The sequence below is a fragment of the Pseudomonas sp. PDM04 genome, from assembly GCF_014851765.1.
In the GTDB taxonomy this organism is placed as follows: domain Bacteria; phylum Pseudomonadota; class Gammaproteobacteria; order Pseudomonadales; family Pseudomonadaceae; genus Aquipseudomonas.
Genome location: NZ_JACVAI010000001.1, coordinates 575,239 through 690,581 on the forward strand (window position 1 = coordinate 575,239; position 115,343 = coordinate 690,581).

A 115,343-nucleotide genomic window follows, 5' to 3' on the forward strand; every position below is an offset into this window, starting at 1 on the left:
GTGCGCAGGTCGTGCAACGCTTCCGGGTCGGTGCGGGCCTGCAGACGTGCCTGGCAGGCCAACAAGCGGACTTCTAGACCCAGCACATGGGCCACCAACCGATCAACCAAAGCGGACATCGTTTTTTCCCCGAATCGAATGCGGATGCCTACATCATGCCTCAACGGCCAGCGCGGGACTCACGAATGTAGAAACGGGCCTTTTCCGCCTTGCTGGTGCAGCCCTCATAAGCTTCGAACTGCTGTTGCGTCTTGGCGCCGGTCAGCAGCGACAGCGCTTTGGAGTAGCTGACCGTACCGGCGAAACCTTCGGCCTTGGCCAGGTCCAGTTCATGCCAGGCCGCATCGATCTGGCTGCCGCAACTTTCGCGATAGGCCGTTTTACCGGCGCAACCGGCAAGGGCCAGGGCAATCAAAGGCACACAGATCCAGGCTTTCATCACTCACACCTCAACATTAGGTAAACAGTCGTGCAGGTAAGACGGTGCGGCGCGTGAAAAGTGCCTTGGCCCCGTCGTGGAAACTCTAGCGTTGGCAAGAATACCCATCTGCCACCCTGACCTGTCGAAAAAACGACGCGTTCAGCCCGTGGAACGACTTCAGCGATTGAAGCGGGTCCCTCGATGGGTGCATTGTTGAACCTTGTCAGACGAGGTCGATTCATGAAAAAGCGCGTCGCACTGGTACTGGGCTCGGGGGGAGCGCGAGGCTATGCCCACATCGGAGTCATCGAGGAGATCGAGCGACGCGGCTACGACATCGCCTGTGTCGCCGGTTGCTCAATGGGGGCGGTGGTCGGCGGGATTTACTGCGCCGGCAAACTGGACGAGTACCGCAACTGGATCGAGAGCCTGGACTACCTGGATGTGTTGCGCCTGGTGGACGTCAGTTTTCGCCTCGGCGCGATACGCGGGGAGAAAGTGTTCGGCCAGATCCGCAAGATCGTCGGCGATATCAATATCGAAGACCTGCGCATCCCCTACACGGCGGTGGCCACCGACCTGACCAACCAGCAGGAAATCTGGTTCCAGGAAGGTTGCCTGCACCAGGCGATGCGCGCCTCCGCCGCGATTCCGAGCCTGTTCACCCCGGTCATGCAGGGCAACCGCATGCTGGTGGATGGCGGCATTCTCAACCCCTTGCCGATCGTGCCGGTGGTGTCGAGCCATTGCGACCTGATCATTGCGGTCAACCTCAACTCCACCAACCAGCGTCACTATCGACTGCCGGTGATCCAGCGCCCGGCGGCGTTCAGGTCGCGCTTCGACAGCCTGATCAGCTCGATGGGCTCCAAGCTGCCTTTCCGCCGCAAACAGGCGGAAAAATTGCTGCAGCTGGAAAAGGAAGCCCTGATCGCGGAGGCCGCCGAGATCAACCCGTGGATCGAATCCGCCGAACCCGAAGCCCAGCAGCCATCCGCCGCCCCCGAACGCGACGGCGCACCGAAGTCGGCCACGGGATCGTTCATCATCGACAACGTCGGGCCGGCGTCCCTGCTGGACTTGATCAACCAGAGTTTCGAGGTGATGCAGACGTCGTTGGCGCAGTACAAGATCGCCGGTTATCCGCCGGATATCCTGATCAACGTGCCGAAGCGGGTGTGCCGTTTTTTCGAGTTCTACAAGGCGCCGGAGTTGATCGCGCTGGGGCGCGAGATTGCGCGCGATACGCTGGATCGGTATGAGAGTGAGCGCGAGTCCTGATCCTGTGTGAGTAATCCAGCCCCATCGCGAGCAGGCTCGCTCCCACACAGGCTCCTCGCGGGCAACCCTGTGGGAGCGAGCCTGCTCGCGATGGAGCCATTACCCGTCACTCGCGACTCGCGCCTGCGTCACTCAACAACCGATACCCCACCCCCGCCTCGGTCACGATAAACCGTGGACGGGTCGGGTCGTCGACCAGCTTCTGCCGCAAATGCCCGACCACGATCCGCAGGTAATGGCTGTCTTCGGTGTGGGTCGGCCCCCAGATGTCCTTGAGCAACTGTTGCTGGGTGATCACCCGTCCCGGGTGCCGGGCCAGTTGCGCCAGCACCGCGTATTCCTTGCGGGTCAGCGCTACTTCCACGCCGTCGAGCAACACCCGGCGATAGGCCAGGTCCACGGTCAGCGGGCCGAAGCTCAGCGCCGCCTGCTGGGTCTCGCCTGTCGGTGCCTGACGCAACAACGCCCGCACCCGGGCAAGAAACTCCTGGATACCGAACGGCTTGGTCACGTAGTCATTCGCGCCGCCGTCGAGCGCTTCGACTTTCTGCCCCTCGCTGGCGCGTACCGACAGCACCAGCACCGGCACGGTCGACCATTCACGAAACTCGCGCAGCACCTGCTGGCCGTCCATGTCCGGCAGACCGAGGTCGAGCACCAGCAAATCAGGCTTGCTCAGCGCAGCTTGCGCCAGGCCTTCAGTCCCCGTACCGGCCTCCAGCACTTTGTAGCCTTGGGAAGTCAGGCTGATGCGCAGGAATTTGCGGATCTGCGGTTCGTCGTCGATGACCAGGATGGTCGTGGTCTGGCTCATGGTCTGCGGTCGCGGGATGGAGAATGGCAAAGGGTATCAGGCTTCACGCTCATTGCTCAGCTCTCGCTTTCTTCGGCAGGTTGTTCCTGCAAAGGCAAGTGCAGTGTGATGCAGGTGCCACGCCCGTCGATGCCGTCGCCGACACTGATGCGTCCGCCATGGGCGCCGACCATGCCCTGACAGATCGCCAGCCCAAGCCCGGTGCCCTGCCCGCCCCGATCACCACGTGCGGCGGTGTAGAACATGTCGAAAATCTTCGCCCGTTCCGCCTCGGGGATCCCCGGCCCTTCATCACTGACCGCAAAAAACAGCTCGTCGCGATCCACGCCGGCGCGTAATTGCAGCCGTCCATGAAGGGGGGAAAAGCGCGCGGCGTTTTCCAGCACATTGACCAGTGCCTGCTCGATCAGTGCCGCATGGACGAACAGCAGGGGCAATTGCGCCGGGACTTCGGTGCTGACCTGCAACGGCGCCAGCACCGCACGCAGGCGATTGAGCGAACTGCCGACAATGTCGGCCGGCGCCACCCAATCGCGCGCCAGCTTCAATGCGCCATGACCGAGGCGGGTCATGTCCAGCAGGTTCTGGATGTAGCGATCCAGGCGTTCAGCCTCATCGCGCGTGCCTTCGAGCAGCTCACGGCGGTCTTCCAGCGGGATCGCTTCCCCCAGCGCCAACAGGCTGTCGATACTGCCGCGCATGGCGGTCAGCGGCGTGCGCAGGTCGTGGGACACCGAGGCCAGCAAGGCGCTGCGCAGTTGTTCGGTTTCACCGTGCAGACGTGCCGCCTCAAGGTCCTCAGCCAATTGTGCACGGGCCAAAGCCTGGGCCAGGGGTTGGCTCAGCGCGGTCAGCAGGCGCCGACGCTGACCGCTCAAGACCTGGCCCTCTCTGGCGCAGACACCGAGCAGCGCCAGCGGCCCGTCGTCCACGGACAGCGGCCACCACCACCAACGCCCGAACGGCAGGGTGCCGGTGCCGGCGCCCGCCGGTTGGTCGTGTTGCCAGGCCCAGTCGGCGGCGGCACGCTCGGCCTCGGTGAATTCCAGCGGCCCACCGGTCTCGACTTTCCAACCGGCCTGACCGTCACGATTGAGCAGGCATACCTGCAAATCGCTCCAGCCGTCGAGGTGTTGCGCCGCGGCGCTGACCACCGCCTGGCGGTCAGTGGCGGCGGTGAGTTTGCGCGACAGGTCGAGCAGTTCGCTGGTCTCTTCCTGGGTGTCGCGTAACGCCTGCAACTGCCGGCGTTGACGTGCCGCGAGGTTGCCCGTGAGTGCCGCCATCAGCAGGAAAAACAGCAAGGTCAGCACGTCTTCTTCGCGCTGGATGCTGAAGGAAAAATTCGGCGGTATGAACAGGAAATCGTAGGTCAGAAACGACAGTGCCGCGCAGACCAGCGCCGGGCCGAGGCTGCTGCGCACCGCCACCAGCAACACGGCCGCGAGGAACACCAGCGAAATGTTCGGCAACGGCAGGACACTCGCCACGGCCCAGGCCAGGGCACTGGCCAACAGCGTTGCGACCACCGCCAGCGCATAGTCGAACCACACCAGCGAGCGGGTCGAGCGCTGGCGGGGTTGATGCTGGGGGTGATCGCTGTCCAGGACGTTGATTTCCAGTCCGCGTGCATCGCGCAACAAGCGTGACGCCAGCCCCCCGCCGAACACTCGCCGCCGCCAGCGCTGCCGCGACTGCCCGACCAGCACCAGGCTGGCGCGGCGTTCGGCGGCGTGTTGAATCAGGGTTTTCGCCACTTCACCGGCGCGCAACAACACCACTTCGCCGCCCAGGCGCTCAGCCAGTTGCTGGGCACTTTGCAGGCGCAGGCGCGATTGCTCGTCGCGCACACTGCCGTTATCCACATGCACCAGGCTCCACGGCAGATGCCGACGCTGGGCAACGCGACTGGCATGGCGCACCAGGCGCTCGGCCTGGTCATCGCCATCGACGCCCACCAGCAAGCGACCGCGCACCGCAGGGGCCGCCTGGCCAAGCTGTCGATAGCCCTGGGCCAGATCGTTATCGACCTGGGCCGCTGCCGTCTGCATCGCGAGTTCACGTAGCGCGGTGAGGTTGGTCTGGGTGAAGAAAGCATCAATGGCCGCCCGCGCCTGCTCCGGCACGTAGACCTTGCCGTCGCGCAGACGCTCGAGCAGTTCGCGCGGCGGCAGGTCGATCAGCAGCAGTTCATCGGCTTCCTGCAGCACCCAGTCCGGCAGGGTTTCGCGGACCTGCACACCGGTGATGCCGCGCACCTGATCGTTGAGGCTTTCCAGGTGCTGGACGTTGACCGTGGTGAACACGTCGATGCCGGCGGCGAGCAGCTCCTGGATGTCCTGCCAGCGTTTGGCGTGGCGACTGCCGGGCGCGTTGCTATGGGCCAGCTCGTCCACCAGCACCAGTTTCGGTCGGGCGGCGAGCAGCCCGTCGAGGTCCATTTCCTCGAGCATCACGCCACGGTATTCGGAGCGCACCAGTGGCTGTTGCGGCAAGCCACCGAGCAGCGCTTCGGTTTCCGCACGGCCGTGGGTCTCGACGACGCCGGCGATGACTTTCACACCCTGGCGCAACTGGGTATGCGCCGCTTGCAGCATGGCGTAGGTCTTGCCGACGCCGGGCGCGGCCCCCAGGAACACCTTGAGCCGACCACGGCCGTCACGGGGAAGGTCTGCTAACAGGGCGTCGGCGCGGCCGGAGTTGCTCATGCTTGGGAATCTCTTTTTTCAGAGGTTGAGGTGCTGTTTGTGAGGCCGTCTTCGCGGGCAAGCCCGCGAAGGATTGCGCCACCGATCTACAACTTTTCCAGCGCGATGTTCAATGCCAACACATTCACTACCGGTGGCCCCACCAGCGGCTGCTCGATATGCGCTTCCAACAGCTGCTGCAGGGTCGACACCGGCACATTCCGCGCCGCCGCGACACGCGCCAGTTGATAGGCAATCGCCGCCGGTGGCAAGTGTGGATCGAGGCCACTGCCCGAAGTGGTCAGCATCGCCAGTGGCACCGGCCCCTGCCCCGGCACCTGCAGTTTGTTGGCATCGTCGAATACCCGGGTGGCCAGCGCCGGGTTGCTGGGGGACAGGTTGCTCGCGCTGCTCGACACGGTGGCAAACGCACCGGCGGACGGCCGCGGATGGAACCAGGCATCACCGACAAAATCCTGAGCAATCAGCGATGAGCCACGCACCTTGCCATCGGCGTCGCGCACCAGGCTGCCGTTGGCCTGATCGGGGAACGCGACCTGCGCGACGCCGGTGACCACCAGGGGGTAGGCAACACCGGTCATCAGGGTCATCAGCACCAGCAGGCTCAAGGCCGGACGTATCATTGTGGACATTTCAAAATCCTCGAATCGCAGGAAAACACAGCACGTTGTGGGAGCGAGCCTGCCCGACGGATTGACATCCTGAAGAGAGGTCGATTCATGGACCGCTTTCGCGAGCAGGCCGCTCCCACATGGGTAAGGTCGGTCGTTAAACCAGGTGCAAGGCCGTGAGCAGCATGTCGATCGCCTTGATGCCCACGAACGGCACCAGGATCCCGCCCAGGCCATAGATCAGCAGATTGCGTCGCAACAGCGCCGCCGCGCTCGCCGCCTGCACGCGCACTCCGCGCAAGGCCAGTGGAATCAGCACCACGATGATCAGGGCGTTGAACACGATGGCCGACAGAATCGCGCTCTGCGGGCTGCTCAAATGCATGATGTTGAGCACGCCCAGTTGCGGATAGATCGAGGCGAACAAGGCCGGCAGGATCGCGAAGTACTTGGCCACGTCGTTGGCGATGGAGAACGTCGTCAGCGCACCTCGGGTCACCAGCAACTCCTTGCCGATCTGCACCACGTCCAGCAGCTTGGTCGGGTCGCTGTCGAGGTCGACCATGTTCGCCGCCTCGCGTGCCGCTTGCGTACCGTCGTTCATGGCCATGCCGACATCCGCCTGCGCCAGGGCCGGGGCGTCGTTGGCACCGTCGCCGCACATGGCGACCAGCCGACCGTCATTCTGCTCATGGCGAATGCGCGCCAGTTTTTTCTCCGGTGTGGCTTCGGCCAGCACGTCATCGACACCCGCTTCAGCGGCGATTGCCGCTGCGGTCAACGGGTTGTCGCCGGTGACCATGACCGTACGGATCCCCAGCTTGCGCAGCTCGGCGAAACGTTCACGAATGCCGGGCTTGACCACGTCCTTGAGGTGGATCGCCCCCAGCAGTTTGCCGTCTGCGCACACCAGCAACGGCGTGCCGCCGCTCTGGGCAATCTTGTCGATTTCACGGGACAGGGCTGGCGCAAGGTCAGCGCGTTTCTGGCCGACGAACGCCAGCAACGAATCCACGGCCCCCTTGCGATAAACGCGACCCTGATAGTCGACCCCGGACAGGCGGGTTTCGGCGCTGAATGGAACGGCTGTCAGCATGTCGCTGGCCGGCTCGGCCTGCGGGTGCAGCCCACGCAGGTATTCGACGATGGATTTGCCTTCTGCCGTTTCATCGGCCAGCGACGCGAACAGCGCACCTTCGGCCAGCTCCCGGGGGGTCACGCCAGGCGCCGCATAAATCGCGGAGCAACGACGGTTACCGAAGGTGATGGTGCCGGTCTTGTCCAGCAGCAGGACATGCACGTCCCCTGCTGCTTCCACGGCGCGGCCGGATTTGGCGATCACGTTCAGGCGCACCAGACGGTCCATCCCGGCAATCCCGATGGCGGACAGCAGGCCACCAATGGTAGTCGGAATCAGCGTGACCAATAACGCCACCAGGAACACCAGCGGCAAGCTGCCGTTGGCGAAGTGGGCGAACGGTTGCAGGGTCACGACCACCAGCAGGAAGATCAGGGTCAAGCCGATCAGCAGGATATCGAGTGCCACCTCATTCGGGGTCTTCTGGCGCTTGGCACCTTCGACCAACGCGATCATGCGGTCCAGGGTCGACTCGCCAGGGTTGGCGGTGATGCGCACCAGCAGCCAGTCGGAGACCAGCCGGGTGTTGCCGGTCACCGCGGAGCGGTCGCCGCCGGATTCGCGGATCACGGGCGCGGACTCACCGGTAATCGCCGCCTCGTTGACCGCCGCGATCCCTTCGATGACCTCGCCGTCACCGGGGATCATTTCCCCGGCCTCGACACGCACCACGTCACCCTTGCGCAAACGGGCGGCGGGGATCACTTCAAAGGCGCCATTGGCGGTCTTGCGACGGGCGCTCAAGCCTTCGCTACCAGCCTTGAGGCTGTCGGCGCGGGCCTTGCCGCGCCCCTCTGCCAAGGCTTCGGCGAAGTTGGCGAAGAGCACGGTGAACCACAGCCACAGCGCGATCTGTGCAGCGACGAAGGTCGGCACCACGCTGTCGGGAATGAAGCACAGCACAGTGGTCAGTACGGCGGTCAACTCAACCACCAGCATCACCGGTGCGCGCTGCAATTGCCGTGGGTCGAGCTTGACGAAGGCTTGCACCAGCGCCGGACGCCACAAAGCGGAGATCGCGGTTTTCGGTTGTTCCGGGGCTTTGACGGCGACCGGTTTGGTTGCGGGCATATTCATCGATAACTCCTTAGAAGCCCATGCTCAGATGTTCAGCGATGGGACCCAGCGCCAGCGTCGGCAGGAAAGTCAGGCCGCCCACCAGCAAGATGGTCACGGTCAACAAGGTCACGAACAGCGCGCCGTGGGTCGGGAAGCTGTTCTGGCCGATCGGCGCGGTTTTCTTCATCGCCAGGCTACCGGCGAGTGCCAGTACCGGCAGGATGTAACCGAAGCGACCGATCAACATGCCCAGGCCCAGCATCAGGTTGTGGAACGCGGTGTTGGCGCCAAAGCCACCGAACGCCGACCCGTTGTTGGCACTGGCCGAGGTGTAGGCGTAAAGCAGCTGGCTGAAACCGTGCGCCCCCGGATTGCTCACCGATGCCACAGGCCCTGGCAGGCTCGCGGCTATCGCGCCCAGTACCAGCACGCCCACCGGCATCACCAGCAGGGTCACGACCAGCAATTGCACTTCCCTGGCCTGCAGCTTCTTGCCGAGGTATTCCGGGGTGCGGCCGATCATCAGGCCGGCGAGAAACACCGCGATCAACACGTTGAGCAACATGCCGTAGAGCCCGGCGCCGACACCGCCGAAGATCACTTCGCCGACCATCATGTTGACCAGCGCGACCATGCCGCTCAGCGGGTTGAGACTGTCATGCATGGCGTTGACCGAACCGTTGGAGGCCGCCGTCGTCGTCACCGACCACAGCACGGTGGCGGTGGTGCCGAAGCGCGCTTCCTTGCCTTCCAGCGGTGCGGTCTGTTCGACGGCAACGTTGTTCAGGGCCGGGTTCGGCTGGTATTCGGCCCACAGCGCCGTCGCGCCGCCGATCAGGAACAGCGCGAGCATGCAGGCAATGATTGCGCGGCTCTGGCGCAGGTCCTTGACGTAGTGGCCGAAGGTGAACACCAGGGCCACCGGGATCAGGATGATCGACGCCACCTCGAACAGGTTGCTCCACGCCGTCGGGTTCTCGAACGGATGCGCCGAGTTGACCCCGAAGAAGCCGCCGCCATTGGTCCCCAATTGCTTGATCGCAATCTGGCTGGCCGCCGGGCCGAGCGGGATGACCTGGTCGACACCCTGCATCGTCACGGCATTGACGTACTGGGCGAAGGTTTGTGGCACGCCCTGCCAGACCAGGTACAAGGCCAGCAACAGGCACAGCGGCAGCAGGCCGTAGAGCGTGGCGCGGGTCATGTCGACCCAGAAATTGCCCAGGGTCTGGGCCGATTTGCGCCCGATCCCGCGACACAAGGCAACCAGCACCGCCAGACCAGTGGCGGCACTGACGAAGTTCTGCACGGTAAGCCCGGCCATCTGACTGAGGTAGCTCAGCGAGGCTTCGCCGCTGTAGGCCTGCCAGTTGGTGTTGGTCATGAAGCTGATGGCGGTGTTGAACGCCAGCGTCCACTCCTGTCCCGGCAGGTTCTGCGGGTTGAGCGGCAAGTGATCCTGGAACAACAGGATCGCGAACAACAACAAGAAGCCCGCCAGGTTGAAGGCGAGCAAGGCCAGCGTGTACTTCTGCCAACTCTGTTCAGCCTGCGGATCGACACCGGCCACCCGATAGCAGCCCCGTTCGACCGGACCGAGGAGCGGCGTCAGCCAGGTGCGCTGGCCCTCCATGACCTTGTAATAGAAGCGTCCGAGAAAAGGTGCTGGGATCAGCACCACGGCGAAGAAGGCCAGGATCAGCCAATAATCATAACTGTGCATAGCCGCTCCTAGTTCCGGTCCGCGCGCAACAGCGCAACCAACAGATAAATGAACAGCCCCACTGCCAGCAGCAGTGACACTCCGTCCAGAACGCTCATGGAAGTTCTCCGTGTAACGGCGTATTGCCGCGTGTGGAGTCATTGTCGGAAGGAAGGCTGTAAAGGAACGAGATCGAGGGGGATGGCGGGGCATAAAGAAAGTGTAAAGAGTGGGTTTATGCCTTTGTTACAGGGGGGGGTTGGCGGTCCTCTTCGCCAGCAGGCTCGCTCCCACTGTGAAATGCGTACCTCTGTGGGAGCGAGCCTGCTCGCGAAGGCGGCATGACGGGCAACAACGCCCTCAACTGATGCACAAAACGCTGACATCGAGCAGCGAACATCCCCGATACGACATTGTTTCAAGACTTTACGACATGCTTCTGAACAATGGCACGCCCACTGCACACGCCCTCTCCCGAGCTTTCCAACCGTCCAGGGAGAAACGCATGAACACACAACTCAAACCCACGCTGGGCACGCTGCACCTGTGGGGCATCGCGGTCGGGCTGGTAATTTCCGGCGAGTATTTCGGCTGGAGTTACGGCTGGGGCGTGGCGGGCACACTCGGGTTTCTGGTGACGTCCCTGATGGTCGCCACGATGTACACCTGCTTCATCTTCAGTTTCACCGAACTGACCACCGCCATTCCCCACGCCGGCGGCCCGTTTGCCTACAGCCGCCGGGCCTTCGGCGAGAAGGGCGGGTTGATCGCCGGGCTGGCGACGCTGATCGAATTCGTCTTCGCCCCGCCGGCCATCGCCCTGGCCATCGGCGCCTACCTGAACGTGCAGTTTCCGGCGCTCGACCCGAAACACGCAGCGGTCGGCGCCTACATCGTGTTCATGGGCCTGAACATTCTCGGGGTCAAACTCGCCGCCACCTTCGAACTGGTGGTCTGCGTCCTCGCCGTAGCCGAACTGCTGGTGTTCATGGGCGTGGTCGCTCCGGCCTTCAGTTTCAGCAACTTCGCCCTCAATGGCTGGGCGGGCTCCGATGTGTTCGGCGCGCCGGCGATTGCCGGGATGTTTGCGGCGATTCCGTTCGCGATCTGGTTCTTCCTCGCCATCGAAGGCGCCGCCATGGCCGCCGAAGAAGCCAAGGACCCCAAACGCACGATTCCCAAGGCTTACATCAGCGGTATCCTGACCTTGGTGCTGCTCGCCATGGGAGTGATGTTCTTTGCCGGCGGCGTTGGCGACTGGCGCACCCTGTCGAACATCAACGACCCGCTGCCGCAAGCGATGAAAACCGTGGTCGGCGATAACTCCGGCTGGCTGCACATGCTGGTGTGGATTGGCCTGTTCGGCCTGGTGGCCAGTTTCCACGGGATCATCCTCGGCTACTCGCGCCAGTTCTTCGCCCTCGCCCGCGCCGGTTACCTGCCCGCGTCCCTGGCCAAGCTGTCGCGGTTCCAGACGCCGCATCGGGCAATCATCGCCGGTGGCGTGGTGGGTATCGCCGCCATCTACAGCGACGGCCTGATCAACCTGGGCGGCATGACGCTGACCGCAGCGATGATCACCATGGCCGTGTTCGGCGCCATCGTGATGTACATCATGAGCATGCTCAGCCTGTTCAAGCTGCGCAAAACCGAACCCAACCTGGAGCGCACCTTCCGCGCGCCCTGCTACCCCCTGCTGCCGTTCATTGCCCTGTTGCTGGCGGTGGTGTGCCTGGTGGCGATGGCCTGGTTCAATGCGCTGATCGGCCTGATTTTCCTGGGTTTCATGGCCGTGGGTTTCCTGTACTTCATGCTGACCGGGCAATTGCGGGCGGATGCGCCGGCGGATGCGATGTTGACCGGGTTGTAGGCCCGCAACAGGACGATGCGGATGAACACGGAAACTCCGGTTTCAGGTTCATCCGCCATTGTTCCACGCCGACTGCGAAATACTTTCCCAGGGTAAACCTTCAGTGGATAGCACCCACTACTGCTGCCATTGCGTCAACTTGGCAGTCCCGTCAGGAAATTGCTTGACGCTGAGGACGGCTGAGTTCCCAGACAGCGCACTTCCCTCGAACACGGACGGGTAGGCGCGTTGCAAGGATTGGAGCCCGTTACCCACAAATACATAATGATAATTTCCCAACGCACGGACGAGCTCTTCTTCAGACCAATTACAGGTTGTCGTGTCCCCTGCATAAAGTGGAGGTCCAAATGAAAAACATCCACCGGCCTGAGTCGTTCGCGGGGTCAACTCATAGCGCAATATCCAGTACTCCAATCCAACATACGAAGGACGGTCTGCCTGCCAGACGACGAGAACGCTTACGCGAGGGTAGGTTTTATCTACAAAGGGATGGATCAAAGGAGTGACCAGTTCATCCCGGGTCGGGAAGTATTGGGGGCCGCCCGCCCAGAGATAAGGCTGAATGCTGCTACGCCCCAGGAGCAAGCTGGGGATGATCAACACCGCGAACATTACCGCACCCGATACCTTCTGACTTCTGGTGTTGAATGGAAGCGTTGCGGCACCCGCCAGCAACAGGAACGCCATGCCCAAGGCATAGGAGCCAAAGTAGCGCTCCAATGATGTCAACACCCGACCTTCATAATCACTAAAGCCATACAGGTAATAAAGCAGCATCAGGCTGCAATAAGCGACACCGCCTACAGCTACACCAGCCACTAATAACCCAAAGCTTTTTCGATCGACTTTATCGGACTGCATGACGCCAATAACCAGACCAATCAGCAAAAGGGCAATAACCAGTTTTCCTGGAGCATCCCAGCGCGTCTTCAGAACCTTATCGAATGTATTGGAACTGGCAGCACTACCCTGTACGGAGCCATGCTCCAAGCCAAGCATGCGTTCTGCAAAACCTGAAAGAATTGCCTGTTCCCGCTCTGTGGAACAGCAGTGGGATGCCTGTTTGAGCATGTTTGTAATGGAGATGCCTGCAAGCGAGCGGTCCAGCGCCTGATGCTTAACATGTCCCGACCAGAATTGACTGATCACAATGGGTAAAAGGATACAGATCAGAATAGTTTTCCAACCCCCTTTAACTCTAGCCACTTCTTTGGGCGCTGTACGCAGTCTGTACCCATGCATTACCACGATCAACGCTATAGCAGCAACGGTGAAGCTCGCGCCGGAGTCTTTCGCCAATACCAGAAAACCAAAAATGGGTGGTAATGCCACCCAGGCTTTGGGATCGTTCCGCGTAACCCAATAAATGGAAAGTACCGCACCAAAAAGCACACCGACTATCTGGTCAATCAGGATACTCGACCAGCCCTGCCCCATCAGCAGAACGACGATAAAAGTCAACGCAACTAAAAGCAGTGCGTGGAGCCGAAAATGGGAATTTGACGCGGCAATGGCCGGCATGGCAGCAAACATCAACAATACCGCATGCGACATCAGGGCTATATTTTCATGAAAACCGGTAAAACGCAGGAAGAAATAGCCGAGATAAGCTGTACCTGGTGGATAATCCTGAAAATAAAGTCTATACCCCTGATTTTTCAGATCGAGCGCAGTATGGGTGAACTCAGTCAACTTTATAATCGTGCCCCAATGGGAAAACATGTCCCAACTGACAAATTGAGCGTGGCTGTTATAGTCAACGAGAAGCGCCGTCGCAAGACCTACAGATCCCAGGCCCCAAACAAATCCAGGTTGAAAATTAAAACCATGATATTTGACATAGCGACCACACTCGGCAACCAGCAGGCCAATGCCCAATAGCGTAAGGCAAAGACTCACAGGGCGTAGGAGCGAAAGGAAATCCGATAAAAACAGAATAAGGACTATCGAACTGATAACCGATATTGGCGCAATGCTCCACCCGACGACATTACGACGAACAAGAGCTGCCACGAAACCGAATATTGAAAGAAGAGGAAGTAAAACAAGCCACGACATCAAATCAAATCCTTTTGTTTATTGGTCATGTGTGAAGCCACCTGTGATCTATGCACCAAAGCGGGATGAACCGCCCGCTTGGGCACGGCAAGCATGTCATAGTTAAAAAACGCCAACAAAAACTGCAAACCAACCAACAATGGTAACGCCGCCAGCATTACCCCGCCCGCTGAAACAGGTATACCTCCCTGAGCTGACTCATACCAGCGTGTAGCACCGTAAATCCCCCCAAACAACGTCAGCACAATCCCCATCAAAAACTCAAGAGTGGCCAGAGAAAAGTCGCGCAAAATGTAGCGATAAAAAAATCGCTTCCCCGCATTTTTGCAGTGCTTTAACAAAAATTCGGGAATGACCGCACTGATATTCAGGTTACTTTCTTCATCTGCATAATGAGCAGTCATGGGCAGATCGTAAACCACTGCCCCCTGCAGCCCTAACCGAAACAATACGTCGGTTTCGAAAAAATAGCGCTGGCTAATCTTGTGAAAATGGAGATGCTTGGCAACTTCAGAGTGAATGGCAGTATAACCATTCGTTGGATCGAACAAGTGCCAATAGCCCGTGGATAACTTAGTAAAAAATGAAAGTACCGCATTTCCAAATAAACGTATAAAAGGCATGCCGCTCAGCGATTCAGGATCGAAAAATCGATTACCCTTAACGTAATCCGCATCACCAGTGATGATTGGAGAAACAAAACTTGGAATCAATGCGGGGTCCATTTGACCATCGCCATCAATCTTGACAAAAATATCGCAACCATCATTGATCGCCGCACCGTAACCGGCCATGACGGCACCACCCACTCCCAGGTTAACGCTGTTATACACGACATTAACACGAGGATCATCGCACTCGGACTCTACATAGTGACCGGTGCCTTCAGGGCAACAATCATCAACCACATAAATCGAAAAAACTTCCGGACCTATTCGACCCAAGAGATCCAGAATATGCTTCCTGGTTTTATAACAGGGTACGACAACTGCAATTTTTTCCGACATCTGTTGACTATTGAGCATGGGCAGACCTAAACATCCAAGTAAGGTGGTAGGAGGGTACAAACATGGATACCATCATCCCTGCCGAGGCCAGACATATTTGAAGATCTCAAAATTTGGAGCCGTGGGTGGAAGCTCCAGATTTTTAAAATATGCATTCCCCAAGGTCACATGAGCGCCTGTGCGTTTTGCATGCAATGCAAACTCGCTAAATAGTGGTATAGATGTATTCGCCATTTCCAGGGTGGTGCCGGAATCTGCACCGCCCCAGTAAGAAAACTGATAAAAAAGTCGAGTGGGCTGCCGTTCATCTATTTCAATCGCGAAAGCCGGCACCCCATTTACACGAGCCTCCCGAAGACAAGCCGCAGCCTGCTGGCACGCCTCTGCCGTCGCAAAAAACGCATGCCCATCGTTGGTCATGCATTGCTCAACTCGCGTCGGTTGCAGACCGATTCGATGCAAAAAGCCAAGCGGATTGATTTGCCTGTAGCAATAGAACGCTTCCTGACTAACATTTTTTTGGGTAAACGCATTCAACACGAGTATGCGCTGACTTCCACTCTCAGCCAGCAGCAGCCCCAGAATTCGATCCAGAAACGAGAAGACAGCGCGAGAGCTATCGTCCACCTGATTTACATCTTTCCAGTCGTGATGCTGAAAGTGAGCGATCAGATTCAAAAATATAAAACACACTTCAGGATCGTATTTTTTTCTTAGTTTCAAGAACAGTCGAGTCGACAACAACTCAAAGGCGCCGAACAAAAAACACGTATTCAACCGTGAACCGCGAAGTTGGCTAACTAAAAAGACAAAGTCCCTCAACAGGGTGCCGACTGGTATTGTTTTAAACGTAGTAAAGAGCGTCGTCAGGGCAGCCTTCGCCGCTTTCGAGTAGGATAAATCCATGTAATTTTTTGAATAATAAACTGGCAAGGCAAAGAAGCCGGCAACAGCCTTAGGATAAGGATTTTCGGTGAAGTTCCACGGGTCCGTCGTAAAGAATCGGTTGAGCCGGGCGCCATTACGCCTCGCGTTCATTACCCCCCACACACCGGTACTTATTCCCTCCCCCCCCAAGCGCTCCCAAACCTGGGAGTGTTCAAGCTTATCAACATCCCCTAATCGAATGACTTTGTGAGTCGAGGAGGGTTGTTCAGTGTGTATCGAAACCCATTGACACCAGGGATCGAGTCCCTCGTGTTCCTTGTCATGGTCAGCTTGTGTTTCACAATGCGGCCAGTTCAAAACGGTCTTTACATGCTCGAGCCCAAAGCGTTCACTCGCCTGTTGCAGAAGTCGGACATTGAACTCATTGAGTTCGATCACCAATGTACGTTTCATCGTAGTCACCCTTAATTCTTAAGAGACACCATGCCGCGCAATTGAGGCCAGGGAGATGCCCGCCATTATCAAGACTGACGAGGCGACATTGATCCAATCGAATCTTTCCGAAAAAAATATCGCACTCGCTAGCGGAACCAGCAGAAAAGTGATCGACATAAAAGGGTAAGCTTGCGAAAGCGGAACGTGGCGAAGTACATAAATCCAGACCAACGATGACAAACCGTATACCGAAAACGCGAAAAACAACCAGGACAACGTTCGAAGGGTTAGCAGACCAGACTCATTCCAGGAGCTACTGGCTACTTTCATAAGCACTTGCCCCGAGGCAACCGCAACAGCACAGCCGAGGCAGATCAAGATATTGGCTTTATTGATGTCAGGCATTAATTCCAATCCCTTAAATACAGTCGAACCGCGGTGGTTCTCCCTCAAAAACCAGCAAAAAACCAACGATCGAATTTTGCCCTCAATAAAACACACGTTTGCAACGACATCGGTGACGCTACACAGCTTAGATTAAAGTTATAAGTTCCTAACCGTCGCGACGGCATCAGAATAATCTCAAATAGCCATGCTAGTCTTTTTTTCAAATTGAAACCATCCCCACTGGGATTATCCGGTCTCAGGCATCGACTCATTAAGTGGGATAGGAGCGATCCCGAACACGCTCAGGATCCTGCCGTCGACAGGCTTGTGACGAAGCGACTTGTACAATGGAACCACCGCGACATTAAATCGCTCAAAGTGATAAGCACGATGGGTTGGCAAAACCTGCCAACCCGCCTGCTCTCAAGGAGATTCCCATGCCCTGGTATGCCTGGTTGATTCTGGTCGTTGCAATTGGCTCGATCGTCGGCGGTTTGATGATGCTGCGCGACACTGCCAACAAGGTCGAACTGACCGACGAGCAACGCAAGCGAGTGGCCGAACGTAATGCGCAGGCGGATGCCAAGGATGCGCAGGATCAGTGAATGGCTTCACTCCCGCACCCTCTGCGGGAGCGAGCCTGCTCTCGATGGTTATCAGGAATAACGCGTTCCCCTCCCGCCCAGCGCTTGCCTGCTGACTCAAGCCTGCGGGCGACCTTCCCTCCAGCCGATGGAACGCCACTCCGACCAGGCGACGACGTGTCCTGCGCATCGGGACGCTTTCGTGTCGGCTCATTCAACGTGTTGGACGACGTTGGACGCATCTGCATGCTTTTCAGCTGTAGAAGTACAGTCACCATCTCATTTTCAATGGTTAATATGGTTCACCGTTGCGGAGATTACAGATGCGTTACTCGCAGAACCATAAAGCCCAGACTCATCAACGCATTATCAAGGAAGCCTCGGCACGATTTCGCCGTGACGGAATTGGCGCGACAGGCTTGCAACCCCTGATGAAAGCCCTGGGTCTCACCCACGGTGGCTTCTATTCGCACTTCAAGTCCAAGGACGAACTGGTGGAAAAGGCGCTGCAGGCTGCCGGAGACGAAGTGAACGTCGTCTGCGCCGAACTGTTCGCTGGAGATCGCCCACTTGAGGCGTTTATCGACACTTATCTGTCCGAATGGCACCAGGCATCACCCCATCAAGGGTGCCCACTGCCGACCATGTCATCGGAGCTAGGCCTGCGTGGGCAGCCCAGTCCGACCTCTGATGCGGTGCTCAGGGCTCGACTTGAGCAGATAGAAAGCACCCTTGAAGGTGAGAACACCGCCGACCAGAGCATCTTTATCATGTCTGCGCTGGTCGGAGCGTTATTGTTGTCGCGCAGTGTCGAGTGTCCCGAGCTGGCTCGACGGATGCTCGATGTCACTCGCGAGCGGCTCAAGCAACACGAGGGCTGAAACGACGGGACTAACCCTGCCAGCGCTTGAACAACACACTGGCATTCACCCCACCGAAACCGAAGCCGTTGGACAGCGCATACTCGATCGCCAGCGGTCGCGCCTGACCATGGACAATGTCCACGCCCTGTGCGGCCGGGTCCGGGTTTTCCAAGTTGAGCGTGGCCGGCACGATCTGGTCACGAATCGCCAACAGCGTGAAAATCGCCTCGATCCCCCCGGCTGCCCCCAACAAGTGACCGGTAGCCGACTTGGTGGATGTCACCGCAATGCCGTTGTCTGTACCGAACAACGACTTGATCGCCGCCAACTCCCCAAGATCCCCGACCGGCGTCGACGTGGCGTGAGCATTGAGGTGCTGAACCTGCTTCGCCTCGATCCCGGCCTGGGCCAATGCCAACGACATCGCCCGCCGCGCACCGCTGCCGTCCTCGGGGCCGGCAGTCAGGTGATAAGCGTCGGCGCTGGTGCCGTAACCGACCAACTCCGCCAGTGGTTGCGCCCCACGGGCCAAGGCATGCTCCAGCGATTCGATCACCAGAAGGCCCGCGCCCTCGCCCATGACGAAACCATCACGGTCGCGGTCGAACGGGCGAGAGGCGCGCTCCGGCGTGTCATTGAAACCGCTGGACAAGGCGCGAGCAGCGGCAAACCCGGCCAGACTGACACGATCGATCGCCGCTTCCGCGCCGCCGCACAGCGCAATATCCGCTTCGCCACACCGAATCAAGCGAGCCGCATCGCCAATCGCCTGGACTCCCGCTGCGCAAGCCGTGACCGGAGCGCCCAGCGGTCCCTTGAAACCGTGCTGGATCGATACATGACCGGCAGCCAGATTGACCAGGAACGAAGGAATGGTGAACGGCGACAATCGCCGAGGCCCGCGACTGTCCGTGGTGCGCACCGCATCGGCAATCGCGCCAAACCCACCCACCCCCGAACCGATGATGGTGGCCGTGCGTTCCTGCGCCTCAGGCGTTGGCGCGTGCCAGCCGGCCTGTTCGATGGCCTGGCGAGCCGCTTCCATCGCAAACATGATGAAGCGGTCCATCTTCTTCTGTTCCTTCGGCGGCGTTGCCAGGTCCGGGTCGAAACCTGCCTCGGCGTCATCGGCCACCGTGGGCACCGAACCGCCGACCTTCGCCGCCAGATCGGCCACGACGTCATCCGGCAGGTTCCTGATACCGGACTGTCCAGCCAACAGGCGCGACCACACCGCTCCGACACCACTGCCTAACGGCGACACCAGGCCCATGCCCGTAACTACTATTCGACGGTCATTCATACCGCAACATCCTCCGTTTCTGAATACATCACTTATAGCGCGCCGCGGCCCGGCTTTTGGAAAGGTTGGGCGCCATCACATGGCGTGCCGCAACAAAGGCATTCCAGTCACCGGCATCAGGCAACGAAGGAATGGTGACCAACTCACCCTGGTCCAGACCCGACATGGCAGCATCGACCATCTCCCCTGCCTCCATGACCATGTCCGCCGGAATCTGGCTCGCGTCGATGCCGGAACGCTCCCAGATCTCGGTACGCGTCACCCCCGGCAGCACCGCCTGCACCTTGACCCCGGTGCCCTCCAGTTCCGCGCTCAACGATTGGGTCAGGCTCAAAACGTAAGCCTTACTCGCGCTGTAAGTGGCATTGAAGCGTTCGGGGAACAGCGCCACCACCGAGGCAATGTTGATGATCGTTCCCCGCCCCGCCTTGGCAAAACCGGCAGCCGCCGCGGAGGCCAGGCGCGTGACCGTGGTGACGTTGAGCTGGATGAGCTTCTCGAGTTGATCCAGGTCCGCATTGGCCAGCAAACCATCCGACGCCACGCCGGCGTTATTCACCAGCAGGCTCAGGCTCGAATCGCTGCGCAGGCGTTGCTCGAGTTTCAGCACATCGTCTTTTTGGGTCAGGTCGGCCTTGAGTACCTCGACCTGAATGCCGTGCTCGGTGCGCAGCTTTGCCGCTGCCGCCTCCAGCCGCTCCAGATCTCGAGCAACCAGCAACAAATCGAAACCGCGCGCAGCCAGGCGGTCGGCATAGATGGCGCCGATGCCGGAGGACGCACCGGTGATAAGGGCTGTGCCTTGGAACTGAGTGGTGATCATGGCGATGCTCCGTAGATGAATGAAAGCGTGTTCGCGTGCACACGAAAATCAGGCGACTTAAAAATTATACGCATAATCTATTAAGATATTACAAGCATAATTTTCCGCAGCGACAAATGGCTCGCTCAATGCGCTTCCGGTCGACACCGATTCCGCCCTGTGGCCGCCAGGAATGCACGACTCGGCCAACGAACCCATCGGAAAGAGCGTAGTCGATGGAAGCGTGCAGAGCGTATCGGATGCGTGTCTGGCCCACACTTAACGATGAGACTCACGCCGCTCTTAATAAAAGATCGTTGCGATTGTAAAAACTACAAAAAGACATTAATTAAGTTATTCACGCTTGCAGAGAAACACCGAATAAGCAAAAATCAAATTGCAAGTTAATTTTTGAGTTTTAATCAATATAGCGAATATTCCTACAACGCTTAGAGATATTCCCTGCATACAGAGCAAGCAATGAGCATTCCCGCACCAACACGGCATGACAGTAAATTCGAAGAAATAGAAATCACTGAAATATTAAGATATATATGGAAACAGCGAGCGATTGTAGTGCTACTTTCCAGCATTGGATTTTTTGCAGCACTGACTTATGTCTCGCTCGCCAACCCTGTGTATGAAATCAGCACATCCATCAGACCGGTCGGTACAGCAGATCTCGACGAATTGAATGAGTCCGGCCTCTATAAAATAAGCCCACTCGAATCATTGCAGAGTGTTGGCTCAGCCATGGAGTCTTATGACGTTCAACTAAAGTTTTTCATGGGCCATGTACAATACCTTGCACCATTTGAAGCTTCAGATACACCCATCGAAAAGGTTTTTGAAAATTTCAAAAAAAACAGCACGTTTTCTCTTAAACAAATTGACCCCACAAAAAGTTCAAGCATGACAGACTCTATCGAGTTGACCTTTACGTACCCAAAAGGCATTGATGGCGTCGGGATTGTAAACAGTTTTACAAGTTTCGTTATTGAAAACGAAAAAAACAAGATAGAAAAAAACCTGAAAACCTTGATTAGTAATAGAATTGAAAAGATAGAAAAAGACATCGACCTCTATAAAGTATCTTATGAAGCCAATACAAATGCGGACATCGCCAAACTTCTTGAACAGGACGAAATCAAAAAAAGAAACCTGCAGGACGAAATGGAAGCGCTGCGAAAGCAAGTGCAGACTCGTAGACAAAATCGTATCAAGGAACTCGACGAGGCCATCACCATTGCAAAACAGCTCGGGATCTCAAAACCCTCTACTCCTTCATCCTTAGCCCAATTTGATAACAACCAGGCAGGCAACACGATTCGCACCGAAGTCAACAACCAGCATATTCCGCTTTATTTCATGGGACAATTAGCTCTACAAGCGGAACGTTCCGCTTTGGCTGCCCGTCGCTCGGATGACTTTACTGAACCCCGTATCGACCAGATTCAGAAAGAACTTTACCTTCTGGCCAGCAACCGCGAAGTCGGCGCATTGAAAAACCGAGAAACCCCGGAATTGTTCATCAAGGGTATTGGAGAGAGCCGCGCTGACCTTGCGCGATTGAAAAACCTGGCGATTAATTTCAATCAGTTGGAATTGGTAAAAGTAGATAAACCCGCATCTGAGCCTCAGTCGCCTGTAAGGCCAAGGAAGCGACTGATCGTAAGTCTTGGCCTATTTTTCGGGTTCATTCTAGGTGGGGCGCTCGCGTTGAGTCGGGGGCTTTCTGACCGATATAGAAGAGACTAGTTAACGCCCAGATAAAAGGCCGGAAACTCCGGCCCTCTATCATTCTCTTCGGCTTAATTAGCTTCAATTTTTTCGCGATTTTTATCCAATATCGCTTTGCCAATTCCCTTGACTTCTAGCAACTCGTCCACTGAGGCAAACGGCCCATTGCTATCACGATAGGCAATGATAGCCTTGGCCTTGGCTTCCCCTACTCCCGACAATTCGCGTTGCAAGGTGGAAACATCCGCCGTGTTCAAATCGACTTTCTCTGACCTGACCTCGGACGAAACCTCCATAACCATAGGTGGATTACCGGCATCGGCTTGGCCCGAAGGCGCTGCGCTCAAGCCGACGGAGAGAGTGCTAAGAAGGGTAAAAACGAATGAATGGAAGTAACTGGTACGCATGATGAAGCTCCATGATATTGAGTGGGACGCAGCTTTTCCGAAGCTGCCTTCCAAACTTAGGCGATGTCTGGAGCGTGTCAAAAATGGGTTCGTTACGGGATGTGAAACAAATGTCAGCGCTGCACCAGCGATAGAATAACCAAACACCTTATCGCAGCCTTAGTCGATGGACGCCCCAAGACGCTGCTGCCCCGGCACCGCAGATCGGAGCGCATGTAGAGAGGAATACCCCGTTTGTTGGGGTCCGTGTAACGGACGAAAATACTCATAACGCCCAACATGATCGCAAAGTCAGGAAAAACAACCAAGCAAAGGTAACATACTAAGAATATCTTATAGACTAAACACATGAAGATATGCAAACATACGAACAAAATCTCGTAGATTTATCATACTGTACAAACAAAAAAAATCGCCAAGTACAGTACGGCAGCTAGCCCAAAAGTACCACCCAACACAACATGGACATGAGACCAACACGTGTTAAATTTTAATCACCTAAAAAACAGAAACGGCAAGATCGAATCAATCATACTAGCTCTTCTAATCTTAACATACCTGGTCTCGCGCCTTGTTTTTTTGGATTCCGATATCCTGATATGGGAAAAATCTCATTACAGCCCAGTAGACGAATTTTATTACACGTCCCAGGCCTTCGATGCTGTGGAGGGGATACACTCCCCGGACGGAAAATTATTAACACCAGCATCCTCCGCCTTTAATATCCTTGAACAAATAGGTACGACAGTAACTCTCTACGCACTCGGAGATAACTACTTTGGATTAAGAGTGCCATCTGTAATAGCTGGACTAACAGTACTGGTACTGTTTTTTCTGATGACGCTCCAACGTTTCGGACTGGCCTACGCAACTTCGTTTTCAATAATGTTGATGTCAGTGCAAAATTTTACATTGGCTTCCAGAATTGCAGAACCCACTATTTTTCGAATGGCAACTGCAGCGGCCGTCTTATTTATCCTCACAAGACAGGATTACACGCAGAAAAACCAACTTAGAGCCATTGGCTTTTTAGCATGCCTTGCATGGTTATTCGTTTATCCCACAAACGCCTTCCTGGGGTTGTTTGGCTTTATCGTCGTGCTCCTCAGCAATACAAAAAAGCTCACAGCCAGTGCAATTCACTATCTCACAGGCGCTGTCGCTTGCGCTTTTATTTATATTTTAACTTATTATGCCATGGGCAACACTCTGAACGACGTGATTGCAACGACTAACTTATTTTCAGGAAGACTTTCATCTGAGACAGAACTCAGCTTTTTAAAACAAGCGTACATAAAACTACGAGACGTTGCTCGAGCCGATTTCTTCACAGCGCATCCTTTATTCTTGATTTTATCACTCCTCTCAACCGCGCTAATCACGACCCTCTTCTTGACACGCAGCCAGCTATTAACAAGAACTGACAAAGCCGTGTTAATTTTCAGCGGGTGCTTTTTATTGCAATGTGCCTTTGTCAATGATTACCCGGAAAGAAAACTGGTATTTATTCTTCCTGCATGCTTATACCTTTGCCTGCTCGCAGCAAAAATCTGCTTGAGTGTTTTGCCGAGAAAAATTTCTGGTGGATTGTTCTTTTTAGCTGTAACGGCATCGACCGTCGCATTTGCAGTCCCCACGTTCAAAAACGTGTACAGCGATCCGCAGTATACTTACAAAAGCGCGATGGAAAACTTGAGCACATTGAATGATGAACGAGTGATTGGCGGCTGGGGATTTGGATTTCGGCTGTACAATAACTACAAGCCGTACCTGAACCAATACGTAGTCGTCTACTCACAACCTGAGCACTACTACGCAATGCTTAAAGAAGCCGGAAAGCATGGCGACGCCAAATTTACGATTGAGTATGGCGATGATAAAACAGAAAAGAAAATGAACAATATCGATTTCTACAAAGAAAACTTAGTTTTCAAAACTAACGACCCAATTTATCCCGATATGTACCTATACAAATTTCACGAAAAGCAAAAAAACGAGTCAGGCCTATAAAACGCCAACTTTTTGTGTATATACGTTGGGTATCACATGAAATGCGGCTGGTTGCATCACAGCCGCAAGTTGCCGTTAAAGATTAATTACATTATTTCCGAAAGCCACTGTCGGGGAACTACACCAGTGCACTTCCACGACAGACCCATTGCAACACTGAATAAATAGACATGCTCGCTCTCGCATGGCCCCAACAACAAGCGAAAGCGATGCCCACCTATGTGGCGGGCAGCTTCGGTCGAAACCAGTGAGAAAATCTTCTTTATAAACCCGCAACTTCGTGCTTGAGCGAAGCAGACAAAACGTCAATAACCCTACTCTGCTGCTCATTGCTTATGTTCACCCACATAGGCAAACGTATGATTCGAGATGCGACATCGTCAGTCACATTCATACTACCGTGCGCTCTCCCATACTTGAGTCCACCAGGCGAAGAGTGCAAAGGAACATAATGGAATACTGCCGATATCGAACGAGCTTTCAAAGCTTCAATTATATTTTGTCGGTTAGCATCAGGATGGATCAATATGTAATACATGTGAGCATTGTGGCCACACTCTTCAGGCACTATCGGCCTCCTGACAAGTCCTTCCGTTTCAAGAACCTCCAGTTGCTCATGATAATAATTCCACGCCGCCAGGCGGGCTTGGGTAATCATGGTCGCCTGCTCAAATTGCGCCCACAAAAATGCCGCTGTGAGCTCACCGGGCAAGAAGGAAGACCCTACTTCCTGCCAGGTATATTTATCTACCTGACCGCGGAAAAATCGGCTTCGGTCAGTACCTTTCTCACGAATGATCTCTGCTCGAGCACTTAAACCGCCCTCATTAACCAATAAAGCCCCGCCCTCTCCGGATATGACATTCTTGGTTTCATGAAAGCTATAAGCGCCTAAATCACCAATGCTGCCAAGCACGCGCCCCTTATAAGTTGCCATTACGCCCTGGGCAGCGTCCTCAACGACCATCAATCCGTGACGATCGGCGATTGCTAACAAACTATCCATTTCACAGGCTACGCCTGCATAATGCACCGGAACAATAGCCCGTGTTTGCGGCGTTATTGCAGCCTCCACCAGTCGCTCATCAAGGTTGAGTGTATCCGGCCGGATATCGACAAATACTGGAACAGCCCCCCTTAAGACAAACGCGTTTGCTGTCGATACAAATGTAAAAGAGGGCATAATGACTTCATCCCCCGGTTTGATATCTAACAGTAACGCCGCCATTTCCAGTGCAGCCGTACAAGAATGAGTCAACAACGCAGTTTTGACATGCGAAGTCTCTTCAAGCCAGCGATGACAACGCTTAGTGAACGGTCCATCACCCGCTAACATATTCCCGAACTTTGCTTCCGCTATATAACCCAGCTCTTTGCCGGTCATATAGGGCCGATTAAACTCGATCTTATCTTCGTTCATTAAAATTATCTCAACTAAAATTATCTGCGACCGAGCCTTGATAAACTTTCGAAGCCTTAATTCAGGTCACTTAAAACAACCTAAGTCAACAACAAGCAACCTAGGGTTTACGAGCGAGCGTGAAAGACAAATAACTTGAAAGTGATGAATAAATAAAGAGCCACCACTACCGTCGCACCTGCTTGGACCCATTGATGCGGCCAACCCAGAGAATCGTGAAAAAATAGCAATATGCTCAAATTTATGCAATATCCGCCGAAATGCGCAAGAAGGTAGCGCACGGCAGCACTACCGTATGAGCCCTGATGCTTAAATGCGAAATTTTTCGACCCGAAAAAATTAAGCGTGACGGCGATGCAATAAAGGCAACTCATTGTCACTATCGGGTTCAGGCCTAGCCAAGTCAAAAACAAGTAGACGCCGAATCCCGCACCATTGATAACTACACCTGTAATCGCATAGCGAATCAATTGTGTCATCAGCTCACTTCGCCGATATTTCCTTAATGATTCAATCATCCTCTATGCACCGCTAGGCCAAAGCCCGTCTTCCCGTAGCCGTTGCCGTTATAAAGCATGTAAATCTGGTCGTCGTGCCGGAACACAAAAGGATACTCCACCATCTCGCTATCCCAGCCTGTACTGGATACATCGATGGTGAGACGGTCGAGCGCCAGTTCCCATTGGCCATCCTTGGACAGGACAGCATGCCCGATTCGATAGGATTGCCCGGTCCCAGCGCGGTAGGAAAACCACATATGAAGGCCGTCATCATCAGAATGCAAAACACTGGGTCGTGAAAACGCCTGGGCAACCCCCAGCGCGTAAGGAACAACCGCACCATGTCTCAGCCACTGCTTTCCATCCGTTGAGGTAGCGTGTTTGACGACCGCCAGCATTTCCCCGTTCCCCGCCTCCCAGGAGACCACAGACGGGTACCACATATCAAAGCCACCTGTCTCTCGCGCCTCAACCCAAGGGTAAGCGAGACTGACGGGGTCTTCGTCATCCATCCCCATCAGTAACTCTTCGGTACCGACAACAAAAGCAAGATCCTGTATCTCTATGCGGCCAATATCTCCACGCCAATGCCCTTGAGTCGGTGATTGCCACCCCATGAAAGTCATGTATTGGCGACCACCACTCTCGTAGCAGTTACCGATGCTCACACCATCAGCATGGAAACTACCTGGCGAGCCATGGGCGAAGAAAGGAGCGTGATGCTCTTCAACAACCTTGCGCGTGATAATATCAATATCCACGGCGCCGACTGATGATCGATTTTCCTCATCTCGACCACAATAAAATATACGGTAGATATCACCGTCGATATGGATCGGTAACGGATTCGCTGCGTGACTCATCAACTTTTGATGCCGATTTTTTGAGCCGGGGCAGTAAAGAAGTCCGAGCTTTTGCCACTTACCGTTCATAGGTTTTTCAGCCGAGAACTGGGTATCTTCGATCTTGTTGAGGCTGCCCCTACGTAAACACCGTCTGCTTCCGCATCCCCCAAAATCAGAGTGCCCGCACCCAGCACACAACGTTCGCCAATGGTGATGTGGTCCCTTAGTGTCGCATTGACACCAACGAAACAATACTCGCCAACCTTAACGCCGCCTGAAATGACCACGTGGGAGGCGATGAAACAATGGCTTCCGATAATACTATGATGCCCAATATGATTACCGCTCCACAGGGTCACATTATCACCAATGGACACGAACGGTTGAATGGTATTGTCTTCTAGAATAAAGCAGTTTTCACCAGGCGGAGCATCGCTCAGGTAAGTAGCCTTGGAACTCAAATACGTGGCCAAGGCATAACCCATTTCCTTCGTGGCAATGAATTTATTTGCCCGAATGGAATTTAGCTTGGAATAGCTCAACGCGACAAACATCTCATGCTCTGTCGCTGGGTACAGGTCCGCTACGCTGTCAAAAGAAACGACTGGAAGCCCGCAAAAAGTGGTGTCATTCAGGAACTCAGGATCAACAGTAAAAGCCACGACTTCATAATTGGAATCAGTTGAAAAATAGAAATGGGCCAACTGAGCAATCTGCCCACTACCGAATATCACCAGTTTCTTTTTCAATTGGCTTTCCTCACTATAAGCGTAAACTCGTAAAGATTGTAATCATGCAGCAATGCTACGTTATGAGAGTATTTTCGCTTGCATATATCGAAAAGCCAACCAGGATCGGCGTAATAAAGATAATCACGTTTAAAAGGCTCATCGGAATAACTGGTCAAACAATTGAACGCGAAGCCTTTCGTGCAAGACTTATCCATTACATCGAGAGTATTGAGCAGGTAGCTTGCCCACTCATCCTCAGAGCGCTCCAAGCGGACATTAAATATTCCGCTGGCAACGCAGTAATCCACTAAGCGCTGAGGCTCGCTGGCTGCGATAAATTCAGCATTCTTGCTATTCTGAAAGCGAGACTTTGCAGACTCGATCATTGCTTCGGATATATCGACGCCGAGGTATGAGAACTCTGTGTATAGATTATCGAGATATTCAAGCAGAGCACCATAACCGCAGCCTAGATCTATAATCGAAAATGAGGGAGCCTGAATTAGTTTGCAAAGTTGTTGGAATCTTAGGGTCTGGCTTTCAACGCCATTCCAGTCAACTCCTTTGGCGGTCCGCCCATGTTCAGCTAGTTTCTGAGTATAATAGTCAGAGACCTCGGTCAAGATATTTTTCTTTTCCACTCTTGCCTCTTCGCTCGTCATCTGGATGTTGGCCAATTTCATTATTTTGCGTTCAGTCGCGAGCGAAGCGCGTCCTCGACCCATTGACTCGCACTGATTCCGGCTTCCGAACTTGCCTGTTGTACGAGCCCCTTCAGGTCAGGATCAACCCCCTCCAGTTGCCCAAAATAGCGTGTCCGCATAGAACCGCCTCGGGCGCCTTTGTGTTTAAGATCGATATCCATAAATGGCAGGCTATCTGAGACAGTAAAATCAATAATATAAAAACAGTTACCCAAAACCCAAGATAGATTTATGTCTTTCGAATGTTCCGGAATATATTTCAAAGGTGCTTCCGAAGCCCATAAGGCATTGTTGCGAATGGCAATTTTCCCAAACTCTTTATCCTTGAGCCACGGAGCAACGCCTTCGTCACCAACCAACACCCGACCACCGACCTTGGTCACCCTTGCCATTTCGGCGATCGCTGACGGTATATCGGAAAATAAGTTAATCCCGCCAAAATGATAGGCGGCATCAAAGTAGCCATCAGGATAAGGCAGCGCTGAAGCATTAGAGACGGAAAGATGCAAATTCGTGCAGCCGGAAAACTGTTCCTGCATTCGCCTTGAAGTCGCTGCGATCATCAAATCAGACAGGTCCTGAGCATACAACTCGCCGTGCTCCTTGAGCATCGGGTACAGATACTTTAAATCATCACCAAGCCCACACCCAGTCACCAGCACTTTGTGGTCTGGTTTGATGTGTAGACGTTCAATTAAACCTAGACGAAATTCGCGTTCATCTTGATTGAATGTTGAAAATAGCCAATCCAGAAAATTATCGTAGGCTTCTTCCGCGCCATTTTTTGTATACATGGCTCTAGAGGTGACATCCCCACCGGACAATTGGTTCGAAGAAACAAATACAGGTATGTCGCTACCATGCACCGATGACAGGAGCTCGTAGGTAGCTCCCGACTCAGACACATAAAATCTGTCCTCTTTTCTAAGAGGTTCCTTCGTGACAGGGCAGCAGTAAACTAAACCGGTCATAATACGCCATCCTTATTCTGTTAAACTCTTGAAAATAACCAGATTTACGGGTTCGAACTGATCATTTTCTACCGTTAAGATAACTGCCTACCGAGTCTGGTATCGGGTAGTCGTAGCCTAGAAAAGACTTCTGCTCAGGGCTTAGTATCTGCCCGGCTGTCGCTTGAGACAAATTTATCTGCTGTTTAATGTAGGGAACTGTGAACAGATGATTGACCGCTCGACGAGGCGACGTTGTCGAGTTGTACCCCCCGCAATGATAAAGCATGCAGTCCAATACAATAAATGAGCCAGCCTTAGCGTTAACCTGCACAGCATTGCGGCGTATATAGTCCTCACTCGGAAACTGCTCTATTTTGTGAGAGGCAGGTAGAACAAAGGTTCCGCCATTCATCGAGGTAAAATCATCAATACAGTACAGAGCATTTACCGCCAGAGGTCTTGATGATACAAAATGCTGATAAGGGAGGTCGCGATGCCAAGCTGATTGACTATATTGCTGCTGTGGCGGATTAATAATACCGTTTTGTTGATTCAGTATAAATTTCCCGACTATCACTTCCTTGACTACAGACATTAGCAGCGGATTCATCGCGAGCTGCAAAAAAGCTTCATCCCCTTGTGCAAGCAAAGCGCGAATTGTGTCGATTTCATTGATGGCCTCCAGTGCAGGCCGTCCATGTTCGCGAATATAGTTATCAGAAACCCTGGCAAATCGCTCAGCAATATCATCAATTTCAGGCCGGGACATTCCCGAATCAATCACCGCATAGCCAATGGTACGCAACTGTTCGACGGCAATATCAGTTGTTGCGTTCGTTCTGAAATTATCCAAAACACCGTATGCCTTGATTGGAATATCTTGATTGATCATTTGGATAGCTCCTGGCGCTCAACCCGATAAATCGAGCGAATAATCGTGTAGGGACGACGCTTGACCTCTGTAAATATTTTTGAAATATAAATACCCTGAACGCCAATAAAAAAAATAATCAGCCCTGAAAACAACCAAATGGATGCAACAATAGAAGTATAACCTTGAGGTGGAGCAGAACCAAAAAGATACAGAGAAACCAAATAAATGATGAACAAAAGCGCAGTGAGAGAAATAATACCGCCCACATAAAACGTGAACACCAGCGGCAAGCTACTAAAGGATGTCACCGCATTAACAAAATGGCTCAATTTGCTGCGCAGCGAGTAGGTGGTAGGGCTGCTCGCCTTCTTTACGATCATCAACGAACGCTGGTCGAAACCCGTAATCATCCAAAGACCGCCGATATTCAGCTCTCTCTCTTCGTGACGAAGCAATTCCTTTACGTATTGATTCGTCATTAAGCGAGCAGTGACTATATTGTCGGGCTGTGAGATTCCCGTCAGCACCCGAAATGCTCTATAAAAAAGCGGCCCGCTCAGTCGCTCCGCCACTCCGCCTTTTCGGGTTCCTTGCACGCCATAAACAACGTCGCATTGGTGAGTTGTCATACACTCGGCGAATAGATTGAGCCACTCAGGATCTTCTTCCAAATCGCTATCGATAAGAAAAATCCGGTCACCGACTGCTTGCTGCAAACCTGTCATCATCGCTTTGTGGTGACCAAAATTTTTCGATAGGTCAACCACACATAGATGGTAATCCTCACTGGCAATGTTCTTTGCGACTCTTAAACTTTCATCCGGAGAGCCGTCGTTGACCAAGATAATTTCATAATCTTCACCCACCAATTCCAATGCCGCCGTCCGCGCCCGATGGCAAAACTCTTCTATGTACTGCGCCGATTTATAAAGTGTCGCGACAATAGACAGCTTCATTTAACAAACCTCATCGATTTTTTTGCCGAGCCACCGCAGTTCATCAGTAAATCCAAAATGGTGACGCCGTGCTGGAACTCTCCCCACAGCTGAGGATATTCGGCATAGCCGTTATAATCGAACCACGTAAGTTCTATATTTTTGTCGGAAAAAATGGAAGGATCTATATAGTCTTTTGCTGAAGGCCCCGACACGTATTCAGTGGCACCCGCTTGCAGGCACAAACCGACTAATCGTTCAGTTTTTCCATCGACTAACTCATAGTCCGAAGAGCTGCTTATCTTTGTATCGATACCAAGATAACTACAGATGGCTACTATGAATTTCAGATTAAGAGAGGAAATATCCGATGAAACCTCATTGGTATATAGCGGCGCCAGCCAGCTCATTACCTCCTCAAAATAGGGGGCGCGAGAATAGTTAAGGACTAACGCTTTAAGATGCTCAGCCGCCCAGTTACCCTCTGCAATTTTAGTGTCTCTGATTGATTGATAATACTTCCCTTTCACTTCAACCGGCACTGTCAGCCACTTTAATCCCTGTGGCGTTTTGATTTGATTGCGGTTACGCCAGTCACGTCGCGTATATTGCATATCATCATATAGAATAAATTCATCTACTGCCGCAATAAGGTCAAAGTATCCTTTCCATGGTATGTAATTAGATTGTAATATTGCGACTTTTTTCATTTGAATTGCACCTTTGCTCCTTGCTGTCATTCATGCCAACTCTACGAATTCAACAGATTTGACTCATACTCGCTTTTTGATAACAGCATTGACTAGGCGCCTCCCATCTAAGCTTGTCAAATCCGAGGCGCACGCCCCTGGAACGACCACACAGGAAAAATACTGGATTTTGCGCGTTACACGCCATGCAGTCAACTTACACCATCGAGGAGTTCAACCGATGTGGCATAAATATCGGCGATTTAATTTTGCTTAGGGAGATTCGGGATATTGATTTTCCCAACGAAGCCTGAGCTTCATGATGCATCGGGCACGGGTCGCGCCTGGTGATCTGGATCAGCCAATCCTTTCTGCGCCAAAACCGAAAGATGGAGTCGATTGAGCAGCATGAGATTCGTCAGGCTGCACTTGAAGCAGGGAGCCTCCCGCGAAATGACTGTAAACGTCCGGCCGATGCAGAGAACCGGGCCCAACCACTGGAAAAAAAACGCTGATTAGGGTATTTAAGCTCTACCGAATCGAAATTTGGTCATACGCGTCTATATGCTTATTTATCTCTACTACAGGTACTACCAAGGATGACCTCTACTCGGCAACCGTTCCCTTCTGAATCGTTCGAGCTGCTCGCGGCAGAGGAAGACAAGCATTGGTGGTTCCGCGCAAGAAACAGGGTGATTCTGTGGGCCTTGAAAAAACAAGTGGGCCCATTCAACAGATTTCTCGAAGTCGGCTGCGGCACTGCGTTTGTTCTGAATGGTGTACGTAAGGCTTATCCGGATGCCAATCTCTATGGTTCTGAGTATTTTGAAGAAGGCCTGGTACATGCCAGAAAGAGAATTCCGACGGCGACGTTTCTTCAAATAGATGCTACAGCGATGGAGGACATAGCTCAGTATGATGTCATTGGGGCTTTCGACGTAATTGAACATATCGAGCAAGACGAACTGGCTATCAATAACTTGGCGCGCGCATTAAGACCGGGAGGATCGCTATTGATTTCTGTCCCACAACACAAATGGTTGTGGTCTGAAGTAGATGAATTTGCCTGCCACGTTCGACGTTACTCTAGGTCAGAGTTGATACAAAAAATTGAGAGTGCAGGACTGTCGACTAAATATACATCATCCTTTGTAAGCCTATTGGTTCCCTTAATGTGGCTTTCTCGAGTGCGCCCCTCTAAAGGCGAATATGACCCAATGACTGAATTTCATATTCCACACTGGATCAATAAAAGCTTGGAGCTGGTAATGAAGTTTGAGTTGACGCTGATGAAGATGGGCGTAAGTCTGCCATTTGGCGGCTCGCTTCTTGTCGTAGCCACAAAACCATAAGAAGACAGAAAATCGTTGGGCGTTATGCTCAAACTTTAGCATACGCCCATGGACAGAAAATTTTCTCTTTTATAAAAATCGTCGACCTATAAAAACATGCATTGGCTTTCAGGGCTCAAGGCGGCGCTGTTGATAAATCCAGTCTACGATATCGCCGTCCGGGGTGTAACCGCTGACGGTTTCTCGTAGAAGTTGTCGTACTCGAGAGTAATCGTCATGATCGATAGCTTTCAGAAGTTCACCCAAACGGATCTTGAGAGCGTCCCAAGGTAAGTGATCTTCATTCGCGCGCATGATCATAGGATGTTCCGTGGCTTCCACGTTGTCTCCGATCAGCAACTCTTCGTAAAGCTTCTCTCCCGGCCGCAGTCCGGTGAATTCGATCGAGATATCACCCTGCAGATTTTTCTCAGAGCGAATGCTCAAACCAGATAGATGGATCATCTTTTCCGCAAGTTCGACGATTTTCACCGGTTCCCCCATGTCCAGGACGAACACATCTCCGCCCCGTCCCATAGAACCTGCTTGAATGACCAGTTGCGCTGCCTCCGGGATAGTCATGAAATAGCGAGTGATTTTTGGGTGTGTGACAGTTAGAGGGCCCCCTGACTTGATCTGCTTGTGGAACAAGGGAATCACGGACCCAGAAGATCCCAGCACATTACCAAAGCGGACCATGGTGAAACGTGTCTTGTTTAACTGAGAGATGTTGGCCGTGTCGCCGAAAAAGATTGGAGCGACCTCTCGGCTGAGTGCCTGCAACGTCAACTCAGCAAGTCGCTTGGTGCTGCCCATCACATTGGTAGGCCGAACCGCTTTGTCCGTAGAAATCAGTACAAAGTTTGCGACGCCCACCTGCAGCGCAGCCTGAGCAGTGTTCAAAGTCCCTATGACATTATTTAACACGCCCTCTGCAATATTGTGTTCAACCATCGGGACATGCTTATAAGCCGCAGCGTGATAGACAGTATCAACGTGCCAGGTCTTCATAACATCTATCAGTTTCGCCTGACTGCGTACCGACCCCAGAATAGGCAGAAGCCGAATGGACAACGACTCTCTCTGGATACGCTGTTCAAGCTCCGATAAAATCGAGTAGAGGTTGAACTCACTGTGTTCGAACAAGAGCAGAGATTTAGGTTTCAACGCGATGATTTGGCGGCAGAGTTCCGAGCCTATGGAGCCCCCAGCCCCTGTAACCAGTACATTCTGCCCGGTAATACAATGAGCCAGCAGTTCGCTCTGCGCCGGGACGGAATCGCGGCCTAGCAAATCTGCGATGTCTACTTCCTGAATGTCATCGACTTTCACTCGCCCACTTGCGAGATCCATGAAGCCCGGGACACTGCGCACATGCAACGGAAATTGCTCGAGAAAACCCAGAATCTCGCGCCGACGGCCACGATTGGCAGAAGGAATCGCCAGCAGGACCTCTTCGGCACCGGTGGCGTCGATCATTTCCTGGATATGCTTGGGCTTATAAACCTGCAACCCAGCAATCACACGTTCAGCGATGTTGTTGTCGTCGTCGATGAACGCGACGGGCCGCATCACTCTTCCCATGCGCAATGCCGCAACCAATTGGTTGCCCGCCGCACCTGCACCATAAATAGCTACTCGGGGCAGACCGTTGTCGCGATTGTAGAAAGGTACATGCTGAGAGGCTGAAAACCAGTCGCCGAGAAAATACTGGCGCATGATCAAACGCAGGCCGCCAATCATGATCAAACTCAACCACCAATAGTTGAAGACGATTGAACGGGGCACCACTGCCGTGTGATTGCTATACCAGAATACAACAAGGGCTAGCAATAATGACGAAAGGCTTACAGCTTTGGAAATAGCAATTAACGCATCATTGCCAAAGTAACGCATCACAGCACGATACATACCAAAACGAATAAAAATTGGAATGGCGACAATAGGTGCAGCGATGAAAAGCCAAGCGTGCGTTTCAACGGGCCCCGAAGCATCCTCGATACCTAGACGAACCAAAAAGGCCAACCATAGGGCGAGCCAGACCAAGACAACGTCGGTGACCACCTGTATGGCACGCTTGTAGCGCCTCGGTAATCCCAACATGTTTGCTCTCAGCTTATCCATGAACCCTTTTTGCACTGCGCCAGCTCCTAAACATGTTCCATTGCAAGAGTGTACAGCAGCACCACTCAACGCTTGAGAAAACGACCGCGAAAATTACGATGCCACGGCATGATGATCAAGGTTTCTCGAGCTCTCCGGCATGAAACCTGACCGCCAAAACGATCAGGGGAAAATAAGCCAGGATCAATCCCAATACGCCATTCAATTGCCACCAAACGACGCACACCGCCACGGGAAGCAACCAGAACACATTGATTGCGACCACAGACAGGGTCACCGGTAAATGGCGCCCGTACAAACGGGAAGCATACTGATAAGCGTGGCTGCGATGAGCCTCATAGACCTTATCGCCGCGCAACAGTCGTCGCACCAACGTAAAGGTGGCATCGACAATGAAAACCCCCAACAAAATCAGCCAAACCCATAGGAGAGCCGGGTCTACCCAGGCCGCTTGCAAGGACATGATGGCTAGAATCAGCCCGAGAAATCCACTGCCAGCATCCCCCATGAAGATTCGGGCCGGGGGGAAATTCCAGTAAAGAAAACCGCTGACTGCAACCACCATCAGCAACGGAGTGAACATCAATCCTGGCTGTCCCATCAACCAGTAAACGAGGCTCGCACCAAGACATGCACACATTGCCTCGACGCTGGCGATTCCGTCGATGCCGTCCATAAAGTTATAGAGATTAAGCATCCAAACGAGATAGAAAGCTGCAAGGACATGCCCTACCCAGCTCAGGTCAACTAACGAGCCTGCAACCTGGATCGGAGGCATACCGCCAATCCAGGCCAATGCCCAGGCGGCGCCACCAAAGTGCGCCAACAATCTCCAACGGGCGGCGATATGTCCATGATCATCGAGGAAACCCACACTGGCCACCAAGGCCCCCGCGCCTAGAAGCGCCCACGTGTCCGGCCATCCAAGCATCCCCGAAAATGCCAAAACTGGCAGCATGAGCAAAAAGCTCAGCACTATCGCCACCCCTCCGCCGCGAGGCGTCGGAACAGAATGGGAACTGCGCCCGTTAGGCATGTCCATCAGACTGCTGGCAATAGCGTAACGGCGCAACAGCCAAGTCATCAGGAATGAAGCTCCCGTTACTAATGCGAACAGCCACAAGGTTGTAATCAACAATTTTAGTCCTGAAGCAAAAATACACTACCGATTGATCAGTGCGTCCTGTAATAAATAGGGGGCGCCCCTGTCACTCAACTCACCAAGACACACCAAGCATTGACGCAACTAACCCACATTCTTCAAAAAATGTCGGGCGGTCTTTGACAGGGATTGATTTACGCTATTGGGAGGCGTCCAGCCGAGCAGTTCTTTATTCTTTGAGATATCGACCTGAAGCGAGCCACACAACCTTTGAGATAGATCTTTTTTCCCCAGCATCGAAGCCCCCAATTCCAACATCCAGCTAGGAATCGGGAGCAAGCGAGCCGGTATCCCGAGCGCCGTTCCCATCCTGCGCAACAGCTCGGATGTCGACAGATCTTCGCCATCGCTCACCAGGAAGGTCTGACCAGCCGCATCCGGATGCCTTAGGCAGACAACAATAAAGTCAACCAGGTTATCCAGTCCGACAAGGCTACGTCGGTTGGGTATTGAGCCGAAAGGCAGGGGGATGCCCTTTTTCAGCCATTTCATCATATTGTGAAAGTTGGCTTTTACCCCGGGCCCATAAACCAGCGGCGGCCGCACGATCACAACCTCCATTCCGGTTTGCCCGGCGAGCGCAAGCAATGCTTGTTCAGCTTCCATTTTTGAAACCCCGTAAGGATCAACCGGCGCTGGTGCAGCATCTGCCAAAAAAGGGGAACCAGGCGCAGTTCCTTCGCCATTGACCTTGATCGAACTGATATAGATAAAGCGTCGTACCCCCGCCGCTGCTGCCTGTCTCGCAAGATTAAGTGTTCCCGCCACATTCGTTTTGCGAAATTCAGCCAGCGGGTCATTTGAATTATCGTTCATCACGTGCACGCGGGCGGCACTATGAATGACTGCATCGACCCCTATCAACGCCTCCGTCCAATCGGTATCGCCATCTATCGCAGGAACCAATACTTGTGTCGTTGATGTGGGCAGCTGTGGCATAGGTTGTCGCAACGCAACCGTCAGCGCTCCGCAATTATCCTGCACAAGCCGAGCGTGAATGGCCCCTCCGACGAAACCGGATACCCCCGTCAAAAGTATCCTGCTCATCGCTTTTCGTTCCTTCTCAAACTGGCTGTGTGAAAGAGTTCCTCCAGACGATCAAACAATCCGACCTTGGAAAAATTCTCGGTATAGAAAGCTTTACCTGCTGCACCCATCGCATCTCGCTGCGTTGGGCTCAGTTTAGCCATTACACGGACGATATCGGCCAGTGCCTGGGAGTCTCCAGAAGGACACGCCAATCCAGCTCCGGACTCACCCACTACCCGAGCCGCCTCTCCATCGATCATCGCAATAATTGGCCGTCCCGAAGCAAGGTATGCCTGAACCTTGCCTGGAATGGTCTTCTCGAAGACTTCATTCGTTTTCAACGAAACCAGTAATGCATCAGCCTTGGCGAACAAGGGTGGCATCTTCTCCAAAGAATGACGCCCGAGAAGAAACACATTACTTAAACCGCGCGCTGAAACCTCATCATGCAGCCAACCGCTGGCCCGTCCGTCCCCTACAATGACCCAGCGCACGGGAACTTCCTCACCGACATTTTCAGCCGCTCTGAGAATCGCAGGAAAATCTTGAGCCTCGCCAATATTTCCAGCAAAAACCACGGTGAAAACCGAGCTATCCGCCTGGATCAGATCAGACTCCTCACATGCTCCAGTCGAGAAATCGTCCTCCGCCCAACTTGGAAAATAGACCAGGCGTTCACCGGAAATAGATTTCGTACAATACTTTCTGACGTTTTCATCGAAAGACTTCGATTGCATCAGTAAATAATCGGCACGGTTATAGATGAAAGAAACCATTCTGCCGACCAGAGAGAGTAAGCTTGGATTCTTTATAATTCCCACCGCACTGAGCGTTTCCGGCCACAAATCAAGAATCCAGATAAAAACTGGAGACTTTTTTATCCAGCCGATCATTAATGCTGGAATAGCAGCCATGATCGGGGAAACGGCATACACAAAAATCGAGTCGAATTTCTTCCCCCGCAGTTTCCAGGGACCAACGACCGAGGCACTGAGGAAAAAAGAAAGGTAGTTAAGCGCAAGTGACACACTACTGTTACCGCGAGCGAGCATCGGGACACGAACGACAGTTGCCCCCTGATAGGTCGAAAATTGTTCTGGCTCGCGCTTATACTCTTCGAACTTCTTCCCCTCAGGGTAATTCGGAAACCCTGTCAGCACCGTCACCTCATGGCCTTTTGCAACAAAACCTTCGACCAGGTTATTGATTCGCATGTTCTCCGGCCAGAAGTATTGACTGACAACCAGAATTTTCAATGGCTTACTCATCGAATCTGTCGCTCACTCAATAGCGTCGCCATACCGTACGCATTACGTAATCACGATAGCTATGGATGATACGCACCACCTTCTCCGCTACATTGGGCATGCTGTAGTCTGCAACGAGTCTCAATGTACGATCACTACCCCGGGACTGGGACTCGAGTATCTCCAAGCCTTGGACAACTCGTTCGACCTCCAATCCCACCATCATGACTGCTGCCTCTTCCATCCCTTCCGGACGCTCATGCGCTTCACGAATATTGAGGGCTGGAAAGTTCAGAATCGAAGATTCTTCGTTGATCGTACCGCTGTCAGACAAAACCGCTTTAGATGAGAGCTGCAGCTTGTTGTAATCCTTGAAACCCAACGGCTTTAAAAGCTTTACGTTTTTATGAAACTCAATACCCAAGGCATCAACACGTTTTTGCGTGCGTGGATGAGTGGAAACAATAATAGGCAACCCATAGTCAGCAGCCACGGTATTTAGCACATCAACCAGTTTTAGGAAGTTCTTGTCAGAATCGATATTTTCTTCGCGGTGCGCACTGACCACAAAAAACTGGCCAGCTTCGAGTCCGAGGCGAGTGAGAACGTCTGACGTTTCAATACCTTCAAGATAGTGATGGAGCACCTCAAACATCGGGCTGCCGGTCTTGATCACCATATCGGGCGACAAACCCTCTCTTAACAGATAGTCGCGTGCAATACTGCTGTAGGTGAGGTTGATGTCGGCGGTATGATCAACAATTCTCCGATTGATCTCTTCGGGAACTCGCATATCAAAACAGCGATTACCAGCCTCCATATGGAAAGTTGGAATTTTACGGCGTTTGGCAGGAATGACGGCCATGCAGCTGTTTGTGTCCCCAAGCACCAGTAACGCTTCCGGCTCTTCCTCGGCCAATACACGATCCACTGCAATGATTACATTACCGATGGTCTCAGCGCCCGTCTGACCTGCAGCATTCAGAAAATGATCCGGCTTGCGGATGCCTAGGTCCTGAAAAAAAATCTCATTCAATTCATAGTCATAATTTTGCCCTGTATGAACCAATACATGGTCACAAACCTGGTCCAATTTTGAAATGACGCGAGACAAGCGAATAATTTCAGGGCGCGTACCCACTACAGTCAATACTTTTAATTTTTTCATGATTACGCTCTATTCAACTGCAGCCAAATCTGGAAAATCCAAGAAATCTGTATCTCGACAAAAAACTTGGTAACGATGAGCCATGGCATAGCGCCTGTAGCCGTTACGCCTCGACTCCAACGGCCTGCGCATAGGTATCAGGATGGATGCGGTCAAATATTTCATTGGCCCATAACATGACAATCAACTCTTCATCTCCGATATTTGTAATATCGTGGGTCCACCCTGGGACTGTTTCAACGATTGTTGGTTTTTCACCTTCGGCAACCAACTCGAAAAACTCGTTAGACGTAATGTGACGAAAGCGGAAACACGCTTTGCCTTTAATAACGAGAAACTTCTCAGTCTTTGAATGATGGTAGTGTCCACCACGGGTTACACCCGGATGAGCCGTAAAATAAGAAAATTGGCCGCTATCACGCGTCTTAAGCATTTCAACAAAGACCCCTCTCGAGTCTTCGTGTTTTGGCACTTGATAGGTGAACTGATCGGGGGCGAGGTAACTTACATATGTTGAGTACAATGCACGAACCAACCCTTCTCCTACAGGCTGGGTCACCAAATCCACCCGACTTCTTGAAAAGGCCTGTAGTTGATCAGCCAAAGCCCCGACATTGATGCGATAGCACGGCTGAACTTCAACTAATGCATCATCGGAAATTTGTTGATCCATCGCCATAATAAATCTGGCAATCACATCATCAATATAAACGAGACTGATCAACGCATCGGGATCATTAATTTTAATCGGCAGGCCATTAATGATATTGTAGCAAAAAGTTGCCACCGCCGAGTTGTAATCAGGTCGCGCCCACTTCCCAAATACATTTGGTAAACGAAACAGATAGACTTTCGAACCATGCTCACTTTTCAGCTCAAGTAAAGCCTGCTCTGCACGCTTTTTACTCACCCCATATGGGTTATCCAGTAGTGCTTGAATGGAGGAAGTATAAAGTACCGGAACGGGTCTTCCGCACCCTTTAATTGCTTCACAAAGCACCTGAGTCAGATCCGTATTTCCAGTTTTGAACTCGCTCTCAACCTGAGGACGATTGACACCCGCCAAATGAAAGATGAAATCGACTTCAGAGACAAGCTGTGGCAGCCGGGCAATATCATCGCCCCTGTTAAAAGTTAAAACTTCGACATCTTTTCGTTCGTGTAAATGCGCTACGAGATTTTTCCCAACAAAGCCGCTTGCCCCGGTGATCAAGACCTTCATCTCAACTCACTCCTCAGGTACGGCGTGCTCACCACGCTTGATAGCTTGCATAAATTCAAGTTTAAGTAATAAAGTCTGCATCCCCTGAACATCCAATCGCTGAGTATTATGCGAATTATAATCCTCAGTACGAGAAATTTTTTCCTCGCCCTCGTCAACAAATTTTGAGTAGTTCAGATCACGTAAATCAGGTGGGACACGATAATAATCACCTTTGTCTTCAGCGCAGGCCATTTCCTCTCTGCTGAGAAGAGCTTCATACAATTTTTCGCCATGACGAGTTCCGATCACCTGGATCGGATGATCGGGCTTTCCAAGCATCTGGATCAACGCTGTTGCCAGTGTATCGACTGTTGCGGCAGGCGCTTTCTGAACAAAAAGATCACCATTCTTACCATGTTCAAAAGCATAGAGTACAAGGTCAACCGCGTCGGAGAGCGTCATCATGAAACGGGTCATATTCGGATCGGTCAGCGTCAAAGCCCTGTCGTTGCGAATCTGTTCTATAAACAGCGGAATTACTGACCCGCGTGATGCCATGACATTGCCATAACGGGTTCCACAGATAATCGTCTTCTGCTCGTCGACGTTACGGGATTTCGCGATCATTACCTTTTCCATCATTGCCTTGGAAATGCCCATGGCATTGATCGGGTAGACCGCCTTGTCCGTGCTCAGACAAACAACACGCTTAACCAGATTCTGAATGGCTGCCTCAAGCACATTTTCAGTGCCGATGACATTCGTTTTAACGGCCTCCATCGGGTGAAACTCACATGAAGGCACCTGCTTTAATGCAGCCGCGTGGAAAATGTAGTCAACTCCGCGGGTCGCGTTCAAAATACTCTGATAGTCACGCACATCACCGATATAGAACTTCAGCTTGGAGTTGGAGTACTGCTTACGCATGTCATCCTGCTTCTTCTCGTCACGACTGAAGATACGGATTTCAGCGATGTCACTGTCCAGAAAGCGCTTAAGAACTGCGTTCCCGAAAGAGCCAGTACCGCCAGTGATGAGGAGCGTTTTTCCGCCGAACATAATAGACCCTAGAGTAATGCGCGTAATACGATGATTATTTTGCAGATCGCAGCGCTGAGTGAATCAGCTCATCCTTTTGTGACGTATCAGGGTAGCTGATCAAAACCGCCCTGTAAGTCCCCTTGAACACAAAAAGGCTACCGGCCGCTACTCCAACGACGCCGCAAGCTTCGATGACCTTTCCAATATCGGTTAACGAACCGGCTCCACCCAATATGGTGATAGGAATGCGTACGCTCTGACGCAGTTTAAGCGCCAGTGAAATATCGTAGCCTTTCATTCGACCATCGTTATCGATGGAATTGATGACAATTTCCCCAGCGCCAAGCTTTTCGACCTCAGCCGCGACCTCGAAGACGTCACGTTTGGAGTTACGCGTCCCGTTGCGGGTCCAAACATCATAATGGCGTGTCAAAAGCCGCTGCTTTACGTCAAGCACGACAACGACACTCTGCCTGCCGATCTCTCTGGCAATCTCGGAAATGAGGTTGGGGTTATCGATGGCTGCAGAGCTGATCGCAACCTTTTCAACTCCAAGCGAAATGATCTTCTGCGCCTGTTCTGCGGTACGTATTCCACCGCCATAACACAGTGGCATGCGGCACTCGGAAGCCAAATGGGCGATGCGCCGGTAATCCGGTTCACGACCTTGAACCGTCGCATCAATGTCTAGAACGATAAGTTCATCGGCTTCCTTTTCATTGAAAATCTTCACCGCATTGATCGGATCCCCAACGTACTTCGGTTCCTTGAAACGAACGGTTTTCACCAATCCACCGTCCTGGATCAAAAGACAGGGAATGATTCTTGGCCTCAACATTTCACAACTCCGCAAAATTCTTCAGAAGCGCCACGCCATAATGGTGACTCTTCTCCGGGTGGAACTGTACGCCAAAGACGTTCCCTATCGACACCGCGCAGCTAAAGTCCAAGCCGTAGGAAGCCGTAGCGGCGACGCTTTCCTGTTGATCGCATTCAAAATAGTAAGAATGGAGGAAATAGAACCGCGGGTTGTCTTCGAATCCTCTGAACAGGGGGCAGCCCGGTACGGGTAAAACGTCGTTCCATCCCATGTGAGGCAGCGGCAGATCAACAAGATTCGCGGTGGCGGTAAAGCTGCGAACGCGCCCTGGAATCCACCCCAAACCAGGCAACTCACCTTCGTCGCTGGACCCTGCGAGCATCTGCATCCCCACGCAGATACCGATAACCGGGACGCCTTTATTGAGAACCAGATCATCCAGTGTCTGACGCATTCCAGAATCGTTGAGCCGTTGCATTGCATGATCGAAAGCACCGACACCGGGCAAAATCAGCTTGGTCGCGCCTCTTAATCCTTCAATATCCTTGGCGACTGATACTGGAATATGCAAACGCTTATAGACATTCACGAAGGCTTGGATATTGCCTAAACCATAATCAATAATCGTGATCATCTGAACAGCCTTCTCTCCAGCCCGAGAGCGCTCATCACCCGGGAGCCGATTCCGATCATGAAGCGCTTATTCTTATAGTCCAGGCATTTTTTGTTAGGGCCTTCAAAGATCGCTTGTAACTCTTGAACGGTCAAATCGAGCTTATTTGCCACGTATTCGAATTCCGACTTAAGAAACTGCTCATCCAGCTCCGGTTTTGCAATGCGTTCAAGTGCCGCCTCACGCGTCATCTGCCCAGTCATGATCAAACTGGAGAAATGCGCTCTTCGCTTTTCGTAGCCAAACTTTCTTGGCATCCAGTAATCTTCGTAAAAGCGAGTAAATCTGGATTCGTGATGTTTATGTTGGAACTTCTTCCACCCGAAGAGCCTGCTCAGTGTCTCCTCCGCTTCAGCCTTCACATAAGGAACCAGATTCAAAGGTTTTACAACCTGCATACCCAGCACATAGCGGTAATACAGCTTGTAAGAAAGTATATCTACAATTGGAAAACTTTTTAACTGCCTCGTTCCAAAATTCGAATGAATATCCTTGATCAACATTTTATCAATTCCCGGATACCCCCCCCACTCTTCGGGCTCTCGGCAGCATTCTGTGGAATAGTTTCCGCCGGTCAAAACGTATTTAATCTTATGCGCTTTGGCGAACTTATAAAGAGCAGAAAAAAAAGCGGTATCTTGAGGCAGATCTTGATCCGACACTTGAGATTTCAAAAAAGCGACCTGAAGGTCTTTCATTTCCTCCCAATTGATAACCTCGGTATACAGATCCAACCCCAACCCATCGACCAACTTCTCGATATTGCCAACCGCCTGATCTGTATTCCAACCAGCATCAACGTGAAAAAGCAGTGGCCGCAACCCCATCTTTTCCTTGGCGATATAACTAACATAAGAGCTGTCAAGGCCACCACTCAAGCCAATAATACAATCGAACTCACGACCTTTACCATCCGCTTTGATTTTATCGGCCATTTTCATGAGTTCGCTCTCGCCACGTTGGTCTACGTGCCAATTAGGAGCAATAACCGTTTCAAAATTTTGACAATAATCGCAGCGTCCACGTTCGTCGAAACTTACATTAGGATCGGAAGTATCCATAATGCAACTGCTGCATATTCTATAATTTTTACTCATGAATAAACCCATCCAATAAAACGAATCCCATCGTGCGACCGATCATGGATGATCACATTTCGCATCATGCAGATCCGAATAAACTTTCAAAACCTTGCTGGCATTTTTTTCCGGATTGAAGTTGCTTTCTGCAAGCTTTTTTGCATTCTCTCCCATGCGACTTATTTCCGAACGGTTCTGGGAGAAATAACTGATTGCGTCTGCCAACTTCACCGGATTTTTGGGGGGAACTGCTATACCCGTTTCATAATCCAGCAAGGTGTCGGGGCGAGGTTGACTGACTGCGGCGATGCATGGCACCCCCGAGAATGCCGCTTCAAAAACAGGTCTGCCGGGTGCATCGAAATGAGACGGAAAACAAAGGACATCGATCCTTTCATATACGCTATGAATATCGATTGTAGGTCCAAACATATGAAAAATTTTCTGGAGAGAGTACTGGGAAATAAGTGATTGAAGCTCCGCTTCCACATCCTGAGCGAAACCTGCCTTCTTAATTAACCAAGACTTCAGCCCGCCGCCCGTACGCGTGGAGCCACCAATAATCACGAACTGAACTTTTTCACCCCGCTCGATGACCACCCTTGCAGCCTCGAGCAAGTCAAATAGACCTTTTGAATGGTGCAAGTTTCCGACAAAACCTATTTTTATCGAATCATTTGGAAGTTGATCCAGCCTGGAAATCACATGCTCATCGCGAACGTTAGCGCTTGAAGGCGTGAATGAGTTTTGAATCACTGTCACGTCGAAATCAGATGGTAATGTGGAACGCACATTTTCATCGATAGCAATGATTTTATTTACACGAATATTGAGTTTTTTGAAAAGCCATTGACAGCGCACCGACTTTGCATCAGCCCAGGTAAGTGACCGCACATGAACAATCACTGGGACCCTGAACAACAGTCGAGCCAGCAGCAGGGGGAATATTTCCGTCAATTCATTTACGTGAATGAGGTCAATGTCTTTCCAGCGACGCCGTGCCTGTACCAAGGAGAAAATAGTGAACGGCAGGTAGGAAAATTCCCTCAAGAGAATCAGCCACCGGCTACCCCGATAGTGGCCATACAAGGTGTTATCGAAGCGAGTCAAGCCGACGGTTGCTATATGGTCTTTCGCCACTTTTCGATAAAAATTCAAGGCAGTGCCACGGACACATACAAAATATGGCTCGACGCCGCGAGTAGACAGCGTCCTTACAAGCTCAAAAAGGCTTCTGGAAGCCCCACCAAATGGCCCTACTCCGTCAATGTAAAGAACCTTCATCCTGAAAAACTCTGCGCCGACTTTAGAAAAAAACCTGGAAACAACATATCGTCCTCGGCTCAACCAGTTTGACAAGCATATTTGATCTGCGTTACTAGCGGCCTGCAGGAACCATTCTCTTGCCTGTGGACTTACACTGTAAAATGTCAGGCGATGTACATCGAGCGACAGGATACCTGAAACAGCACAGCTTTCGTAGGCGCCGGAGGTATCCATCCATGCTGCTGTCGACGGCTAACGTGGCCATCACACCAAAGCCTCCGGCACTGCCCGAGCGAATTGACCCTTTCCCGCCCGTTATGCTCTCAAGAATGCCGACTGGGTAAGGAGGTGTCTATGTCGTCGTTCATTACCAAGGGCGTCGGTACAATCGACGGTCTCGATAGAACCAGGCACAGCAAGAAAAAAACCGGGTAAAAATATCGCGGTGCGTAAATGGGGCTCAGCACGAAGACTGCGCAGTAAATGACGGCTATGAACACTAAGTCATCCTTTAAACGCAACCTGCCTTTGAGCAATACCAGAGTAAAAACCAGGAAAGCCGCGACACAGTGTAATGTCACGACAAAATCATTGTAGAAGTCAACCGGCGACAGAAGATGATCCGCTTTGAAAATCAGGCCGTACATCGCATGCAATGCTTTCGGCACGAAAATCAGGAAATACAAACCCTGATTCTGCAATCTTATAAACTGTGTATACAAACCAGACCCTTCGTTTTGCATACCTCCAATTTCCGCGATATCCGTAATGCCAGAAAAGTAACCCAGCATCAGCCTGTAAGCCAAAGACAGTGACAGCAAAAGGATTATCACATACCAACCTCTTCGATTGCGAAGAAAATTAATAGGGGAAAATGTTACAAAAACCATTATTACGAAGATGGTTAATTGCCAACGAACAAACAATGAACACACCAAACAGAGCACAACATAACCTAGCTTTTTTCTACGCACCCAGGCGACCATGAAAGCCATTACCAACATCGAAATAATTTCTTTATTGATAGAAATCAAGCTAAAGAAGGTAATAGGACTCAAGAACAATAGAAAAATCACAAACCCAAGACGAGCAGGTTCCTTTCCTTTACCCACCAGCTTTATCGACCAAAACAGAATAGAAATATTGACCATCAAAACCAGAAATCTGCTACCCCCTACAGCATCCAGAAGCAACAGTGGGCCAAGATAATTATTACCGATGGAGACCATTTCCGACAGAGAGTTGAAGCTATTTTCAAGATAGGCTTTCTCGTAGGTCAGAGAGTCTGCATAAAACTGAAAATCAATCAACCCATCCAGAGCATCACGCCCTGCAACGAAAAAAAATATTATCGCAAGGACAGCATACAGAAATACATAGATAGTTGACTTTTTGATATAGATTTTCATATCGATGTCCCCTCGACACGAATCATGGATACCGACACTGCTCAGATAGGTTATGAAACTAGCGTGCTATCGAGCAATTCAGAATATTATCTACCCAAGACTCTGCGGTGCTTTCACCGGTGTCTACGACGGGGAACATCTTTCCTACATTCAACTTCTCTTCAATCCACAACTCAATAGCCTGAGCTCTTTGTGGAACTATAGTCGCAATACCTGCATTTCGTTCATACTCGTATAAATTGTCTATACATCCCCCCTTGTTCAAGAAGGGATTGAGCAACGCAGACGAAATGCCGAACCACGACGCCTCGATCACCACTGTGCTCATGTCCGTAATATGCAGATCAACCTGAGACAACAGGAGTGGGAGCGGCATTGTGCTCGCCCTGTGCCACTCAACCGTCATGCCTGAAAACTCGGAAGACAAATACCGTTCGCAAGCGTCCCCTTCTTCACCCCTCAATTGGACAGGGTGGAGTCTTAACAACCAGTTGTACGTACCGCTGGTTGACTTGATAACCGACTCCAAGGCGTGGCACATCACCTTATTAAAGCTCTCTTCGGGGTAATAATGGATGTGCAATCCCCATTGGAGCGCCACGAGCAGCACAGGTTTATCATCCTGAAATATTCTTCCATACTCATTTTTGGCCGCTTGAACCAAAAGGTCTTCTGCCCTTGCGTTTTTGAAACGCTGAAACCATGGATGGCCTACCACCGTCACTGAGGCACCTTTATCGGGAGCCCAAGCTCGTAATACATTTGCACTTGGGTGGTCCCAACACAGGAAACCATGAGGCAAATCCGACGCAGCAACTGACTTGGCTAATAACTCTCCGTACCAGGGATCATCCTTATCCAGGACGCCGTGTTGGTAATCATAAACAGGAATACCCATCTCTCGGCATGCTCGACACAAGGCAGGTTCAGGCTGAATTCCAATAACCAATCTCGGTTTGACAGCTGCAAGAATTTTTAGCCACACCTTCGCTCTTTGTAACGCAACCCAGTCGCCCTGTTTCTTGCTACCACATAGCTTAGCGAGAATTCGCCCTGTCAGCGCGATCCAGATAAATGCTCGATTAAACGCAACGGGGGAGTTATACGCCTGATCCCCGGTCAATCTACTATAAGGAGCGGCTACCGATTGAACACCAATTCCTCGAGAAAGGCAGATATCCACTAGGGTGTCAATTATGGGGGAATAGCCCTTCCCATTATAATGGTACCCGCAACTCGCATCATGACGAACAACCAATACGTCAGATATTTTCAGTTCTTTCCAACCACTTCTGGAGAACAGGGCGGATAGCGAAATACGCATTTTTGAAAAGGTATTCATTAAATGCGCTCTGCCATAAGCGTTTCGCAAACTTTGAAATCAATATGGTTATCAATGTCGACCGACTGCTCGGCGCCCATGATATAGGCAACGCTGTTGGTAATGAAAAATCCCTTTTCGCGAACAAAGTCCTCAGTGTTTGCCAAATAGATAGATCCATTTAAACGATAATAATCAGGGAGGTCCTGGCTGCGCCGATTGAGCAACTCCGGGCGCAAAAAATCAGCCATGCTTCCTTCCGCTCCCAGTACATTGCTCCACAAGGGAGAATGCTCACATAGACAGACGCTAATGACACTGGAGGCGTTTGTATCCTCCATCAACTGAAGCGCTTCACGAATATTCGCGGCGCACCGTAGAGGCGAAGTGGGTTGAAGAAGCATCAGTTTTTTCGGACTGATACCTTCTGCGTCGAGAGAGTCCAACGTGTGTATCAAGACATCAAACGTGGAAGCAGTGTCTGACGCAAGAAACTCGGGACGCCTCAGCGTTTTGACGCCTGACCGCTCACCTTCTGCAAGGATTGCATCATCGTCGCTGGTGACGACAATCAGGTCACTGACCTTGCTCTCCAAAGCCGCTTCCAGTGTCCAGCGGATCAAAGGCTTGCCTTGCATCTCCATGAGGTTTTTCCCGGGGAGACGTTTACTCCCCCCGCGAGCAGGCACGACGATCAAGAGGTCCGCATTGCTTTGTACGTTATCCATTGAAGAGCCCGGAGATGTCGGATTGTGCACGCTGAAAATCTTCCATCCGCCCAATATCCAACCAGTACTCATGCACAGGAAACATGTTTACTTCCTTTCCTTTGCCGATCTGTTGTTCCAGTAGGGTTGGCATATCTATTCGCGTTCCAGGCTTGACACTTTTAACCAGTTCTGGGGAGAGCAAGTAGATACCTGCATTAATAAAAAATCGATGCACAGGCTTTTCGATCATTGAAAGGATTCGATGACCTTCGCTCTGAATCACGCCGTAGGGAATACATTGTTCGTATTCCCGGACACACATCGTCGCTACCCCAGCATTTTCCTGATGGAACTCCAGCAGGTTCTGGAAATTGAGGGTAGTCAACAGATCACCATTCATCATGAACGTCGGCAAGCTGATTTCATCATGTGGCAATAATCCCAGCGCGCCTCCGGTACCCAGCGGTTCCTCTTCGTGAACGTAACGAATGCTCACGCCCCAACGACTGCCATCTCCGAAATAATCGCGAATCATTTCTGGCATGTAATGGGTAGATACGAAAAACCGGTGGAAGCCGGCGCTTATAAAACTTTCCAGGATCAATTCTAGAATGGGTTTATCGCCAACCTTCAGCAGGGGTTTAGGGCAATGTTGAGTCAACGGTCGCAAGCGCGAACCGAAACCTCCCGCCATCAGAAATACAGGATTATCGTGCTGTTTCTTGTGCAAAATTCCATGGAGGGTTTCCAGACCGACAACGCGATGTGAGGCATCGACAACCGGTAGTTGCAGCAATTGATGCTTTTCCATTACCGCCAGAATACGCTCTTTGCTCCAGCCCCGTTCAACGGTCTGCGGCGATGCGCACATGACATGATGCACCTGGATGTCCAACGGTTGATGTTTGAGCAAGCTGCGTCGCACGTCTCCGTCAGTCAGGGTCCCCAGCAGGCGGCGGTCATTATCCACAACCAGAACAATGCGCAAGCCCTCGCGATCTAGCGTCGCGACAGCATCCTCGAGGGATGTTTCCGGGCTCACGAGTACTGATTCCCATTGCTGCATAAATTACTCCTAGTCTTCCTTCGGTGCTTCTTTCTTGCGCCCCGAAGGACCTAACAAAACATGCCGTGCTTCAAGATTTCTGCTCAGGGTAGCACCCGCTCCGACAACTGCTTCCATTCCAACTTTCAGCCCCTGAATGACAGTGGCACCACTACCAATGAATGCCCTGCCCTCGACCTGCACACCACCGCAGAGCGTGGCGCCTGGTGCGACATGGACATCCTCACCCAACCGGCAATCGTGATCGATTCCGGCGCGGGTGTTGATGATGGAATTAGCACCTATGACCACATCTGCTTGAATCACTGCACCCGCCATGATCTGGACGCCTTCGTGAAGGATCGCACTCTGGTCTACCCATGCCGTTGGATGCACGAGGACCGGAAAGCGAAACCCCTGCTGCTTGAGACGCTGAAAGATACTCCGTCGCCCCGTGCCGCCAACCAGTTGCCCAAGACCGTTGACCAGTTCGATCGACCGTGGGTCAAGCGCTTCAAGTGCGTTGTCACCACCGAGAACCGAAATTCCGCGCCACTCTTCGATTCCCTGGTCTGCCAGCGCTGGATCACATACCCCCAGCACTTCAAAACCAACCGACTGGACGAGCGCCAGGAGAACCTTGGCATGTCCACCGGCCCCCAAGATCACCAAAGGCTTATGACCGTTCAAGGTTCAATATTCTCGCCGACGGAATAAGATCTCGAGGCGCGCGAACCGACCAACTCCCACAAAGCCGTAGGTGCCATGCCCTGCCCGCTTCTCGCAGTAGTCAAGTGCTCGCGGGTCAATATTTCGTCTTGTTCAATCTGGCGAGCCGCCACTACTTGTTGGCGAGCAGCCCTACGAGTGTCCCACTCACTTTCCTGTGGGGCCTTGACTCCATCTCCAAGCGCCTGCTGCAAAGCACGAATGTCCGAAACCATTGCCTTGAGTTCATGGGGTTCGAGGGATGCCAGATGATCCGGCCCCGGCATTGACCTGTCGAGCGTGAAATGTTTCTCGATAATTCGTGCACCACGGGCTACAGCAGCGATCGAAATCAGGCTGCCCTCCGTGTGATCCGAATAACCGACCTCTAGCCCGAATGCAGAGGCGAGCGTATCCATCGCCCTGAGGTTTACTTCTCCCCAGGGTGTCGGATACTGGGAGGTGCAATGAAGCAATGCCACATGCCCGATCAGTCTTTGGCGCCCTTCACGGCTACCCCAGTAGCGCCAAACTTCGTCCATGTTCTTTGGTTCGTCAGTAAATGCAAGAGCATGCGTAACAATAGCGAGCGCCTGTTCCACTTCCGCAAGGGTAGCCATGCCCGTCGAGAGGACCAGTTTTTTCCCGGTGCTTGCGAACTTCCATAATAAAGGACCGTTGGTCAGTTCGCCCGACGGTACTTTGAACAGAGGCATTCCCAGCGTGTTGAGAAAGTCCAGGCTATCGGTGTCGAACGCCGTCGAAAGAAAGTCAATCCCTTTCGCTTCAGCATAACTTTTCAACTCGGCATGCCACTCTCTTGGCAATTCGAGCTTCTTCAGCATCGACAGTTGGCTTTCAGCCTCATCTGTACTTTTTTTCTGATAGGCCGCTTTAGCCACGCTGCTGGAGGCAAGTTTTGAGGCGTCAAATGTTTGAAACTTGACAGCGTCCGCGCCGGCGTCCGCCGCTGCATCTACCAATGCAAAAGCCAAAGCCCGGTCACCATTATGATTCACGCCGGCTTCGGCGATGATGTACACCCTATCTGTATCGGTCTGCTTCATGAATCAACTCAAATCATGGAATGATTTATGGGATGCACCGTCGTAACTGTTCAGGACCGCCAGGACAGCTTCACAGGCGTTACCCCGTCCATAGGGATTGACTGTCGTTTTACATGCATTGGCAAATTCAGCCGTAAGCACAGTACGAAGCGCCTGCTCGATCGAATCGCGGCTGGGTTCGCAATGCAACACCGAATCGGCAGCCAATCTCCCCTTCTGACGTACACCAATGTCCACCGTTGGAATACCGAAAGCCGGCACCTCAATGATCCCGCTCGAAGAATTACCTACTACCGCAGACGCCATGGATATCGCGGACAAGTAACGCCTAAAGCCCAACGATGGTATGGCCAGCACTCGCTTTGGCCGGGCCTGTGCGTAGGCTTCCAGCAGGGGAATGATAGCTCGCCCTCCATTATCGGCATTTGGATAGGTAAAAATGACCTGGTAGCCGGGAAACATATCCAGCGCCTCTGTAAGCGCTACAAAAGTTTCTTGAGGACCTTCTTCCATCACCGTGACCGGATGATAGGTGACGACCAGATAGGGCGAATGCAGGTCAAATCCAAGACTCTCTCGCAGGGCCTCAATGCTCATTTTCGGCGAGCGCACTAAATGATCGATTCCCACCGCGCCGACGTTGAAGACACGCTCAGGAGACTCGCCCATTTGGATGACACGATTTCGGTATGTCTCAGTCGCTACGAAGTGTAGGTAGGACATTTTGGTAATGGCATGTCGAATTGCATCGTCATAAGCGCCTTCGGTAATTTCACCACCATGAAGATGTGCTATAGGAATGCGCATAACCAAAGCAGCCTGCGCAATTGCCAACGCCTCGAAACGGTCACCGAGAATTACGAGCAAATCCGGGCGCAGGCGATCAAGAGCATCGGCAAAACCCAAAGTGCCAACGCCCATCGATTTGACGATACCGACGGCAGAGTCTGAAGAAAGCAGCATCTCTACCTTGGCGTCGATATCAAAGCCGTCCTCTACAATCTGGCGCCAGGTTTCTCCGAACTCGGGGGAAAGATGCATTCCACTGGCGATGACTTGTAGCTGAAACTCACTGCTCGACTGGAGATCCTTCATCAACCAGTAGAGCAATCCGTACTCTGCTCTCGACCCGGTAAATACTGCGACAGTGCGTTTCACGCCTGCATCTCCGGCACAACGCTACTTGGCAAGTTTACAATGCGTGCAGATAACCACTCGGAATTTGTCAGGTCGCCATGTAGACATCGCGAATAAAGCGGCAGGTGATTCATCAGTTTCCAGATGGGTCGCGTCATCACCCCATTGTCATTTGTGGCCTTGAGCAGTTCGTCCCTCTGAGCACTGCTGTCGCAAATGACTGCATTCAGCCAATAGTTGGATCGACAGCCTTCAGGCTCCTTGACGAACTGCAAATCACTTCCCTCAAACAGCTGCGCGTAATTCGAGGCCAACTCACGTTTCGATGCAATGAAGCGCTCCAACTGCTCTAACTGCGCGCACCCAAGGGCTGCATTCAGGTTTGGCAGACGATAGTTATACCCGAGTTCATCATGCACGTATTCGTAGGGATGAGGCTGCTTAGCGGTAGTCGTGAGGTGTTTGGCGAGGGTGCCCAATTCCTCATTGGCCAGGATCATCCCGCCGCCGCCAGTGGTAATGATCTTGTTGCCATTGAAACTCAGGGTTCCCACACGACCGAAACAGCCGGTGTGGCGCCCCTTGTACAAGCTGCCCAGGGACTCCGCTGCATCTTCGACCAGAACCAATCCCCAGCGACTGCAGACATCCACCAGACTATCCAACTCGACCGGATGTCCGAAGGTGTGCATCGGCAAGCAAGCGCGTACGACTTGCCCAGTGCCCTTGTGCCGGCATAAGCCGTCGGTGCCTTTTTGCACATTATCTTCCAGCCAGACTTCAAGAGCCGCGGGCGATAATCCCAACGTATGGCGATCGACGTCGACAAACACGGGCTCTGCATCACAGTAGGCAATTGCGTTGCACGTCGCAATGAAGGTCAATGACTGAGTCACCACCAGATCGCCAGCTTTGACTCCGGCCAACAACAAGGCTACGTGCAGTGCGGCTGTTCCGTTCACCGTCGCTACAGCCCTGGGGCTTCCGGTATAACAGGCCATATCCCGCTCAAAGCGATCAACGAAGGCCCCCACACTTGAGACAAACGTCGACTCGATGGTTTCCACTACATAATCACGCTCGTGCCCCAGAAAAACGGGGGCATGAAGTGGAATGAAATCGTTCGTACGGTATTGCGCGCGTACGAACTGGATTAGAGAGTCGAACATGGGAGCGCCTCAAACGTTATAAATATCGGCTTTGTATTTGGCCAGGTTCTCTGGGAGCAGTAACCAGTCGATCGTCTTCTGCAGACCTTGTCGAATGTCATACTGCGGTTCGAAGCCTGTTAGTCCGCGTATTTTTGTGTTGTCACACCACAAGCGAAATACTTCCGACTTACCGGGGCGAATTCGTTGTTGATCCGTTAAGAATTCGACATCGCTTCCCATGAGCTCGCGGATGAGATCAAGCGTATCACCCACAGAAATCTCATAGTTTGAACCGATATTTACCGTTTCTCCTACGGCCTCCTTGCAACGTGCCAACTCCAGAAACCCACGGCAAGTATCAGCAACATAGTTGAAGTCGCGTGTCGGGGTGGTATCACCCAACTGAATCTGTTTTTTCCCGCTGGCAATCTGGGTGATGATCGTAGGGATTACCGCCCTGGCAGACTGCCGAGGACCGTAGGTATTAAAAGGACGAGCGATGGTCAAAGGCAGATCAAATGAATTGTAGAAGCTCATTGCCATTGCATCAGCGCCAATTTTCGATGCGCTATAAGGTGATTGCGCCTGCAACGGATGCTTTTCATCTATAGGTACGTATTGAGCCGTACCGTAGACCTCACTGGTGGAGGTATGAATAACTCGTTGAACTCCGTTTTCAAGGGCGGCCTGACAAATATTCAAGGTACCCTTGATATTTGTGTCGACATAGCTATCAGGCGCAACATATGAATAAGGAATAGCGATCAACGCTGCCAGATTGAAAACAACATCAACGTCTTTCGTAATATGCTTGCAGTAATGTGGGTCGCGAACGTCGCCACTTAGGACCTCGATGCCCGACAAACATTCAACACTTTCGAGCCATCCCCAGTAATTGAACGAATTATACTGAGACAGCGCTTTTACTTCGTAGCCTTCGCGTACGAGCAACTCGGTCAGGTGAGAACCGATAAATCCATCAGCACCCGTGATTAATGCCTTCACTTCAAACTCCTTTAAACAAAACGACTCAGGCCTTCCAGATTGGTTTTTTCAATTCCCAACCGGCAGCTGTTTTATCCCAGAGATGAGGCGTTCTAAACTCTTCAATCACTTCCGCGAAACGCTCCGCGGAGATCCCCATGTACTCAAGGCACTGCTTCTGATAAATTTCCGGGAACTCACCATCAAAGCGCTTAATCAAAGAGATCCCTTCGTCACGGGTAATATCGCCGTTACGGATTTCCTGCGCCGCATCATAAGTTGCGCGACCAATACCAAACTTCGTATAAGTCGTATAATAATGCAGCCAGTCAATCATATCATCCAAAGAGCTATATTTACTGAAGCTGCCTTCGGTCCGGTGATCATTCGGCATGAAATCAGAGTGTTCTACAGAAAAATAGTAAGTCTCTTGAGGGTGCCATTTCATGTAGTACCCCAAGTAATGAACTTCTGTGCCCACACTCTGAATTTTGTAAGGATCCACCGGCAGGTAAGCCTCAAGATCCGCCATTGAATACTTGTATTCCTCCATCAGGTGACTGGCGCTGACGCCACCAAGATAAAGATCGCCCAGTTGATTTTCTGCAGTGTAATATTTCGGGTCGCGGGTCGGCTTGTCATTATCAAGAATCGCGTTGCCGTATTCGGCTTCATTTTCGCCAAAAACAACAAGCGGAATGTCGAGCATCACAGACATTTTCGGAGCTAGATTTTTCTGCCCGAGAATAAACGGCTGAAACGGGTGGCAAAGCTTTTCAAAGGCAAGCCGAGTCAGCGTACGGTGTACTCTTTTATTCTGATTATAGGTGTAGTTCGCAAAGCCAGCATTGAGCCAGGCATCAAAATTGCGCCGCCCTATATCAGTATAAATTGCAGGCGGCCACGTCACGAGAATAGGGTTCATGTTGTACTTAAACTTAAGGACATGCGCGGCCATCACGCTATCCTTCCCGCCGCTGCCTGGGACGACAACATCATAACGCCCATCATTTCTGCGATGGCGGTCGCACAACTCCCTCAGTTCGCGCTCCCGCTCGGACCAGTCAATCAGCTTTTTCTTTTCAGCAAAATTACATGCATCGCAAACGCCATGTTCATCGAAAAAAATGGCTTTTTTGATCTCGCCAGGCTTGTTTTTGAACTCCACAGTCGACGAAGGCCGCTGGTTGTTCATGGCGCATTTTTTGCAAAACTGGATATTTAACGGAAGACCGTAGCGTCCAAACGACTCTTGATTATTCATTTCGGACTCACAAAGCTAAGAAGTTTTCAAAAACACGGATACCGGCTTGGCGACTTTTTTCCGGATGAAACTGCAACCCGAAAATATTCCCACGTTGGACGCCAGAAACAAATTGGTGCCCTGCGTAAGTAGTCAGTGAAATGACATCGGTATATTTCTGCACTTCGTAAGAATGCATGAAATAGAATAGATCCGACGAACTGACGCCTTTCAACAAAGGTGTTTCAGCGACGATTGACAGGTTGTTAAAACCCATATGCGGCACGACACCCTTGCACTGCATCTGGCGCACTTCACCCAGCATCAAATCAAGCCCGTCCGTTTCGCCGTATTCAAACCCAACCGAACTGAGAACCTGCATGCCAAGGCAAATGCCAAGCAACGGGCGATCCGTCGCAGCATAAGCAATGATGGCCTCCGACATGCCAGACTCTTTCAACTCTCGCATGCCATCGACAAAACTGCCGACGCCAGGCATGACCAGCTTATCGACACCGACCAGATCCTGGTGGTGCTTGACCACCTTGACTTTGGCACCAGCGCACTCAAGAGCCCTGGCAATACTGAACACGTTACCCGCAGCACCGTAGTCAACCACACCGATCTGCTGACTCATACTGCCACCTCCACACCATGCTCGATCAAGAAACGTTTGACGTCCCCAATCGTGGTTTTATCGTAATGAAGCACCGAGGCGAGCGCTATGCCACTCGGCGCAGCTTGCTGCGCAACATTCAGGATATCCTGGAGTGTTCCCGCACCACTGGATGCGACGACAGGAATATTCACTGCTTCCACCACGGCTCTCACAAGGTCGATATCGAATCCGCGTTGACGGCCATCGCAGTCGACTGACTGCAGGAGAATTTCCCCAGCGCCACGTGACTCCGCTTCCTTGGCCCACAGCACAACATCACGGCCCGATGGAATACGACCACAATCGGTATAGCATTCCCAGCCGTTTTCCCTCGTCTGTTTAGCCTCGATGTTGATAACGACTGACTGCCCACCAAAAATTTTAGCCGCCGCATCAATTCGCCCTGGTTCTTCGTGAGCGCCGGTGTTCATGACGACCTTGTCCGCCCCATGGTGGAACAGTCGGGAAAAATCATCAGTGGTACGGACCCCGCCACCTACTGCGAAGGGAACAAGGATTCGCTTTGCTGTATCCGAAATCTGATCGAAAAGGATTTCACGTCGATACAAACTCGACACGATATCGATATAGAAAATCTCATCAGCTCCCTGCTCATAATATTTATAAGCGAGGTCGCCTGGGACACCGATCTTACGTAGCCCTTCAAAGTGAACCGGCTTCACTACCTGTGGAGGTTTAACATCCAGCTTGGCAATTATTCGCATATCTTACTCTCAAAATAATCGGCAATTAAGAACCGAAACTCATTATAAGACCGCATCACTTGCGATATTCTTTTGTCTGATAAGTTTTGCCGGAACACCACCCCATATTTCATCAGGCGGAATGTTCCTAGTAACAACGGAGTTCGCCCCCACGACTGCGTTCCTACCAATAGTCACACCAGGACTGATAAATACATTGGCTCCAATCCAGCAATAGTCACCGATAATAATGTTGCCTTGTTTCTCCCGGGGATTCGCGCAGGAAAAGTCGGCATCGGCATCGGCAGACTGCGTATACATCCTTACATTGTGTGAAATGCGACACCCGGCACCAATGGTTACACTGCATTCCGACACGGCCTGCACAGTTGACAAGCCCCCAACATAGCTGCCGTCTCCTGCCTGAATTTTACCTTCTCCGTAAAATTGAATGTAAGCACCATTAAATGAAAAATTCTTATGCAGATCATACTTATCTCGATAAGCTGAGTACGTGATCTTCCAAGATGCACTCCTCACAAAATCAAGAAATTTCGAAATGATACGAATTGCTAAACCGCTCATTTCAACCCTCGACTCGCAATTAAAGATATAGAAGACACGACGTCGGACCACGGCATTTTATATATGCGCCTTGAAAGTAACCACGCAAATACAAAAAGCACTCCCTCAGAAAGCGCATACGCCATAGCGGCCCCCTGCAACCCTAGCAGCTTCACAAATATGATAGTGATTACAACGGAGAATAAACCCGTGCATACAGTCACCACTGACACGTTGCTTGTACGCGATGAAAAAAAGAAAAAGCCGGCCACCGAGAGGTACATGCCTTTGAAGGTTTGCCCCAAAAAAAACCAGAAGACAATTTCCTTGGCTGCAGCGAACTCTTTACCCACAACGGCAGAAAAAAACAATTCGCAGAAACAGAATGCTACAAACGCCAATGCGAGGAATACCAACCACACCAAATAGGTGACCCCTACCACTTCGAGACGTGTTTCATCCGTATTTTCTTTTAACTTCGCATACAACCAAGGGCCATAAACTTTGATGAACGCATCTGCGATCAAACCCATAATCATGCCGATCTGAAGCGCCAAGGTGTAAATTCCCACCGCTTGGACATCCAGCATATTGGCAATAATGAACCGGTCTGCGACGACCATCACCAGACCGCCAATCACATGTGGAATAAGCGGGACACCAAACATCAGAGCGTCTGTAACGTGTCCCTCAGCGACCTTGGGTCGACTCAACTCAGCGCTGAGGAACAGGCCAGACAACGCCAAAACACCAAATATACTGGTTGCAACGACCTGGCCAAGTACTCGGCCTTCCCACGCCATCAAAAAACCAAATATGAGAATCAACGACACAGCGGCGTTTACCAGCCCTTGAGATACCTGGAAAACCCCATATTTTTTCGCAACTCCACGCACCTGCCAAAGCGTGAGTTTAATATTGATCAAGAACTGCAAACCGGAGATCAGTACGGCAATCAACAACCATTCATAAGGCAAACTTGTCGGCGCCACCAACCACTTTCCGAATATCGCCACCAAAGCGAATACTACGGCCGTACTGACGACGAGAATACCGACGCATGCCCCGACGTATCTCGCCAGGACACTTTTTTCCAGTTCGAAATAACGGACGCCAATTGCCCCATGCACGCTCAATCCCGTCAACGTACCGAAAATATTGACCATTATCCCGAACATCGCCACAACCCCGTAATCTGCCGGGGTCAATGCACGGGTCAGAAATGGCAGAAGCAGAAATGGGATTCCGGCATTGATTATATTTGCGCCCAAGAATATCCCTGCATTGCCAAAGAATCGTTTATTCATTCACGACTCATTGCTCAAAGCACTACGCAAGCCAGTTACGACATGTTCAAAGACAGGTCCTACATCTGCACTCATCGGGAGACTCATGACCTGTTTAGCTACGGAACTGGACACGGGAGTATCCAATGACGAGCCAAAAACACGGTAGGCTGGTTGCTCATTCAGTGGGACGGGATAATGGATAGCTGTGGGAATTCCCTCCAGCTTGAGAGCGGCTTGAACCTGATCCCGATTTTCAACCATGATCGTGTATTGAGCAAATACACTGGTGCGGTCGGAACTTTGCTGTACCCGCTTGACACCCAGCTCATCCATTGCACGATTATAACGAGCCCCTGCTTCCAATCGCTGGGCAACTTCCCACTCAAAACGGTCCAGCTTTGCCAATACGATCGCGCACTGAATCGTGTCCATGCGACCACCTAGCCCGACACGGGTGTGCCAGTACCTCTGGCTTTGACCGTGAACGCGAATTTCTCTACAGGCTTGAGCGAACGAATCATCGGAGGTAAATATCGCCCCTCCATCGCCATAGCACCCCAACGGTTTGCTGGGAAAAAAGCTCGTGCAACCGACGGTCGACAAATTGCAGCTTCTACGGCCCTTATACTCAGCGCCAAAGCTTTGCGCCGCGTCCTCGATTACTGGAATACTTCCATGACGCGCCGCGATCGCATTGATCTCATCCATGTCAGAAGGCTGGCCGTAGAGACTGACCGGCATGATAGCCTTCGTGCTGGACGTTATCGCGAGCTCGAGCTTACCTGCGTCTATATTGCACGTGATCGGATCAATATCGACAAAGACCGGTTTCGCGCCCAGCAGGACGATGACCTCGGCAGTTGCTGCAAAGGTAAACGGAGTGGTGATTACTTCATCATCTCGCCCTACGCCCATCGCCATGAGGCTGATAAGCAGTGCATCAGTACCACTTGAGACGGTAATGCAGTGTTTCGCACCGGTGTAACTTGCTAGTCGGGACTCAAGTTCAGCAACTTCAGGTCCCATGATGTACTGGCCATGTTCAAGTACATTATCAATGCGCTGCTGAATCTGCGACTTCAAGGCTTCGTACTGAGTCCTCAAATCGACGAAAGGAATATTCATTCGCCAAGACACTCCATCTTATCGCCCATCAACTTATACCGCAGCGCAGTGTGAGGGCAGGTGTATTCCCCATCGCCCTCCAGCGGTAGTGGAATTCGCTCGCCCTGTTGACTCATCCAGCCGATATGCTTAGCTGGCACTCCTGCCATCAACGCGTATGGTTTAACCTCGCGATTGACTACGGCACCCGCACCGATGAAGGCGTATTCACCTATCGTCACGCCGCAAACCACCGTGCAGTTCGCCCCCAGAGTGGCCCCTTTTCGCACGAGAGTGTCACGGTATTCGTCTTTGCGCGATACCGCGCTGCGAGGGTTATAAACGTTTGTAAACACCATACTCGGGCCACAGAAAACATCATCTTCAAGAGTCACGTTATCATACACAGAGACGTTGTTCTGTATCTTCACATTGTTTCCGATAACGACGCGATTACCCACGAAAACGTTTTGACCTAACGAGCAGTCTTTTCCGATACGCGCATCTGCGCAGACATGTACAAAATGCCACACGCGAGATCCGCTTCCAATCTGCGCACCTTCGTCAACGATAGCGGATGGATGTGCCTGATAGCTCATATGGGTCTCATCGACTCAGGGTATTAAGAAAGGGATGGCTTTCATCGTCACGGGCGGCGCTGATCACGGAGGAGCGGATGACTTCTACTGTTTCCACGCAGTGTCGAGCATCCTCGAGTCCATATCCCCTCCCTGCCAGTATTTCCTGGTAGCTGATGGTATGGAGATCAGTGAACCCCTCCGAAAACTCCATTTCTTCACCATCGACAGTGATCGAACGATAGGTTGGCTTTTTGCCTTTCACCACATCTGGCAAATCATTGGCATCAATGGACAGGAACCAGCGAACGCGGGCCTTTTCGTATTCAAGATAGCCAGCCGCTTTATACTCGCTGGTAAAGTGCACTACGTTGCGCTGAAGGTTGCCGAAAATGAAATGAAGCATGTCGTAAAAATGCACGCCTATATTGGTGGCGACACCAAAGGATTTACGTGGATCACCCTTCCAGCTCTCCATATACCACTTACCCCGCGAGGTGATATATGTAAGTTCAACATCGTATTTTTGCTGGCGAGCTTCACGCGCAACCTTCTCTTTCAAACTGAGAATCGCCTGATGATGACGAAGTTGCAAAATATTATAGACACGCGCGCCAGTCTCGCGCTCGACCAACGCTAGATTCTCCAGAATCGAAACCGTGGGCACCAGTGGCTTTTCACAAATAACATCACACCCTAATCGCAGACCTGCGGAAATATGAGAGGCGTGCAGATAATTTGGCGAGCAAACCGAAACATATTGCAAGGCGTTTGCGGGGTCGCGCTTGAGCTGCCAAGCGTGGTCATAGAAACGCTCAAATTCGGTAAAAAACTCACTCTGAGGTGAGAGACTATCGATAACACCAACGGAATCATTGATATCATACGCAGATACCAACTCGTTGCCAGTATCCTTGATAGCTCGCATATGGCGAGGCGCTATATAACCGGCTGCACCAATCAGGGCAAAACGTTTCAAAAGGATGACTCCATCAATCAGGCTTTAATGATATGAACTTGGGGATTTCGATACTTCCCACGAGTGTCGACTAACAACTTCGAATGCTGGCAAATCAAGTCATAATCAAACTTATCATGATCAGTTGCCAAAACCACGGCATCGAACGAAGCGATATTAGTTTCCGTCAGTTCTTCACTGACAAGGTCGAAGTGGTGCTCTCGCATTTTCGGAAAGACTGGAACGTGCGGGTCACTGTAAGCAACAACCCCGCCCTTAGCTTCTATCAACTCCATGATTTCGACTGAAGGTGACTCACGCATGTCGTCAACGTTTTTCTTGTAAGCGATGCCAAGCACCAGCACTCTGCTGCCCTTCAGCGCTTTCGCACTTTGGTTCAGGCCATCCATCAGCTTGCCCAATACGTACTCAGGCATAGCTTTGTTGACCTCGCCAGACAACTCGATGAAGCGGGTATGCAAGCCATACTCGCGTGCCTTCCAGGTCAGGTAAAAAGGATCGATTGGAATGCAATGACCACCCAGACCAGGGCCTGGATAATAAGCAGTAAAGCCAAATGGCTTGGTAGCAGCCGCATCGACGACTTCGAAGATATCGATCCCCATCCGATCCGCTACCACTTTCATTTCATTGACCAGGCCTATATTCACTGCGCGATGAATATTTTCCAGAAGTTTGGTCATTTCGGCAGCTTTGGTCGAACTGACAGAAACGATCCTGTCGATGGCGTGCTCATAGAGAGCAACCCCCACCTCCAGGCAGGCCTCCGTATGGCCACCAATCACTTTGGGAATGGTGCGGGTTTCGAAATTAGGATTTCCCGGGTCTTCACGCTCGGGAGAATAAACAAGGAAGATATCTTCGCCTGCACGCAATCCGCCCTCTTGGATGCGAGGAAGCAGCTCTTCTTCAGTCGTCCCCGGGTACGTGGTGCTTTCCAGGGACACGATCTGGCCAGCGCGCAGAAAAGGTTTGATCGCGTCCGTGGTATTGACCACGAAGCTCATGTCAGGCTCGCGATACTTATTCAACGGCGTAGGAACACAGAGTATGAGCGCATCGCACTCGGCCACGCGTTTAAAATCGGTGGTGGCCTCAAAGCCGCTCTCGCAGGCTTGTGCTATTTTCTCGCCGGAAATATGCTCGATGTAGCTCTTGCCCGAGTTCAATGCATCGACCTTGGAAGTATCTATATCAATACCCAGGACCTTGAAACCGATTGCATTGTAACGCAGCATCAAAGGCAGACCTACGTAGCCGAGGCCCACAATCCCGATGATGGCCTCTTTTCTCTTGAACCTAGCGACGCTCGCCTGCTTTATGCCTGCCATCAAACACAACTCCTTTAATTTTAAACTTGTAAGCAATCATGTACACACTGGGACCCGCGCCCTGGCGTCACTTACCGCTGAACCCTCAAGAGCGGTGACCGCACCATGAAATCGACCAGAAACTGCCACTGATTTTGGGCTCTGATCGGGTACGCTACCGCCCCAGGATTTAACGTTTGCTTCCTCAAAACGCTCTTCATAACGTTGCGAGCCCCCAAAAGGGCTGACGCCAATTCCCTCAGTGCCTAAAGACGGTTGCCAACGGTACACTGACTCGCTGCTCCCGATTAAGCAGGCTGATCAACAAGATAACCCGTTTTGCCCCGTCCATCTCTTTGAAGATGGCATCCATCTCTGCGAGCTCACCACTGACGACGCGAACAGCCTCTCCAGCTCTGAACAACGGTATTTCAAGACCCTTTGCCCTTTCCTGTAACCGCCAGACCAGATCATCACTGACAGGCGCCGGTTTTTCGCCGAAGCTGACGATACGACTGACGCCACGCGTGGAACGCAATGGTCCCCAGCCACAACCGTCATTAAGCTGAACGAACAAATATCCGGGAAAAAGAGAGCCGACTCTCTTATGCAAGCGCCCTTTCACAAGTAATTGCTGAACGCACTTCGGGCGTACGCAAACGTAGCCTTGACGAGCCAAATGTTCTTCGGCCCTGCCGTCCTGCCTGGCCTTGCACTGGACCAAATACCAGCTGGGGGCCGATTGCAGCTTGACGCTGGCATTCACGACGCTTTCATCGGCATTCATTCGGCGACCCGCCTTGAGACATTCCCCGCAATCAGCTCAGACCAGGCGACAATGGCGCTGAATGCCCTTCCTGCCAGATAGCAGAACCAGGCTTTCATTTGCTCCATGCACCCTCCCGATGTGCCATTATTATGGACAGATTTATGTGATCGCTCGTTGAGCCCCGTGGGACCCACATTATGCCTGCTCTCGGCGGGCATGGCTTTCAGATATTTACACTTCTCTATCAAACCAGTTTTCTGGCTCTACACGAAAAAATCGTGCGTCATTTCCGACAAGCGCTTCCCACGGCACCCAAGCCTGCGGTTCGATGGCAAAATGCCTGTTGAGGAGCCCAGCGCTCACTCGTTTTAGGCCTTGACCAAGTTAATTTCAAATGGCCATATCAAGAAAAATTCAGTGAGAAAAGTCATAGCCGCAAAGGCAAGAAACCCCGCAAAACACGCAAATAGCTGCGCTCTAGCAGGGCTCTATATAATTCAAAAGAAAAAACAAAATCAATTATTGGCCGGCTTCTCTATTCTACGCTCCGAACCACCCACTCCAAGAACAGCAGGCTGTAACAAAAAAATACGAGCCAGGACCAAAAGCCCACCTAATAGAAATCCAGCGATTAGCCCCAGCAACAGTATCATTTTCTTTTTAGCCTGCACTGGAGAGTTGGACACTTCAACATCGCCATCCTGGCGACTGACAGAGACTTGGCCAGCATCAACATTCAATTGAGCCAGAACATCATGCCTGGCTTGCAGTTTCCGCAGATTGGGAACAAAGGCATCATCTGAAGTTCGAGACTGCAACACATTGATCTCCGCTGTCAGCGCCCTACTACCGCGCCGATAGGGAAATGGCTCGCTTATATTACCCGCCACGGCTATCACCGTATTTGAAGACAACTGCGGCTCCACCAGACCGATAGCCTTGGCGATACTCAATGCTTCACGCAATTGAGAAATACGGTCTTCACGGTCGAGAAGGGCCGCCTCGCGCAAGCTTGCAATTTCCCTCTCAAGCTCATTCTTTTTGGCCGCTATCTCCTGCGTGATATTCAGGATTATCTCCGCCTTTGTTTCTGCACCCGCACGCTCCACATAGGCCTTGACCCATGCAGCCGCCTGATCTGAGTTATTTCCCTGGAGACTAACGAAGTATCGATCCGGAATACCTTTATCCGCACCGATTACCAATTGCCGAGTGAAGTTTTTATATAACTGATCTACAGAACCGGTACGAGGACTACTGGAAAGAGAGCGTAAATATACCTCATTAAAAAAACGCTGACGAAGCGCCCCACCTTCGAGGTTTTTGGTAAAAACGGAATACACATCCTTGACCGTATAAGGCTTCAGACTATCATTGTCCGCACTACGCCCGACGTTAAAACCAATAACCCCGCCTTGAGCCGGGGGCATGACATAGATTTTTGCTTCATACATAGGCGCTACTATTGAAAAATAAGCGTAGGCAAAAGCCAGCACAACACCCAGGACCCCGAAACCAAGCACCACAAATTTCTGCGCCCACAAAATTTTGACAAGCTCGATCAAGTCGACCTCATCTTCGCTTTTTATTGCAGAATCAACCTTAAACATTCCGGCATTTTTCCCTCAATAAACTAGCCATTTAACATTGTTCCTTAACCCTACAACAACACTGTTACGAAGTTAAGACCACTCTTGTTAAACCTGCAAGCCTACCGAAGCAAAAATATAAAAATCAAAAACCACCGAAAACTTTCCGAACTTGAATTGAATCAAACTCGGGAAGGAACCAGATTGAAACTCAACCTGGACGCCCCTTTCTCCCCTTAAGGCAGACCAATAGGGGACTAAGCGCCATACCCAACAGTAACGCCATGATCAAGAGAGCAGATACCGGAAGGTCTGGGGCAGCCCAACCCCAAAAAAACAAAGAAACCCCCTGCTGATTTTCAAGCAAGAAGAGTACGACCATAAGCGCCACAACCATTAAAAGCGCTGCATAGAGCTTACGCCTGAAGCTCCTCACGATTCGCCCCCAGTACGCCGCTTAAAGCGCATTATGCTCTTCCTCTTCCTCGTTCACACGATCACGCAACTCCTTCCCCGGCTTGAAATGAGGCACAAACTTCCCATCAAGACTCACAGACTGGCCAGTCTTTGGATTGCGCCCAACCCGGGGCGCCCGATAATGCAGGGAGAAGCTGCCAAACCCACGAATCTCAATCCGATCGCCAGTGGCTAAGCACTGGGACATTTGTTCAAGCATAGTCTTGATAGCCAACTCCACATCCTTGGATGAGAGTAGCCCTTGATGGGTGACAATTCGTTCGATCAACTCCGACTTCGTCATATTTTTCCCTTCTTTTTCAAGCAGCTAGGAAAATCGCTTCAGAGGTTTTAGCATGCCCGGGAGATTTTGAACAGCCCATGTATTGACATACGCCACTGTTTCAAGCTGCCGCTTTGCGGCGACTCGGCAAGCCTGCGCACACGCTCACCTGCAGATCACCAGCATCTTGCGTGTCAGATAGCCCGCCGGGTTGAAACCAAAGGGGTACTCATCTTCGTCCTTTGCCTCATCAGACCTGGTGATCACCCTGTAGCCTGCCCCCTTGCACTCCTTCGCCGCACGCCTTTGGCATTTCTCCCAACCTGACCCCAACCCCGAACAATCCACCTCTATGCCACTGACGCCGCGTACCGCGTGAGTCTTGGCATTGGTGCCACACCCCGCCAGCATCAGCACTGCCACAACGATAATGAGCTTGTCCATTCACTTCCTTAGGCCAGTCATTCCGGCCGACTACCGTTCACTTCGTATCAAGACTAGCGATTAATAAACCATTGATCCCTCTAAAGAAAGAGACCGCTGTGCATGGTGATGGTTTCAAGGACGTTTTTTCTGCATGACGCCCCCTGAAAAGACCAAATCCCAGGCACAAAAAAGGGCGACCGAAGTCGCCCTTTTTCTATGGTCTGACAGAACTTAGTTCTGCTTTTCCATTTGTGCACGCAGCAGGTCGCCCAGAGTGGTAGGACCAGCAGAAGTGGTATCAGCAGCTGGCTTGTCGCGCAGGCTCTGGATAGCTTCTTTCTCGTCTTCCACGTCTTTCGACTTGATCGACAGCTGGATTACACGGCTCTTGCGGTCAACGCTGATGATCTTGGCTTCTACTTCTTCGCCTTCTTTCAGAACGTTGCGCGCGTCTTCAACGCGGTCACGGCTGATTTCGGAGGCTTTCAGAGTCGCTTCGATATCGTCGGCCAGAACGATGATGGCGCCTTTGGCGTCAACTTCTTTCACAGTGCCTTTAACGATGGCGCCTTTGTCGTTAACCGAGACGTACTCGGAGAACGGATCGCTTTCCAGTTGCTTGATACCCAGGGAGATACGCTCGCGCTCTGGGTCAACCGACAGGATAACGGTGTCCAGCTCGTCGCCCTTCTTGAAGCGGCGAACGGCTTCTTCGCCCACTTCGTTCCAGGAGATGTCGGACAGGTGAACCAGACCGTCGATACCGCCGTCCAGACCAATGAAGATACCGAAATCGGTGATCGACTTGATGGTGCCGGAGATTTTATCGCCCTTGTTGAACTGGCCAGAGAAGTCTTCCCATGGGTTGGACTTGCACTGCTTGATACCGAGGGAGATACGACGACGCTCTTCGTCGATGTCCAGAACCATGACTTCCACTTCGTCGCCGACTTGTACGACTTTCGAAGGGTGGATGTTCTTGTTGGTCCAGTCCATTTCGGAAACGTGTACCAGACCTTCAACGCCTTCTTCCAGCTCAGCGAAGCAGCCGTAGTCGGTCAGGTTGGTTACACGAGCGGTAACGCGAGTGCTTTCTGGGTAACGGGCTTTGATAGCAACCCATGGATCTTCGCCCAGTTGCTTCAGGCCCAGGGAAACACGATTGCGCTCGCGATCGTACTTCAGAACCTTGACATCGATCTCGTCGCCAACGTTGACGATTTCGGAAGGATGCTTGATACGTTTCCAAGCCATGTCGGTAATGTGCAGCAGGCCATCGACGCCACCCAGATCGACGAATGCGCCGTAATCGGTGAGGTTCTTGACGATACCTTTGACTTGTTGGCCTTCCTGCAGGGATTCCAGCAGAGCTTCACGCTCGGCGGAGTTCTCGGCTTCGAGGACGCTGCGACGGGAAACGACAACGTTGTTGCGCTTCTGGTCCAGCTTGATGACCTTGAATTCCAGCTCTTTGCCTTCCAGGTGTGTGGTGTCGCGCACAGGACGGACGTCAACCAGAGAACCAGGCAGGAACGCACGGATGCCGTTAACGTCGACAGTGAAGCCGCCTTTAACCTTACCGTTGATAACGCCCTTGACCACTTCTTCGGCTGCGAAGGCTGCTTCCAGAACAATCCAGCATTCAGCGCGCTTGGCTTTTTCACGGGACAGCTTGGTTTCACCAAAGCCGTCTTCAACCGAATCCAGAGCAACGTGAACTTCGTCACCGACGTTGATGTTCAGTTCGCCAGCGTCGTTGTAAAACTGCTCAAGCGGGATGAGTGCTTCAGACTTCAGGCCAGCGTGAACGGTTACCCAGCGAGCTTGGTAATCGATATCAACGATAACACCGGTGATGATGGAGCCAGCCTGAAGGTTCAGGGTTTTTAGGCTTTCTTCAAAGAGTTCCGCAAAGCTTTCGCTCATTTTAATTCCTGTAGATAAGGGCGAAGAATACGCCCATTTCCGCATCCCAGACGATGTGGGTTGGTTTCATTTAAAAGAAGCACCACAGGACTATGACTGGTCCCCTGTGGCCCTCTTGGTCACCCGGCGATATCGCGAAGCGCGATCTCGCTCATGATGCGTTCCAGCACCTGATCGATGGACAATTCCGTGGAATCCAGCTGAATGGCGTCGGCCGCCGGCTTGAGCGGGGCTACCGCTCGCTGGGTGTCGCGCTCATCGCGCGCACGTATCTCATCTAGCAGACTCGACAGACTAACACCATCGACTTTTCCCTTCAACTGCAAGTATCGACGGCGCGCGCGCTCCTCGGCACTGGCAGTGAGGAAAATCTTCAGTGGCGCGTCCGGGAAAACCACAGTGCCCATGTCACGGCCATCGGCCACCAGGCCGGGCGCTTCCTGAAATGCGCGCTGACGTTGCAGCAACGCCTCACGCACGGCGGGCAATGCAGCCACTTGAGAAGCACCGGAACCGACGCTCTCCGTACGGATCACATCGCTGACTTCGTCGCCTTCCAGAATGATGCGCTGCAACTGACCGTCGGTCGCCGCGATGAATTGCACATCCAGATGAGCGGCGAGTTTCTTCAGCAACTCTTCGTTGGTCAGGTCCACGCCATGGTTATGCGCGGCAAAGGCCAGCAAACGGTAAAGCGCACCGGAATCCAGCAGGTTCCAGCCCAGGCGCTTGGCCAGTATCCCGGCGACCGTGCCCTTGCCGGAGCCGCTTGGCCCATCGATGGTGATGACCGGTGCAATGTTTTTCACGACTGAGCCTCTTGTGCAACACGGATACCGACCTGGGCGCACAGCGCCAGGAAATTCGGGAACGAAGTCGCGACGTTGGCGCAATCATGGATCCGGATCGGTGCGCTAGCGCGCAGTGAAGCCACGCTGAACGCCATGGCGATCCGGTGATCGCCGTGACCGTGCACTTCGCCGCCGCCGATCGAGCCGCCGTCGATGATGATGCCGTCCGGCGTCGGTTCGCACTTGACGCCCAGCGCCAGCAAGCCGTCGGCCATTACCTGGATCCGGTCGGACTCCTTGACGCGCAGCTCTTCAGCGCCACGCAGGACGGTGCGTCCTTCGGCGCAGGCCGCTGCCACGAACAGTACCGGGAATTCGTCGATCGCCAACGGCACCAGCGCTTCGGGAATCTCGATACCCTTGAGTTTAGCTGCACGCACGCGCAAGTCCGCCACTGGCTCGCCACCGACTTCACGCTGGTTTTCCAAGGTGATGTCGGCCCCCATCAGACGCAGGATATCGATCACGCCGGTGCGAGTCGGGTTGATACCGACGTGTTCGAGCACCAGCTCGGAACCTTCGGCGATCGACGCGGCCACCAGGAAGAAAGCCGAAGAGGAAATGTCGCCCGGCACTTCGATGTGGGTTGCGGTCAACCTGTGCCCGGACTCCACCGACGCCGTCGCACCGTCGACGCTCACCGGGTAGCCGAAGCCGCGCAGCATGCGCTCGGTGTGGTCACGAGTCGGGGCAGGCTCGGTCACTGTGGTCTTGCCTTCGGCATACAGGCCCGCCAACAGCAGGCAGGATTTAACCTGGGCGCTGGCCATCGGCATGGTGTAGGTCAGGCCTTTGAGCGCGTGGCCGCCACGAATGGTCATCGGTGGGCGACCTTCGGCAGCGGTCTCGATCACGGCGCCCATTTCCCGCAGGGGATTGGCCACACGATTCATCGGACGCTTGGACAGCGAGGCGTCGCCGGTCAGGGTGCTGTCGAAATTCTGCGCAGCCAGCAGGCCGGCCAGCAGGCGCATCGACGTGCCGGAGTTGCCCAGGTAGATCGGACCCGGCGCTGGCTTCAAGCCATGCAGGCCGACGCCGTGGATGGTCACACGACCGTGGTGCGGCCCTTCGATCACGACGCCCATGTCACGGAAAGCCTGCAGGGTCGCCAGGGCGTCTTCGCCCTCGAGGAAGCCTTCGACTTCGGTAACACCTTCAGCCAGGGAGCCAAGCATGATCGAGCGGTGGGAAATCGATTTGTCGCCCGGTACACGAATCCGCCCAGTCAGGCGGCCACCCGGTTGTCCCAGGAAAATCAGGTCGTTGGAGTTCATAGCGTCCACATAAGCCCGGCGGGCCAGGATTTTACTGAAATGTTCGCGGGCAACCCGGGCGCGAGTGAAGACGCCCAACAACTGGTGCCCATCCCCTGCATCGACCGCGTCGCGCAAGGCGTCGAGGTCGCTGCGAAATGTATCGAGTGTGCGCAGGACAGCTTCGCGGTTGGCGAGGAAGATGTCATGCCACATGACCGGGTCACTCCCTGCGATTCTCGTGAAATCGCGGAAACCGCCGGCAGCGTAACGGAAGATCTCAAGGTTTTCATTGCGCTTGGCCAACGAATCGACCAGGCCGAACGCCAGCAGGTGTGGCAGGTGGCTGGTCGCCGCCAGGACTTCGTCGTGACGCTCGACCTGCATGTGCTCGACGTCGGCACCCAGCTCACGCCACAAGCGGTCAACCACCGCCAGTGCCGCCGGATCGGTTTGCTCCAGCGGTGTCAGGATCACCTTATGACGACGGAACAGTTCGCCATTGGAGGCTTCCACCCCGCTCTGCTCGGAACCGGCGATGGGATGACCGGGCACGAAATTCGCCGGCATACCGCCAAACGCCTCGGTAGCTGCACGCACGACGTTGCCCTTGGCACTGCCGACATCGGTCAGAATCGCCCGCCCCAGATCCACGCGAGCCAGGCGGCCAAGCAGTTTCTCCATGGCCAGAATCGGCACGGCCAACTGAATCACATCAGCGCCCTGGCAAGCCAGCACCAGGTCCTCCTCGCAACGGTCGACCACACCCAATTCAACCGCGAGCTTGCGCGATTGCGGATCGAGGTCGACGCCGACCACTTCACGGCACAGGCCGCTTTCACGCAAGCCTTTGGCGAACGAGCCGCCGATCAATCCAAGACCGACCACCACCAGGCGACCGATCATAGGCTCGGCAGATTGCGTTGCAGTGACATCAACCACGAGCCAGGACCTTGGTCAGCGCCTCGAGGAAGCGGCTGTTTTCCGCCGGCAGACCGATGGTGACCCGCAGGTGGTTCGGCATCCCGTAGTTGGCCACCGGACGCACAATCACGCCTTCGCGCAACAGGCCCTGGAACACCGGAGCCGCCACACGACCCAGGTCGACGCAGATGAAGTTGCCCTTGGATGGAATCCAGCTCAGCCCCAACTCGCGGAAGCCCACCTCAAGCTGCTGCATGCCGGCTTCGTTCAGACGGCGGCTTTCAGCCAGGTACGCTTCGTCCTGCAACGCGGCACAAGCGGCCGCCAGGGCCAGGCTGTTGACGTTGAACGGCTGACGCACACGGTTCAGCACGTCGGCGACGACAGCCGTGGACAGTCCATAACCCACACGCAGCGACGCCAGGCCATAGGCCTTGGAGAAGGTGCGCGACACCAGCAGGTTCGGGTAGGCCGCCAGGAAATCCAGGCCGTCCGGCAGGTCGCTGCCTTCGGCGTACTCGATGTAGGCCTCGTCCAGCACCACCAGCACGTGCTCCGGCACGTCCTGGAGGAATTCGTCCAGCGCCTCGGCGTCGAACCAGGTCCCGGTCGGGTTGTTCGGGTTGGCGATGAACACCACGCGGGTGTCGGCGTCGATCGCGGCCAGCATGGCCGGCAGATCATGGCCCCAGTTTTTGGCCGGGACCACTTTAGCCGTCGCGCCGACGGCTTGCGTGGCGATCGGGTAGACCGCAAACGCGTGTTCGCTGAACACGGCGTTCAGGCCCGGCGCCAGGTAAGCACGGGCGACCAGCTCCAGAATGTCGTTGGAACCATTGCCCAGCGTCACCTGATTCAGTTCGACACGGCATTGTTCGGCCAACAGGGTCTTGAGCGCAAAGCCGTTGCCGTCCGGATAGCGGGTCAGCTCGGCCAGCGCTTCACGAATCGCGGCCAGTGCCTTCGGGCTGGCGCCCAATGGGTTTTCGTTGCTCGCCAGTTTGACGATGCTGGCTGGATCGATGTCCAGTTCGCGTGCCAGTTCGTCCACTGGCTTGCCCGGAACGTAAGGCGACAGTTGTTGCACGCCCGGCTGTGCCAGGGCGAGGAAGTTGCCACTCATTTGCTACCCCTTAGAGAACGGCTTTCGGGTAGGAACCCAACACTTTAAGTGCCACTGCTTCCTGACTGATTTTTTCCAGCACACCCTTGACCAGCGGATCACGGTGGTGACCGACGAAATCGATAAAGAACACATAGGTCCATTTACCGCTGCGCGAAGGACGCGTCTCGATGCGGGTCAAGTCGATGCCATTGTCGTGGAACGGCACCAGCAACTCGTGAAGCGCACCGGGCTTGTTGCTCATGGAGACGATGATCGACGTCTTGTCGTCGCCGGTCGGTGGCACTTCCTGATTACCGATCATCAGGAAACGCGTGGAGTTGTCCGGACGATCCTCGATTTTCTCCGCCAGACGGGTCAAGCCGTACAGACCGGCGGCCATATCGCCCGCGATCGCTGCCGAGTTCCACTCACCCTTGACCCGCTTGGCCGCTTCGGCGTTGCTCGAAACCGCCACGCGCTCGACGTTCGGGTAGTGTGCATCCAGCCACTTGCGGCACTGGGCCAGCGATTGGGCATGGGAGTAGATGCGGCTGATGCTGTCGGTCTTGGTGTTTTCACCGACCAACAGGTGGTGGTGAATGCGCAGCTCGACTTCGCCACAAATGACCATGTCATGTTCGAGGAAGCTGTCGAGGGTATGGTTGACCGCGCCTTCGGTGGAGTTTTCCACCGGGACCACGCCAAAGTTCACCGCCCCGGCAGCGACCTCACGGAACACTTCGTCGATCGCCGCCATCGGTTTGCTGATGACAGCATGGCCGAAGTGTTTCATGGCCGCGGCCTGGGTGAAGGTGCCTTCAGGGCCGAGGTACGCCACTTTCAGCGGCTGCTCGAGGGCCAGGCACGACGACATGATTTCGCGAAACAGTCGCGCCATCTCTTCGTTGCCCAGCGGCCCCTGATTACGCTCCATCACGCGCTTGAGCACCTGAGCTTCACGCTCGGGACGATAGAACACCGGCACTTCGCCTTCAGCCAGCGAAGCCATCTTTACTCGCGCAACTTCCTGGGCGCAGCGTGCACGCTCACTGATCAGCTCCAGGACCTTGAGGTCCAGGGCGTCAATGCGAACGCGCAGTGCCTTGAGTTCTTGCTCAGACATCAGCCGTGTTCCTTCTCGAACTCTGCCATGTACGAAACCAGTGCGTTGATCGCAACGATGTCCACGGCGTTATAGATAGAGGCGCGCATGCCGCCCACGGAACGGTGCCCCTTGAGGTTCAACAGGCCGCGCTCTTCGGCGCCGGCCAGGAACGGCTTGTCGAGGCGATCGTCAGCCAGGCGGAACGGCACGTTCATCCACGAGCGGTCGGACTTGTTGATCGGGTTGTTGTACAAGCCGCTGGCGTCGATGAAGTCATACAGGGTGCGCTGCTTCACGTCGTTGAGCTTGCCGATGGCTTCAACGCCACCCTGCTCTTTCAGCCACTCGAACACCAGGCCGGACAGGTACCAGGCCAGGGTTGGCGGGGTGTTGTACATCGAGCCGTTATCGGCCGCGACCTTGTAGTCGAGCATGGTCGGGCACAGCGCACGGGCCTTGCCCAGCAAGTCTTCGCGAACGATGTTGACGACGATGCCGCTCGGACCGATGTTCTTCTGGGCGCCGGCGTAGATCATGCCGAAGCGCGACACATCGATGGGGCGCGAGAGAATGTCGGAAGACATGTCGGCAACCAGCGGCACATCGCCGGTTTGCGGAACCCACTGGAACTCCAGGCCGCCGATGGTTTCGTTCGGCGCGTAGTGAACGTAGGCTGCGTCTTTCGACAGATTCCACTCGTTCTGGCCTGGGATCGCGAAGTAATCGTAAGGCTTGGCGGTGGCCGCGACATTGACATGGCCGTAGCGCGAAGCTTCTTCGATGGCTTTCTGCGACCAGATGCCGGTGTCGATGTAGTCGGCAGAGCCGCCTTCGGGCAACAGGTTCAGGGGGATCTGAGCGAATTGCTGGCTGGCGCCACCTTGCAGGAACAGCACTTTATAGTTCGAAGGGATATTCAGCAGATCACGCAGATCCTGCTCGGCCTTGGTCGCGATGGACACGAACTCATCGCTGCGATGGCTCATTTCCATGACGGACAGGCCCTTGCCGTGCCAATCAAGGAGTTCACCCTGGGCGCGTTTCAGGACAGCTTCGGGAAGTGCCGCAGGACCGGCACAGAAGTTAAAGGCTCTCTTGCTCACATCCAATCTCGCTCTGATTTGGTGATATCACGCAATAAAATCACTAACAGGCGACATCAAGGCGCCCTGCCAGAGCAGGGTATTTTGTGAGAGCGAGCCTGCTCGCGATGGATCACAACGGTTCTCAGAGGTACCGCGGCGTCTGCATTCGCGAGCAGGCTCGCTCCCACAGGGGATCTCCATTGATGTCGACACTTTCCGTTCGGACAAACAACAAGGGGGCGAATTTTCATCCGCCCCCTCTGCGCCCGCTTACTCTTGCGGTTCTTCGTCAGCGGCGGCGTCGAGTTGCTGGTCTTCGACAACGTCGTCTATCACGACTTCGCCGTCGAACTGCGCACCCTCTTCACCTTCCAGCTCTTCGCCTTCGATTTCCGACGGCTCCTGAACCCGCTCCAGGCCCACCAGCGTCTCGTCGTTGGCCAGCTTGATCAGGGTCACGCCCTGGGTGTTACGGCCCAGGCTGGACACTTCGTCGACTCGGGTACGAACCAGGGTGCCCTGGTCGGAAATCAGCATGATTTCCTCGCCGTCGAGCACCTGAACCGCGCCGACCAGACGGCCGTTGCGGTCGTTGCTGACCATGGCGATAACGCCCTGGCCGCCACGCTTGTACTCCGGGAACTCGGTGATCGCAGTACGCTTGCCATAGCCACGCTCGGAAGCGGTGAGGATCTGGCTGCCTTCTTCCGGGATCAGCATGGAAATCAGCTTCTGGCCTTCCGGCAGACGCATGCCGCGAACACCGCGAGCGGTACGGCCCATGGCGCGAACGTCGGTTTCCTTGAAGCGAGTCACCTTGCCACCGTCGGAGAACAGCATGACTTCGCGCTCGCCATCGGTGATGGCGGCGGAAATCAGTACGTCGCCTTCGTCCAGCTCCAGGGCAATCAGACCAACGCTGCGTTGGCGACTGAAGGATTCCAGCGGGGTCTTTTTCACGGTGCCGTTGGCGGTCGCCATGAAGATGAAGTGGCCTTCGGTGTATTCCTCGACCGGCAGCATGGTGGTGATGTATTCACCGTCATCCAGTGGCAACAGGTTGACCAGCGGACGGCCGCGAGCGGCACGGGATGCTTCCGGAATCTCGTAGGTCTTGAGCCAGTACACCTTGCCCTTGCTGGAGAACAGCAGCAACGTGGTGTGGCTGTTGGCGACCAGCAGGTGAGCGATGTAGTCCTCATCCTTGACGCCGGTCGCCGATTTGCCTTTACCGCCACGACGCTGGGCCTGGTACGCAGCCAGTGGCTGGGTCTTGGCATAGCCACCGTGGGAAATGGTCACGACACGCTCTTCCTCCGGGATCATGTCACCCAGGGTCAGGTCGAGACGGGCATCGAGAATCTCGGTGCGACGCACATCGCCGTATTCGGCGCGGATCACTTCCAGCTCTTCGCGGATCACTTCCATCAGGCGCGCGGCGCTGTTGAGGATGCGGATCAGCTCGCCAATCTGGTTGAGGATCTCCTGGTACTCGGCCAGCAGCTTTTCATGCTCCAGGCCGGTCAGGCGGTGCAGGCGCAATTCCAGGATGGCCTGGGCCTGCTCTGGCGAGAGGAAGTACTTGCCATCACGCAGGCCGTATTGCGGGTCGAGGTTTTCCGGACGGCACGAATCGGCACCGGCACGTTCCACCATCGCCACCACTGCGGAGGACTCCCACGGGGTGCTGACCAGCGCTTCCTTGGCTTCCGACGGGGTCGGCGAAGCCTTGATCAGGGCGATGACCGGGTCGATGTTCGACAGGGCAACCGCTTGACCTTCAAGGATGTGACCACGCTCGCGCGCCTTGCGCAGTTCGAACACGGTACGACGGGTAACGACTTCGCGACGGTGACGAACGAAGGCTTCCAGCAGGTCCTTGAGGTTGAGGATCCGCGGACGGCCGTCGATCAGCGCAACGATGTTGATACCGAACACGCTTTGCAGCTGGGTCTGGGCGTAGAGGTTGTTGAGGATCACCTCAGGCACTTCGCCACGACGCAGCTCGATCACGACGCGCATACCGTCCTTGTCGGACTCGTCACGCAGCTCGGTGATGCCTTCGAGCTTCTTCTCCTTGACCAGCTCGGCGATCTTCTCGATCAGACGCGCCTTGTTCAGCTGGTAAGGCAGTTCGGTGATGACGATCTGCTGACGGCCACCGACCTTGTCGATGTCTTCGATGGTCGAGCGGGCGCGCATGTAAATGCGGCCACGACCGGTACGGTAGGCTTCGATGATACCGGCGCGACCATTGATGATCGCCGCCGTCGGGAAGTCCGGACCGGGAATGTATTGCATCAGTTCATCGACGGTCAGCTCTGGGTTGTCGATGAGCGCCAGGCAACCGTCGATGACTTCACCGAGGTTGTGGGGCGGAATGTTGGTCGCCATGCCCACCGCGATACCGCTGGAGCCGTTGACCAACAGGTTGGGAATACGGGTTGGCATGACTGCCGGGATCAATTCGGTGCCGTCGTAGTTCGGCACCCAGTCCACGGTTTCCTTGTGCAGGTCCGCCAGCAGCTCGTGCGCCAGCTTGGTCATGCGCACTTCGGTGTATCGCATGGCCGCCGCGTTGTCGCCGTCCACCGAACCGAAGTTGCCCTGGCCGTCGACCAGCAGGTAGCGCAGCGAGAATGGCTGCGCCATCCGGACGATGGTGTCGTACACCGCGGTATCACCGTGCGGGTGATACTTACCGATCACGTCACCGACGACACGGGCAGATTTCTTGTACGGCTTGTTGAAGTCGTTGCCCAGCTCGCTCATCGCGAACAGCACACGCCGGTGCACGGGCTTCAAGCCATCGCGTGCATCGGGCAGTGCCCGCCCGACAATTACGCTCATTGCGTAGTCGAGGTAGGACTGCTTCAGCTCGTCTTCGATATTGACCGGGAGGATTTCTTTGGCCAGTTCGCCCATGAGAAGCCTGATTCCTTTTTCTGGTGAAACTTCGTCACATCCATATGGGACGAACGAAGCTCGCCGATGCAGGCCGACTGCCGATGCACCGACTTACGACAAATCAACAAGTTATGCCATGGATCTGCGCAGTAGAGGCAGTCACATCGGACTGCCCTGGAAACCGCCGGATGTTATCACAAGAGCCGCCACGCACCTATCCCCCAGATGCGCATGGAGTGTAGTTAGTTGACTGATGGCGTGCTTGAGGAAGAGCTCAGGGGCTTAGAGCTGTGCTGAATGGAGAAAAAGGGTGCATATCCAGCTGGTTTGCCGAGTTTTTTGCGCTCATCGGCGGCAGGCTCGCTCCCACAGGGGTTGTGGTGCACGCAAAATCCGTGTGGGAGCGAGCCTGCTCGCGATGGGGCCCGCAGAGCCAGCCAATACCTTCAGTGCAACCGCTTGCGGCACATCAACTGCGCCATCTTCGCCGTATCCGGACGCTCGACAATGCCCTTTTCCGTGACGATGGCATCGATAAGGTCCGCCGGCGTCACGTCGAACACCGGGTTGAATGCATCGACGTCGGCCCCTACCCGCTTGCCGCCCACCTCCAGCAACTCACGGCCGTCGCGCTCTTCGATCGGAATGTCATCGCCACTGGCCAGGTTCATGTCGATGGTCGAGCTTGGGGCCACCACCATGAAGCGCACGCCGTGGTGCATGGCGTTCACTGCCAGTTGATAGGTCCCGATCTTGTTTGCTACGTCGCCATTGGCGGTGATGCGGTCGGCGCCGACGATGACCCAGGTGATGCCCTTGGTCTTCATGATGTGAGCGGCGGCAGAGTCGGCGTTGAGCGTCACGGGAATGCCCTCGTTGGCCAGTTCCCACGCCGTCAGCCGCGACCCCTGCAGCCAGGGACGGGTCTCGTCGGCGTACACGCGCTCGACCATGCCTTCGATGAACGCACCGCGAATCACCCCCAGTGCGGTACCGAAGCCGCCGGTGGCCAGTGCTCCGGTGTTGCAATGGGTCAGGATCGCCTGGGCATTGCCCTGATGCTTGCGGATCAGGTCCACCCCCAGTTGAGCCATGGTCAGGTTGGCTTCGCGATCACTTTCGTGAATGGCGATGGCCTCGGCCTCCAGCACCGCCAGAGGATCGTCATGTTTTTTCAGACGATCCAGCCGATCATGCATGCGCCCCAGGGCCCAGAACAGATTGACGGCGGTCGGACGGGAATCGGCAAGCAGCGCGAAATCCTCTTCCAGCGCGGCGTACCAGTCGCCGCCTTCGGCCAGCCGGGCACGGGCCGCCAGTACAATCCCGTAGGCGGCAGTGATGCCGATCGCCGGCGCACCACGCACCACCATCGAACGAATGGCCTCGGCCACGCCCGCAGCGCTGGTATAGGCGAGCCAGGTTTCCTCGAACGGCAAAATACGCTGGTCCAGCAGATACAGGGCGCCATCACGCCAATCGATGGCCTTCACTTTCTCTGCCGCCATTAGTCGATCGCGCATCCCTCACCCCGCACTCATGAACAAAAGCCGCCGATTATAGCGATCCCCCCGCGAAGACGCTCGGGTATACTTCGCCATCTTTTACAAAAGTACCGGAACCCACCCTCGATGCCGAACACTGCCGCTGCGCTCGACCTGTTATTGCTGCCGACCTGGCTGGTACCCGTCGAACCCGCTGGCGTCGTCCTCAAGGAGCATGGCCTGGGCATCCGCGACGGGCGCATCGTGTTCATCGGCCCGCGTGCCGCCGCACTGAAGCTTGCAGCGAAGGAAGTGCGCGAACTGCCGGACATGCTGCTCAGCCCCGGCCTGATCAATGCCCATGGGCACGCGGCGATGACGCTGTTCCGAGGCCTGGCCGATGATCTGCCGCTGATGACCTGGCTGGAAAACCACATCTGGCCAGCCGAAGCCAAATGGGTCGATGAGGCCTTTGTACGCGATGGCACCGACCTTGCCATCGCCGAACAGATCAAAGGCGGCATCACCTGCTTCTCTGACATGTATTTCTTCCCGAAGGTTGCCAGCGAACGCGTGCACAACAGCGGCATTCGCGCGCAGATCGCGATTCCGATCCTCGATTTCCCGATTCCGGGCGCCGGTAACGCCGATGAAGCCATTCGTCAGGGCGTCGAGCTGTTCAACGATCTCAAGCACCATGAACGCATCAAGGTCACCTTCGGACCGCACGCGCCCTATACCGTGGGCGACGAAAACCTGGAAAAAATCCGGGTGATCGCCGAAGAGCTGGACGCGTCGATTCACATGCACGTTCACGAAACTGCATTCGAAGTGCAGCAAGCCCTGGAGCAGCGAGGTGAACGGCCACTGGCCCGACTGGCGCGCCTGGGATTGCTGGGACCGCGTTTTCAGGCGGTTCACATGACTCAGATCAGCGATGAAGACCTGGCGATGCTGGTAGAAAGCAACACCTCTGTGATTCATTGCCCGGAATCGAACCTGAAGCTGGCCAGTGGTTTTTGCCCGGTGGAGCGGCTGTGGCAGGCCGGCGTCAACGTGGCGGTCGGCACTGACGGTGCGGCCAGCAATAACGACCTCGACCTGCTCGGCGAAACCCGTACCGCCGCCCTGCTCGCCAAGGCCGTCGCCGGCTCGGCCACCGCGCTGGACGCCCATCGTGCCCTGCGCATGGCCACATTGAACGGCGCCCGGGCGCTGGGAATCGAAGCCGATGTGGGCTCGCTGGAAATCGGCAAGGTGGCGGACATGGTCGCATTCGACCTGTCCGGCCTGGCGCAGCAACCGGTCTACGATCCGGTTTCGCAGCTTATATATGCCACCGGTCGCGACTGCGTGAAACACCTTTGGGTGGCCGGCCGGCAATTGCTGGAGGATCGCCGCCTGACGCGTCTGGATGAAGAACAGTTGAGCGCGACGGCCAAGGCCTGGGGCCAGCGCATAGGCGGCCACACCGAATCGTAAGCAGCCGAATGACAAGGCCCGTGGCGCCAGACGCCGGGGCAACAGGATTTTTCAAGTTTTAGAGGATGAACCATGAGTAACGTCGACTACGCCGAAATCGCCAAATTCGAAGCCCTGGCCCATCGCTGGTGGGACCGCGAAAGCGAGTTCAAACCGCTGCACGACATCAACCCGCTGCGGGTCAACTGGATCGACGAGCGGGTCAATCTGGCCGGCAAGAAAGTGCTCGACGTCGGCTGCGGCGGCGGCATCCTCAGCGAAGCCATGGCGCAGCGTGGCGCTACCGTGACAGGCATCGACATGGGCGAGGCGCCGCTGGCCGTTGCCCAGTTGCATCAACTGGAATCTGGCGTGAACGTCGAATACAGGCAGATCACCGCCGAAGCCCTGGCAGAAGAAATGCCCGAGCAGTTCGACGTGGTGACATGTCTGGAAATGCTCGAGCATGTACCGGACCCTTCGTCGGTGATCCGCGCCTGTTTCAAAATGGTCAAGCCGGGCGGCCAGGTGTTCTTCTCGACCATCAACCGCAACCCGAAGGCGTACCTGTTCGCCATCGTCGGCGCCGAATACATCATGAAGCTGCTGCCGCGTGGCACCCACGACTTCAAGAAATTCATCCGCCCTTCCGAGCTGGGTGCCTGGAGCCGCATGGCCGGCCTGACCGTCAAGGACATCATCGGCCTGACCTACAACCCGCTGACCAAGCACTACAAACTGGCTCCCGACGTGGACGTCAACTACATGATCCAGACCCTGCGCGAGGAGTAAGCCGATGCGTATCAGAGCAGTCCTTTTCGACATGGACGGCACGCTGCTCGACACCGCGCCGGACTTCATCGCGATCTGTCAGGCCATGCGCGCCGATCGCGGCTTGCCGCCCATCAATGACAAGCACATCCGCGACGAGATCTCCGGCGGCGCCCGGGCGATGGTCGCGGCGACGTTCTCCATGGACCCCGAGTCGCCAGGCTTCGAAGCACTGCGACTGGAATTCCTGGAACGCTACCTCGTCGGTTGCGCGGTTCACAGCAAGCTGTTCGACGGCATGCCCGAAGTGCTGGCCGACATCGAGAAAGCCAACCTGATCTGGGGCGTGGTGACCAACAAGCCCGTGCGGTTTGCCGAACCGATCATGCAGCAACTGGGGCTGGCCGAGCGCTCGGCACTGTTGATATGCCCGGACCACGTGAAAAACAGCAAACCTGACCCCGAGCCACTGATCCTGGCGTGCAAGATGCTCGACCTGGACCCGGCCAGCGTGCTGTTTGTCGGCGATGACCTGCGCGACATCGAGTCCGGCCGCGATGCCGGGACCAAAACCGTCGCCGTGACTTATGGCTATATCCATCCGGACGACAACCCGCGGCACTGGGGCGCGGACGTGGTGGTGGATCATCCGCTGGAGTTGCGCAAGGTGCTCGACAGCGCGCTTTGCAGCTGCTGAGCGGCATTCGCCGAATGACACATGTGGGGCGAGCCTGCTCGCGAAGGCAATACTTCAGGCGACATCAGTGTTGACTGACATCGCCCCTTCGCGAGCAGGCTCGCTCCCACAGGGATAGCGCTGACCAGAAGAATTTTTATCGAGGTTTCATATGTTTGATTATTCCGCCCGCCCCGAACTGCTCAAGGATCGGGTCATTCTGGTCACTGGCGCCGGTCGCGGCATTGGTGCCGCCGCTGCCAAAACCTACGCCGCGCATGGCGCAACCGTCCTGCTGCTGGGCAAGACCGAAGCCAACCTGACGCAGGTCTACGACGAAATCGAAGCGGCCGGGCACCCACAACCGGCAGTGATCCCGTTCAACCTGGAAACCGCCCAGCCGCATCAATACGATGAGCTGGCAGCGATGATCGAAAGCGAATTCGGCCACCTTGACGGTTTGCTGCACAACGCGTCGATCATTGGTCCGCGTACGCCGATCGAGCAGTTGTCTGGCGAGAACTTCATGCGCGTCATGCACGTCAACGTCAACGCCATGTTCATGCTCACCAGCACCCTGCTGCCGCTGCTCAAGCTGTCGCAGGATGCATCGGTGGTGTTCACCTCCAGCAGCGTCGGCCGCAAGGGACGCGCATACTGGGGCGCCTACGGCGTCTCGAAGTTCGCCACCGAAGGGCTGATGCAAACCCTGGCGGACGAAGTCGACACCGTGGCCCCGGTACGCTCCAACAGCATCAACCCAGGGGCGACCCGCACCAGCATGCGCGCCCAGGCCTACCCCGGCGAAAACCCGCTGAACAACCCGACGCCCGAGGAGATCATGCCGGTCTACCTCTACCTGATGGGCCCGGACAGCACCGGCATCAACGGCCAGGCGTTCAACGCCCAATAACCGTGCGTCGCTTTTGTGCCGCGGCGAATTCCCGTCGCGGCACTCGGCAAACGACGCCATTGCAGTCAAACAAACGTCAGCCGCCGAATCGAACACACCCTCCAAGTCGTGCAAGCCATTGATTTTCAGCTGATTTTAATAAAATAAAACTAATGGCACGGCTTTCGCTCTGATTAGACTCAGACACGCCGTGTGAAAATGGACGGGCCGACGCTCCAGTCGATGGGTTATTAATCTTCGACAAAGCAGACTAAACTTGCGCGAAATGTCCTACGGGACTGATGGATCAGTACGACGCGCAGCCCAAAGCCGCTCTCACCCAGCTTGTAAGACAGCCTTACTGCTCAAGGGCGCACGCCATATGAAATCACCCTCCCAGACCAACGCAATTGACTTCGACACTGCCAAATTGCAACGCCTGGGCTTTGCTCAACAACCGCCGCTTCTGAAGCGACCGGCCAGCCTTGCGCAAGTGCGCCAGCAACTGAACCAGCAGTTGCAGACCAGTCTCGAGCCCCAACGCATTCTCGAGACCTTTTTCCGAGAAATTCATCGGCTCGTGCCGCTCGACGCCTTGAGTTATGAACACAAGGCCTGCGACTTGCGCCTGGAATTCGGCCTGCGCGGTCATCATTCGGTCAGCTACAGCCTCAGCCATGAAGGCGAGCACCTGGGCGAACTGCTGTTCCGCCGCAATCAGCGTTTCAGTGAGCAGGAGCTGGGCCACCTCGAGTCGTTGCTGTCCGCCCTGCTATACCCGATGCGCAATGCCCTGCTCTACCGTGCAGCCACCCAGAGTGCCTTGCGTGACCCGCTGACGGACACCGGCAATCGCATTGCCATGGACCAGACACTGCAACGGGAAATCGAGATGTCGCGTCGGCACCTGCAACCCCTGTCGCTGCTGATGCTGGACATCGACCATTTCAAGCAGATCAACGACAGCCACGGCCACAGCGCCGGCGACGACGTGCTGCGGGCCGTTGCCGCTTCGATCAAAAGCCAGTTGCGCAACGTCGACATGGTGTTCCGCTTCGGCGGCGAAGAGTTTCTGATTTTGCTGTCCAACACCGGTCGCGAGGCCGCCGCGCTGGTCGGTGAGCGGCTGCGGCTTTGCGCGCAGAACAAGGATTTCCTGGCCGATGGCCATTTGATCGATCTGACGGTCAGCCTCGGCTGTTCGACATTGCTGCCGGGTGAATCTGCCGAGAGCCTGCTGCGCCGAGCCGACAGCGCGTTGTATGTGGCCAAACGCGAAGGCCGCAATCGGCTGACGATGGCGGGCTGAGCACCCGCCGCCATCAGGTTTCAGCGCACCGCGCCGCGCAGTTCACCGACCAACCCGCGCAGGCTGTCCGGCTGCGCCGCCTCGACCGCCACTGCCGGACCGGCCACCAGGGTCACCCGTGACCACAGGCGACGGAAGATCCCCTTGGCGGGATCGCGACTGAAAAAACTGCCCCACAGCCCCTGCAGCGCCAGCGGAATCACCGGCACCGGCGTCTCCTCGAGAATCCGTGTCAACCCACCCTTGAATTCATTGATCTCGCCATCGGCGGTCAATTTTCCTTCGGGGAAAATGCACACCAGCTCGCCTTCCTTCAGGTACTGCGCGATTCGCGTGAACGCCTTTTCGTAAATCTGGATGTCTTCATGGCGCCCGGCGATAGGAATCGTCCCGGCGGTACGAAAGATGAAGTTCAGCACCGGCAGGTTGTAGATCTTGTAGTACATCACGAAGCGAATCGGCCGACGCACTGCGCCACCAATCAGCAGTGCATCGACAAACGACACGTGGTTGCACACCAGCAGTGCCGCGCCTTCGTCCGGGATCACGTCCAGGTTGCGATGTTCGACACGGTACATGGAATGGCTGAGCAGCCAGATCATGAAGCGCATGGTGAATTCGGGAACGATCCTGAAAATGTAGGCGTTGACGCCGATGTTCAGCAGCGATACCACCAGGAACAGATGGGGAATCGACAACTTGGCCAGGCTCAGCAACACGATCGAGACAATGGCCGACACCACCATGAACAAGGCGTTGAGAATATTGTTGGCGGCAATCACCCGCGCCCGCTCATTTTCCGGGGTTCGCGACTGGATCAGCGCGTACAGCGGCACAATGTAGAAACCGCCGAAGATGCCCAGCCCGAGGATGTCGATCAGCACCAGCCAGGTGTGACCGAAGCCGAGGATGTCGACCCAGCCGTGGCCGTTGGCACTCTCTGGAATCCCGCCGGAATGCCACCACAACAAGAGCCCGAACACGGTCAACCCGAACGAACCGAACGGCACCAGGCCGATCTCGACCTTGCGCCCGGAGAGTCTCTCGCACAACAGCGACCCCAGGGCGATGCCGACCGAGAATACCGTCAGGATCAGCGTCACCACGGTCTCGTCGCCGTGCATCCACTCCTTGGCGTATGCCGGGATTTGCGTGAGGTAGATCGCCCCGACGAACCAGAACCACGAGTTGCCGACAATCGAGCGCGACACCGCCGGCGTCTGCCCCAGGCCCAGCTTCAAGGTGGCCCAGGATTGGCTGAAGATGTTCCAGTTCAGGCGCATTTGCGGTGACGAGGCCGCCGCCCTCGGAATGCTGCGGCTGGCCAGATAACCGAGCACGGCTATGCCGATGATCGCCGTGGATACGATGGGCGCGTAGTTCGCGGACGACATCATGATCCCGGCGCCGATGGTCCCGGCCAGGATCGCCAGGAAGGTGCCCATTTCCACCAGACCGTTGCCGCCGACCAGTTCCTCCTCGTGCAGCGCCTGGGGCAGGATCGAGTACTTCACTGGCCCGAACAGCGCCGAGTGAGTGCCCATGGCGAATAACGCCACGAGCATCAGCGCCAGATGATCGAAGACGAAGCCCACCGCCCCCACCACCATGATTGCGATTTCGCCCAGTTTGATCAGGCGAATCAGCGCATCCTTGGCGAACTTCTCGCCAAACTGCCCGGCCAGCGCCGAGAACAGGAAGAACGGCAGAATAAACAGCAGCGCGCACAGGTTGACCCAGATCGAACGATCACCTTCGATGGTCAACTTGTACAAAATGGCGAGGATCAACGACTGCTTGAACACGTTGTCGTTGAACGCCCCGAGGGACTGGGTCAGAAAAAACGGCAGGAAGCGCCGGGTGCGAAGCAAGGTGAACTGTGAGGGGTGACTCATCTTCCGTGTTTCCCTGGTTTAGGTAACGAGTGGCCTGAATTCTATTATTGGAGTGTCGAATGTCGACCCAGGCCACACCTTACCGAATCCTGACCGGTTATTTCTCTAATCCTGCTATGCACGGCGAGACAAACAACTCGCCCCGCCAGGCGCCCTGTGCGGTACGTTTGGCGACGATCAGCCACATCACTGCCAGCAAGGCCACCAGCGCGCAACCGAAGACGCTGAAAAACAACAGGCCCAACTGGCTGGCCAGTTTCAACGTTGCCAGAGAATAGACGCCCAGCGGAAAGGTAAACCCCCACCAGCCCAGGTTGAACGGAATGCCGACGCTCAGGTAACGGCAGGTGATCAGGAAGGCAATCAGCATCCACCACAATCCGAAGCCCCACAGCGTAATCCCCGCCACCAGCCCCAGCCCGGCAGCGATCTCGCCGATGCCCGGCAAACCGTTGGCTGCGAAGATGGCCGGCGCATCGTTGCCCAGCAACAGCATGCCCAACGCCCCGGTGCCGATCGGGCCAAGCGCCAGCCAGCTCGACGCAGCCATGCTTTCGTGGGGCAGTTTGTGCAGGGCCATGCGCAGCAACAGGATCGTCAGGATGCTCAGGGCGACCGGCAAGGAAAACGCCCAAAGCACATAGCTGGTCACCAGCACCACCCATTGCGCATGGGCATCGGCCAGGTGCGGCGCCAACAGGCCACCACTGGCAGCCGCGACTTCGGCGGCCACCACCGGCAACAGCCAGACAGCGGTCATCTGGTCAATGCTGTGTTCCTGGCGAGTGAACATCATGTAGGGAATCAACACGCCGCAGGCCACGGACATTGCCACATCCAGCCACCACAGCAGCCCGGCGATTTCAATCAAGCCGTCGCCCCAACGGGGCAATCCGAATACCAGGCAACCGTTGATGATGGTCGCCAGGCCCATGGGAATGGTGCCGAAGAACATCGAAACCGTGGAGTGAGCGAAAATCCGCCGTGCCTCGTCGAAAAACAGCAGCCATCGTGCGGCGTAAAGTACGGTGAACAGCGCGAACAGAACGATGTTCAACAGCCAGAGCGCTTCAGCAAGCGCATGCAAGCCAGGCACCGCGAACGGCAGTTGCGCCAGCGCCAGGGCCAGGATCCCGGTGCCCATGGTCGCGGCGAACCAGTTCGGTGTGAAATGGCGAATCACATCACGCGGGTGCTGCAAATGACTGAACGGTTTGATGCCGCAGAGGGCGGTATTGGGGCATGGCATGGCGAACTCCTGTCCTCATTTGAGGTGGAGCCCATGTTAGACCCGGATCGAATATCTATATAACGGGTAATTTCTCTAACAGTTATCGATTTTATAAATGATAGGAGACGGCGTCCTTCAGGGACGCCCGGCAGTGCTACACACCTGGGCAGGTCGCTGGCGCCACAACGCCAGCAACGCACAGGCCGCCAGAAGGATCAGCACCGCGCCATAACCGTCGGTGGTCGTGACCAGGCCAAAGGTGCGCGTCAGACTCCCCGCCAGCAGCGACGGTAAACAGAACGCCAGGTAGCTCAGCACGTAATAGGCCGACATCAGACCCGCTCGTTCGTGAGGCAAGGCCAGCGGCACGACCGTGCGCAGCGTACCGAGAAAACTGGCGCCAAAGCCGCAGCCAGCGATCAGCGTCCCGATGAAGAACAGCGACAGGCTGGCGCTGTGTACAGCCAGCAGAATCGCCGCCACGCCCACGGGCAAGACGCTCGCGCCCAACCGCAAGACCTTGTCGGCGGGACGATTGCGCAGGGTGTAGATCATCACCGCGCCCGTTACCGTCAATACGGCCACGGTCGCACCGCCAATCAGGTTGGAGGTGGAGCCGGTGGCGGTTCGTACCAGCGAGGGCGCAAGGGACGCGAAGAATCCACCCAGCGCCCAGGCGGCGGTATTGATCGGCAACACCAGGTACAAGGTGCGGCGCGCCTGGACAGGCACGTGCAGTGTCGGCAGCAGCGACGCCAGCGCTCCGGGTTGTCGGCTGACACTTTCCGGCAAGCGCCAGACGTACAATGCCTGCCAGGCGAACAGCACGAGCAGGACCCAGAACGTCAGTTGCAACGGCAGCGGCGCAAACTCGGCCAGCAAGCCGCACCCCATGGCCCCGACCGCCATGCCAAGCAACGGTGCGACGCTGTTGACCAAGGGTCCCTGCTGGCGATCGGTGTCGAGCAACGCAGCGCCCAGTGATGCCGTGGCCATCCCGGTGGCGAAGCCCTGGAGCACGCGGGCCGCGATCAACCACGCCACGCTGTCGGCATTGATGAACAACAGCATGGCCAGCATGTTGAGCAACACCGAAGTAAAAATCACCGGTTTGCGCCCCAGGTAATCCGAGAGCGAACCTACCGTCAGCAAGGCCACCAACAAGCTGATCGCGTACACGCCGAAAATCAGGGTCAGGGTCGCTGCGGAGAATTGCAAATGCTCCTGGTACAAGTGGTACAAGGGCGTCGGCGCCGTGGAAGCCGCGAGAAAACTGAGTAAAGTGATCGCCAGGAAGCCCAGGCTTGACCGTTTGGAAATTGAATTCGGCATGTGCACACTCCGCAAAAGCTAATTTTTTGCTTTTGCGGAGTGTGCTACTCGCTAGCGCTTAAAGCAAATTCTTTGTGTTAAGGTCCGATCCATGGCTATTAAAGAAGGTTTACGCCCGGGCGGCCGCAGTGCCCGGGTCCAGGAGTCGATCCATTCGGCGGTTCGCGCGCTGCTGGCCGAACACGACCGATCGAGCGTCACCGTCCCGCAGATCGCTGCGCGTGCCGGCGTCACGCCGTCGACCATTTACCGACGCTGGGGCGATGTGTCGGCACTGCTGGCGGACGTCGCATTGGCGCGCATGCAGCCCGACAGCGAACCGGTCAACACCGGCACCTTGCGCGGTGACGTGCAGGCGTGGGCGGAGCAGTACCTGGATGAAATGAGTTCGGAACCCGGTCGCAACATGCTGCGCGACGTACAAGCGAGCCCGACGCCTGGCTGTTGCGCGACCATCATCGCCGGACAGTTGCAGGCGATTCTGGACCGCTATCCCGATCAGCCGAAACCAGGCGTGGATCGGTTGATCAATCTGCTGGTCGCCCCCTCCGTGTTCCGCATCCTCTTTTCCACGGCGCCGCTGGAGGTCGAGGAATTGCACCGGCTGGTCGGGATGGCGTTGGATCAGTGAGGCCCGCTTCGCGTGCCCCTCGGATCGCCCCACCGTCGCTCCCCTGTTCACCACAACCCAGTGGGAGCGAGCCTGCTCGCGCTGCGCATCACTCACCTGCGTATCCGCCTGACACCCCATGCGACACCCCGCCACGCCACGACCTTGGTCGACACTGACTAACGCAGACGGTCGTGCGAGACTGTCTGTCCGGGCGCGCGTCCCGGGTGTCTTTTGTCTGGAGTCTCCATGTCGTTGTCCAGCGGGTTGATCGCCGCCGTCGCCCTGGCCTATATGGCCATCATGTTCGCCATCGCCTTTTACGGTGACCGTCGCAGTACCCCGCTGCCTCCACGCGTGCGCGCCTGGGTTTACAGCCTGTCGCTGGCGGTCTATTGCACCAGCTGGACGTTTTTCGGCGCCGTCGGCCAGGCCGCCGAACAACTCTGGTCGTTCCTGCCGATCTACCTCGGGCCGATCCTGCTGCTGGTCTGCGCGCCCTGGGTCCTGCAAAAAATGGTGATGATCAGCAAACAGGAAAACATCACGTCGATCGCTGACTTCATTGCCGCCCGCTATGGCAAATCCCAATCCCTGGCGATTGTCGTTGCCCTGATCTGCCTGGTGGGCGTACTGCCCTACATCGCCTTGCAGCTCAAGGGCATCGTGCTGGGCGTGAACCTGTTGATCGGCGCCGGTGCCGACGCCATGGGCACCCGGGCACAGGACACCGCGCTGATCGTTTCCCTGGTGCTGGCGCTGTTCACCATTGTGTTCGGTACCCGCAACCTCGACGCCACGGAGCACCACCGCGGCATGGTGCTGGCGATTGCGTTCGAGTCGCTGGTCAAGCTGTTCGCCTTTCTCGCGGTCGGTGCATTCGTGACCTACGGGCTGTACGACGGTTTCGAAGACCTGTTCGATCAGGCCATGCTCGCACCGCGCCTGGAGGAGTACTGGAAGGAAACCATCAACTGGCCGTCGATGGTGGTGCAGACAGGCGTGGCGATGATGGCGATCATCTGCCTGCCGCGGCAGTTCCACGTCACCGTAGTGGAAAACATCGATCCGCAGGATTTGCGCCTGGCCAAATGGGTGTTCCCGGCCTACCTGGCGCTGGCGGCGCTGTTTGTCGTGCCGATTGCCCTGGCAGGTCAGATGCTGCTGCCCAGCTCGGTGATACCGGATTCGTTCGTCATCAGCCTGCCACTGGCCCAGGCCCATCCCGCGTTGGCCATGCTGGCCTTTATCGGTGGGGCCTCGGCAGCGACCGGCATGGTGATCGTCGCCAGCGTGGCGTTGTCGACCATGGTGTCCAACGACATGCTGTTGCCGTGGTTGCTGCGCCGCAACAACGCCGAGCGACCGTTCGAAGTGTTCCGCCAGTGGATGCTGTCGGTGCGCCGGGTCAGCATTGTGGTGATTCTGCTACTGGCCTACGTCAGCTACCGCCTGCTGGGTTCCACCGCGAGCCTGGCGACCATCGGCCAGATCGCCTTCGCCGCCGTGACCCAACTGGCACCCGCCATGCTCGGCGCGCTGTACTGGAAACAGGCCAATCGCCGTGGTGTGTTCGCTGGCCTCGCTGCCGGCACCTTCCTGTGGTTCTACACGCTGATTCTGCCGATTGCCGCTCACAGCCTCGGCTTGTCATTGAGCAGCTTCCCGGGGCTGGCCTGGCTGCACAGTAACCCGCTAAACCTGCCGATCACCCCACTGACCCAGGGCGTGGTGCTGTCACTGGCCGGCAACTTCACCCTGTTTGCCTGGGTGTCCGTGCTCTCGCGCACCCGCGTCTCGGAACATTGGCAGGCGGGCCGCTTCATCGGTCAGGAGATCAGCGCCCGCCCCAGCGCCCGTTCGATGCTGGCTGTGCAAATCGATGACCTGCTGCAACTGGCGGCACGCTTCGTCGGCGAAGAACGCGCCCGCCAGAGTTTTATCCGTTTCGCCTATCGCCAGGGCAAAGGCTTCAACCCGAACCAGAACGCCGACGGCGAATGGATCGCCCACACCGAACGCCTGCTGGCTGGCGTGCTCGGCGCCTCATCGACGCGCGCAGTGGTCAAGGCCGCCATCGAAGGTCGGGAAATGCAGCTTGAGGATGTCGTGCGAATCGCCGACGAAGCCTCGGAAGTCCTGCAATTCAATCGCGCCCTGTTGCAGGGTGCCATCGAGAACATTACTCAAGGCATCAGTGTGGTTGACCAGTCCCTGCGCCTGGTGGCGTGGAACCGGCGTTACCTGGAACTGTTCAACTACCCGGACGGCCTGATCAGCGTCGGTCGACCGATTGCCGACATCATCCGCTACAACGCCGAGCGCGGCCTGTGCGGCCCCGGCGAGGCGGAAGTGCACGTCGCACGCCGCTTGCACTGGATGCGCCAGGGCCGCGCCCACACCTCCGAACGACTGTTCCCCAACGGCCGGGTGATCGAGCTGATCGGCAACCCGATGCCCGGAGGCGGTTTTGTCATGAGTTTCACCGACATCACCGCGTTCCGCGAAGCCGAACAGGCGCTGACCGAAGCCAACGAAGGCCTGGAGCGCCGGGTGACGGAGCGCACCCACGAGCTGTCGCAACTCAACGTGGCGCTGACCGAAGCCAAGGGCACCGCCGAGTCGGCCAACCAGTCGAAGACCCGCTTCCTGGCAGCGGTCAGCCATGACCTGATGCAACCGCTGAACGCCGCGCGACTGTTTTCCGCCGCCCTGTCGCACCAGGAAGACGGCTTGTCCAGTGAAGCGCAGAAACTGGTGCAACACCTGGATTCGTCGCTGCGTTCGGCCGAAGACCTGATCAGCGACCTGCTGGACATTTCCCGCCTCGAAAACGGCAAGATCAACCCGGATATCAAACCGTTCGCGCTCAACGAGCTGTTCGACATCCTCGGTGCGGAATTCAAGGCACTGGCGCGCGAGCAGGGACTCAAGTTCCGGGTACGCGGCAGCCACCTGCGGGTCGACAGCGACATCAAACTGCTGCGCCGGATCCTGCAGAACTTCCTCACCAATGCCTTCCGTTATGCCAGGGGCCCGGTACTGCTGGGGGTTCGTCGCCGTCAGGGCGAGCTGTGCCTGGAGGTCTGGGATCGGGGCCCGGGGATTGCCCAAGACAAACTGAAAGTGATCTTCGAAGAATTCAAGCGCCTCGACAGCCACCAGACCCGCGCAGAAAAAGGCCTGGGGTTGGGCCTGGCGATTGCCGATGGGCTGTGCCGCGTGCTGGGCCACACACTGCAAGTGCGCTCCTGGCCGGGACGCGGCAGTGTGTTCAGCGTCAGCGTGCCGTTGACCAAGGCGCCCGTCGCCACCCCCGTCAATGCCACCGAGCTCAACGGCAAACTCCTCGGCGGTGCGCAGGTGCTGTGCGTCGACAACGAAGACAGCATCCTGATCGGCATGAACAGCTTGCTCACCCGCTGGGGCTGTCAGGTCTGGACCGCCCGCAACCGCGACGAATGCGCAGCGCTGCTGAGCAGTGGCGTACGCCCGCAACTGGCACTGGTGGATTACCACCTGGACGACGGCGAGACCGGAACCGAGTTGATGGGCTGGCTACGTACCCGTCTGGGTGAACCGGTGCCCGGCGTCGTGATCAGCGCCGACGGCCACCCGGAAACGGTCGCCCAGGTTCATGCGGCGGGCCTGGATTACCTGGCCAAACCGGTGAAACCGGCGGCGCTGCGTGCGTTGTTGAGCCGGCATCTGCCGTTGTGAGGTGGGAGGGTTGATCCTGTGGCGGCTGGACGGGTGCCTTCGCGAGCAGGCTCGCTCCCACAGGCGTGACCCGTCCGTTGCAGGAGCGAGCCAGCTCGCGAAGGCGCTGCGTCGCAGTGTTCGACTATCGGCTACTCCGGCAACTCCGCCAACCCATCCACATCGGTCATCGCCCGCTCCAGCAGGTCTGCCGGCAGGCTTTTGCTGGCCCGCGCGCCCAGCAACTTGAGCTGCTCGCTGCGGCTGACCAGGTTGCCGCGGCCTTCTGTCAGCTTGTTGCGCGCCGAGCTGTAGGCCTTGTCCAACTGCTGCAAGCGATTGCCGACCTCATCCAGATCCTGGATGAACAACACGAACTTGTCGTACAGCCACCCTGCCCGCTCGGCGATCTCCCGGGCATTCTGACTCTGGCGCTCCTGCTTCCACAGGCTGTCGATGACCCGCAGGGTGGCCAGCAACGTGGTCGGGCTGACAATCACGATATTGCGGTCGAAGGCTTCCTGGAACAGGCTCGGTTCCGCTTGCAGGGCGGCGGAAAACGCCGCTTCGATGGGCACGAACAACAAGACGAAATCCAGGCTGTGCAGACCGTCCAGACGCTTGTAATCCTTGCCGGCCAGGCCCTTGACGTGGCTGCGCAGCGACAGCACATGCTGCTTGATGGCAATTTGCGCGATGCCATCGTCTTCAGCCGCGACGAATTGCTGATAGGCCGTCAGGCTGACCTTGGAATCGACCACCACCTGCTTGTCGCCCGGCAGATAGATGATGACGTCCGGCTGGAAGCGCTCGCCATCCGGACCTTTGAGATTGACCTGGGTCTGGTATTCCCGGCCCTTCTCCAGGCCGGCGTGTTCAAGCACGCGCTCCAGGATCAGCTCACCCCAGTTACCCTGGGTTTTCTGGCCTTTCAGAGCACGGGTCAGGTTGGTGGCTTCGTCACTCAGGCGCAGGTTCAGCTGTTGCAGGCGCTCCAGCTCCTTGGCCAGGGAAAAGCGCTCGCGGGCTTCGGCCTGATAGCTTTCCTCGACGCGCTTCTCAAAGGACTGGATGCGTTCCTTCAACGGGTCGAGCAATTGCCCCAGACGTTGCTGACTGGATTCGGCAAAACGCTGTTCGCGCTCATCGAAGATCTTGCCGGCCAGCTCGGCGAACTGGGCACGCAACTCGTCCCTCGAGCCCTGCAGGTCTGCGAGACGCTGCTGATGGCTTTCCTGCTGTTCGCGCAATTCGGCATTCAGGGAGGCGGCCTGGGCATCCAGACGACGCAGCTCTGCCTCTTTGCCGGCGCGCTCGATGTTCCAGGCATGGGAAGCGTCGCGGGCGTCATCACGCTCGATCTGCAACAGCTCGACCTCACGACGCAGCGCGGCCAGGTCGGCCTGTTTGGCGGCGTTGGCCTGGCCCAGATCGGCGATTTCGTCGCGACTGGCCTCAAGCTGGGCGGTCAGCCCGTCCTGGGCCATTTGGGCCATGGCCAGGCGCTCTTCGAGCAATGCGACGTCCGACTGTGAGTGGCTCGCCCGACGCTGTAATTGCCAGGCCAGCGCCAACAACGGCAGTGCCGCCCCTGCCAGACCAAGCAACATGCTGGTCAAGTCCATCGCCATCGCCATTCCTGCCCATTCGATAAAACCTGAAGGTTAACCAAGGCGTCAGGTCTTGGACAGCTCAGTCTTCGATCAGTCCTAGTTCTCTCTGGGCGCGCAGATCCCCGGCCCGTGCAGCCTGGCGCAGGAGGTCCTGGCCGATACGCCGGTCCCGGGCATTGCCACATTCGCGGCACATCAGCTGGCCGAGACGGCTCTGCGCGGCCACGATGCCTTCGCGAGCCGGTTGCTTGAGCAAACGTCCGGCGAGGTGTTTGACGTTGCTGTTCTCCCCCAGGCGCGGGCTGTCGAGCAGCCACTCGGCCACACGCATCGAAATGCGCTTGGGTGGGGTAACACCAGTGGGTTGAGCGGTGACAGAAACTGATACTGAGCGAAACTTCATAAAGCACTGTGGGGCAAATCGGAAGGCGCGCCACTCTACTCTCTTTTTCTTACAGGTAAAGTCTAAAAATTCCCGGCACCCCCGTCCTAGAGCAAGCGCTCGGGACAATCCACAGAAGCTGTGGATAACTCAGTGGACAACCGCCCCTGAACTCGCGCAAAGCCCTGTGGAATGGGGCTCGCAGACAAACTGACGATTTTTTCACCAGTAAAAAAAAGCGATGTTTTTCATTGACTTAAATTTTGCTTGCAGGCAGCCATTGTGCTTGCGAGCTGTATGACAACGAGGTTACAGCTTGCGCAACTAATGTGCACAAGTACCTCCAGGTCGGTTATATCGATGCGCTTTTTCGGCGCATTTTGTTACCCGAGCTGGGGATAACCCCAGGTAATCCCTCGCCGACACTGACCGCGAGCCGACGAACGTCACTGACCGGTCGTCGGATTCTGTGCCATTTCGGGGCGAGTGAAAGGCTGCGCGCCGCTGCCCTGGTGGGTGTACACGCTTCGCGACGTGTTTATTTGACGCGCACGCTTCCCTTGCGTCATTCAATCCGTTACTATCCGCGGCGTTAGTACCAAGCTGAAAGTCAATTCTGGTCGAACAAATCCCCCCGGTGTGCCTTCTTACGGAAAGCCCGAACCGAACAAGCGGGATCGGCCACCTCGATGGTTTCCAGGTAAATCTTGCGTCAACACGGCCTTTGAATCGAATACAAAGGGTGTTGCGAAGCTCACTTACTCTGACCGAACCAACCTGCAAATTGATCAGGATCTTCACCCCGGGCCCAGAACCTTTGCCCTTGATGTGTTGCCTGCCCTCCTAAGTACCTACCTGCCAGCCCAAGCGCGCCAATTCATTCAGCGCTTCAAACTGGCTGCTTTGTTCCAGTCGGGTTCTTCGTTCGACCAATGGTGGTCGTCGTTACTGGAACGTTTTAACTTTGCACGGTTCCTATCCGTGTCGCTTGCAGGAACACCTTTAATGACTACTCAAATCCATACCCAGGATGCCATTCGCACCCTAACCAACGCTTTTGCACCAATGAATTGCCTGATCATGGCCGCTCGCAAAGGCTGCTTCAGTTTCACTCTGGTCAACGAACACGGCATCGCTCGTCACAGCGAACGCCTGTACCCAGATCAATACTCCAGCGCAGAGCCGCTGCAGGCCGTGATCGAACGTACCCGCCAGGCACTGGTTGCCTGACACGCCAGCAAGGCTGAAAACCGAAAAGCCCCGCTTTGATAGCGGGGCTTTTTATTGCCTGAAGTTTCACTTTCAGCGGTCCGGGCCTAAGCACCGATCGATATAACGATTATAACTGCCGATCAGAAATATTTTAAAAACAGTCCTTTACAGCACGAATATGACACTAGACTTCAAGTCAAGCGGCTTGATCCGCTTCCGGCGAGCCTGAGTCTCGATCCACCGCTGCCAACGCTCCCTCTCAGGACTCGCCGACCACTTCAATGTTCCGAGGGTGTTATGGGTATCGCTGCCAGCGAACTGTGCCGTTATGTCATCCGTCCGACCTTGATCTACCTTGGGCGCCATAGCGCAACCGCCGAATCCCTGCTGCTGGGCATCGCCGCCAGCCAGTCAGCCCTGGGTTCCGCCCTGCATGACCGCCGTGGCCATGGCTTGTACCGAATCGCCGAACCCCGCCACCAGGCACTCTGGGACCATTACCTGGCGCTGGATCCGGAACGCGCCAGCCTGGTCCGTGGCCTGGCCAGCCAGCACGCTTTTCTCAGTGGCCCTCACCTCGAACTCACCGTCAACCTGCGTTACGCCACAGCCATCGCCTGGCTGCTGGTGGAAGAACAGAACACTCCGCTCCCCGAAGCCAATGACCTGCTGGGCATGGCGCGCATCTGGCGCCAGACCTTTCAGCCGCAAGGACGCCTCAGAGACTTCACCTATGCCTGGCAAACCTGTGTTTCACCGCTGAATCAGGTCGCCTGCTGATCTGCCCCGCCACGAAAGATCGCGCAACATGTCGCGAATCTGGTTGGATTGTCCTACAAAACCGCTCTAACTCAAGCGATACAGCCTATAGCGCTGGGACGAAAATGTTGGTAATTTCCGCCCCGGTGATCACCAGGAGTTCTAATAATGAAAAAAGTAATGCTCAAAACCACCCTTAGCCTCGCCGTTACCCTGGCATCCACCCAGATCTTTGCGAGTGGCTTTGCCCTCAACGAACAAAGCATCAGTGGGATGGGCACAGGTTTTGCCGGGCGATCTTCAGCTGCCGACGACGCATCCACCGTATTTGGCAACCCTGCCGGCATGTCGCGCATCAAGCGTGAACAAGTCACCGGCGGCGTTGCATTCATCGACGCACACACCGACATCAGCGACGTCAGCTCCCGCCCAAGCGGTGGCACCAACAAAGGTGACATGGTGCCGTTCATGGGCGTACCGATGGGCTACTACGTCAAGCCAATCGATGACCACTGGGCGTTCGGCCTGGGCGTCTACGCGCCATTCGGCCTGGTGACCGACTACGAAAACAGCTTTTCCGGCCGTTACTTCGGCAGCAAAAGCGAAGTCAAGATCGTAACCGTCCAGCCAACCATCAGCTACGCCTTCAACGATGTGGTGTCGATCGGTTTCGGCCCGACCATCAACCGTATTGACGGCAAGCTCGAATCGAACCTGTCGCTCAACCCTGCTGCTCCCGATGGTCAAGTCAAGATCAAGGGCGACGACACCGCACTGGGTTACAACTTCGGCGTGCTGGTACAAGCCACCGACAGCACCAGCCTCGGCCTGACCTACCACTCGAAAGTGAAATACAAACTCGACGGTGACACCAAGGTCAACTATGGCGTGCTGGCTGCCCTGGGTCAGAACCCAAACCAGAAGTTTGACGCTTCGCTGGACCTGACGACGCCTGAGTCCGTGGATTTCTCGGTGACTCACAAGCTCGATGACCAGTGGACCTTGTACGCCGGCAGCACCTGGACTCGTTGGAGCCGCCTGAAGGAAATCACCGTTGAAAACAGCGGCGTTCCTGCGGCGCTGGCGGCTCGTGGCCTGGGCACCATCACCGAAGAACAGAACTGGCACGACACCTGGGCGCACGCCATCGGTGCGTCCTACAAGGTGAACAAGGAGTGGGTGCTGCGTACCGGCTTCTCGGTTGACCAGGCACCGACCAACAACGAAAACCGCTCCCCACGCATCCCGACTGGCGATCGCAAGATTTTCAGCCTGGGCGCCGGCTGGAGCCCGACCGATGACCTGACCATCGATGTGGCCTACTCCTACCTGTGGGAAGAGTCCGTCAAGGTCAACAACAGCAACGGCCGCCAGGCTTACAGCGCCAAGTATGAAAACTCGGCGAACGGTTTTGGTGTCGGCGCGACCTATCGCTTCTGATGATGCCGGGCGAGCCTGAACCACTCGCCACCTGAAGCAAAAAAGCCCCGCTCTCTGGCACAGAGGCGGGGCTTTTTAGTGGCCGTCGATCAGGGTTGCGACGCCAGGGCTTTTTCCACGGCGCCGATGAATTCGGGATCGTCGGGTTTGGTCAGGCTGGAAAAGTTGGCGATGACCTTGCCTTTGCGGTCGACGACGTATTTGTAGAAATTCCACTTCGGCGCCGAACTCTGCGCCGCCAGCACCTGGAACAGATGGGTCGCATCATCACCGCGAACCTTCTGCGGCTCGGTCATGGTGAAGGTCACGCCGTAGTTCACGTAGCATACCTTGGCGGTCTCTTCGCCATCCTTGGACTCTTGCTTGAAGTCATTGGATGGCACGCCGATCACTTCCAGCCCTTGACCCTTGTAGTGCTGGCTCAGTGCCTCGAGCCCCTTGAACTGCGGAGCGAAACCACAAAAACTGGCGGTATTGACCACCACCAGCGGTTTGCCAGCGAAGCGCTGGCACAGGTCGATGGACTCCTTGGCACGCAGCTTGGGCAGCGAGCCCTGCAACAGTTCCGGACACTCGGCGGCATGCGCCAGCCCGGTAAACGCAAAGAGTAACGCCGGAACGGCAAGCCAACGCATCAGCATGTCCAGGTTTCCTTGAAAAGTCTCTGCCATGAACTTACTCGCCCTCGCCTCGTGCTAGCAAGCGCCCATTCCCAATTGCATCAATGCCAGCCCGCCCTGGTGCCAGCCCCACCACACCAGGGCCAGCAGCAGGATGCCCGTCGCCGCCAGGGCGACCCGCGGCCAGAGGCTGTTCATGTCGCGCTCATCTGCGTTTGCAAACGCGCCACGGGCCGTTCACGCACCGGCCAGTTCAGGGCGGCGGCCATCAGGCTCAAGAGAATCGCTACCTGCCAGATCAAGTCGTAGCTCCCGGTCCGGTCATACACCACCCCGCCCAACCAGCCGCCGAGAAACGAGCCCAACTGGTGGAACAGGAAAACGATGCCGCCAAGCATGGACAGGTTTCGTACACCGAACAAGGTCGCCACGGTGCCGTTGGTCAACGGCACCGTCGACAGCCACAGGAAGCCCATCGCCATGCCAAACAGGTACGCAGTGGTCGTTGTCACCGGTGCCCAGAGGAACAGCACGATGACCACGGCCCGCAACAGATACAGGCCGGTGAGCAAGCGTGGCTTGGACATGCGCCCACCGAGCCAGCCTGCGGTGTAGGTGCCAAAGATGTTGAACAGGCCGATCAGCGCCAACACCGTGGTTCCCACCGTGGCGGGCAGGTGCTGGTCCACCAGGTAGGCCGGCAGGTGCACACCGATGAACACCACCTGGAAACCGCAGACAAAAAAGCCGAACGCCAGCAACCAGAACCCCGAGTGGGAACAGGCTTCGCGCAGCGCCTCGGACAGCGTCTGCTCGTGGCCGACCACGGGCAATGGCTTGTCCTTGAGCATGCTCACCAGGGGCACGATCAACGCCACCAGCAGGCCCAGCACCAGCAAGGCCGCCGACCATCCCAGCCAGCCGATCAGACCCAGCGTGCCGGGCAACATGGCGAACTGGCCAAAGGACCCGGCTGCGCTGGCGATCCCCATGCCCATGCTGCGCTTCTCAGGCGGCACGGCGCGCCCGACCACGCCGAGGATGACCGAGAACGAGGTGCCCGACAGGCCAATACCGATCAACAGGCCGGCACTCACCGACAAGGTCAGGGCAGAGTCCGACAGGCCCATCAACACCAGACCCGCTGCATAAAGCACACCACCGATCAACACCACCTTCGCCGCACCGAAGCGATCGGCCAGGGCACCGGTGAACGGTTGGGCCAGTCCCCAGATCAGGTTCTGCAACGCGATGGCAAAGGCAAAGGTTTCACGTCCCCAGCCGAACTCGGCACTCATCGGCGCCAGGAACAGCCCGAAGCCATGCCGCACCCCCAGGGACAACGCAAGAATGAGCGCACTCCCCAACAGGACCCAACCGCACGTACGCCACATCGATGTCATTTTCTTATTCTCCGGTCGCGGGTATATACCCGCTTAAGTTTGAACAAACGGGCCTCAGGCCAGTTCATCCAGCAGCTTCAGCAAGGTTTCGCGTTTTTCGGCGCCCAGGCGATCAACCAATCGCTGCTGCGCCGCTTCCCAGGCCGGCAGGGCCGCCGTCAGGCGTTCAGCACCGAGTCCGGTCAGCTTGACGATGCGATTGCGCATGTCTTCGCCTTCGACCAGCGTGACCAGGCCCTCTCCCTCCAGTACCCGCAAATTGCGCCCGAGGGTGCTGCGGTCCAGCCCCATCGCTTCGGCAAGGGAGGAAATGCTCGGTTCATTCAGACGCTGCAGGTTACACAGCAAAGAATACTGGGCGACGTTAATCCCGAAGCCATCGAGAGCGCCGTCGTAATGCCTGCTGACGCCACGGGCGGCGCGACGCAGGTTGATGCATAAACATTGGGAGTCGAGCATGGTGCGTGTATATACCCGCGTGTGCGTTAAATCAAGTTACAAGTATCTGCAGGTTTGCTTTCGCCAGCAAGTATCACTGTGGGAGTGAGCCGCTCGCGATGGGGCCAGAACATTCAACCCTGCATCCATCAGACCCAGGCGAGCCCCACCAGCAACGCCACCTCCAGCAGCTCCAACAAGGCCCCGGCCGTATCGCCGGTCGTACCGCCCAGCCGCTGCAGCATCACCCGCCGCAGCCAGACGAACACCAGCAGCGCCAACACCACGGCGAAGACACCACTGAGCCCCGCGATCAGCACACAGCCCAGCGCACTGATCATCAGCACCTGCCAGCCGGCACCGCGTGGCAGGTGATCGGCCAGCGCCTGGCCCAGCCCCCCCGCCCGGACATAAGGCGTGGTCAGGAACAACCCCAACAACGCAGCGCGCCCCATCAGTGGCACGATCAGCAGCCATACAGCGTGCTGTTGCTCGATCAGCGCCAGCAGCGCGCAGAACTTCAGCAGCAACACCAACACCAGCGTGACCACGGCGATGGGACCGCTGCGTGGATCCTTCATGATCGTCAGCGTTCGCTCGCGGTCACCAAAACCACCCAGCCAGGCATCGGCGCTGTCCGCCAGCCCATCCAGATGCAGGGCGCCGCTGAGCAACACCCAGGCGCTCAGCAACAACGCCGCGTGCAGCAACGTCGGCGTACCGACCAGCAAGGCATTCAAACTCCACAGGATCAAGCCAAATATCAGGCCCACCAGCGGGTAGAAGAGCAACGAACGCCCCAGTGCCTGGGGTTCCGGCATACCCGACAGGCGAACCGGCAGGCTGCTGAGAAATTGCAGGGCGATCCAGAACGGCAACATGATCAGATCGCTTCCTTGAGGGTCATGTCGGGTTCGACTTGCAGAGAAAACAGCGCGCCATGGCCAACCTCGACGTTGAGCAACTGCTCACGGGGCAATCCCCGCGCCTGGGCCAACAGCAAACGCATGACGCCGCCATGACTGATCAGCAGCACCCGCTCACCGGCATGGGCGGCCTGCAGCCGGGCAACGGCCGCCAGCACCCGCGCCGAAAAATCCTCGACGCGCTCGCCGTGCGGCGGCGTAAACGAATAAGGATCGGCCCAGAACAAGCCCAGCGCCTCGGCGTCCGTTTCCATCAACGCCGCTGCACTCTGCCCTTCCCAGGCACCGAAATGCAGCTCCTGCAGATCGCGCTCCAACTGCACCGGCAACCCCAGTTGCGCCCCGAGCGCCTGCGCGAACCGCGCACAGCGTTGCAACGGCGAGCTGACCAGCCGATCCCACGGCCCCTGCCCGACGACTGCCGCGCGCATCTGCGCCCAACCGGTGTCGGTCAACGCATCGTCGAGGCTGCCGCGCAGGCCGCCACCGCGTTCGGTTTCGCCGTGGCGCAAGACGTCCAGGCGCAAGTTCATGCCGGACGATCTGCCACGGCGGCCTCGGCAAACGTCGCCATCTGCCCGTGCAGGTCGCAAGCCAGACGCAACACCGGCACCGCCAGGGCCGCACCGCTGCCCTCACCCAACCGCAAGCCCAGTTCCAGCACCGGTTCGGCCGCCAGGGTTTCGAGCACATGACGATGGCCCGGCTCGGCGCCACGATGCCCGAACAGCAGCCACGGACGAGCCTGAGGGTTCAAGCGCACCGCCAGCAACGCGGCGACGCTGCAGATGAACCCGTCCACCAGCACCGCCACCCCTTCCTGGGCGCACGCCAGGTACGCGCCAACCAGTGCGGCAATTTCAAAACCGCCGAGGTTGAACAGGGTCTGCAATGCATCGCTGCGCTGCGCCCCGTGCAAGGCCAATGCCCGTTCGATGACCTGCGCCTTGTGGTTGACCCCCGCAGGGTCCAGGCCGGTGCCCGGCCCCGTCAGGTGCCCGACCGGGCAATCGAGCAAGGCACAGGCCAGCGCACTGGCTGCCGTGGTGTTGCCAATGCCCATCTCGCCGCCAATGAACAACTGTGCCCCTGCCGCGACGGCACGCAACGCGCTGTCACGACCGGCCTGCAAGGCGAGTTCACCCTGGGCCCGTGTCATGGCCGATCCCTGGACAAAATTCGCGGTGCCCGCACCGATGTTCAAGTGGCGCACACCCGGCAAGTTCAGCGACGGCGTCACCGTGCCGAGGTCGACCACTTCAAGGCGGGCACCGAGTTGGCGCGCCAGCACACTGATCGCCGCACCACCGCTGACGAAATTGAGCAGCATCTGGCCGGTCACTTCCTGGGGAAACGCCGACACACCTTCGGCCACCACCCCGTGGTCACCGGCAAAAATGGCGATCCACACCTGATCCAGGTTCGGCTTGACCTGCCCTTGCAGGCCGGCCAATTGCACGGCCAGCGACTCCAGACGGCCGAGTGAACCGGCGGGTTTGGTCAGCTGCTGTTGGCGTGCCTGCGCCTGTTCGACGGCTTGGGTGTCGATCGGTTGGCAAGGGTTCAGCCACCAGGATTGAGTCATAACGCAGTTCCTTTCAAAGTCAGGGGCAAGCCGGCGACGGTCAGCACCACACGCTGGCAACGTTCAGCCAGCGCTTGATGCAGCCAGCCGGCTTCATCGACATAACGGCGAGTCAATTCGCCCAGCGGCACGACACCCATTCCGGTCTCGTTGCTGACAAAAACGATTTCACCCGGCAGTTGCGCCAGGCAGTCGAGCAGCGCTTCGCGTTCGCGTGACAGGCGCCCGGCGTCGTCGAGCATCAGCAGATTGGTCATCCACAGGGTCAGGCAGTCCACCAGCAGGCAACGGTCGGCGCGGGCGTTTTCCTGCAGGACCCGGGCGAGTTGCACAGGCTCTTCGATCAGCCCCCACTCCGCCGGACGACGGGCACGATGATGGGCCACCCGCTCATTCATTTCACCGTCCAGGGGCTGGCTGGTGGCGATGTAGGTCACGGCCAGGCCGGTGTCGGCTGCAAGCTTCTCGGCCAGGCGGCTCTTGCCGGAGCGGGCGCCGCCGAGGATCAGTTGGAGCATGGTTCATTCCTTAACTCTTCGGTGAGGCGAAAGCGCCGCTTAAACCCCATCAAATTCCACAGAGCCGACGCAACAGTTCGGTATCCAGATGCTGTTCCACCAGATCCGCCAGGCGCTCGATATCCCGCTCGCGCAGCCCGTGGTAATCCACTGTCTGCACATTTTGCAAACCGGCCCAGCGCAACAGTGCACCGCACGCCGCCGGGGACTCGAACAGACCATGCAGATAGGTGCCGAAAATCTGCCCGTCGTCACTTTGCGCGCCATCGCAGCGCCCGTCGTCCAGGTGCACCGCAGCCTGTGCAAGACCAGGCCCGGTGGTCACACCGGCATGAATTTCATAGCCGCTGACCTCGGCATTCTCCAGCGCCAGACGCCCGCGCACGTTGCGCAGTTGCTTGTCCGCCTCCAGCCGGGTCTCGAATGCCAGCAAGCCCAGGCCCGCACTGGATCCCGGCGCGCCTTCGAGGCCCAGAGGATCGTGCACCTGTTCGCCAAGCATCTGCAGACCGCCGCAGATCCCCAGCACTTTCCCGCCGTAGCGCAGATGGCGGGCGATGGCGGTGTCCCAGCCACTGCCACGAAGGTACGCAAGATCGCTGCGCACACTTTTCGATCCGGGAAGAATGATCAGGTCGGCGGCGGGAATCGCCTGGCCAGGACCAATGAACTGCAGGTCCACTTGCGGGTGCAGGCGCAGCGGATCGAAATCGGTGTGGTTGCTGATGCGCGGCAACACCGGCACCACGACTTTCAGCACCTGGTCGGACTTGTCGGTCTGGCGTTGATCGATGCCGTCCTCGGCCTCCAGATGCAGGTCCATCACATAAGGCAAGACGCCGATCACCGGTTTGCCGGTGCGCGCCTCCAGCCAGTCGAGCCCCGGTTGGAGCAAGGCGAGGTCACCGCGAAAACGATTGATGATGAAGCCTTTGACCCGCGCCTGCTCACTCGCTGACAGCAGTTCCAGCGTACCCACCAGATGGGCGAATACCCCGCCACGGTTGATATCGGCAATCAGCAGCACCGGACAGTCCACCGCTTCGGCGAAGCCCATGTTGGCAATGTCGCCGGCACGCAGGTTGATCTCTGCGGGCGAGCCCGCGCCTTCGACCATGACCACCGGGTACGCCGTGCTCAGACGCTGGTGCGAAGCCAGTACCGCTTGCAGCGCGATGGCTTTGTAGTCGTGGTACGCCACCGCGTTCATCGTCGTGACCGCGCGGCCATGAATGATCACCTGGGCCCCGGTGTCGCTGTTGGGCTTGAGCAGCACCGGGTTCATGTCGGTGTGCGGTTCCAGGTAGGCCGCCTGGGCCTGCACGGCCTGTGCCCGACCGATCTCGCCCCCGTCGGCCGTCACGGCACTGTTGAGCGCCATGTTCTGCGGCTTGAATGGCACGACGCCGACACCCTGGCGCGTGACCCAACGGCACAGCGCCGTCACCAGGGTGCTTTTACCTGCGTCGGACGTCGTGCCCTGCACCATCAACGTGGTCATGGCACTTCCTTGGCAAAGGCGTCGAATGCCTGATCGAGGCGCAGCCAGTCGGCTTCTTCGCCCGGCAGGCCGAACCGCACGCTGCTGTTGTGGGTAAACAAGCGCAGCAGAATGCCGCGCCGGGCCATGAATTCATACAGTTCTTCGGCGCGCTGGGTGCTCAGCCACTGAAACAGGGCACAACCGCCCTGAGGTTTGAAAGCGTATTTTTCCAGCAACGTCGCCAACCGCTCACTGGCCACTTCGCTGCGTTGGCGTTGCCGGGCATGGCCCTCGGTATCCCGCAGGCAAGCCTGGCCCAGCACCCGCGTCGGCCCGCTGACAGCCCAGGGCCCGACCTGTTCGGCGAGCAGCTTGAGCAACTTGCGCTCGGCCAGGACAAACCCCAGGCGCACACCGGCCAGACCAAAGAATTTGCCGAATGAACGCAGCACCACGAGACCGACCCGATGGGCGAAGGGGGCCAGGCTCAGGTGCGGCGTGTTGTCCATGAACGCTTCGTCCACGACCAGCCAGCCGCCGCGCTGGGCCAGCCGGGAATGCCAGTCGAGCAGACGCTCCGGGGTCAGGTGCAGGCCGGTGGGATTGTTGGGATTGACCACCACCAGCACATCGAGGCTGTCGATGAAAAAGTCGACTTCCTGCTCCACCACTTCGCGCACGATGTAGCCACTGCGGCGCCAGGCTTGCGCATGCTCGGCGTAACACGGCGACAGCACACCGACCTTGCCTGCGCGACGCAGGCGTGGCAGCAACTGGATCGCCATTTGCGAGCCCGCCACCGGCAGTACCTGCGCGGTGCCGTAGTACTCGCAGGCGGCCTGCTCCAGACCGTCATCGGTTTCCGGCAATCGCGCCCAGGCACGCAGTGCAATTTCCGGGACCGCAAATGGCCAGGGCGCGAGGCCGCTGGACAGGTCGAGCCAATCGGCTTCGGCAATGCCGTATTCGAGCGCCGCCTTGCGCAACCGTCCACCGTGTTCAAGCATAAAATTCAGCCCCCACGCACAGAATCAGCAGCCATAACCATACCCCGCGCTGGACCAATTGCCAGCCTCGATCAATGGCGTCGGCATCCGCCGGCACACCTTCGCCCAATGGCGGGCGCTGGTGCAGTTCACCGTGATAAATCGCCGCCCCACCCAACTCGACCCCGAGCGCCCCGGCACCCGCCGCCATGACCGGGCCGGCGTTCGGGCTGTCCCAGGTCGGGCCTTGCGTGCGCCAGCACTTCAACGCGAGTCGGGTGTTACCCAGCAGCGCATACGTCAAGGCCACCAGCCGGGCCGGAATATAGTTGAGCACGTCGTCGATCTTCGCCGCCGCCCAGCCGAAACGTTCGAAACGTTCGTTGCGATAGCCCCACATCGCGTCCAGCGTATTGCTCAAGCGGTAGAGCACCACACCGGGCGCGCCAGCCACGACAAACCAGAACAAGGCGGCGAACACCGCGTCGCTGCCGTTTTCCAGGACCGACTCGGTGGCGGCACGGGCGACTTCGGTCGAGTCCAGTTCGCTGGTCTGGCGACTGACCAGATACCCGACCCGCTGGCGCGCCAACTCCAGATCGTCACTGCGCAAAGCCTTGGCTACCGGCTCGACGTGTTCACCCAGACTGCGCAGGCCGAGGGCGCAATACAGCGCAACAATCTCGACGATCCAACCGACATAAGGCGCCCAGGAAAACGCCGTGGCCAGCAGGGTCAGCGGTATGACCGCAATGACCCAGGCCGTGACACCGTGGCTGCGCCAGCCACGACCACCGCCATTGAAACGTTGTTCGATGCGATCGGCAAAACGACCGAACGCCACCAGCGGATGCCAGCGCCTGGGTTCACCCAGCAGCGCATCCAGCGCCACGGCGGCGACACTCAACAACGCCACACTCATTGACTCACTCCCCAAAAATTCTCATACAGCAATTCGCTCAGCGGACGCTCCTGCGCCCAACCTTCGAGGACCAGCATCGGCGCCGGATAGAACGCCTTGACCGGTCCCAGGCACAGGATCGCCAGGGGTTTGGCCCCGGCGGGCAAACCCAGCAGGTCGGCCAGTGCCTGCGGTTCGAACAACGAGACCCAGCCCATGCCGAGCCCTTCGGCACGGGAGGCCAGCCACAGGTTCTGGATCGCGCAGGACAATGAAGCCATGTCCATTTCCGGCAGCGTGCGGCGACCGAAAATATGCCGTTCGCGATCGTCCATCAACGCGGCAACCAGCACCTCGGCGCAATCGTTGATCCCTTCGACTTTCAGCTTCATGAACTCGTCGCTGCGCTCGCCGAGGGCTTGCGCCGTACGCACGCGCTCCTCCTCCACCAGCGACTGGATCTGGCCGCGCAGGTGGCGATCGCTGATGCGGATAAACCGCCAGGGCTGCATCAGGCCGACGCTGGGCGCCTGGTGCGCGGCTTCGAGCAGGCGCCTCAATTGCGCAGGTTCGACGGTGCCGCCGCTGAAATGGCGCATGTCACGGCGTTCGGCGATGGCTCGATAGACGGCCGCGCGTTCGTCCTCGGAGAAGGCGTTGTCGCTCATGGCCGCTTCGCGAGCAGACTCGCTGCCTCAGGGGCGGGATGATGCATTGTGGCAGCAGGCTGGCTCGCGAAAGCGCTCTCACGGTCCGGCGCAAACAGCGCGGCCACGGCCGAGGGGTTCGATGGAAAGTAAAAATGCACATAAGAGGCGGTCATCCGCCCCTCACGAAAAACCGCCTCCGCGCCACGCCCGCCGTTCGGGCTCAGGCCACGGGCAATCGGCGTCAGTTCGGTGGTGGTCAACGAATGATGGTAGGTGTGTCCGCGCAGTGAACCTTCCGGCAACTCGACCGCCTGCAACGCCAGCGCCGCCATGCGTTTCTGCATCACGGCATCCCCCGCCAGCAAGCCCACCAGCTCAGCGCGAGTGCCCTCGACATCGGTCAGCGAATCGAGCAGGTACAACATGCCGCCACACTCGGCCAGCAACGGCTTGCCCGCTGCGTGGTGAGCGCGGATCGCATCGAGCATCGGGGTGTTTTGCGCCAGCGCCACGTGGTGCAGCTCCGGGTAACCGCCCGGCAGATAGAGGCTCTCGGCCGGGGGCAGTTGCGTGTCGCGGATCGGCGAGAAAAAGGACAATTGGGCTCCCATGGCCCGCAACAGATCCAGGCTGGCGCCGTACGTGAACGCGAACGCTTCGTCGCGCGCCACGGCAATGCGCACGCCGGCCAGCAACGGCTCGGCGACGAATACCTCGGGCGCAGCGAATTGCACGGCGGGCGGCAGCGCGACCTCGCAACTGCTGGCCAACGCCTCGGCGGCGGCATCGAGGCGCAGATCGAGGTCGTTCAGCTCGCTGGCCTGGACCAGGCCGAGGTGGCGGCTCGGCAGCTCGATCCCGGTTTCCCGGGACAAGGCGCCGTACCAGCGCAGACCTTCGGTCAGGCTGCCTTCCAGCAATTGCGCATGGCGCAAGGTGCCGACCCGGTTGGCCAATACGCCGGCGAACGGCAGGTCTGCCTGATACTTCGCCAGGCCCAACGCCAGGGCACCGAAGGTCTGCGCCATCGCCGTGCCGTCGATCACCCCGAGCACCGGCACACCGAAATGCCGCGCCAGGTCGGCGCTGGACGGCGTGCCGTCGAACAGGCCCATGACACCTTCGATGAGAATCAGGTCCGCTTCGGCGGCCGCTTCCCACAACAAGCGACGACTTTCCTGTTCGCCGACCATCCACATGTCCAGTTGATACACCGGCGCGCCACTGGCGCGCTCAAGGATCATCGGGTCAAGAAAATCCGGACCGCACTTGAACACACGCACCTTGCGCCCCTGATTGCGGTGCAATCGGGCCAGTGCGGCGGTGACGGTGGTCTTGCCCTGGCCGGAGGCCGGCGCGGCAATCAATACCGCCGGGCAATGACGTGGCTCACTCACAATTCGACGCCCTTTTGCGCTTTGATCCCGGCCTGGAAGGCGTGCTTGATCATGCCCATTTCCGTGACCGTGTCAGCCAGCTCGATCATCTCCGGCTTGGCGCCGCGGCCGGTCACCACCACATGCTGCATCGGCGGACGCGCCTGCAGGTCGCTGAGCACTTGGTCGAGGTCAAGGTAGCCGTGCTTGAGGGCGATGTTCAGCTCGTCCAGCACCACCAGGCCAATCGCCGGATCGCGCAGCAGTTCGCGGGACACCGCCCACGCGGCTTCGGCCGCGGCGATGTCACGCTGGCGATCCTGGGTTTCCCAGGTAAAGCCTTCGCCCATCACATGGAAACGCACCTGCTCCGGGAAACGACGGAAAAACAATTCTTCGCCCGTGCTGTTGCGGCCCTTGATGAATTGCACCACGCCGCACTGCATGCCGTGCCCCATGGAACGGGCGAGCATGCCGAACGCCGAGCTGCTTTTGCCTTTGCCGTTGCCGGTCAGCACCAACAGCAGGCCGCATTCGTTCGGCGAGTTGGCGATGCGTTCGTCGATCACGGCTTTTTTACGCAGCATGCGCGCCAGGTGGCGTTCGTCACGATCAGGAGTATCAGTCATGGGAGCTCTCCGTTGAGGCTGGATAACGGCGGGCAGGCGCAAGAACAGACGGCAAGAAGCCTGGCATCGCCCACCGTGATGCCGCTGGATTGAATCAGGCCGGTCTCCGGGCTCATGAGCGGCATGACACCTGACTGCGCGCCTTCCCATGTCGCGATCGACACAGTGGCTCAAAGCGCAGCGTTCACTCATTTACCGTTGCGGGGGCAGCGCCGGGATCGTGGTCGCTCATCAGTTGAACGCACTCACCGGCTTCCCTGTTTCACTCTATCAACCAGGGTCATAGAGCACCTGAAACAAGCCGCGAAGGTTAGAGGGTTGGGAATGGAGCGTCAATTAAAGCCGGGACGCCGATGGGCGAATAACTGCCGCTGATCAATAAAGTGACGCCAATCTTGTGCCACACTTCCAGCAGTGATATCAAAGAGCCACAACCCCACATCACAAGAACAAGGGTGAGCCCCATGCAAGGCATGATCATCAGCAATCCGCGACTGGAATTCCTGCGCCCGCTGCTGGAACGCTGGTTTGACTGTATTGACCGCTACAACGCCGTGCGCGGCGATAACGACACGCCTTACTGGTACGACGAAAAAGCCAACCTTGGCGTGCTCTCGGCCGCTGCCTGGATGGCCGAAATGGTCACCCTGCAAAACACCCAGACCCGTAAACAGATCGAAGACGGCGAACGCAACGCCCGCGCCGACCTGCTCATCGCATCGAGCGAGGCGCGCGCCTATCTTCAAGCGACCCAGCGCTGGCCACGGGTCAACGGACTGAACCTGACACAGGCGCTGGCAGAAATCACCAGCGACGCCAAGCGCATCAGCTACAGCAGCGACCTGAAACTGGGCTGCCTGTTCGTGGCGCCACAAAAGGCCCAGCACGGTGCCACGCCGGAAGAGCTGCAGGACATGGTCGACGACCTGCAGAAGGAAAACACCTGCGCCGTGGCCTGGTATTTCCCCTATGCCTACCGCAAGTTGCACAACGAAGCGGGCAACTACCATCCCGGCATCGCCGTGCTGCTCAAGGAGGCCCGCGGCTGAACGGTTGAACCATCACGGGCTTGCGCTTCTCTACTGATCAGATCACTGCATCCAGAGGGAAGATCAGTATGCGCAAGCCTCAGCTCGTTTTCGTCATCGCACTCGCCGGAGGGCTCACCGCCTGCGGTGAAACTTCCAGCCTGCAAGTCTCCGACGGCACCGGCCCGTCACCCCAGTTGCCGGAACCGAACAAGACCCTGATCCCGACGATGAACATCGCCCCGGCCATCGGCTGGCCGAACGGCACGAAACCCACGGCGGCGACAGGCACTCAGGTGGCCGCGTTTGCCGAAGGCCTCGATCATCCGCGCTGGTTGTACGTGCTGCCCAACGGCGACGTGCTGGTCGCCGAAACCAACGCACCGCCCAAACCCGATGACGGCAAAGGCATCAAAGGCTGGATCACCGAAAAAGTCATGAGCCGCGCCGGCGCCGGAGTTCCCAGCCCGAACCGGATCACCCTGTTGCGGGACAAGGACCACGACGGCATCGCCGAAACCCGCACGGTGTTCCTGGAAAACCTCAATTCGCCCTTCGGCATGACCCTGGTCGGCACTGACCTGTACGTCGCCGACACCGACCGCCTGTTGCGTTTCCACTATGAAGAGGGCGACACAGCGATCAAGTCGCAGCCGATCAAAGTGGCGGACCTGCCCGGCGGCACGCTGAATCACCACTGGACCAAAAACGTCATCGCCAGCAAGGACGGCAGCAAGCTGTATGTCACCGTAGGCTCCAACAGCAACGTCGCCGAAAACGGCATGGACAAGGAAGAAGGCCGCGCCGCGATCTGGGAAGTGGACCGCGCCACCGGCAATCACCGGATCTTCGCCTCGGGCCTGCGCAACCCCAATGGCATGGCCTGGGAACCCCAGAGCGGCGCCCTGTGGACAGCGGTCAACGAGCGCGATGAAATTGGCAGCGACCTGGTCCCGGACTACATCACCTCCGTCAAGGACGGTGCCTTCTATGGTTGGCCGTTCAGTTATTACGGTCAGCACGTCGACGTGCGTGTCCAGCCGCAAAACCCGGACCTGGTCGCCAAGGCCATCGCACCGGACTACGCGGTCGGCCCACATACCGCTTCGCTGGGCCTGACGTTTGCCGAAGGCAACACGCTGCCGGCGCAGTTCAAGGAAGGCGCGTTCATTGGTCAGCACGGCTCGTGGAACCGCAAGCCCCACAGTGGCTACAAGGTGATATTCGTGCCGTTCAGCGCCGGCAAACCGAACGGCGCACCGATTGATGTGCTCACCGGTTTCCTCAATGACAAGGAGGAGGCCATGGGGCGGCCGGTTGGCGTGGTCATTGACCGCCAGGGCGATCTGCTGGTGGCCGATGATGTGGGGAACAAGGTGTGGCGAGTGTCGGCGGTCAAGTAGAGGCGATGCTGCAAGCGACAAGGCGGGCTTGCTCACGATAGCGGTGCGCCCGCCAGCCCTGCGGCCCCTGACCGATTGCATTCGAGCGCCGGCTCGCTTCGATGAGGCCGAGGCCGCCAGAACCTTCAGCGTTTACGGCAGAGGGTGAGCCCGTCTCCCAGCGGCAGCAGCGACAGATCCACGCGCGAGTCATCCTTCAGTACGCGATTGAGCGCCTGGATGGCTCGGGTGTCGGCGCTATCGGGCGCCTGTTCGAGCACCCGCCCACTCCAGAGCGTATTGTCGAACACCACCAGGCCACCCACGCGCAACAAGCGCAGGGCATGCTCCAGGTAGTGGGGGTAATTGGCCTTGTCGGCATCGATGAAAGTCAAATCGAACTGCCCCGGCTCGTTCAGCCCCGCCAGGGTTTGCAGCGCGGGTGCCAGGCGCAGGTCAATCCGTGCGGCGAGCCCCGCTTCCTGCCAGTAGCGCCGCGCAGTGGCGTTGTAGTCACCGGGCACGTCGCAACAGATCAGGGAACCGTCCTCCGGCAATGCGGCGGCCATGCACAGGGCGCTGTAACCGGTGAAGGTGCCGACCTCCAGTAAACGCCTGGCCCCCATGAGCCTGACCAGCAATGCGAGGAACTGCCCCTGCTCCGGCGCCACCTGCCAGCGCGCCATGGGCAGCGCCTGGGTTTCGTCACGCAAGCGCTTGAGCAGCGGCGTCTCCCTCAGGGAGACGTCGAGCAGGTATTGATACAGGGCATCATCGAGATTGAGCGTGCGAGCGGTCATGACAACCTCTTCGGACTAGGGGTTGCGCGCCAGATGCTCGGGTTGCAGGACGCGCTTGGCGCTGAGGTAAGCCTTCTGCCAATAGGCCTTGGACAAGCTGTCGAGCTTCACGGTGCCGCCCGTGGCCGGGGCATGGACGAAACGACCTTCACCGACATAGATCCCGGCATGGCTGACTTGGGAACCGCCATTGGTGGCGAAGAACACCAGGTCACCACTTTGCAGGCCCTCCTTGCCGACGTCGGCCGCCTGCATGCTGATCATTTCACGGGTGGTGCGTGGCAGGGAAATGCCGGCGGCGTCGCGGTAGACGTAACCGATCAGGCCGCTGCAATCGAACCCGGAGTCCGGCGTGTTGCCGCCCCAGCGATAAGGCGTGCCCACCAGGCCCAACGCGCGAAACAACACGTCCTCGGCCTCGGGTGAAGACGGCTGCGGGGAACTGAAGACGATAGGTGCACGGACGACCGGAGCGGGCGGCGTGCGACTGGCGCAGGCACTGAGCAGCGCGGCGAGGACTATGAGTGTGAGGCGGGCCGACATCGTCATAAGCAGAACATCCTGATCTGGCTGCGGCTTTTTTCTGCCCGATCGGCAGAAAAGAAAACCGCCTGCGCAGAACGCAGGCGGTTTGCCATCAATAATGGATCAGATTCTAGCGCCTATGGGGCAAACTTCAAGTAAGACTTTAAGTTCACCATGTAACCTGTCCGGCTACTCCCTTGCGGAGAAGCCTGGGTCACCACCAGAAGTGGCGACCCATGCAGTATTACTTGCGGGCGGTGACCACGGTCGGCGCCATGGCGAGTGCGCGCTTGGCTTCGATGAAGGTCTTGCTCCAGTAGCTGTCGCCCAGGCTGTCGACCCGGACACCACCGCTCTTGCGGCTGCTGGAGTGGATGAACTGGTTGTCGCCCAGGTAGATCCCGGCGTGACTGACACGACCGCGACGACCGTTGGTAGCGAAGAACAGCAGGTCGCCCGGCTTGAGTGCGCTGCGGGACACCAGAGGCGCATCGACGTTGATCATTTCGCGAGTCGAACGGGGCAGGTTCATACCGGCCTCTTCACGAAACAGGTAACCGATGAAACCACTGCAATCGAAGCCGGCCTCGGAGGTGCCGCCGAAACGGTAACGAGTACCGATCAGGGACATGCCGCGCTCAAGGATGCTGTCCGCCAGCACTGGAAGCTGGTACGACTTGCCGTCGGCGAAGTTGGCCAGTTCCTTGTCGGTTTCCAGTTCTTGCTGGAAACGCTGGGACGAAGATTGTGCAGTGACCGAATTGTTGCTGACCTGCTGTTGTGGAGCCTGCTCGGACACTG

The 115,343-nt window shown here is 56.0% G+C and carries 106 protein-coding genes and 1 riboswitch (2 of these 107 only partly in view); of the genes, 19 read left to right on the forward strand and 87 right to left on the reverse strand.

Features of this window, described 5'->3' with window-relative positions; genetic code table 11:
* Both IB249_RS02640 and IB249_RS02645 read right to left on the reverse strand, forming a co-directional pair.
* On the reverse strand, window positions 1–119 hold the beginning of the coding sequence (locus IB249_RS02640) for a CHAD domain-containing protein (protein ID WP_192301958.1). It extends 649 nt beyond the left edge of the window; the window shows 119 of its 768 coding nt (coding positions 1–119); its start codon is at window positions 117–119; the stop codon falls past the left edge of the window.
* 41 nt (window positions 120–160) lie between these two features.
* Entirely contained in the window at window positions 161–439 is a 279-nt protein-coding gene (locus IB249_RS02645) for a hypothetical protein (protein WP_027925691.1), read from the reverse strand.
* Window positions 440–661: 222 nt separating this feature from the next.
* On the opposite strand from IB249_RS02645, the gene IB249_RS02650 reads away from it, so the two are divergent.
* Window positions 662–1,702 (forward strand): patatin-like phospholipase family protein, encoded by a 1,041-nt coding sequence (locus tag IB249_RS02650; protein WP_192301959.1) that lies wholly within the window; start codon window positions 662–664, stop codon window positions 1,700–1,702.
* 106 nt (window positions 1,703–1,808) lie between these two features.
* Here IB249_RS02650 and IB249_RS02655 read toward each other — a convergent pair whose 3' ends face one another.
* From IB249_RS02655 to kdpF, 6 genes are all read right to left on the reverse strand, one after another.
* Window positions 1,809–2,516, reverse strand: coding sequence for a response regulator (locus IB249_RS02655; protein ID WP_192301960.1), 708 nt, complete (start codon window positions 2,514–2,516; stop codon window positions 1,809–1,811).
* Between the two features lie 56 nt (window positions 2,517–2,572).
* A complete protein-coding gene (locus tag IB249_RS02660) occupies window positions 2,573–5,224 on the reverse strand; it encodes a sensor histidine kinase (RefSeq protein WP_192301961.1) in 2,652 nt (883 codons plus the stop codon).
* Window positions 5,225–5,310: 86 nt separating this feature from the next.
* Window positions 5,311–5,856, reverse strand: a complete 546-nt coding sequence (gene kdpC, locus IB249_RS02665; protein WP_192301962.1) for a potassium-transporting ATPase subunit KdpC — start codon at window positions 5,854–5,856, stop codon at window positions 5,311–5,313.
* Window positions 5,857–5,992: 136 nt separating this feature from the next.
* Entirely contained in the window at window positions 5,993–8,050 is a 2,058-nt protein-coding gene (gene kdpB / locus IB249_RS02670) for a potassium-transporting ATPase subunit KdpB (RefSeq protein WP_192301963.1), read from the reverse strand.
* Window positions 8,051–8,060: 10 nt separating this feature from the next.
* Window positions 8,061–9,755, reverse strand: coding sequence for a potassium-transporting ATPase subunit KdpA (kdpA, locus tag IB249_RS02675; RefSeq protein ID WP_192301964.1), 1,695 nt, complete (start codon window positions 9,753–9,755; stop codon window positions 8,061–8,063).
* Between the two features lie 8 nt (window positions 9,756–9,763).
* Window positions 9,764–9,853, reverse strand: a complete 90-nt coding sequence (kdpF, locus tag IB249_RS02680) for a K(+)-transporting ATPase subunit F (RefSeq protein WP_007899818.1) — start codon at window positions 9,851–9,853, stop codon at window positions 9,764–9,766.
* A 386-nt stretch (window positions 9,854–10,239) separates the two neighbouring features.
* Here kdpF and eat point away from each other — a divergent pair, with 386 nt between their 5' ends.
* Window positions 10,240–11,604, forward strand: a complete 1,365-nt coding sequence (gene eat, locus IB249_RS02685) for an ethanolamine permease (RefSeq protein WP_192301965.1) — start codon at window positions 10,240–10,242, stop codon at window positions 11,602–11,604.
* A gap of 117 nt (window positions 11,605–11,721) precedes the next feature.
* Here the strand turns inward: eat and IB249_RS02690 are convergent, their stop codons facing one another.
* The 4 genes from IB249_RS02690 to IB249_RS02705 are packed head-to-tail and all read right to left on the reverse strand — an operon-like array spanning window position 11,722 to window position 16,397.
* Entirely contained in the window at window positions 11,722–13,662 is a 1,941-nt protein-coding gene (locus IB249_RS02690; protein ID WP_192301966.1) for a hypothetical protein, read from the reverse strand.
* Entirely contained in the window at window positions 13,662–14,687 is a 1,026-nt protein-coding gene (locus tag IB249_RS02695) for a glycosyltransferase (protein ID WP_225606802.1), read from the reverse strand. Before IB249_RS02695 ends, IB249_RS02690 begins: the two co-directional genes overlap by 1 nt.
* Before the next feature lie 54 nt (window positions 14,688–14,741).
* Window positions 14,742–16,010, reverse strand: a complete 1,269-nt coding sequence (locus IB249_RS02700) for a hypothetical protein (protein ID WP_192301967.1) — start codon at window positions 16,008–16,010, stop codon at window positions 14,742–14,744.
* A gap of 18 nt (window positions 16,011–16,028) precedes the next feature.
* Window positions 16,029–16,397 (reverse strand): EamA family transporter, encoded by a 369-nt coding sequence (locus IB249_RS02705; RefSeq protein WP_192301968.1) that lies wholly within the window; start codon window positions 16,395–16,397, stop codon window positions 16,029–16,031.
* A gap of 419 nt (window positions 16,398–16,816) precedes the next feature.
* Between IB249_RS02705 and IB249_RS02710 the strand changes: the two genes are divergently transcribed.
* A complete protein-coding gene (locus tag IB249_RS02710) occupies window positions 16,817–16,984 on the forward strand; it encodes a DUF2897 family protein (protein WP_192301969.1) in 168 nt (55 codons plus the stop codon).
* Window positions 16,985–17,286: 302 nt separating this feature from the next.
* Window positions 17,287–17,844: a TetR/AcrR family transcriptional regulator gene (locus IB249_RS02715; protein ID WP_192301970.1), complete on the forward strand. Its 558-nt coding sequence runs from the start codon at window positions 17,287–17,289 to the stop codon at window positions 17,842–17,844.
* A gap of 10 nt (window positions 17,845–17,854) precedes the next feature.
* Here IB249_RS02715 and fabF read toward each other — a convergent pair whose 3' ends face one another.
* Both fabF and IB249_RS02725 read right to left on the reverse strand, forming a co-directional pair.
* A complete protein-coding gene (fabF, locus tag IB249_RS02720) occupies window positions 17,855–19,129 on the reverse strand; it encodes a beta-ketoacyl-ACP synthase II (protein WP_192301971.1) in 1,275 nt (424 codons plus the stop codon).
* 28 nt (window positions 19,130–19,157) lie between these two features.
* On the reverse strand, window positions 19,158–19,952 hold the full coding sequence (locus IB249_RS02725; RefSeq protein ID WP_192301972.1) for an SDR family NAD(P)-dependent oxidoreductase: 795 nt from the start codon (window positions 19,950–19,952) through the stop codon (window positions 19,158–19,160).
* Between the two features lie 459 nt (window positions 19,953–20,411).
* Between IB249_RS02725 and IB249_RS02730 the strand changes: the two genes are divergently transcribed.
* Window positions 20,412–21,689 carry a Wzz/FepE/Etk N-terminal domain-containing protein gene (locus tag IB249_RS02730; RefSeq protein WP_192301973.1) on the forward strand — a complete coding sequence of 426 codons (1,278 nt, stop codon included), beginning with the start codon at window positions 20,412–20,414 and terminating at the stop codon, window positions 21,687–21,689.
* A 53-nt stretch (window positions 21,690–21,742) separates the two neighbouring features.
* Here IB249_RS02730 and IB249_RS02735 read toward each other — a convergent pair whose 3' ends face one another.
* A complete protein-coding gene (locus IB249_RS02735) occupies window positions 21,743–22,078 on the reverse strand; it encodes a ComEA family DNA-binding protein (RefSeq protein ID WP_192301974.1) in 336 nt (111 codons plus the stop codon).
* 480 nt (window positions 22,079–22,558) lie between these two features.
* On the opposite strand from IB249_RS02735, the gene IB249_RS02740 reads away from it, so the two are divergent.
* Entirely contained in the window at window positions 22,559–24,088 is a 1,530-nt protein-coding gene (locus IB249_RS02740; protein ID WP_192301975.1) for a hypothetical protein, read from the forward strand.
* Between the two features lie 262 nt (window positions 24,089–24,350).
* On the opposite strand, the gene rffA is transcribed toward IB249_RS02740, so the two are convergent.
* From rffA to IB249_RS02785, 9 genes are all read right to left on the reverse strand, one after another.
* Window positions 24,351–25,508 carry a dTDP-4-amino-4,6-dideoxygalactose transaminase gene (rffA, locus tag IB249_RS02745; protein WP_192301976.1) on the reverse strand — a complete coding sequence of 386 codons (1,158 nt, stop codon included), beginning with the start codon at window positions 25,506–25,508 and terminating at the stop codon, window positions 24,351–24,353.
* A 107-nt stretch (window positions 25,509–25,615) separates the two neighbouring features.
* Window positions 25,616–26,026: a GtrA family protein gene (locus IB249_RS02750; protein WP_225606803.1), complete on the reverse strand. Its 411-nt coding sequence runs from the start codon at window positions 26,024–26,026 to the stop codon at window positions 25,616–25,618.
* On the reverse strand, window positions 26,023–26,940 hold the full coding sequence (locus IB249_RS02755; protein ID WP_192301977.1) for a hypothetical protein: 918 nt from the start codon (window positions 26,938–26,940) through the stop codon (window positions 26,023–26,025). Before IB249_RS02755 ends, IB249_RS02750 begins: the two co-directional genes overlap by 4 nt.
* Complete coding sequence (locus IB249_RS02760) at window positions 26,937–27,602, reverse strand: acetyltransferase (RefSeq protein WP_192301978.1); 666 nt, start codon at window positions 27,600–27,602, stop codon at window positions 26,937–26,939. The genes IB249_RS02755 and IB249_RS02760 overlap by 4 nt, the downstream gene beginning before the upstream one ends.
* Window positions 27,599–28,267, reverse strand: a complete 669-nt coding sequence (locus tag IB249_RS02765) for a class I SAM-dependent methyltransferase (RefSeq protein WP_225606804.1) — start codon at window positions 28,265–28,267, stop codon at window positions 27,599–27,601. The genes IB249_RS02760 and IB249_RS02765 overlap by 4 nt, the downstream gene beginning before the upstream one ends.
* Window positions 28,267–29,259, reverse strand: coding sequence for a class I SAM-dependent methyltransferase (locus tag IB249_RS02770; protein ID WP_192301979.1), 993 nt, complete (start codon window positions 29,257–29,259; stop codon window positions 28,267–28,269). Before IB249_RS02770 ends, IB249_RS02765 begins: the two co-directional genes overlap by 1 nt.
* A gap of 61 nt (window positions 29,260–29,320) precedes the next feature.
* Complete coding sequence (locus IB249_RS02775) at window positions 29,321–30,133, reverse strand: phytanoyl-CoA dioxygenase family protein (RefSeq protein ID WP_192301980.1); 813 nt, start codon at window positions 30,131–30,133, stop codon at window positions 29,321–29,323.
* On the reverse strand, window positions 30,130–31,071 hold the full coding sequence (locus tag IB249_RS02780) for a glycosyltransferase family 2 protein (protein WP_192301981.1): 942 nt from the start codon (window positions 31,069–31,071) through the stop codon (window positions 30,130–30,132). Before IB249_RS02780 ends, IB249_RS02775 begins: the two co-directional genes overlap by 4 nt.
* A complete protein-coding gene (locus IB249_RS02785) occupies window positions 31,068–31,760 on the reverse strand; it encodes a WbqC family protein (RefSeq protein WP_192301982.1) in 693 nt (230 codons plus the stop codon). The genes IB249_RS02780 and IB249_RS02785 overlap by 4 nt, the downstream gene beginning before the upstream one ends.
* A gap of 578 nt (window positions 31,761–32,338) precedes the next feature.
* Here IB249_RS02785 and IB249_RS02790 point away from each other — a divergent pair.
* A complete protein-coding gene (locus tag IB249_RS02790) occupies window positions 32,339–33,091 on the forward strand; it encodes a class I SAM-dependent methyltransferase (RefSeq protein WP_192301983.1) in 753 nt (250 codons plus the stop codon).
* 108 nt (window positions 33,092–33,199) lie between these two features.
* Here IB249_RS02790 and IB249_RS02795 read toward each other — a convergent pair whose 3' ends face one another.
* From IB249_RS02795 to mtnA, 41 genes are all read right to left on the reverse strand, one after another.
* Window positions 33,200–35,194 carry a polysaccharide biosynthesis protein gene (locus IB249_RS02795; RefSeq protein WP_192302820.1) on the reverse strand — a complete coding sequence of 665 codons (1,995 nt, stop codon included), beginning with the start codon at window positions 35,192–35,194 and terminating at the stop codon, window positions 33,200–33,202.
* Between the two features lie 115 nt (window positions 35,195–35,309).
* On the reverse strand, window positions 35,310–36,326 hold the full coding sequence (locus tag IB249_RS02800) for an MraY family glycosyltransferase (protein WP_412547988.1): 1,017 nt from the start codon (window positions 36,324–36,326) through the stop codon (window positions 35,310–35,312).
* A 114-nt stretch (window positions 36,327–36,440) separates the two neighbouring features.
* Entirely contained in the window at window positions 36,441–37,403 is a 963-nt protein-coding gene (locus IB249_RS02805) for a UDP-glucose 4-epimerase family protein (protein ID WP_192301984.1), read from the reverse strand.
* On the reverse strand, window positions 37,400–38,653 hold the full coding sequence (locus IB249_RS02810) for a glycosyltransferase family 4 protein (protein ID WP_192301985.1): 1,254 nt from the start codon (window positions 38,651–38,653) through the stop codon (window positions 37,400–37,402). Before IB249_RS02810 ends, IB249_RS02805 begins: the two co-directional genes overlap by 4 nt.
* Window positions 38,654–38,669: 16 nt before the next feature.
* A complete protein-coding gene (gene wecB / locus IB249_RS02815) occupies window positions 38,670–39,800 on the reverse strand; it encodes a non-hydrolyzing UDP-N-acetylglucosamine 2-epimerase (RefSeq protein WP_192301986.1) in 1,131 nt (376 codons plus the stop codon).
* Between the two features lie 103 nt (window positions 39,801–39,903).
* A complete protein-coding gene (gene wbjC / locus IB249_RS02820; RefSeq protein ID WP_192301987.1) occupies window positions 39,904–41,022 on the reverse strand; it encodes a UDP-2-acetamido-2,6-beta-L-arabino-hexul-4-ose reductase in 1,119 nt (372 codons plus the stop codon).
* A gap of 6 nt (window positions 41,023–41,028) precedes the next feature.
* A complete protein-coding gene (locus IB249_RS02825) occupies window positions 41,029–42,063 on the reverse strand; it encodes a polysaccharide biosynthesis protein (protein ID WP_192301988.1) in 1,035 nt (344 codons plus the stop codon).
* 34 nt (window positions 42,064–42,097) lie between these two features.
* The gene (locus tag IB249_RS02830; protein ID WP_192301989.1) at window positions 42,098–42,883 is read right to left on the reverse strand and encodes an AglZ/HisF2 family acetamidino modification protein; all 786 of its coding nucleotides are present in this window, start codon (window positions 42,881–42,883) and stop codon (window positions 42,098–42,100) included.
* 1 nt (window position 42,884) lies between these two features.
* Window positions 42,885–43,499, reverse strand: a complete 615-nt coding sequence (hisH, locus tag IB249_RS02835) for an imidazole glycerol phosphate synthase subunit HisH (protein ID WP_192301990.1) — start codon at window positions 43,497–43,499, stop codon at window positions 42,885–42,887.
* Entirely contained in the window at window positions 43,496–44,647 is a 1,152-nt protein-coding gene (locus IB249_RS02840; RefSeq protein WP_318653479.1) for an N-acetyl sugar amidotransferase, read from the reverse strand. Before IB249_RS02840 ends, hisH (IB249_RS02835) begins: the two co-directional genes overlap by 4 nt.
* Window positions 44,648–44,677: 30 nt before the next feature.
* Window positions 44,678–46,117 carry a glycosyltransferase family 4 protein gene (locus IB249_RS02845; RefSeq protein ID WP_225606805.1) on the reverse strand — a complete coding sequence of 480 codons (1,440 nt, stop codon included), beginning with the start codon at window positions 46,115–46,117 and terminating at the stop codon, window positions 44,678–44,680.
* An 89-nt stretch (window positions 46,118–46,206) separates the two neighbouring features.
* Window positions 46,207–47,292, reverse strand: coding sequence for a hypothetical protein (locus tag IB249_RS02850; RefSeq protein WP_192301992.1), 1,086 nt, complete (start codon window positions 47,290–47,292; stop codon window positions 46,207–46,209).
* Window positions 47,293–47,350: 58 nt separating this feature from the next.
* Window positions 47,351–48,634, reverse strand: a complete 1,284-nt coding sequence (locus IB249_RS02855; RefSeq protein WP_192301993.1) for a hypothetical protein — start codon at window positions 48,632–48,634, stop codon at window positions 47,351–47,353.
* Entirely contained in the window at window positions 48,634–49,341 is a 708-nt protein-coding gene (locus IB249_RS02860) for a cytidylyltransferase domain-containing protein (RefSeq protein WP_192301994.1), read from the reverse strand. Before IB249_RS02860 ends, IB249_RS02855 begins: the two co-directional genes overlap by 1 nt.
* Window positions 49,334–50,389, reverse strand: a complete 1,056-nt coding sequence (locus tag IB249_RS02865) for a nucleotidyltransferase family protein (protein ID WP_192301995.1) — start codon at window positions 50,387–50,389, stop codon at window positions 49,334–49,336. Before IB249_RS02865 ends, IB249_RS02860 begins: the two co-directional genes overlap by 8 nt.
* A 9-nt stretch (window positions 50,390–50,398) precedes the next feature.
* Window positions 50,399–51,058: an acetyltransferase gene (locus IB249_RS02870; RefSeq protein ID WP_192301996.1), complete on the reverse strand. Its 660-nt coding sequence runs from the start codon at window positions 51,056–51,058 to the stop codon at window positions 50,399–50,401.
* On the reverse strand, window positions 51,055–52,143 hold the full coding sequence (neuB, locus tag IB249_RS02875; RefSeq protein ID WP_192301997.1) for an N-acetylneuraminate synthase: 1,089 nt from the start codon (window positions 52,141–52,143) through the stop codon (window positions 51,055–51,057). The genes IB249_RS02870 and neuB overlap by 4 nt, the downstream gene beginning before the upstream one ends.
* Window positions 52,144–52,146: 3 nt before the next feature.
* The gene (gene neuC / locus IB249_RS02880; RefSeq protein WP_192301998.1) at window positions 52,147–53,301 is read right to left on the reverse strand and encodes a UDP-N-acetylglucosamine 2-epimerase; all 1,155 of its coding nucleotides are present in this window, start codon (window positions 53,299–53,301) and stop codon (window positions 52,147–52,149) included.
* Window positions 53,298–54,449, reverse strand: coding sequence for a LegC family aminotransferase (locus tag IB249_RS02885; RefSeq protein WP_192301999.1), 1,152 nt, complete (start codon window positions 54,447–54,449; stop codon window positions 53,298–53,300). Before IB249_RS02885 ends, neuC begins: the two co-directional genes overlap by 4 nt.
* A gap of 9 nt (window positions 54,450–54,458) precedes the next feature.
* A complete protein-coding gene (locus tag IB249_RS02890; protein ID WP_192302000.1) occupies window positions 54,459–55,436 on the reverse strand; it encodes an NAD-dependent 4,6-dehydratase LegB in 978 nt (325 codons plus the stop codon).
* Window positions 55,437–55,461: 25 nt separating this feature from the next.
* Entirely contained in the window at window positions 55,462–56,679 is a 1,218-nt protein-coding gene (locus tag IB249_RS02895; RefSeq protein ID WP_192302001.1) for an N-acetyl sugar amidotransferase, read from the reverse strand.
* A 7-nt stretch (window positions 56,680–56,686) separates the two neighbouring features.
* Window positions 56,687–57,295 (reverse strand): imidazole glycerol phosphate synthase subunit HisH, encoded by a 609-nt coding sequence (hisH, locus tag IB249_RS02900; RefSeq protein WP_192302002.1) that lies wholly within the window; start codon window positions 57,293–57,295, stop codon window positions 56,687–56,689.
* Window positions 57,292–58,041, reverse strand: a complete 750-nt coding sequence (hisF, locus tag IB249_RS02905; RefSeq protein ID WP_192302003.1) for an imidazole glycerol phosphate synthase subunit HisF — start codon at window positions 58,039–58,041, stop codon at window positions 57,292–57,294. Before hisF ends, hisH (IB249_RS02900) begins: the two co-directional genes overlap by 4 nt.
* 42 nt (window positions 58,042–58,083) lie before the next feature.
* Window positions 58,084–58,605: an acyltransferase gene (locus IB249_RS02910; RefSeq protein WP_192302004.1), complete on the reverse strand. Its 522-nt coding sequence runs from the start codon at window positions 58,603–58,605 to the stop codon at window positions 58,084–58,086.
* Window positions 58,602–59,891: a lipopolysaccharide biosynthesis protein gene (locus tag IB249_RS02915; protein ID WP_192302005.1), complete on the reverse strand. Its 1,290-nt coding sequence runs from the start codon at window positions 59,889–59,891 to the stop codon at window positions 58,602–58,604. The genes IB249_RS02910 and IB249_RS02915 overlap by 4 nt, the downstream gene beginning before the upstream one ends.
* Complete coding sequence (locus IB249_RS02920; RefSeq protein WP_225606806.1) at window positions 59,892–60,998, reverse strand: DegT/DnrJ/EryC1/StrS family aminotransferase; 1,107 nt, start codon at window positions 60,996–60,998, stop codon at window positions 59,892–59,894.
* Complete coding sequence (locus IB249_RS02925) at window positions 60,995–61,576, reverse strand: acyltransferase (protein WP_192302006.1); 582 nt, start codon at window positions 61,574–61,576, stop codon at window positions 60,995–60,997. Before IB249_RS02925 ends, IB249_RS02920 begins: the two co-directional genes overlap by 4 nt.
* Window positions 61,577–61,583: 7 nt before the next feature.
* Window positions 61,584–62,534 carry a UDP-N-acetyl-2-amino-2-deoxy-D-glucuronate oxidase gene (wbpB, locus tag IB249_RS02930; RefSeq protein WP_192302007.1) on the reverse strand — a complete coding sequence of 317 codons (951 nt, stop codon included), beginning with the start codon at window positions 62,532–62,534 and terminating at the stop codon, window positions 61,584–61,586.
* Between the two features lie 17 nt (window positions 62,535–62,551).
* Entirely contained in the window at window positions 62,552–63,865 is a 1,314-nt protein-coding gene (wbpA, locus tag IB249_RS02935; RefSeq protein ID WP_192302008.1) for a UDP-N-acetyl-D-glucosamine 6-dehydrogenase, read from the reverse strand.
* Between the two features lie 238 nt (window positions 63,866–64,103).
* Window positions 64,104–64,631: a transcription termination/antitermination NusG family protein gene (locus IB249_RS02940; RefSeq protein WP_192302009.1), complete on the reverse strand. Its 528-nt coding sequence runs from the start codon at window positions 64,629–64,631 to the stop codon at window positions 64,104–64,106.
* 497 nt (window positions 64,632–65,128) lie between these two features.
* Entirely contained in the window at window positions 65,129–66,223 is a 1,095-nt protein-coding gene (locus tag IB249_RS02945; RefSeq protein WP_192302010.1) for a Wzz/FepE/Etk N-terminal domain-containing protein, read from the reverse strand.
* Window positions 66,224–66,659: 436 nt separating this feature from the next.
* Window positions 66,660–66,962 (reverse strand): integration host factor subunit beta, encoded by a 303-nt coding sequence (gene ihfB / locus IB249_RS02955; protein WP_192302012.1) that lies wholly within the window; start codon window positions 66,960–66,962, stop codon window positions 66,660–66,662.
* Between the two features lie 144 nt (window positions 66,963–67,106).
* Entirely contained in the window at window positions 67,107–67,385 is a 279-nt protein-coding gene (locus tag IB249_RS02960; RefSeq protein ID WP_192302013.1) for a hypothetical protein, read from the reverse strand.
* A gap of 213 nt (window positions 67,386–67,598) precedes the next feature.
* Complete coding sequence (gene rpsA / locus IB249_RS02965; RefSeq protein ID WP_192302014.1) at window positions 67,599–69,293, reverse strand: 30S ribosomal protein S1; 1,695 nt, start codon at window positions 69,291–69,293, stop codon at window positions 67,599–67,601.
* Window positions 69,294–69,412: 119 nt separating this feature from the next.
* Window positions 69,413–70,102, reverse strand: coding sequence for a (d)CMP kinase (cmk, locus tag IB249_RS02970; protein WP_192302015.1), 690 nt, complete (start codon window positions 70,100–70,102; stop codon window positions 69,413–69,415).
* Window positions 70,099–72,306, reverse strand: coding sequence for a bifunctional prephenate dehydrogenase/3-phosphoshikimate 1-carboxyvinyltransferase (locus IB249_RS02975; protein WP_207195377.1), 2,208 nt, complete (start codon window positions 72,304–72,306; stop codon window positions 70,099–70,101). Before IB249_RS02975 ends, cmk begins: the two co-directional genes overlap by 4 nt.
* Before the next feature lie 28 nt (window positions 72,307–72,334).
* On the reverse strand, window positions 72,335–73,447 hold the full coding sequence (hisC, locus tag IB249_RS02980; protein WP_192302017.1) for a histidinol-phosphate transaminase: 1,113 nt from the start codon (window positions 73,445–73,447) through the stop codon (window positions 72,335–72,337).
* Between the two features lie 10 nt (window positions 73,448–73,457).
* The gene (pheA, locus tag IB249_RS02985; RefSeq protein WP_192302018.1) at window positions 73,458–74,552 is read right to left on the reverse strand and encodes a prephenate dehydratase; all 1,095 of its coding nucleotides are present in this window, start codon (window positions 74,550–74,552) and stop codon (window positions 73,458–73,460) included.
* A complete protein-coding gene (serC, locus tag IB249_RS02990) occupies window positions 74,552–75,637 on the reverse strand; it encodes a 3-phosphoserine/phosphohydroxythreonine transaminase (RefSeq protein WP_192302019.1) in 1,086 nt (361 codons plus the stop codon). The genes pheA and serC overlap by 1 nt, the downstream gene beginning before the upstream one ends.
* A gap of 252 nt (window positions 75,638–75,889) precedes the next feature.
* Window positions 75,890–78,544, reverse strand: a complete 2,655-nt coding sequence (gene gyrA, locus IB249_RS02995) for a DNA gyrase subunit A (protein WP_192302020.1) — start codon at window positions 78,542–78,544, stop codon at window positions 75,890–75,892.
* Between the two features lie 428 nt (window positions 78,545–78,972).
* The gene (gene mtnA, locus IB249_RS03000; RefSeq protein ID WP_192302021.1) at window positions 78,973–80,049 is read right to left on the reverse strand and encodes an S-methyl-5-thioribose-1-phosphate isomerase; all 1,077 of its coding nucleotides are present in this window, start codon (window positions 80,047–80,049) and stop codon (window positions 78,973–78,975) included.
* Between the two features lie 108 nt (window positions 80,050–80,157).
* Between mtnA and IB249_RS03005 the strand changes: the two genes are divergently transcribed.
* The 5 genes from IB249_RS03005 to IB249_RS03025 all read left to right on the forward strand — a co-directional run bounded on the left by IB249_RS03005 (window position 80,158) and on the right by IB249_RS03025 (window position 85,119).
* Window positions 80,158–81,492, forward strand: coding sequence for a TRZ/ATZ family hydrolase (locus IB249_RS03005; protein WP_192302022.1), 1,335 nt, complete (start codon window positions 80,158–80,160; stop codon window positions 81,490–81,492).
* Between the two features lie 72 nt (window positions 81,493–81,564).
* Complete coding sequence (gene ubiG / locus IB249_RS03010) at window positions 81,565–82,263, forward strand: bifunctional 2-polyprenyl-6-hydroxyphenol methylase/3-demethylubiquinol 3-O-methyltransferase UbiG (RefSeq protein ID WP_192302023.1); 699 nt, start codon at window positions 81,565–81,567, stop codon at window positions 82,261–82,263.
* A gap of 4 nt (window positions 82,264–82,267) precedes the next feature.
* Window positions 82,268–82,939, forward strand: a complete 672-nt coding sequence (gene mupP, locus IB249_RS03015; RefSeq protein WP_192302024.1) for an N-acetylmuramic acid 6-phosphate phosphatase MupP — start codon at window positions 82,268–82,270, stop codon at window positions 82,937–82,939.
* Between the two features lie 151 nt (window positions 82,940–83,090).
* Entirely contained in the window at window positions 83,091–83,831 is a 741-nt protein-coding gene (locus IB249_RS03020; protein WP_192302025.1) for a YciK family oxidoreductase, read from the forward strand.
* 361 nt (window positions 83,832–84,192) lie between these two features.
* On the forward strand, window positions 84,193–85,119 hold the full coding sequence (locus IB249_RS03025) for a GGDEF domain-containing protein (protein WP_192302026.1): 927 nt from the start codon (window positions 84,193–84,195) through the stop codon (window positions 85,117–85,119).
* A gap of 20 nt (window positions 85,120–85,139) precedes the next feature.
* On the opposite strand, the gene IB249_RS03030 is transcribed toward IB249_RS03025, so the two are convergent.
* The 3 genes from IB249_RS03030 to IB249_RS03040 form a co-directional block, all read right to left on the reverse strand.
* A complete protein-coding gene (locus tag IB249_RS03030; RefSeq protein WP_192302027.1) occupies window positions 85,140–87,014 on the reverse strand; it encodes an MFS transporter in 1,875 nt (624 codons plus the stop codon).
* A 97-nt stretch (window positions 87,015–87,111) separates the two neighbouring features.
* Window positions 87,112–88,263 (reverse strand): TDT family transporter, encoded by a 1,152-nt coding sequence (locus IB249_RS03035; protein WP_192302028.1) that lies wholly within the window; start codon window positions 88,261–88,263, stop codon window positions 87,112–87,114.
* Between the two features lie 117 nt (window positions 88,264–88,380).
* Window positions 88,381–89,577, reverse strand: coding sequence for an MFS transporter (locus IB249_RS03040; protein ID WP_192302029.1), 1,197 nt, complete (start codon window positions 89,575–89,577; stop codon window positions 88,381–88,383).
* Between the two features lie 91 nt (window positions 89,578–89,668).
* Here IB249_RS03040 and IB249_RS03045 point away from each other — a divergent pair, with 91 nt between their 5' ends.
* Both IB249_RS03045 and IB249_RS03050 read left to right on the forward strand, forming a co-directional pair.
* Entirely contained in the window at window positions 89,669–90,208 is a 540-nt protein-coding gene (locus IB249_RS03045) for a TetR/AcrR family transcriptional regulator (protein WP_192302030.1), read from the forward strand.
* Between the two features lie 228 nt (window positions 90,209–90,436).
* Entirely contained in the window at window positions 90,437–93,907 is a 3,471-nt protein-coding gene (locus tag IB249_RS03050; RefSeq protein ID WP_192302031.1) for a hybrid sensor histidine kinase/response regulator, read from the forward strand.
* Between the two features lie 131 nt (window positions 93,908–94,038).
* Here IB249_RS03050 and rmuC read toward each other — a convergent pair whose 3' ends face one another.
* Window positions 94,039–95,403 carry a DNA recombination protein RmuC gene (gene rmuC / locus IB249_RS03055; RefSeq protein ID WP_192302828.1) on the reverse strand — a complete coding sequence of 455 codons (1,365 nt, stop codon included), beginning with the start codon at window positions 95,401–95,403 and terminating at the stop codon, window positions 94,039–94,041.
* A gap of 175 nt (window positions 95,404–95,578) precedes the next feature.
* A complete protein-coding gene (locus tag IB249_RS03060) occupies window positions 95,579–95,902 on the reverse strand; it encodes a sel1 repeat family protein (protein WP_192302032.1) in 324 nt (107 codons plus the stop codon).
* A gap of 984 nt (window positions 95,903–96,886) precedes the next feature.
* Between IB249_RS03060 and IB249_RS03065 the strand changes: the two genes are divergently transcribed.
* The 3 genes from IB249_RS03065 (at window position 96,887) to IB249_RS03075 (ending at window position 99,292) form a co-directional block, all read left to right on the forward strand.
* Complete coding sequence (locus IB249_RS03065) at window positions 96,887–97,111, forward strand: hypothetical protein (protein WP_008031832.1); 225 nt, start codon at window positions 96,887–96,889, stop codon at window positions 97,109–97,111.
* Window positions 97,112–97,390: 279 nt separating this feature from the next.
* The gene (locus tag IB249_RS03070; protein WP_192302033.1) at window positions 97,391–97,873 is read left to right on the forward strand and encodes a hypothetical protein; all 483 of its coding nucleotides are present in this window, start codon (window positions 97,391–97,393) and stop codon (window positions 97,871–97,873) included.
* 147 nt (window positions 97,874–98,020) lie between these two features.
* Window positions 98,021–99,292 carry an OmpP1/FadL family transporter gene (locus IB249_RS03075; protein ID WP_192302034.1) on the forward strand — a complete coding sequence of 424 codons (1,272 nt, stop codon included), beginning with the start codon at window positions 98,021–98,023 and terminating at the stop codon, window positions 99,290–99,292.
* Window positions 99,293–99,381: 89 nt separating this feature from the next.
* On the opposite strand, the gene IB249_RS03080 is transcribed toward IB249_RS03075, so the two are convergent.
* The 14 genes from IB249_RS03080 to cobO form a co-directional block, all read right to left on the reverse strand.
* Window positions 99,382–99,933, reverse strand: coding sequence for a glutathione peroxidase (locus IB249_RS03080; RefSeq protein WP_192302035.1), 552 nt, complete (start codon window positions 99,931–99,933; stop codon window positions 99,382–99,384).
* A 54-nt stretch (window positions 99,934–99,987) separates the two neighbouring features.
* Window positions 99,988–100,110 (reverse strand): hypothetical protein, encoded by a 123-nt coding sequence (locus IB249_RS29910; protein WP_263864709.1) that lies wholly within the window; start codon window positions 100,108–100,110, stop codon window positions 99,988–99,990.
* Window positions 100,107–101,315, reverse strand: a complete 1,209-nt coding sequence (locus IB249_RS03085) for an MFS transporter (protein ID WP_192302036.1) — start codon at window positions 101,313–101,315, stop codon at window positions 100,107–100,109. The genes IB249_RS29910 and IB249_RS03085 overlap by 4 nt, the downstream gene beginning before the upstream one ends.
* Before the next feature lie 54 nt (window positions 101,316–101,369).
* The gene (locus tag IB249_RS03090) at window positions 101,370–101,774 is read right to left on the reverse strand and encodes a MarR family winged helix-turn-helix transcriptional regulator (RefSeq protein WP_192302037.1); all 405 of its coding nucleotides are present in this window, start codon (window positions 101,772–101,774) and stop codon (window positions 101,370–101,372) included.
* A gap of 128 nt (window positions 101,775–101,902) precedes the next feature.
* The gene (locus IB249_RS03095; protein ID WP_192302038.1) at window positions 101,903–102,634 is read right to left on the reverse strand and encodes an adenosylcobinamide-GDP ribazoletransferase; all 732 of its coding nucleotides are present in this window, start codon (window positions 102,632–102,634) and stop codon (window positions 101,903–101,905) included.
* A gap of 2 nt (window positions 102,635–102,636) precedes the next feature.
* Window positions 102,637–103,212, reverse strand: a complete 576-nt coding sequence (cobC, locus tag IB249_RS03100) for an alpha-ribazole phosphatase family protein (RefSeq protein ID WP_192302039.1) — start codon at window positions 103,210–103,212, stop codon at window positions 102,637–102,639.
* Complete coding sequence (gene cobT, locus IB249_RS03105; protein ID WP_192302040.1) at window positions 103,209–104,264, reverse strand: nicotinate-nucleotide--dimethylbenzimidazole phosphoribosyltransferase; 1,056 nt, start codon at window positions 104,262–104,264, stop codon at window positions 103,209–103,211. Before cobT ends, cobC begins: the two co-directional genes overlap by 4 nt.
* Window positions 104,261–104,782: a bifunctional adenosylcobinamide kinase/adenosylcobinamide-phosphate guanylyltransferase gene (gene cobU / locus IB249_RS03110; RefSeq protein ID WP_192302041.1), complete on the reverse strand. Its 522-nt coding sequence runs from the start codon at window positions 104,780–104,782 to the stop codon at window positions 104,261–104,263. Before cobU ends, cobT begins: the two co-directional genes overlap by 4 nt.
* Before the next feature lie 49 nt (window positions 104,783–104,831).
* Window positions 104,832–106,283 (reverse strand): cobyric acid synthase, encoded by a 1,452-nt coding sequence (locus IB249_RS03115; protein WP_192302042.1) that lies wholly within the window; start codon window positions 106,281–106,283, stop codon window positions 104,832–104,834.
* On the reverse strand, window positions 106,280–107,272 hold the full coding sequence (cobD, locus tag IB249_RS03120; RefSeq protein WP_192302043.1) for a threonine-phosphate decarboxylase CobD: 993 nt from the start codon (window positions 107,270–107,272) through the stop codon (window positions 106,280–106,282). Before cobD ends, IB249_RS03115 begins: the two co-directional genes overlap by 4 nt.
* Complete coding sequence (cbiB, locus tag IB249_RS03125) at window positions 107,265–108,173, reverse strand: adenosylcobinamide-phosphate synthase CbiB (protein WP_192302044.1); 909 nt, start codon at window positions 108,171–108,173, stop codon at window positions 107,265–107,267. The genes cobD and cbiB overlap by 8 nt, the downstream gene beginning before the upstream one ends.
* Window positions 108,170–108,820 (reverse strand): 5,6-dimethylbenzimidazole synthase, encoded by a 651-nt coding sequence (gene bluB / locus IB249_RS03130; protein ID WP_192302045.1) that lies wholly within the window; start codon window positions 108,818–108,820, stop codon window positions 108,170–108,172. Before bluB ends, cbiB begins: the two co-directional genes overlap by 4 nt.
* Window positions 108,817–110,199 (reverse strand): cobyrinate a,c-diamide synthase, encoded by a 1,383-nt coding sequence (locus IB249_RS03135; protein ID WP_192302046.1) that lies wholly within the window; start codon window positions 110,197–110,199, stop codon window positions 108,817–108,819. Before IB249_RS03135 ends, bluB begins: the two co-directional genes overlap by 4 nt.
* Window positions 110,196–110,807 carry a cob(I)yrinic acid a,c-diamide adenosyltransferase gene (gene cobO, locus IB249_RS03140; RefSeq protein ID WP_192302047.1) on the reverse strand — a complete coding sequence of 204 codons (612 nt, stop codon included), beginning with the start codon at window positions 110,805–110,807 and terminating at the stop codon, window positions 110,196–110,198. The genes IB249_RS03135 and cobO overlap by 4 nt, the downstream gene beginning before the upstream one ends.
* Before the next feature lie 79 nt (window positions 110,808–110,886).
* Window positions 110,887–111,117: riboswitch (cobalamin riboswitch) on the reverse strand.
* Between the two features lie 154 nt (window positions 111,118–111,271).
* On the opposite strand from cobO, the gene IB249_RS03145 reads away from it, so the two are divergent.
* Both IB249_RS03145 and IB249_RS03150 read left to right on the forward strand, forming a co-directional pair.
* Entirely contained in the window at window positions 111,272–111,856 is a 585-nt protein-coding gene (locus tag IB249_RS03145) for a hypothetical protein (protein WP_192302048.1), read from the forward strand.
* 68 nt (window positions 111,857–111,924) lie between these two features.
* Complete coding sequence (locus IB249_RS03150) at window positions 111,925–113,238, forward strand: PQQ-dependent sugar dehydrogenase (protein ID WP_192302049.1); 1,314 nt, start codon at window positions 111,925–111,927, stop codon at window positions 113,236–113,238.
* 125 nt (window positions 113,239–113,363) lie between these two features.
* On the opposite strand, the gene IB249_RS03155 is transcribed toward IB249_RS03150, so the two are convergent.
* The 3 genes from IB249_RS03155 to IB249_RS03165 all read right to left on the reverse strand — a co-directional run.
* Window positions 113,364–114,017: an O-methyltransferase gene (locus IB249_RS03155; protein WP_192302050.1), complete on the reverse strand. Its 654-nt coding sequence runs from the start codon at window positions 114,015–114,017 to the stop codon at window positions 113,364–113,366.
* 15 nt (window positions 114,018–114,032) lie between these two features.
* Window positions 114,033–114,566 carry a C40 family peptidase gene (locus IB249_RS03160; protein WP_192302051.1) on the reverse strand — a complete coding sequence of 178 codons (534 nt, stop codon included), beginning with the start codon at window positions 114,564–114,566 and terminating at the stop codon, window positions 114,033–114,035.
* Window positions 114,567–114,786: 220 nt separating this feature from the next.
* Window positions 114,787–115,343: the 3' portion of a C40 family peptidase gene (locus IB249_RS03165; RefSeq protein WP_192302052.1), read on the reverse strand. Its footprint extends 73 nt past the window's final position; only the last 557 of its 630 coding nucleotides appear in the window; its start codon lies off the right edge, out of view; it ends in the stop codon at window positions 114,787–114,789.

Excerpts from the sequence above, each read along its gene's own strand:
- IB249_RS03145 (WP_192302048.1), top strand. The coding sequence starts at position 111,272 with ATGCAAGGCATGATCATCAGCAATCCGCGACTGGAATTCCTGCGCCCG.
- IB249_RS02845 (WP_225606805.1), bottom strand. The coding sequence starts at position 46,117 with ATGGATACCTCCGGCGCCTACGAAAGCTGTGCTGTTTCAGGTATCCTG.
- IB249_RS02805 (WP_192301984.1), bottom strand. The coding sequence starts at position 37,403 with ATGAGCAGGATACTTTTGACGGGGGTATCCGGTTTCGTCGGAGGGGCC.
- IB249_RS02795 (WP_192302820.1), bottom strand. The coding sequence starts at position 35,194 with ATGGATAAGCTGAGAGCAAACATGTTGGGATTACCGAGGCGCTACAAG.
- IB249_RS02755 (WP_192301977.1), bottom strand. The coding sequence starts at position 26,940 with ATGAACGGTAAGTGGCAAAAGCTCGGACTTCTTTACTGCCCCGGCTCA.
- IB249_RS02655 (WP_192301960.1), bottom strand. The coding sequence starts at position 2,516 with ATGAGCCAGACCACGACCATCCTGGTCATCGACGACGAACCGCAGATC.
- neuB (WP_192301997.1), bottom strand. The coding sequence starts at position 52,143 with ATGAAGCAGACCGATACAGATAGGGTGTACATCATCGCCGAAGCCGGC.
- IB249_RS03060 (WP_192302032.1), bottom strand. The coding sequence starts at position 95,902 with ATGAAGTTTCGCTCAGTATCAGTTTCTGTCACCGCTCAACCCACTGGT.
- wbpA (WP_192302008.1), bottom strand. The coding sequence starts at position 63,865 with ATGGCAGGCATAAAGCAGGCGAGCGTCGCTAGGTTCAAGAGAAAAGAG.
- IB249_RS02895 (WP_192302001.1), bottom strand. The coding sequence starts at position 56,679 with ATGAATAATCAAGAGTCGTTTGGACGCTACGGTCTTCCGTTAAATATC.
- IB249_RS02960 (WP_192302013.1), bottom strand. The coding sequence starts at position 67,385 with ATGGACAAGCTCATTATCGTTGTGGCAGTGCTGATGCTGGCGGGGTGT.
- hisH (WP_192302002.1), bottom strand. The coding sequence starts at position 57,295 with ATGAGTCAGCAGATCGGTGTGGTTGACTACGGTGCTGCGGGTAACGTG.
- IB249_RS02920 (WP_225606806.1), bottom strand. The coding sequence starts at position 60,998 with ATGAATATTCCTTTCGTCGATTTGAGGACTCAGTACGAAGCCTTGAAG.
- IB249_RS02855 (WP_192301993.1), bottom strand. The coding sequence starts at position 48,634 with ATGAATACCTTTTCAAAAATGCGTATTTCGCTATCCGCCCTGTTCTCC.
- IB249_RS03095 (WP_192302038.1), bottom strand. The coding sequence starts at position 102,634 with ATGTTGCCGTTCTGGATCGCCCTGCAATTTCTCAGCAGCCTGCCGGTT.
- IB249_RS02975 (WP_207195377.1), bottom strand. The coding sequence starts at position 72,306 with ATGATCGGTCGCCTGGTGGTGGTCGGTCTTGGATTGATCGGCGGCTCG.
- cobD (WP_192302043.1), bottom strand. The coding sequence starts at position 107,272 with ATGCTTGAACACGGTGGACGGTTGCGCAAGGCGGCGCTCGAATACGGC.
- IB249_RS02705 (WP_192301968.1), bottom strand. The coding sequence starts at position 16,397 with ATGCCTGACATCAATAAAGCCAATATCTTGATCTGCCTCGGCTGTGCT.
- IB249_RS02810 (WP_192301985.1), bottom strand. The coding sequence starts at position 38,653 with ATGAGTAAGCCATTGAAAATTCTGGTTGTCAGTCAATACTTCTGGCCG.
- cobT (WP_192302040.1), bottom strand. The coding sequence starts at position 104,264 with ATGACTCAATCCTGGTGGCTGAACCCTTGCCAACCGATCGACACCCAA.
- IB249_RS03065 (WP_008031832.1), top strand. The coding sequence starts at position 96,887 with ATGACTACTCAAATCCATACCCAGGATGCCATTCGCACCCTAACCAAC.
- IB249_RS03005 (WP_192302022.1), top strand. The coding sequence starts at position 80,158 with ATGCCGAACACTGCCGCTGCGCTCGACCTGTTATTGCTGCCGACCTGG.
- IB249_RS03150 (WP_192302049.1), top strand. The coding sequence starts at position 111,925 with ATGCGCAAGCCTCAGCTCGTTTTCGTCATCGCACTCGCCGGAGGGCTC.
- kdpB (WP_192301963.1), bottom strand. The coding sequence starts at position 8,050 with ATGAATATGCCCGCAACCAAACCGGTCGCCGTCAAAGCCCCGGAACAA.
- IB249_RS02700 (WP_192301967.1), bottom strand. The coding sequence starts at position 16,010 with ATGAAACGTACATTGGTGATCGAACTCAATGAGTTCAATGTCCGACTT.
- IB249_RS02860 (WP_192301994.1), bottom strand. The coding sequence starts at position 49,341 with ATGGATAACGTACAAAGCAATGCGGACCTCTTGATCGTCGTGCCTGCT.
- ihfB (WP_192302012.1), bottom strand. The coding sequence starts at position 66,962 with ATGACGAAGTCGGAGTTGATCGAACGAATTGTCACCCATCAAGGGCTA.
- IB249_RS02915 (WP_192302005.1), bottom strand. The coding sequence starts at position 59,891 with ATGAATAAACGATTCTTTGGCAATGCAGGGATATTCTTGGGCGCAAAT.
- IB249_RS03115 (WP_192302042.1), bottom strand. The coding sequence starts at position 106,283 with ATGACCACGTTGATGGTGCAGGGCACGACGTCCGACGCAGGTAAAAGC.
- rffA (WP_192301976.1), bottom strand. The coding sequence starts at position 25,508 with ATGAACGAAGATAAGATCGAGTTTAATCGGCCCTATATGACCGGCAAA.
- IB249_RS03040 (WP_192302029.1), bottom strand. The coding sequence starts at position 89,577 with ATGCCGAATTCAATTTCCAAACGGTCAAGCCTGGGCTTCCTGGCGATC.
- kdpC (WP_192301962.1), bottom strand. The coding sequence starts at position 5,856 with ATGTCCACAATGATACGTCCGGCCTTGAGCCTGCTGGTGCTGATGACC.
- IB249_RS02645 (WP_027925691.1), bottom strand. The coding sequence starts at position 439 with ATGAAAGCCTGGATCTGTGTGCCTTTGATTGCCCTGGCCCTTGCCGGT.
- IB249_RS03090 (WP_192302037.1), bottom strand. The coding sequence starts at position 101,774 with ATGCTCGACTCCCAATGTTTATGCATCAACCTGCGTCGCGCCGCCCGT.
- hisC (WP_192302017.1), bottom strand. The coding sequence starts at position 73,447 with ATGAGTGGCAACTTCCTCGCCCTGGCACAGCCGGGCGTGCAACAACTG.
- cobO (WP_192302047.1), bottom strand. The coding sequence starts at position 110,807 with ATGACTGATACTCCTGATCGTGACGAACGCCACCTGGCGCGCATGCTG.
- IB249_RS02770 (WP_192301979.1), bottom strand. The coding sequence starts at position 29,259 with ATGACCGGTTTAGTTTACTGCTGCCCTGTCACGAAGGAACCTCTTAGA.
- IB249_RS02830 (WP_192301989.1), bottom strand. The coding sequence starts at position 42,883 with ATGTTGAGGCCAAGAATCATTCCCTGTCTTTTGATCCAGGACGGTGGA.
- mtnA (WP_192302021.1), bottom strand. The coding sequence starts at position 80,049 with ATGCGCGATCGACTAATGGCGGCAGAGAAAGTGAAGGCCATCGATTGG.
- IB249_RS02775 (WP_192301980.1), bottom strand. The coding sequence starts at position 30,133 with ATGATCAATCAAGATATTCCAATCAAGGCATACGGTGTTTTGGATAAT.
- IB249_RS02785 (WP_192301982.1), bottom strand. The coding sequence starts at position 31,760 with ATGAAAAAAGTCGCAATATTACAATCTAATTACATACCATGGAAAGGA.
- IB249_RS03035 (WP_192302028.1), bottom strand. The coding sequence starts at position 88,263 with ATGCCATGCCCCAATACCGCCCTCTGCGGCATCAAACCGTTCAGTCAT.
- IB249_RS02735 (WP_192301974.1), bottom strand. The coding sequence starts at position 22,078 with ATGCGTACCAGTTACTTCCATTCATTCGTTTTTACCCTTCTTAGCACT.
- IB249_RS02750 (WP_225606803.1), bottom strand. The coding sequence starts at position 26,026 with ATGATTGAATCATTAAGGAAATATCGGCGAAGTGAGCTGATGACACAA.
- wbjC (WP_192301987.1), bottom strand. The coding sequence starts at position 41,022 with ATGAAGGTCTTGATCACCGGGGCAAGCGGCTTTGTTGGGAAAAATCTC.
- cobU (WP_192302041.1), bottom strand. The coding sequence starts at position 104,782 with ATGCTCCAACTGATCCTCGGCGGCGCCCGCTCCGGCAAGAGCCGCCTG.
- IB249_RS03030 (WP_192302027.1), bottom strand. The coding sequence starts at position 87,014 with ATGAGTCACCCCTCACAGTTCACCTTGCTTCGCACCCGGCGCTTCCTG.
- IB249_RS02765 (WP_225606804.1), bottom strand. The coding sequence starts at position 28,267 with ATGAAATTGGCCAACATCCAGATGACGAGCGAAGAGGCAAGAGTGGAA.
- cobC (WP_192302039.1), bottom strand. The coding sequence starts at position 103,212 with ATGAACTTGCGCCTGGACGTCTTGCGCCACGGCGAAACCGAACGCGGT.
- rpsA (WP_192302014.1), bottom strand. The coding sequence starts at position 69,293 with ATGAGCGAAAGCTTTGCGGAACTCTTTGAAGAAAGCCTAAAAACCCTG.
- IB249_RS02730 (WP_192301973.1), top strand. The coding sequence starts at position 20,412 with ATGAGCATTCCCGCACCAACACGGCATGACAGTAAATTCGAAGAAATA.
- IB249_RS02695 (WP_225606802.1), bottom strand. The coding sequence starts at position 14,687 with ATGCTCAATAGTCAACAGATGTCGGAAAAAATTGCAGTTGTCGTACCC.
- hisF (WP_192302003.1), bottom strand. The coding sequence starts at position 58,041 with ATGCGAATAATTGCCAAGCTGGATGTTAAACCTCCACAGGTAGTGAAG.
- IB249_RS02925 (WP_192302006.1), bottom strand. The coding sequence starts at position 61,576 with ATGAGCTATCAGGCACATCCATCCGCTATCGTTGACGAAGGTGCGCAG.
- IB249_RS02660 (WP_192301961.1), bottom strand. The coding sequence starts at position 5,224 with ATGAGCAACTCCGGCCGCGCCGACGCCCTGTTAGCAGACCTTCCCCGT.
- IB249_RS03045 (WP_192302030.1), top strand. The coding sequence starts at position 89,669 with ATGGCTATTAAAGAAGGTTTACGCCCGGGCGGCCGCAGTGCCCGGGTC.
- IB249_RS03025 (WP_192302026.1), top strand. The coding sequence starts at position 84,193 with ATGAAATCACCCTCCCAGACCAACGCAATTGACTTCGACACTGCCAAA.
- IB249_RS03155 (WP_192302050.1), bottom strand. The coding sequence starts at position 114,017 with ATGACCGCTCGCACGCTCAATCTCGATGATGCCCTGTATCAATACCTG.
- gyrA (WP_192302020.1), bottom strand. The coding sequence starts at position 78,544 with ATGGGCGAACTGGCCAAAGAAATCCTCCCGGTCAATATCGAAGACGAG.
- IB249_RS02825 (WP_192301988.1), bottom strand. The coding sequence starts at position 42,063 with ATGTTCGGCGGAAAAACGCTCCTCATCACTGGCGGTACTGGCTCTTTC.
- IB249_RS02725 (WP_192301972.1), bottom strand. The coding sequence starts at position 19,952 with ATGATCACCACTCAGTTCCAAGGCACAGCCCTTATCACCGGTGCGTCC.
- fabF (WP_192301971.1), bottom strand. The coding sequence starts at position 19,129 with ATGAATGACCGTCGAATAGTAGTTACGGGCATGGGCCTGGTGTCGCCG.
- ubiG (WP_192302023.1), top strand. The coding sequence starts at position 81,565 with ATGAGTAACGTCGACTACGCCGAAATCGCCAAATTCGAAGCCCTGGCC.
- IB249_RS02940 (WP_192302009.1), bottom strand. The coding sequence starts at position 64,631 with ATGAATGCCGATGAAAGCGTCGTGAATGCCAGCGTCAAGCTGCAATCG.
- eat (WP_192301965.1), top strand. The coding sequence starts at position 10,240 with ATGAACACACAACTCAAACCCACGCTGGGCACGCTGCACCTGTGGGGC.
- IB249_RS29910 (WP_263864709.1), bottom strand. The coding sequence starts at position 100,110 with ATGAACAGCCTCTGGCCGCGGGTCGCCCTGGCGGCGACGGGCATCCTG.
- IB249_RS02710 (WP_192301969.1), top strand. The coding sequence starts at position 16,817 with ATGCCCTGGTATGCCTGGTTGATTCTGGTCGTTGCAATTGGCTCGATC.
- IB249_RS03085 (WP_192302036.1), bottom strand. The coding sequence starts at position 101,315 with ATGACATCGATGTGGCGTACGTGCGGTTGGGTCCTGTTGGGGAGTGCG.
- cbiB (WP_192302044.1), bottom strand. The coding sequence starts at position 108,173 with ATGAGTGTGGCGTTGTTGAGTGTCGCCGCCGTGGCGCTGGATGCGCTG.
- IB249_RS03075 (WP_192302034.1), top strand. The coding sequence starts at position 98,021 with ATGAAAAAAGTAATGCTCAAAACCACCCTTAGCCTCGCCGTTACCCTG.
- IB249_RS02865 (WP_192301995.1), bottom strand. The coding sequence starts at position 50,389 with ATGCAGCAATGGGAATCAGTACTCGTGAGCCCGGAAACATCCCTCGAG.
- bluB (WP_192302045.1), bottom strand. The coding sequence starts at position 108,820 with ATGAGCGACAACGCCTTCTCCGAGGACGAACGCGCGGCCGTCTATCGA.
- hisH (WP_192301990.1), bottom strand. The coding sequence starts at position 43,499 with ATGATCACGATTATTGATTATGGTTTAGGCAATATCCAAGCCTTCGTG.
- kdpA (WP_192301964.1), bottom strand. The coding sequence starts at position 9,755 with ATGCACAGTTATGATTATTGGCTGATCCTGGCCTTCTTCGCCGTGGTG.
- kdpF (WP_007899818.1), bottom strand. The coding sequence starts at position 9,853 with ATGAGCGTTCTGGACGGAGTGTCACTGCTGCTGGCAGTGGGGCTGTTC.
- IB249_RS02715 (WP_192301970.1), top strand. The coding sequence starts at position 17,287 with ATGCGTTACTCGCAGAACCATAAAGCCCAGACTCATCAACGCATTATC.
- IB249_RS03050 (WP_192302031.1), top strand. The coding sequence starts at position 90,437 with ATGTCGTTGTCCAGCGGGTTGATCGCCGCCGTCGCCCTGGCCTATATG.
- IB249_RS02650 (WP_192301959.1), top strand. The coding sequence starts at position 662 with ATGAAAAAGCGCGTCGCACTGGTACTGGGCTCGGGGGGAGCGCGAGGC.
- IB249_RS03070 (WP_192302033.1), top strand. The coding sequence starts at position 97,391 with ATGGGTATCGCTGCCAGCGAACTGTGCCGTTATGTCATCCGTCCGACC.
- IB249_RS02690 (WP_192301966.1), bottom strand. The coding sequence starts at position 13,662 with ATGTCGTGGCTTGTTTTACTTCCTCTTCTTTCAATATTCGGTTTCGTG.
- mupP (WP_192302024.1), top strand. The coding sequence starts at position 82,268 with ATGCGTATCAGAGCAGTCCTTTTCGACATGGACGGCACGCTGCTCGAC.
- pheA (WP_192302018.1), bottom strand. The coding sequence starts at position 74,552 with ATGTCTGAGCAAGAACTCAAGGCACTGCGCGTTCGCATTGACGCCCTG.
- IB249_RS03160 (WP_192302051.1), bottom strand. The coding sequence starts at position 114,566 with ATGACGATGTCGGCCCGCCTCACACTCATAGTCCTCGCCGCGCTGCTC.
- IB249_RS02885 (WP_192301999.1), bottom strand. The coding sequence starts at position 54,449 with ATGTTCGACTCTCTAATCCAGTTCGTACGCGCGCAATACCGTACGAAC.
- wecB (WP_192301986.1), bottom strand. The coding sequence starts at position 39,800 with ATGAAAAAATTAAAAGTATTGACTGTAGTGGGTACGCGCCCTGAAATT.
- IB249_RS02780 (WP_192301981.1), bottom strand. The coding sequence starts at position 31,071 with ATGAAGCTGTCTATTGTCGCGACACTTTATAAATCGGCGCAGTACATA.
- IB249_RS03020 (WP_192302025.1), top strand. The coding sequence starts at position 83,091 with ATGTTTGATTATTCCGCCCGCCCCGAACTGCTCAAGGATCGGGTCATT.
- IB249_RS02910 (WP_192302004.1), bottom strand. The coding sequence starts at position 58,605 with ATGAGCGGTTTAGCAATTCGTATCATTTCGAAATTTCTTGATTTTGTG.
- IB249_RS02840 (WP_318653479.1), bottom strand. The coding sequence starts at position 44,647 with ATGGGTTTATTCATGAGTAAAAATTATAGAATATGCAGCAGTTGCATT.
- IB249_RS02945 (WP_192302010.1), bottom strand. The coding sequence starts at position 66,223 with ATGTTTAAGGTTGATTCTGCAATAAAAAGCGAAGATGAGGTCGACTTG.
- IB249_RS02850 (WP_192301992.1), bottom strand. The coding sequence starts at position 47,292 with ATGAAAATCTATATCAAAAAGTCAACTATCTATGTATTTCTGTATGCT.
- IB249_RS03080 (WP_192302035.1), bottom strand. The coding sequence starts at position 99,933 with ATGCTGATGCGTTGGCTTGCCGTTCCGGCGTTACTCTTTGCGTTTACC.
- IB249_RS02790 (WP_192301983.1), top strand. The coding sequence starts at position 32,339 with ATGACCTCTACTCGGCAACCGTTCCCTTCTGAATCGTTCGAGCTGCTC.